The 105,069-nt window shown below is 49.5% G+C and carries 147 protein-coding genes, 1 tRNA gene and 2 rRNA genes (2 of these 150 running past the window's edge); 66 read left to right on the top strand and 84 right to left on the bottom strand.

The window, feature by feature from the left end:
- A protein-coding gene (locus tag NGAR_RS06215; RefSeq protein WP_015018826.1) for an AbrB/MazE/SpoVT family DNA-binding domain-containing protein crosses the window boundary here: on the bottom strand, nt 1-144 show its 5' portion. The gene continues 39 nt to the left of window position 1, outside the view; only the first 144 of its 183 coding nucleotides appear in the window; its start codon is at nt 142-144; its stop codon lies beyond the left edge, outside the window.
- A gap of 102 nt (nt 145-246) precedes the next feature.
- Here NGAR_RS06215 and NGAR_RS06210 point away from each other — a divergent pair, with 102 nt between their 5' ends.
- From NGAR_RS06210 to NGAR_RS06200, 3 genes are read left to right on the top strand one after another with little or no spacing between them, the layout of a single operon-like run.
- Nucleotides 247-474: a hypothetical protein gene (locus NGAR_RS06210; protein WP_148681064.1), complete on the top strand. Its 228-nt coding sequence runs from the start codon at nt 247-249 to the stop codon at nt 472-474.
- Nucleotides 475-486: 12 nt separating this feature from the next.
- On the top strand, nt 487-702 hold the full coding sequence (locus tag NGAR_RS06205) for a hypothetical protein (RefSeq protein ID WP_015018824.1): 216 nt from the start codon (nt 487-489) through the stop codon (nt 700-702).
- Nucleotides 702-1,085, top strand: coding sequence for a hypothetical protein (locus tag NGAR_RS06200; protein WP_015018823.1), 384 nt, complete (start codon nt 702-704; stop codon nt 1,083-1,085). Before NGAR_RS06205 ends, NGAR_RS06200 begins: the two co-directional genes overlap by 1 nt.
- 42 nt (nt 1,086-1,127) lie before the next feature.
- Here the strand turns inward: NGAR_RS06200 and NGAR_RS06195 are convergent, their stop codons facing one another.
- A complete protein-coding gene (locus tag NGAR_RS06195; protein ID WP_015018822.1) occupies nt 1,128-1,655 on the bottom strand; it encodes a hypothetical protein in 528 nt (175 codons plus the stop codon).
- 213 nt (nt 1,656-1,868) lie between these two features.
- Here NGAR_RS06195 and NGAR_RS06190 point away from each other — a divergent pair, with 213 nt between their 5' ends.
- The gene (locus tag NGAR_RS06190; protein WP_187147697.1) at nt 1,869-2,201 is read left to right on the top strand and encodes a winged helix-turn-helix domain-containing protein; all 333 of its coding nucleotides are present in this window, start codon (nt 1,869-1,871) and stop codon (nt 2,199-2,201) included.
- Nucleotides 2,202-2,400: 199 nt separating this feature from the next.
- Here the strand turns inward: NGAR_RS06190 and NGAR_RS06185 are convergent, their stop codons facing one another.
- Both NGAR_RS06185 and NGAR_RS06180 read right to left on the bottom strand, forming a co-directional pair.
- Complete coding sequence (locus NGAR_RS06185; RefSeq protein ID WP_228369311.1) at nt 2,401-3,384, bottom strand: transcription initiation factor IIB; 984 nt, start codon at nt 3,382-3,384, stop codon at nt 2,401-2,403.
- Between the two features lie 54 nt (nt 3,385-3,438).
- A complete protein-coding gene (locus NGAR_RS06180) occupies nt 3,439-3,882 on the bottom strand; it encodes an Lrp/AsnC family transcriptional regulator (protein WP_148681063.1) in 444 nt (147 codons plus the stop codon).
- Between the two features lie 113 nt (nt 3,883-3,995).
- Here NGAR_RS06180 and glnA point away from each other — a divergent pair, with 113 nt between their 5' ends.
- Nucleotides 3,996-5,402, top strand: coding sequence for a type I glutamate--ammonia ligase (gene glnA, locus NGAR_RS06175; protein WP_015018818.1), 1,407 nt, complete (start codon nt 3,996-3,998; stop codon nt 5,400-5,402).
- Here glnA and NGAR_RS06170 read toward each other — a convergent pair.
- Nucleotides 5,399-5,776, bottom strand: a complete 378-nt coding sequence (locus NGAR_RS06170) for a muconolactone Delta-isomerase family protein (RefSeq protein WP_015018817.1) — start codon at nt 5,774-5,776, stop codon at nt 5,399-5,401. The two genes, glnA and NGAR_RS06170, sit on opposite strands and share 4 nt — an antisense overlap.
- Before the next feature lie 59 nt (nt 5,777-5,835).
- Between NGAR_RS06170 and NGAR_RS06165 the strand changes: the two genes are divergently transcribed.
- The 3 genes from NGAR_RS06165 to NGAR_RS06155 are packed head-to-tail and all read left to right on the top strand — an operon-like array spanning nt 5,836 to nt 7,322.
- A complete protein-coding gene (locus tag NGAR_RS06165; protein WP_015018816.1) occupies nt 5,836-6,381 on the top strand; it encodes a hemerythrin domain-containing protein in 546 nt (181 codons plus the stop codon).
- 40 nt (nt 6,382-6,421) lie between these two features.
- Entirely contained in the window at nt 6,422-6,826 is a 405-nt protein-coding gene (locus NGAR_RS06160) for a hypothetical protein (RefSeq protein WP_015018815.1), read from the top strand.
- Nucleotides 6,827-6,851: 25 nt separating this feature from the next.
- Complete coding sequence (locus NGAR_RS06155; protein ID WP_015018814.1) at nt 6,852-7,322, top strand: PDZ domain-containing protein; 471 nt, start codon at nt 6,852-6,854, stop codon at nt 7,320-7,322.
- A gap of 3 nt (nt 7,323-7,325) precedes the next feature.
- Here the strand turns inward: NGAR_RS06155 and NGAR_RS06150 are convergent, their stop codons facing one another.
- Entirely contained in the window at nt 7,326-7,820 is a 495-nt protein-coding gene (locus NGAR_RS06150; RefSeq protein WP_015018813.1) for a response regulator, read from the bottom strand.
- A 111-nt stretch (nt 7,821-7,931) separates the two neighbouring features.
- On the opposite strand from NGAR_RS06150, the gene NGAR_RS06145 reads away from it, so the two are divergent.
- Nucleotides 7,932-9,167, top strand: coding sequence for an aminotransferase class III-fold pyridoxal phosphate-dependent enzyme (locus NGAR_RS06145; RefSeq protein WP_015018812.1), 1,236 nt, complete (start codon nt 7,932-7,934; stop codon nt 9,165-9,167).
- On the opposite strand, the gene NGAR_RS06140 is transcribed toward NGAR_RS06145, so the two are convergent.
- Complete coding sequence (locus NGAR_RS06140) at nt 9,164-9,790, bottom strand: DUF1326 domain-containing protein (RefSeq protein WP_015018811.1); 627 nt, start codon at nt 9,788-9,790, stop codon at nt 9,164-9,166. The genes NGAR_RS06145 and NGAR_RS06140 overlap by 4 nt on opposite strands.
- Nucleotides 9,791-9,838: 48 nt before the next feature.
- Nucleotides 9,839-11,089, bottom strand: a complete 1,251-nt coding sequence (locus tag NGAR_RS06135) for an acyl-CoA dehydrogenase family protein (protein ID WP_015018810.1) — start codon at nt 11,087-11,089, stop codon at nt 9,839-9,841.
- A 54-nt stretch (nt 11,090-11,143) separates the two neighbouring features.
- Between NGAR_RS06135 and NGAR_RS06130 the strand changes: the two genes are divergently transcribed.
- Nucleotides 11,144-11,422, top strand: a complete 279-nt coding sequence (locus NGAR_RS06130; protein ID WP_148681062.1) for a hypothetical protein — start codon at nt 11,144-11,146, stop codon at nt 11,420-11,422.
- The gene (locus NGAR_RS06125) at nt 11,385-11,615 is read left to right on the top strand and encodes a hypothetical protein (protein WP_015018809.1); all 231 of its coding nucleotides are present in this window, start codon (nt 11,385-11,387) and stop codon (nt 11,613-11,615) included. The genes NGAR_RS06130 and NGAR_RS06125 overlap by 38 nt, the downstream gene beginning before the upstream one ends.
- 25 nt (nt 11,616-11,640) lie before the next feature.
- On the opposite strand, the gene NGAR_RS06120 is transcribed toward NGAR_RS06125, so the two are convergent.
- Both NGAR_RS06120 and NGAR_RS06115 read right to left on the bottom strand, forming a co-directional pair.
- Nucleotides 11,641-12,483, bottom strand: a complete 843-nt coding sequence (locus NGAR_RS06120) for an AN1-type zinc finger domain-containing protein (RefSeq protein ID WP_015018808.1) — start codon at nt 12,481-12,483, stop codon at nt 11,641-11,643.
- A 47-nt stretch (nt 12,484-12,530) separates the two neighbouring features.
- Entirely contained in the window at nt 12,531-13,190 is a 660-nt protein-coding gene (locus NGAR_RS06115) for a prolipoprotein diacylglyceryl transferase (RefSeq protein WP_015018807.1), read from the bottom strand.
- Nucleotides 13,191-13,306: 116 nt separating this feature from the next.
- On the opposite strand from NGAR_RS06115, the gene NGAR_RS06110 reads away from it, so the two are divergent.
- Nucleotides 13,307-14,338 (top strand): methyltransferase, encoded by a 1,032-nt coding sequence (locus NGAR_RS06110; RefSeq protein ID WP_015018806.1) that lies wholly within the window; start codon nt 13,307-13,309, stop codon nt 14,336-14,338.
- Here NGAR_RS06110 and NGAR_RS17325 read toward each other — a convergent pair.
- Entirely contained in the window at nt 14,335-14,493 is a 159-nt protein-coding gene (locus NGAR_RS17325) for a hypothetical protein (RefSeq protein WP_015018805.1), read from the bottom strand. The two genes, NGAR_RS06110 and NGAR_RS17325, sit on opposite strands and share 4 nt — an antisense overlap.
- 148 nt (nt 14,494-14,641) lie before the next feature.
- On the opposite strand from NGAR_RS17325, the gene NGAR_RS06105 reads away from it, so the two are divergent.
- A complete protein-coding gene (locus NGAR_RS06105; RefSeq protein WP_148681061.1) occupies nt 14,642-15,517 on the top strand; it encodes a DUF2182 domain-containing protein in 876 nt (291 codons plus the stop codon).
- Here NGAR_RS06105 and dinB read toward each other — a convergent pair.
- Complete coding sequence (gene dinB, locus NGAR_RS06100) at nt 15,487-17,322, bottom strand: DNA polymerase IV (protein WP_015018803.1); 1,836 nt, start codon at nt 17,320-17,322, stop codon at nt 15,487-15,489. The two genes, NGAR_RS06105 and dinB, sit on opposite strands and share 31 nt — an antisense overlap.
- 45 nt (nt 17,323-17,367) lie before the next feature.
- Nucleotides 17,368-17,589, bottom strand: a complete 222-nt coding sequence (locus NGAR_RS06095) for a hypothetical protein (protein WP_015018802.1) — start codon at nt 17,587-17,589, stop codon at nt 17,368-17,370.
- 130 nt (nt 17,590-17,719) lie between these two features.
- Here NGAR_RS06095 and NGAR_RS06090 point away from each other — a divergent pair, with 130 nt between their 5' ends.
- Nucleotides 17,720-18,124 carry a hypothetical protein gene (locus NGAR_RS06090; protein ID WP_015018801.1) on the top strand — a complete coding sequence of 135 codons (405 nt, stop codon included), beginning with the start codon at nt 17,720-17,722 and terminating at the stop codon, nt 18,122-18,124.
- A gap of 7 nt (nt 18,125-18,131) precedes the next feature.
- Here NGAR_RS06090 and NGAR_RS06085 read toward each other — a convergent pair whose 3' ends face one another.
- Nucleotides 18,132-18,374: a hypothetical protein gene (locus tag NGAR_RS06085; RefSeq protein WP_015018800.1), complete on the bottom strand. Its 243-nt coding sequence runs from the start codon at nt 18,372-18,374 to the stop codon at nt 18,132-18,134.
- A gap of 307 nt (nt 18,375-18,681) precedes the next feature.
- Here NGAR_RS06085 and NGAR_RS06080 point away from each other — a divergent pair, with 307 nt between their 5' ends.
- Both NGAR_RS06080 and NGAR_RS06075 read left to right on the top strand, forming a co-directional pair.
- The gene (locus NGAR_RS06080) at nt 18,682-18,945 is read left to right on the top strand and encodes a winged helix-turn-helix domain-containing protein (protein WP_015018799.1); all 264 of its coding nucleotides are present in this window, start codon (nt 18,682-18,684) and stop codon (nt 18,943-18,945) included.
- Nucleotides 18,946-18,978: 33 nt separating this feature from the next.
- Complete coding sequence (locus NGAR_RS06075; protein WP_015018798.1) at nt 18,979-19,473, top strand: peptidylprolyl isomerase; 495 nt, start codon at nt 18,979-18,981, stop codon at nt 19,471-19,473.
- On the opposite strand, the gene NGAR_RS06070 is transcribed toward NGAR_RS06075, so the two are convergent.
- A complete protein-coding gene (locus NGAR_RS06070; protein ID WP_015018797.1) occupies nt 19,466-20,056 on the bottom strand; it encodes a TetR/AcrR family transcriptional regulator in 591 nt (196 codons plus the stop codon). The genes NGAR_RS06075 and NGAR_RS06070 overlap by 8 nt on opposite strands.
- 269 nt (nt 20,057-20,325) lie before the next feature.
- Between NGAR_RS06070 and NGAR_RS06065 the strand changes: the two genes are divergently transcribed.
- The 7 genes from NGAR_RS06065 (at nt 20,326) to NGAR_RS17305 (ending at nt 22,605) form a co-directional block, all read left to right on the top strand.
- Nucleotides 20,326-20,760 carry a DUF6659 family protein gene (locus NGAR_RS06065; protein ID WP_015018796.1) on the top strand — a complete coding sequence of 145 codons (435 nt, stop codon included), beginning with the start codon at nt 20,326-20,328 and terminating at the stop codon, nt 20,758-20,760.
- Between the two features lie 111 nt (nt 20,761-20,871).
- A complete protein-coding gene (locus NGAR_RS17320) occupies nt 20,872-21,015 on the top strand; it encodes a hypothetical protein (RefSeq protein WP_187147696.1) in 144 nt (47 codons plus the stop codon).
- A complete protein-coding gene (locus NGAR_RS18380; protein ID WP_228369310.1) occupies nt 20,969-21,352 on the top strand; it encodes a hypothetical protein in 384 nt (127 codons plus the stop codon). Before NGAR_RS17320 ends, NGAR_RS18380 begins: the two co-directional genes overlap by 47 nt.
- An 18-nt stretch (nt 21,353-21,370) precedes the next feature.
- Nucleotides 21,371-21,574, top strand: a complete 204-nt coding sequence (locus NGAR_RS06055) for a hypothetical protein (protein WP_015018794.1) — start codon at nt 21,371-21,373, stop codon at nt 21,572-21,574.
- Nucleotides 21,575-21,804: 230 nt separating this feature from the next.
- Complete coding sequence (locus tag NGAR_RS17315) at nt 21,805-21,963, top strand: hypothetical protein (protein WP_015018793.1); 159 nt, start codon at nt 21,805-21,807, stop codon at nt 21,961-21,963.
- Nucleotides 21,964-22,028: 65 nt separating this feature from the next.
- A complete protein-coding gene (locus NGAR_RS17310) occupies nt 22,029-22,229 on the top strand; it encodes a hypothetical protein (RefSeq protein WP_187147695.1) in 201 nt (66 codons plus the stop codon).
- A 4-nt stretch (nt 22,230-22,233) separates the two neighbouring features.
- Complete coding sequence (locus NGAR_RS17305; RefSeq protein ID WP_187147694.1) at nt 22,234-22,605, top strand: DM13 domain-containing protein; 372 nt, start codon at nt 22,234-22,236, stop codon at nt 22,603-22,605.
- On the opposite strand, the gene rnhA is transcribed toward NGAR_RS17305, so the two are convergent.
- Nucleotides 22,602-23,072, bottom strand: coding sequence for a ribonuclease HI (gene rnhA / locus NGAR_RS06045; protein WP_015018791.1), 471 nt, complete (start codon nt 23,070-23,072; stop codon nt 22,602-22,604). The genes NGAR_RS17305 and rnhA overlap by 4 nt on opposite strands.
- Before the next feature lie 112 nt (nt 23,073-23,184).
- Here rnhA and NGAR_RS06040 point away from each other — a divergent pair, with 112 nt between their 5' ends.
- Nucleotides 23,185-23,520, top strand: coding sequence for an FUN14 domain-containing protein (locus NGAR_RS06040; protein ID WP_015018790.1), 336 nt, complete (start codon nt 23,185-23,187; stop codon nt 23,518-23,520).
- A gap of 385 nt (nt 23,521-23,905) precedes the next feature.
- Nucleotides 23,906-24,052, top strand: a complete 147-nt coding sequence (locus NGAR_RS17300) for a hypothetical protein (protein WP_187147693.1) — start codon at nt 23,906-23,908, stop codon at nt 24,050-24,052.
- Between the two features lie 14 nt (nt 24,053-24,066).
- Here NGAR_RS17300 and NGAR_RS06035 read toward each other — a convergent pair whose 3' ends face one another.
- On the bottom strand, nt 24,067-24,831 hold the full coding sequence (locus tag NGAR_RS06035) for a hypothetical protein (RefSeq protein WP_015018789.1): 765 nt from the start codon (nt 24,829-24,831) through the stop codon (nt 24,067-24,069).
- A gap of 83 nt (nt 24,832-24,914) precedes the next feature.
- On the opposite strand from NGAR_RS06035, the gene NGAR_RS06030 reads away from it, so the two are divergent.
- Complete coding sequence (locus NGAR_RS06030; RefSeq protein WP_015018788.1) at nt 24,915-26,198, top strand: hypothetical protein; 1,284 nt, start codon at nt 24,915-24,917, stop codon at nt 26,196-26,198.
- On the opposite strand, the gene NGAR_RS06025 is transcribed toward NGAR_RS06030, so the two are convergent.
- Genes NGAR_RS06025 through NGAR_RS06010 form a run of 5 tightly spaced genes read right to left on the bottom strand, consistent with a single transcriptional unit; the run spans nt 26,199 to nt 28,296 of the window.
- Nucleotides 26,199-26,918: a thioredoxin domain-containing protein gene (locus NGAR_RS06025; RefSeq protein WP_015018787.1), complete on the bottom strand. Its 720-nt coding sequence runs from the start codon at nt 26,916-26,918 to the stop codon at nt 26,199-26,201.
- A 7-nt stretch (nt 26,919-26,925) separates the two neighbouring features.
- A complete protein-coding gene (locus NGAR_RS17295) occupies nt 26,926-27,096 on the bottom strand; it encodes a hypothetical protein (protein WP_187147692.1) in 171 nt (56 codons plus the stop codon).
- A 25-nt stretch (nt 27,097-27,121) separates the two neighbouring features.
- Nucleotides 27,122-27,340: a hypothetical protein gene (locus tag NGAR_RS06020; RefSeq protein WP_015018786.1), complete on the bottom strand. Its 219-nt coding sequence runs from the start codon at nt 27,338-27,340 to the stop codon at nt 27,122-27,124.
- A 33-nt stretch (nt 27,341-27,373) separates the two neighbouring features.
- Nucleotides 27,374-27,727, bottom strand: coding sequence for a hypothetical protein (locus NGAR_RS06015; protein ID WP_015018785.1), 354 nt, complete (start codon nt 27,725-27,727; stop codon nt 27,374-27,376).
- The gene (locus NGAR_RS06010; protein WP_015018784.1) at nt 27,724-28,296 is read right to left on the bottom strand and encodes a hypothetical protein; all 573 of its coding nucleotides are present in this window, start codon (nt 28,294-28,296) and stop codon (nt 27,724-27,726) included. Before NGAR_RS06010 ends, NGAR_RS06015 begins: the two co-directional genes overlap by 4 nt.
- A 310-nt stretch (nt 28,297-28,606) precedes the next feature.
- Between NGAR_RS06010 and NGAR_RS06005 the strand changes: the two genes are divergently transcribed.
- Nucleotides 28,607-29,452, top strand: coding sequence for a hypothetical protein (locus NGAR_RS06005; protein WP_148681060.1), 846 nt, complete (start codon nt 28,607-28,609; stop codon nt 29,450-29,452).
- On the opposite strand, the gene NGAR_RS17290 is transcribed toward NGAR_RS06005, so the two are convergent.
- From NGAR_RS17290 to NGAR_RS05995, 3 genes are read right to left on the bottom strand one after another with little or no spacing between them, the layout of a single operon-like run.
- Complete coding sequence (locus tag NGAR_RS17290) at nt 29,449-29,592, bottom strand: hypothetical protein (RefSeq protein ID WP_187147691.1); 144 nt, start codon at nt 29,590-29,592, stop codon at nt 29,449-29,451. The two genes, NGAR_RS06005 and NGAR_RS17290, sit on opposite strands and share 4 nt — an antisense overlap.
- 37 nt (nt 29,593-29,629) lie before the next feature.
- Nucleotides 29,630-30,493, bottom strand: a complete 864-nt coding sequence (locus tag NGAR_RS06000) for a cation diffusion facilitator family transporter (RefSeq protein ID WP_015018781.1) — start codon at nt 30,491-30,493, stop codon at nt 29,630-29,632.
- A 51-nt stretch (nt 30,494-30,544) separates the two neighbouring features.
- Entirely contained in the window at nt 30,545-30,925 is a 381-nt protein-coding gene (locus NGAR_RS05995) for a response regulator (protein ID WP_015018780.1), read from the bottom strand.
- 105 nt (nt 30,926-31,030) lie between these two features.
- Here NGAR_RS05995 and NGAR_RS05990 point away from each other — a divergent pair, with 105 nt between their 5' ends.
- Nucleotides 31,031-31,480 carry a hypothetical protein gene (locus NGAR_RS05990; RefSeq protein WP_015018779.1) on the top strand — a complete coding sequence of 150 codons (450 nt, stop codon included), beginning with the start codon at nt 31,031-31,033 and terminating at the stop codon, nt 31,478-31,480.
- Here the strand turns inward: NGAR_RS05990 and NGAR_RS05985 are convergent.
- Together NGAR_RS05985 and NGAR_RS17285 are read right to left on the bottom strand one after the other, a co-directional pair.
- Complete coding sequence (locus NGAR_RS05985; protein ID WP_015018778.1) at nt 31,463-32,734, bottom strand: cation:proton antiporter; 1,272 nt, start codon at nt 32,732-32,734, stop codon at nt 31,463-31,465. The genes NGAR_RS05990 and NGAR_RS05985 overlap by 18 nt on opposite strands.
- A gap of 77 nt (nt 32,735-32,811) precedes the next feature.
- Nucleotides 32,812-32,985: a hypothetical protein gene (locus NGAR_RS17285; RefSeq protein ID WP_187147690.1), complete on the bottom strand. Its 174-nt coding sequence runs from the start codon at nt 32,983-32,985 to the stop codon at nt 32,812-32,814.
- A 198-nt stretch (nt 32,986-33,183) separates the two neighbouring features.
- Here NGAR_RS17285 and NGAR_RS05980 point away from each other — a divergent pair, with 198 nt between their 5' ends.
- A complete protein-coding gene (locus NGAR_RS05980; RefSeq protein WP_148681058.1) occupies nt 33,184-33,708 on the top strand; it encodes a PadR family transcriptional regulator in 525 nt (174 codons plus the stop codon).
- Nucleotides 33,709-33,719: 11 nt separating this feature from the next.
- Here NGAR_RS05980 and NGAR_RS05975 read toward each other — a convergent pair whose 3' ends face one another.
- A complete protein-coding gene (locus NGAR_RS05975) occupies nt 33,720-33,983 on the bottom strand; it encodes a winged helix-turn-helix domain-containing protein (RefSeq protein ID WP_015018775.1) in 264 nt (87 codons plus the stop codon).
- Between the two features lie 121 nt (nt 33,984-34,104).
- Between NGAR_RS05975 and NGAR_RS05970 the strand changes: the two genes are divergently transcribed.
- Together NGAR_RS05970 and NGAR_RS05965 are read left to right on the top strand one after the other, a co-directional pair.
- Nucleotides 34,105-34,464, top strand: a complete 360-nt coding sequence (locus tag NGAR_RS05970; protein ID WP_015018774.1) for a hypothetical protein — start codon at nt 34,105-34,107, stop codon at nt 34,462-34,464.
- A 75-nt stretch (nt 34,465-34,539) separates the two neighbouring features.
- On the top strand, nt 34,540-34,800 hold the full coding sequence (locus tag NGAR_RS05965) for a winged helix-turn-helix domain-containing protein (RefSeq protein ID WP_148681057.1): 261 nt from the start codon (nt 34,540-34,542) through the stop codon (nt 34,798-34,800).
- A 9-nt stretch (nt 34,801-34,809) separates the two neighbouring features.
- Here NGAR_RS05965 and NGAR_RS05960 read toward each other — a convergent pair whose 3' ends face one another.
- Both NGAR_RS05960 and NGAR_RS05955 read right to left on the bottom strand, forming a co-directional pair.
- Nucleotides 34,810-35,082 carry a hypothetical protein gene (locus NGAR_RS05960; protein ID WP_015018772.1) on the bottom strand — a complete coding sequence of 91 codons (273 nt, stop codon included), beginning with the start codon at nt 35,080-35,082 and terminating at the stop codon, nt 34,810-34,812.
- A gap of 3 nt (nt 35,083-35,085) precedes the next feature.
- Nucleotides 35,086-35,724 carry a pyridoxamine 5'-phosphate oxidase family protein gene (locus tag NGAR_RS05955; RefSeq protein ID WP_015018771.1) on the bottom strand — a complete coding sequence of 213 codons (639 nt, stop codon included), beginning with the start codon at nt 35,722-35,724 and terminating at the stop codon, nt 35,086-35,088.
- Between the two features lie 66 nt (nt 35,725-35,790).
- Between NGAR_RS05955 and NGAR_RS05950 the strand changes: the two genes are divergently transcribed.
- Nucleotides 35,791-36,009 (top strand): hypothetical protein, encoded by a 219-nt coding sequence (locus tag NGAR_RS05950; RefSeq protein WP_148681056.1) that lies wholly within the window; start codon nt 35,791-35,793, stop codon nt 36,007-36,009.
- 116 nt (nt 36,010-36,125) lie between these two features.
- On the opposite strand, the gene NGAR_RS05945 is transcribed toward NGAR_RS05950, so the two are convergent.
- Nucleotides 36,126-36,368 carry a hypothetical protein gene (locus NGAR_RS05945; RefSeq protein ID WP_015018770.1) on the bottom strand — a complete coding sequence of 81 codons (243 nt, stop codon included), beginning with the start codon at nt 36,366-36,368 and terminating at the stop codon, nt 36,126-36,128.
- A 100-nt stretch (nt 36,369-36,468) separates the two neighbouring features.
- Here NGAR_RS05945 and NGAR_RS05940 point away from each other — a divergent pair, with 100 nt between their 5' ends.
- Complete coding sequence (locus NGAR_RS05940; protein ID WP_015018769.1) at nt 36,469-36,795, top strand: hypothetical protein; 327 nt, start codon at nt 36,469-36,471, stop codon at nt 36,793-36,795.
- Here the strand turns inward: NGAR_RS05940 and NGAR_RS05935 are convergent.
- A complete protein-coding gene (locus NGAR_RS05935) occupies nt 36,782-38,869 on the bottom strand; it encodes a thioredoxin domain-containing protein (RefSeq protein WP_015018768.1) in 2,088 nt (695 codons plus the stop codon). The two genes, NGAR_RS05940 and NGAR_RS05935, sit on opposite strands and share 14 nt — an antisense overlap.
- Nucleotides 38,870-39,350: 481 nt before the next feature.
- Here NGAR_RS05935 and NGAR_RS05930 point away from each other — a divergent pair.
- The 3 genes from NGAR_RS05930 (at nt 39,351) to NGAR_RS05915 (ending at nt 45,241) form a co-directional block, all read left to right on the top strand.
- Nucleotides 39,351-40,820, top strand: a 16S ribosomal RNA gene (locus NGAR_RS05930).
- 253 nt (nt 40,821-41,073) lie between these two features.
- A 23S ribosomal RNA gene (locus NGAR_RS05925) occupies nt 41,074-44,048 on the top strand.
- Together the 16S and 23S rRNA genes form the textbook arrangement of a ribosomal RNA operon.
- Before the next feature lie 212 nt (nt 44,049-44,260).
- On the top strand, nt 44,261-45,241 hold the full coding sequence (locus NGAR_RS05915; protein WP_015018767.1) for a DHHA1 domain-containing protein: 981 nt from the start codon (nt 44,261-44,263) through the stop codon (nt 45,239-45,241).
- A gap of 14 nt (nt 45,242-45,255) precedes the next feature.
- Here the strand turns inward: NGAR_RS05915 and NGAR_RS05910 are convergent, their stop codons facing one another.
- Nucleotides 45,256-45,516, bottom strand: coding sequence for a hypothetical protein (locus NGAR_RS05910; RefSeq protein WP_148681054.1), 261 nt, complete (start codon nt 45,514-45,516; stop codon nt 45,256-45,258).
- Nucleotides 45,476-45,931: a RidA family protein gene (locus tag NGAR_RS05905; protein WP_015018766.1), complete on the bottom strand. Its 456-nt coding sequence runs from the start codon at nt 45,929-45,931 to the stop codon at nt 45,476-45,478. The genes NGAR_RS05910 and NGAR_RS05905 overlap by 41 nt, the downstream gene beginning before the upstream one ends.
- Nucleotides 45,932-46,705: 774 nt before the next feature.
- Here NGAR_RS05905 and NGAR_RS05900 point away from each other — a divergent pair.
- The gene (locus NGAR_RS05900) at nt 46,706-46,972 is read left to right on the top strand and encodes a hypothetical protein (RefSeq protein ID WP_015018764.1); all 267 of its coding nucleotides are present in this window, start codon (nt 46,706-46,708) and stop codon (nt 46,970-46,972) included.
- Nucleotides 46,973-46,976: 4 nt separating this feature from the next.
- Here NGAR_RS05900 and NGAR_RS17280 read toward each other — a convergent pair whose 3' ends face one another.
- On the bottom strand, nt 46,977-47,132 hold the full coding sequence (locus tag NGAR_RS17280; RefSeq protein ID WP_015018763.1) for a hypothetical protein: 156 nt from the start codon (nt 47,130-47,132) through the stop codon (nt 46,977-46,979).
- A 95-nt stretch (nt 47,133-47,227) separates the two neighbouring features.
- Between NGAR_RS17280 and NGAR_RS05895 the strand changes: the two genes are divergently transcribed.
- The gene (locus NGAR_RS05895) at nt 47,228-48,556 is read left to right on the top strand and encodes an aspartate aminotransferase family protein (RefSeq protein ID WP_015018762.1); all 1,329 of its coding nucleotides are present in this window, start codon (nt 47,228-47,230) and stop codon (nt 48,554-48,556) included.
- Here NGAR_RS05895 and NGAR_RS05890 read toward each other — a convergent pair.
- The 3 genes from NGAR_RS05890 to NGAR_RS05880 all read right to left on the bottom strand — a co-directional run bounded on the left by NGAR_RS05890 (nt 48,533) and on the right by NGAR_RS05880 (nt 50,923).
- The gene (locus NGAR_RS05890; RefSeq protein WP_015018761.1) at nt 48,533-49,438 is read right to left on the bottom strand and encodes a flavin reductase family protein; all 906 of its coding nucleotides are present in this window, start codon (nt 49,436-49,438) and stop codon (nt 48,533-48,535) included. The two genes, NGAR_RS05895 and NGAR_RS05890, sit on opposite strands and share 24 nt — an antisense overlap.
- Nucleotides 49,439-49,560: 122 nt before the next feature.
- Nucleotides 49,561-49,914: a hypothetical protein gene (locus NGAR_RS05885; protein ID WP_015018760.1), complete on the bottom strand. Its 354-nt coding sequence runs from the start codon at nt 49,912-49,914 to the stop codon at nt 49,561-49,563.
- Between the two features lie 46 nt (nt 49,915-49,960).
- Complete coding sequence (locus tag NGAR_RS05880) at nt 49,961-50,923, bottom strand: S16 family serine protease (protein ID WP_148681053.1); 963 nt, start codon at nt 50,921-50,923, stop codon at nt 49,961-49,963.
- Between the two features lie 631 nt (nt 50,924-51,554).
- Here NGAR_RS05880 and NGAR_RS05875 point away from each other — a divergent pair.
- Nucleotides 51,555-51,824: a hypothetical protein gene (locus NGAR_RS05875; RefSeq protein WP_015018757.1), complete on the top strand. Its 270-nt coding sequence runs from the start codon at nt 51,555-51,557 to the stop codon at nt 51,822-51,824.
- Nucleotides 51,825-51,982: 158 nt separating this feature from the next.
- Here NGAR_RS05875 and NGAR_RS17275 read toward each other — a convergent pair whose 3' ends face one another.
- On the bottom strand, nt 51,983-52,144 hold the full coding sequence (locus NGAR_RS17275) for a hypothetical protein (protein WP_187147689.1): 162 nt from the start codon (nt 52,142-52,144) through the stop codon (nt 51,983-51,985).
- A 32-nt stretch (nt 52,145-52,176) separates the two neighbouring features.
- Between NGAR_RS17275 and NGAR_RS18375 the strand changes: the two genes are divergently transcribed.
- From NGAR_RS18375 to NGAR_RS19310, 3 genes are all read left to right on the top strand, one after another.
- Nucleotides 52,177-52,440 carry a 50S ribosomal protein L39e gene (locus NGAR_RS18375; RefSeq protein ID WP_228369309.1) on the top strand — a complete coding sequence of 88 codons (264 nt, stop codon included), beginning with the start codon at nt 52,177-52,179 and terminating at the stop codon, nt 52,438-52,440.
- 6 nt (nt 52,441-52,446) lie between these two features.
- Nucleotides 52,447-52,848, top strand: a complete 402-nt coding sequence (locus tag NGAR_RS05865) for a 50S ribosomal protein L31e (protein WP_015018754.1) — start codon at nt 52,447-52,449, stop codon at nt 52,846-52,848.
- A gap of 698 nt (nt 52,849-53,546) precedes the next feature.
- The gene (locus NGAR_RS19310; protein WP_148681759.1) at nt 53,547-53,747 is read left to right on the top strand and encodes a putative glycolipid-binding domain-containing protein; all 201 of its coding nucleotides are present in this window, start codon (nt 53,547-53,549) and stop codon (nt 53,745-53,747) included.
- Nucleotides 53,748-53,848: 101 nt separating this feature from the next.
- Here NGAR_RS19310 and NGAR_RS17270 read toward each other — a convergent pair whose 3' ends face one another.
- The 6 genes from NGAR_RS17270 to NGAR_RS05835 all read right to left on the bottom strand — a co-directional run bounded on the left by NGAR_RS17270 (nt 53,849) and on the right by NGAR_RS05835 (nt 58,038).
- Nucleotides 53,849-54,025 carry a hypothetical protein gene (locus tag NGAR_RS17270; RefSeq protein ID WP_015018752.1) on the bottom strand — a complete coding sequence of 59 codons (177 nt, stop codon included), beginning with the start codon at nt 54,023-54,025 and terminating at the stop codon, nt 53,849-53,851.
- 34 nt (nt 54,026-54,059) lie between these two features.
- Nucleotides 54,060-55,070, bottom strand: a complete 1,011-nt coding sequence (locus NGAR_RS05855; protein WP_015018751.1) for an FtsZ/tubulin family protein — start codon at nt 55,068-55,070, stop codon at nt 54,060-54,062.
- Between the two features lie 59 nt (nt 55,071-55,129).
- A complete protein-coding gene (locus tag NGAR_RS05850) occupies nt 55,130-56,482 on the bottom strand; it encodes a tRNA (N(6)-L-threonylcarbamoyladenosine(37)-C(2))-methylthiotransferase (protein ID WP_148681052.1) in 1,353 nt (450 codons plus the stop codon).
- Nucleotides 56,483-56,560: 78 nt separating this feature from the next.
- Nucleotides 56,561-56,944, bottom strand: a complete 384-nt coding sequence (locus NGAR_RS05845; protein ID WP_015018749.1) for a hypothetical protein — start codon at nt 56,942-56,944, stop codon at nt 56,561-56,563.
- Between the two features lie 23 nt (nt 56,945-56,967).
- The gene (locus NGAR_RS05840; protein WP_015018748.1) at nt 56,968-57,351 is read right to left on the bottom strand and encodes a hypothetical protein; all 384 of its coding nucleotides are present in this window, start codon (nt 57,349-57,351) and stop codon (nt 56,968-56,970) included.
- Nucleotides 57,352-57,828: 477 nt separating this feature from the next.
- A complete protein-coding gene (locus NGAR_RS05835; RefSeq protein WP_148681051.1) occupies nt 57,829-58,038 on the bottom strand; it encodes a hypothetical protein in 210 nt (69 codons plus the stop codon).
- 75 nt (nt 58,039-58,113) lie between these two features.
- On the opposite strand from NGAR_RS05835, the gene NGAR_RS05830 reads away from it, so the two are divergent.
- Nucleotides 58,114-58,662 carry a thioredoxin family protein gene (locus tag NGAR_RS05830; protein WP_015018746.1) on the top strand — a complete coding sequence of 183 codons (549 nt, stop codon included), beginning with the start codon at nt 58,114-58,116 and terminating at the stop codon, nt 58,660-58,662.
- Here NGAR_RS05830 and NGAR_RS05825 read toward each other — a convergent pair.
- Genes NGAR_RS05825 through NGAR_RS05805 form a run of 5 tightly spaced genes read right to left on the bottom strand, consistent with a single transcriptional unit; the run spans nt 58,659 to nt 63,671 of the window.
- Nucleotides 58,659-60,533: an NAD(P)/FAD-dependent oxidoreductase gene (locus NGAR_RS05825; RefSeq protein WP_228369308.1), complete on the bottom strand. Its 1,875-nt coding sequence runs from the start codon at nt 60,531-60,533 to the stop codon at nt 58,659-58,661. The genes NGAR_RS05830 and NGAR_RS05825 overlap by 4 nt on opposite strands.
- Entirely contained in the window at nt 60,530-61,708 is a 1,179-nt protein-coding gene (locus NGAR_RS05820; RefSeq protein ID WP_015018744.1) for an electron transfer flavoprotein subunit alpha/FixB family protein, read from the bottom strand. Before NGAR_RS05820 ends, NGAR_RS05825 begins: the two co-directional genes overlap by 4 nt.
- Complete coding sequence (locus NGAR_RS05815; RefSeq protein WP_015018743.1) at nt 61,705-62,583, bottom strand: electron transfer flavoprotein subunit beta/FixA family protein; 879 nt, start codon at nt 62,581-62,583, stop codon at nt 61,705-61,707. Before NGAR_RS05815 ends, NGAR_RS05820 begins: the two co-directional genes overlap by 4 nt.
- 56 nt (nt 62,584-62,639) lie before the next feature.
- Nucleotides 62,640-63,335, bottom strand: coding sequence for an HD domain-containing protein (locus NGAR_RS05810; protein ID WP_015018742.1), 696 nt, complete (start codon nt 63,333-63,335; stop codon nt 62,640-62,642).
- A gap of 45 nt (nt 63,336-63,380) precedes the next feature.
- On the bottom strand, nt 63,381-63,671 hold the full coding sequence (locus tag NGAR_RS05805; RefSeq protein WP_148681050.1) for a hypothetical protein: 291 nt from the start codon (nt 63,669-63,671) through the stop codon (nt 63,381-63,383).
- A gap of 244 nt (nt 63,672-63,915) precedes the next feature.
- Here NGAR_RS05805 and uvrB point away from each other — a divergent pair, with 244 nt between their 5' ends.
- Genes uvrB through uvrC form a run of 3 tightly spaced genes read left to right on the top strand, consistent with a single transcriptional unit; the run spans nt 63,916 to nt 70,389 of the window.
- Nucleotides 63,916-65,895 (top strand): excinuclease ABC subunit UvrB, encoded by a 1,980-nt coding sequence (uvrB, locus tag NGAR_RS05800; RefSeq protein ID WP_015018740.1) that lies wholly within the window; start codon nt 63,916-63,918, stop codon nt 65,893-65,895.
- A complete protein-coding gene (gene uvrA / locus NGAR_RS05795; protein ID WP_015018739.1) occupies nt 65,895-68,759 on the top strand; it encodes an excinuclease ABC subunit UvrA in 2,865 nt (954 codons plus the stop codon). Before uvrB ends, uvrA begins: the two co-directional genes overlap by 1 nt.
- Nucleotide 68,760: 1 nt before the next feature.
- Nucleotides 68,761-70,389 carry an excinuclease ABC subunit UvrC gene (gene uvrC, locus NGAR_RS05790; protein WP_015018738.1) on the top strand — a complete coding sequence of 543 codons (1,629 nt, stop codon included), beginning with the start codon at nt 68,761-68,763 and terminating at the stop codon, nt 70,387-70,389.
- A 6-nt stretch (nt 70,390-70,395) separates the two neighbouring features.
- Here uvrC and NGAR_RS05785 read toward each other — a convergent pair whose 3' ends face one another.
- The 4 genes from NGAR_RS05785 to NGAR_RS05770 all read right to left on the bottom strand — a co-directional run bounded on the left by NGAR_RS05785 (nt 70,396) and on the right by NGAR_RS05770 (nt 71,815).
- The gene (locus tag NGAR_RS05785) at nt 70,396-70,620 is read right to left on the bottom strand and encodes a hypothetical protein (protein WP_015018737.1); all 225 of its coding nucleotides are present in this window, start codon (nt 70,618-70,620) and stop codon (nt 70,396-70,398) included.
- On the bottom strand, nt 70,617-70,931 hold the full coding sequence (locus NGAR_RS05780; RefSeq protein WP_015018736.1) for a hypothetical protein: 315 nt from the start codon (nt 70,929-70,931) through the stop codon (nt 70,617-70,619). Before NGAR_RS05780 ends, NGAR_RS05785 begins: the two co-directional genes overlap by 4 nt.
- A 56-nt stretch (nt 70,932-70,987) precedes the next feature.
- Nucleotides 70,988-71,416, bottom strand: a complete 429-nt coding sequence (locus NGAR_RS05775; RefSeq protein ID WP_187147688.1) for an NAD(P)H-dependent oxidoreductase — start codon at nt 71,414-71,416, stop codon at nt 70,988-70,990.
- A gap of 81 nt (nt 71,417-71,497) precedes the next feature.
- Nucleotides 71,498-71,815: a Rieske (2Fe-2S) protein gene (locus NGAR_RS05770; RefSeq protein ID WP_015018734.1), complete on the bottom strand. Its 318-nt coding sequence runs from the start codon at nt 71,813-71,815 to the stop codon at nt 71,498-71,500.
- Between the two features lie 223 nt (nt 71,816-72,038).
- Here NGAR_RS05770 and NGAR_RS05765 point away from each other — a divergent pair, with 223 nt between their 5' ends.
- The 4 genes from NGAR_RS05765 to NGAR_RS05750 all read left to right on the top strand — a co-directional run bounded on the left by NGAR_RS05765 (nt 72,039) and on the right by NGAR_RS05750 (nt 74,354).
- Nucleotides 72,039-72,338, top strand: coding sequence for a hypothetical protein (locus tag NGAR_RS05765; RefSeq protein ID WP_015018733.1), 300 nt, complete (start codon nt 72,039-72,041; stop codon nt 72,336-72,338).
- 47 nt (nt 72,339-72,385) lie between these two features.
- Nucleotides 72,386-73,573, top strand: a complete 1,188-nt coding sequence (locus tag NGAR_RS05760) for an NAD(P)-dependent oxidoreductase (protein WP_015018732.1) — start codon at nt 72,386-72,388, stop codon at nt 73,571-73,573.
- Nucleotides 73,574-73,868: 295 nt separating this feature from the next.
- Nucleotides 73,869-74,087, top strand: a complete 219-nt coding sequence (locus NGAR_RS05755; protein WP_015018731.1) for a response regulator — start codon at nt 73,869-73,871, stop codon at nt 74,085-74,087.
- A 48-nt stretch (nt 74,088-74,135) separates the two neighbouring features.
- Nucleotides 74,136-74,354 carry a hypothetical protein gene (locus tag NGAR_RS05750; RefSeq protein ID WP_148681046.1) on the top strand — a complete coding sequence of 73 codons (219 nt, stop codon included), beginning with the start codon at nt 74,136-74,138 and terminating at the stop codon, nt 74,352-74,354.
- On the opposite strand, the gene NGAR_RS05745 is transcribed toward NGAR_RS05750, so the two are convergent.
- The 7 genes from NGAR_RS05745 to NGAR_RS05715 all read right to left on the bottom strand — a co-directional run bounded on the left by NGAR_RS05745 (nt 74,302) and on the right by NGAR_RS05715 (nt 79,157).
- Nucleotides 74,302-74,958: a sensor histidine kinase gene (locus NGAR_RS05745; protein ID WP_015018730.1), complete on the bottom strand. Its 657-nt coding sequence runs from the start codon at nt 74,956-74,958 to the stop codon at nt 74,302-74,304. The two genes, NGAR_RS05750 and NGAR_RS05745, sit on opposite strands and share 53 nt — an antisense overlap.
- A gap of 35 nt (nt 74,959-74,993) precedes the next feature.
- Nucleotides 74,994-75,461, bottom strand: a complete 468-nt coding sequence (locus NGAR_RS05740) for a HAMP domain-containing protein (RefSeq protein WP_148681045.1) — start codon at nt 75,459-75,461, stop codon at nt 74,994-74,996.
- Entirely contained in the window at nt 75,407-75,769 is a 363-nt protein-coding gene (locus NGAR_RS05735; RefSeq protein ID WP_015018728.1) for an MCP four helix bundle domain-containing protein, read from the bottom strand. Before NGAR_RS05735 ends, NGAR_RS05740 begins: the two co-directional genes overlap by 55 nt.
- Before the next feature lie 317 nt (nt 75,770-76,086).
- Nucleotides 76,087-77,361 carry an AlbA family DNA-binding domain-containing protein gene (locus NGAR_RS05730; protein WP_015018727.1) on the bottom strand — a complete coding sequence of 425 codons (1,275 nt, stop codon included), beginning with the start codon at nt 77,359-77,361 and terminating at the stop codon, nt 76,087-76,089.
- Nucleotides 77,362-77,418: 57 nt separating this feature from the next.
- Nucleotides 77,419-77,892, bottom strand: coding sequence for a hypothetical protein (locus tag NGAR_RS05725; RefSeq protein ID WP_015018726.1), 474 nt, complete (start codon nt 77,890-77,892; stop codon nt 77,419-77,421).
- The gene (locus tag NGAR_RS05720) at nt 77,873-78,313 is read right to left on the bottom strand and encodes a hypothetical protein (RefSeq protein WP_015018725.1); all 441 of its coding nucleotides are present in this window, start codon (nt 78,311-78,313) and stop codon (nt 77,873-77,875) included. The genes NGAR_RS05725 and NGAR_RS05720 overlap by 20 nt, the downstream gene beginning before the upstream one ends.
- Nucleotides 78,314-78,545: 232 nt before the next feature.
- Nucleotides 78,546-79,157: a toll/interleukin-1 receptor domain-containing protein gene (locus NGAR_RS05715; RefSeq protein ID WP_015018724.1), complete on the bottom strand. Its 612-nt coding sequence runs from the start codon at nt 79,155-79,157 to the stop codon at nt 78,546-78,548.
- A 147-nt stretch (nt 79,158-79,304) separates the two neighbouring features.
- Between NGAR_RS05715 and NGAR_RS05710 the strand changes: the two genes are divergently transcribed.
- The 3 genes from NGAR_RS05710 (at nt 79,305) to NGAR_RS19305 (ending at nt 81,490) form a co-directional block, all read left to right on the top strand.
- Complete coding sequence (locus NGAR_RS05710; protein WP_015018723.1) at nt 79,305-80,462, top strand: hypothetical protein; 1,158 nt, start codon at nt 79,305-79,307, stop codon at nt 80,460-80,462.
- A gap of 148 nt (nt 80,463-80,610) precedes the next feature.
- Nucleotides 80,611-81,147, top strand: a complete 537-nt coding sequence (locus NGAR_RS05705) for a DNA cytosine methyltransferase (RefSeq protein WP_015018722.1) — start codon at nt 80,611-80,613, stop codon at nt 81,145-81,147.
- Nucleotides 81,148-81,208: 61 nt separating this feature from the next.
- Nucleotides 81,209-81,490 carry a DNA cytosine methyltransferase gene (locus NGAR_RS19305; protein ID WP_148681756.1) on the top strand — a complete coding sequence of 94 codons (282 nt, stop codon included), beginning with the start codon at nt 81,209-81,211 and terminating at the stop codon, nt 81,488-81,490.
- 7 nt (nt 81,491-81,497) lie between these two features.
- Here the strand turns inward: NGAR_RS19305 and NGAR_RS05695 are convergent, their stop codons facing one another.
- Entirely contained in the window at nt 81,498-82,361 is an 864-nt protein-coding gene (locus NGAR_RS05695; protein ID WP_015018721.1) for a hypothetical protein, read from the bottom strand.
- 127 nt (nt 82,362-82,488) lie between these two features.
- Between NGAR_RS05695 and NGAR_RS05690 the strand changes: the two genes are divergently transcribed.
- The gene (locus tag NGAR_RS05690; RefSeq protein ID WP_148681044.1) at nt 82,489-82,770 is read left to right on the top strand and encodes a hypothetical protein; all 282 of its coding nucleotides are present in this window, start codon (nt 82,489-82,491) and stop codon (nt 82,768-82,770) included.
- 156 nt (nt 82,771-82,926) lie between these two features.
- On the opposite strand, the gene NGAR_RS05685 is transcribed toward NGAR_RS05690, so the two are convergent.
- Together NGAR_RS05685 and NGAR_RS05680 are read right to left on the bottom strand one after the other, a co-directional pair.
- Nucleotides 82,927-83,655, bottom strand: a complete 729-nt coding sequence (locus NGAR_RS05685) for a hypothetical protein (protein WP_015018719.1) — start codon at nt 83,653-83,655, stop codon at nt 82,927-82,929.
- A gap of 28 nt (nt 83,656-83,683) precedes the next feature.
- On the bottom strand, nt 83,684-84,862 hold the full coding sequence (locus tag NGAR_RS05680; RefSeq protein WP_148681043.1) for a DDE-type integrase/transposase/recombinase: 1,179 nt from the start codon (nt 84,860-84,862) through the stop codon (nt 83,684-83,686).
- An 87-nt stretch (nt 84,863-84,949) separates the two neighbouring features.
- Here NGAR_RS05680 and NGAR_RS05675 point away from each other — a divergent pair, with 87 nt between their 5' ends.
- A complete protein-coding gene (locus NGAR_RS05675; RefSeq protein ID WP_015018717.1) occupies nt 84,950-85,129 on the top strand; it encodes an AbrB/MazE/SpoVT family DNA-binding domain-containing protein in 180 nt (59 codons plus the stop codon).
- Nucleotides 85,130-85,142: 13 nt separating this feature from the next.
- On the opposite strand, the gene NGAR_RS05670 is transcribed toward NGAR_RS05675, so the two are convergent.
- The 3 genes from NGAR_RS05670 to NGAR_RS05660 all read right to left on the bottom strand — a co-directional run bounded on the left by NGAR_RS05670 (nt 85,143) and on the right by NGAR_RS05660 (nt 87,776).
- Entirely contained in the window at nt 85,143-86,156 is a 1,014-nt protein-coding gene (locus tag NGAR_RS05670; RefSeq protein WP_015018716.1) for a hypothetical protein, read from the bottom strand.
- A 98-nt stretch (nt 86,157-86,254) separates the two neighbouring features.
- A tRNA-Trp gene (locus tag NGAR_RS05665) sits at nt 86,255-86,391 on the bottom strand.
- Between the two features lie 71 nt (nt 86,392-86,462).
- Nucleotides 86,463-87,776, bottom strand: a complete 1,314-nt coding sequence (locus tag NGAR_RS05660) for a hypothetical protein (protein ID WP_148681042.1) — start codon at nt 87,774-87,776, stop codon at nt 86,463-86,465.
- 151 nt (nt 87,777-87,927) lie between these two features.
- Between NGAR_RS05660 and NGAR_RS05655 the strand changes: the two genes are divergently transcribed.
- Nucleotides 87,928-88,620, top strand: coding sequence for a DUF7347 domain-containing protein (locus tag NGAR_RS05655; RefSeq protein WP_015018714.1), 693 nt, complete (start codon nt 87,928-87,930; stop codon nt 88,618-88,620).
- Here the strand turns inward: NGAR_RS05655 and NGAR_RS05650 are convergent.
- The 7 genes from NGAR_RS05650 to NGAR_RS05620 form a co-directional block, all read right to left on the bottom strand.
- The gene (locus NGAR_RS05650) at nt 88,597-89,697 is read right to left on the bottom strand and encodes a transcription initiation factor IIB (protein WP_015018713.1); all 1,101 of its coding nucleotides are present in this window, start codon (nt 89,695-89,697) and stop codon (nt 88,597-88,599) included. The two genes, NGAR_RS05655 and NGAR_RS05650, sit on opposite strands and share 24 nt — an antisense overlap.
- Before the next feature lie 149 nt (nt 89,698-89,846).
- Nucleotides 89,847-91,112, bottom strand: coding sequence for a 5-amino-6-(D-ribitylamino)uracil--L-tyrosine 4-hydroxyphenyl transferase CofH (gene cofH, locus NGAR_RS05645; protein WP_015018712.1), 1,266 nt, complete (start codon nt 91,110-91,112; stop codon nt 89,847-89,849).
- On the bottom strand, nt 91,099-92,277 hold the full coding sequence (cofG, locus tag NGAR_RS05640; RefSeq protein ID WP_015018711.1) for a 7,8-didemethyl-8-hydroxy-5-deazariboflavin synthase CofG: 1,179 nt from the start codon (nt 92,275-92,277) through the stop codon (nt 91,099-91,101). The genes cofH and cofG overlap by 14 nt, the downstream gene beginning before the upstream one ends.
- Nucleotides 92,278-92,329: 52 nt before the next feature.
- Nucleotides 92,330-93,532: a S1C family serine protease gene (locus NGAR_RS05635; protein WP_015018710.1), complete on the bottom strand. Its 1,203-nt coding sequence runs from the start codon at nt 93,530-93,532 to the stop codon at nt 92,330-92,332.
- Nucleotides 93,533-93,610: 78 nt separating this feature from the next.
- Nucleotides 93,611-93,913: a winged helix-turn-helix domain-containing protein gene (locus NGAR_RS05630; RefSeq protein ID WP_015018709.1), complete on the bottom strand. Its 303-nt coding sequence runs from the start codon at nt 93,911-93,913 to the stop codon at nt 93,611-93,613.
- A gap of 95 nt (nt 93,914-94,008) precedes the next feature.
- Entirely contained in the window at nt 94,009-95,232 is a 1,224-nt protein-coding gene (locus tag NGAR_RS05625) for a glycosyltransferase (RefSeq protein ID WP_015018708.1), read from the bottom strand.
- A gap of 31 nt (nt 95,233-95,263) precedes the next feature.
- On the bottom strand, nt 95,264-95,680 hold the full coding sequence (locus NGAR_RS05620; RefSeq protein ID WP_148681040.1) for a type II toxin-antitoxin system RatA family toxin: 417 nt from the start codon (nt 95,678-95,680) through the stop codon (nt 95,264-95,266).
- Nucleotides 95,681-95,768: 88 nt separating this feature from the next.
- On the opposite strand from NGAR_RS05620, the gene NGAR_RS18370 reads away from it, so the two are divergent.
- Entirely contained in the window at nt 95,769-97,373 is a 1,605-nt protein-coding gene (locus NGAR_RS18370; protein ID WP_015018706.1) for a hypothetical protein, read from the top strand.
- Here the strand turns inward: NGAR_RS18370 and NGAR_RS05610 are convergent.
- The 3 genes from NGAR_RS05610 to NGAR_RS05600 are packed head-to-tail and all read right to left on the bottom strand — an operon-like array spanning nt 97,370 to nt 98,835.
- Nucleotides 97,370-97,810, bottom strand: coding sequence for a hypothetical protein (locus NGAR_RS05610; RefSeq protein ID WP_015018705.1), 441 nt, complete (start codon nt 97,808-97,810; stop codon nt 97,370-97,372). The two genes, NGAR_RS18370 and NGAR_RS05610, sit on opposite strands and share 4 nt — an antisense overlap.
- A gap of 50 nt (nt 97,811-97,860) precedes the next feature.
- A complete protein-coding gene (locus tag NGAR_RS05605; RefSeq protein WP_015018704.1) occupies nt 97,861-98,589 on the bottom strand; it encodes a CbtA family protein in 729 nt (242 codons plus the stop codon).
- A gap of 15 nt (nt 98,590-98,604) precedes the next feature.
- On the bottom strand, nt 98,605-98,835 hold the full coding sequence (locus tag NGAR_RS05600; RefSeq protein ID WP_015018703.1) for a CbtB domain-containing protein: 231 nt from the start codon (nt 98,833-98,835) through the stop codon (nt 98,605-98,607).
- 96 nt (nt 98,836-98,931) lie between these two features.
- Between NGAR_RS05600 and NGAR_RS05595 the strand changes: the two genes are divergently transcribed.
- Nucleotides 98,932-99,582, top strand: a complete 651-nt coding sequence (locus NGAR_RS05595; RefSeq protein WP_228369307.1) for a DUF4443 domain-containing protein — start codon at nt 98,932-98,934, stop codon at nt 99,580-99,582.
- Here the strand turns inward: NGAR_RS05595 and NGAR_RS18365 are convergent.
- Both NGAR_RS18365 and NGAR_RS17265 read right to left on the bottom strand, forming a co-directional pair.
- The gene (locus tag NGAR_RS18365) at nt 99,576-99,686 is read right to left on the bottom strand and encodes a CDGSH iron-sulfur domain-containing protein (protein ID WP_266190396.1); all 111 of its coding nucleotides are present in this window, start codon (nt 99,684-99,686) and stop codon (nt 99,576-99,578) included. The two genes, NGAR_RS05595 and NGAR_RS18365, sit on opposite strands and share 7 nt — an antisense overlap.
- A 155-nt stretch (nt 99,687-99,841) precedes the next feature.
- Complete coding sequence (locus tag NGAR_RS17265; RefSeq protein WP_015018701.1) at nt 99,842-99,997, bottom strand: hypothetical protein; 156 nt, start codon at nt 99,995-99,997, stop codon at nt 99,842-99,844.
- 84 nt (nt 99,998-100,081) lie between these two features.
- Between NGAR_RS17265 and NGAR_RS05585 the strand changes: the two genes are divergently transcribed.
- Nucleotides 100,082-100,537 (top strand): universal stress protein, encoded by a 456-nt coding sequence (locus tag NGAR_RS05585; RefSeq protein ID WP_015018700.1) that lies wholly within the window; start codon nt 100,082-100,084, stop codon nt 100,535-100,537.
- A 100-nt stretch (nt 100,538-100,637) separates the two neighbouring features.
- Here NGAR_RS05585 and NGAR_RS05580 read toward each other — a convergent pair whose 3' ends face one another.
- The gene (locus tag NGAR_RS05580; RefSeq protein WP_148681038.1) at nt 100,638-100,847 is read right to left on the bottom strand and encodes a hypothetical protein; all 210 of its coding nucleotides are present in this window, start codon (nt 100,845-100,847) and stop codon (nt 100,638-100,640) included.
- 72 nt (nt 100,848-100,919) lie between these two features.
- On the opposite strand from NGAR_RS05580, the gene NGAR_RS05575 reads away from it, so the two are divergent.
- From NGAR_RS05575 to NGAR_RS05560, 6 genes are all read left to right on the top strand, one after another.
- The gene (locus NGAR_RS05575; protein ID WP_015018698.1) at nt 100,920-101,393 is read left to right on the top strand and encodes a hypothetical protein; all 474 of its coding nucleotides are present in this window, start codon (nt 100,920-100,922) and stop codon (nt 101,391-101,393) included.
- 4 nt (nt 101,394-101,397) lie between these two features.
- Nucleotides 101,398-101,994, top strand: coding sequence for a hypothetical protein (locus NGAR_RS05570; RefSeq protein WP_015018697.1), 597 nt, complete (start codon nt 101,398-101,400; stop codon nt 101,992-101,994).
- A gap of 238 nt (nt 101,995-102,232) precedes the next feature.
- Complete coding sequence (locus tag NGAR_RS05565) at nt 102,233-102,571, top strand: DUF2795 domain-containing protein (RefSeq protein ID WP_015018696.1); 339 nt, start codon at nt 102,233-102,235, stop codon at nt 102,569-102,571.
- A 42-nt stretch (nt 102,572-102,613) separates the two neighbouring features.
- A complete protein-coding gene (locus NGAR_RS18745) occupies nt 102,614-102,739 on the top strand; it encodes a hypothetical protein (protein WP_266190395.1) in 126 nt (41 codons plus the stop codon).
- Between the two features lie 48 nt (nt 102,740-102,787).
- Nucleotides 102,788-102,913 carry a hypothetical protein gene (locus NGAR_RS18740; RefSeq protein ID WP_266190394.1) on the top strand — a complete coding sequence of 42 codons (126 nt, stop codon included), beginning with the start codon at nt 102,788-102,790 and terminating at the stop codon, nt 102,911-102,913.
- 10 nt (nt 102,914-102,923) lie between these two features.
- Nucleotides 102,924-103,415 carry a hypothetical protein gene (locus NGAR_RS05560; protein ID WP_015018695.1) on the top strand — a complete coding sequence of 164 codons (492 nt, stop codon included), beginning with the start codon at nt 102,924-102,926 and terminating at the stop codon, nt 103,413-103,415.
- A gap of 8 nt (nt 103,416-103,423) precedes the next feature.
- On the opposite strand, the gene NGAR_RS05555 is transcribed toward NGAR_RS05560, so the two are convergent.
- Nucleotides 103,424-103,825 (bottom strand): DUF6766 family protein, encoded by a 402-nt coding sequence (locus NGAR_RS05555; RefSeq protein ID WP_228369305.1) that lies wholly within the window; start codon nt 103,823-103,825, stop codon nt 103,424-103,426.
- A 136-nt stretch (nt 103,826-103,961) separates the two neighbouring features.
- Between NGAR_RS05555 and NGAR_RS05550 the strand changes: the two genes are divergently transcribed.
- Nucleotides 103,962-104,195, top strand: coding sequence for a hypothetical protein (locus NGAR_RS05550; RefSeq protein ID WP_015018693.1), 234 nt, complete (start codon nt 103,962-103,964; stop codon nt 104,193-104,195).
- Between the two features lie 23 nt (nt 104,196-104,218).
- Here NGAR_RS05550 and NGAR_RS05545 read toward each other — a convergent pair whose 3' ends face one another.
- The 3 genes from NGAR_RS05545 to NGAR_RS17260 form a co-directional block, all read right to left on the bottom strand.
- The gene (locus NGAR_RS05545) at nt 104,219-104,638 is read right to left on the bottom strand and encodes a hypothetical protein (protein ID WP_015018692.1); all 420 of its coding nucleotides are present in this window, start codon (nt 104,636-104,638) and stop codon (nt 104,219-104,221) included.
- 3 nt (nt 104,639-104,641) lie between these two features.
- Nucleotides 104,642-104,923 (bottom strand): hypothetical protein, encoded by a 282-nt coding sequence (locus NGAR_RS05540; protein ID WP_015018691.1) that lies wholly within the window; start codon nt 104,921-104,923, stop codon nt 104,642-104,644.
- A gap of 85 nt (nt 104,924-105,008) precedes the next feature.
- Nucleotides 105,009-105,069 carry the end of a hypothetical protein gene (locus NGAR_RS17260; RefSeq protein WP_187147686.1) on the bottom strand. 86 nt of this gene lie beyond the right edge of the window, so only the last 61 of its 147 coding nucleotides appear in the window; its start codon lies beyond the right edge, outside the window — the gene reads right to left on this strand; its stop codon occupies nt 105,009-105,011.

Raw genomic sequence — 105,069 nt, 5'->3', positions numbered from 1 at the left:
GTCGACTACCTTCCATTCCCACTCCAGCTTGTCGCCTTCCTTCAATTTCCACTGCTTGACAACAGACATGGGGACCGTGGTCCTAAGCGATGCGAATTTGGGCGAGTTCTTGGCCAGTGTTGTGACTTCTCCCACGCTAGGCATGATGCTATGTCTAGTTATTCTGCCTTCCTATTAAACTATACCATGTATCATACCCTACACTATACCACAACACTTATTACTAGCCTAGTGCTTGGTATAGACATGCAATTAAGCATGAATGAAGAAGCAAACCCGAACAGCAGTACAAAGTGGAATGTCCGAAAGGTTCGATCTATCCATGGCCAGAGCGTCTTTTTTTGCAGGGAGTGCCAGGCGGACGTCCAAGTGGCCGAGCATGTCACAGGTACCACAGTGGAAGACGATTTCACTATCTACTGGGATTTTGTCAACGGCACATGTGGCCACTGTGTCAAGGACTGGAGCCATTAATAGGTGATCGAAATGAGCGAAGAAGTCGAGCTGCCAAGCCAGTTCACCCACAGCGTCAAGCTGTCCGACACGGCCAAGGGCCTGAGAATCGACGTGCACGTATACGCGAACGACAAGATCACTGCCCTGAAGGAAGCTTTTGCTCTATATCAGGGAGCAAAGGAAGAGGCCGAGAACAGGAAGATCCCATTGGCACCGGTCGAGCTGAAGGGAGGCAGGAGTGAATAATGAGCGAACCAATCAAGGTTTTCGGCGACAGGGCCGAGCAGATCAAGGAAGGCGACACGTTCCGCGCAGTGGTCAAGTTCATAGAAGGCAGGAAGATGGTCATGCTGATGAAGCAGGAACGACCGGAGAGTGATTCCAGTTCTGAGCAGCCGAAGATTAATGCAGAGCCCAGTGAGAGCACGGCCATGAACAACAAAATGCGATTACTGACAAAGATCAGTGGCCGCCCAGCCGAAGCAATAATGAAGGAACTGCTTGGCAGCGAAGCATATTTTGAGTTCAAGGATGAAAGCAGGGACGACGGCCAGCCCGTAGTGGCCATATATGTAGAGGGGAACGGCAGCCCCATGGACAAGCTCGAAAACGTTGAGGTGGCAGAATAAGAGATGGCTACAAACAGAGACGAGAGGAAATACCTCACAACACTACAGGGCCAGCAGGCAGAAGCTATCCGTGAGGCCCTGAAACGCGGCAGTGGCCTCTCCTTTAGTGACGCAGACGGCGACGCGCTGTATGTCTACGAAGAAGAGTGAAAGCGGCCGCTTTGGCGGCTCGTATGTAGTCTGCGTCGAGTAACCTTCTTTTCCGCTGGCTGCTGCCGTCGCTTCCACTGGGATACCTGCTGGTGGGATATACGGTCGCTCTTCCTCTTGCTCTTCGCTTCCTTCTAGTGGTGGAGGCGGCGGGAGTTCTGCTAAAGTCATTTTAGCACGGGTTTCAGCGCCTTTCTTTCCCGCTTCCCTCTTTTTGGAATCCTTGCTTTCTTCTGGCAGGTTCGCCCAGATTGTCTGTTCAGTCCACAACCCGGCGCAATCTCTCATTATCTTCTCCTTTGCCGCCTTGGGTGTATACCACTCGTCAAGAAGAGCGCGGTAGAGCTTGGGCACGTACTCTGATGCCAGCACCTTCACCTTCTCCTTCAGTTCTGACAGTATGCGGTCGTATTCGCTCATTTCTGATGGCCACCCCCCTCCGGCTGTTTTGGACGATACATGAAGAGTGACCAGCAATCTTAAATCCGGCGGTGGCCGTAATGCACTGGTTCTTTGCACTCTAGAGTCTCCAACTAGAATTATAGCTAGTGTAAACCTTTCTAGGGCGGGCAATATATCGACCTTAAATTAGATGCGATCTACTCTGGCATATTCAGAGGAAGGATGTGGCTGTTGTCTGGTGTTACTGACGATGAGGGAAACTACACAGGGGTATTCAGGCGCGGAGCAAGGGGTACTATTGACATCATTGCTGACATACTTTTACTTTGTACTACTTGGAACAAGAGGACCAGGATAATGTACAAGGCTAACCTGAGCCACCAGATGCTCAAAGTCTATGTCTGGCACCTGGTCGAGCTTGGGCTGCTTGAGGAGTCAGAGGACATGAAGTTCAGGACTACAGAGAAGGGGAAGGTATTTCTTTCGCACTACCAGCACTTGTCAAGGCTGCTGATCGGTCTGAACGATCATCATCGTCCCTTTGTCCCACAACAGGATGAGTAAAAGGGCAATCCGTAAAATTTTTTGCAAATGCGCACTAGGTCTTTTTTGCGCGCCTGAGCCACTGTATGATCCCATACGTTATGCTTGACGAAAACGCCACGATCAGACTTGCAATGCCTAGGTCGATCATTGCTGTTGGAGGCATCATTGTGTCTGCTAGCGATGCATAGTTATTATCGCTTTTGGAACTATTTTCTGATTAGTGCAGCAATACAGTCGTGGCATATCTCGTAGCAGAGTGCATGATGACAGGCGACTGGAAGACAAACATGAGTATTGCTATTGCCAGTGTAGAGGACTTTGCGAAATCCTGAAGGTACTTTTTTAACTCGCTGTAGCGGTTCCTGATTGTCACTTCTGTGACGCCGGCGGCAATTGAGAGCTCTTTTTGTGTCTTGACCTCGCCTGCATGCATGCAGGCGATGTAGAGGACAGTTGCAGCGATGCCCATTGGCCCCTTGCCTGCAGATATCTGCATGGCGACGATTTCGCGCATTATCTTTACGGCAATCCTCTTTGTTTTTTCGCTGACGCCAACCTTGTTTGCAATCCTAGTGATGCACCTTGCGTGATCCACTGTCGGGATTTTTGGGTCAAACATGCGCACCAACATCCTGTAATCGCGCGAGATTTTTTTGCGTGCAACATTGCTAGCAGTGGCAATTTCGCTCAGCGTCCTTGGGTTCTCCAGCTCACGGCAAGCAAGATAGACTGAAGCGGCAAGGACCGATGACACAGTTCTTCCTTTTATCAGACCCAGTCTGCTTGCCTTACGGTAAAAATACGCCGACTTTTCCACTATTGCATCTGGGAGCCCGAGGCTCTCCTTCAGGTGCTCAAGCTCGGGCAGTGCCTGTTTAAGGCTTCTGTCGTTGGCTGCCTGTATCCTGAAATCCCACACTCTTATCCTGTTGAAATTCAGCCCGTTTGCCTTGCTGTTGCCTATGGATGTGAGCAATCCTTTGTTGTAGCGGGCAAGCGAAGTGGGAGCGCCCGTCCGGCTCTTGCGGTAAAACTCATCGACGCTAAAAGCGCGCCAATCCTGTACGGCCGGGCTTTCGACCCTGTCAATCACTATTCCGCAGCGGCTGCAAATGACTTCGCCACATTCATGATCTGTTACCACGACCTCGTTCTTGCATGCAGAGCATACAACCGACGCTTGCATTGAGGTGCTGTTCAATAGCGAGCTTGGCACCTATAAACTCTTGTTCGGATTCTACTAGCAAATTTGTAATCAAGTGTCGACGAAGCGAAAGTCTTCCTTGACGGTCACCAGCACCACATGTGTGTTGGTGCGCTCAACATACGGCAGCGACAGGTCCTTTTTCACGAAATTGGAAAGCTCTGCGCGGTTCTTGAACTTAGCTATTATGGTCATGTCTGTCAGCCCGGTAATGTCGTATACTGCACACACGTTTGGGAACTTGGCTATCTGCCTTTCAAGGTCTACTATCTTGCCCTTTGTTGCCGTGATGTCTATGATAGCCGTCAGATCGTATCCAAGCTTTTCATGATCAAGCAAAGCAGAATATGACTTGATTATGCCCTCTTTTTCCATCTTGGAAACCCTTGCAAGGACGGTAGGAGGCGAGACCCCGATATCCTCGGCCACCTTGCGGTACGACATTCTGGCATCATGCAATAACCTCTTTAGTATCTTTACATCTGTTTGATCCATGCGTATCATTAATGTAATAAATTAACAAATATAAAGTATTATCTTTTGGCACTTGTCAAATATCAGCAATTTAGATGCTATACCTTATATTTTACAAGCTGTAACAATACTCTATGACACTAAAGGATTCGCTGGAGCACAGCGCAGACAGGATGGGGTTTGAAGATGCCGAGTTTATTCTGATAAGGTACACCGACGTTCCCGGCAGGTTCTTGGCAAAATACATTGCCAGCGACAGTGGAGAATACCTGCGAAGTGGCGTCGCGGTAGACGGCTCGTCAGTCAGGGGCTTTGCCAAGATAGACGAGTCTGACCTTTTGCTGGTTCCTGACAAATCAACCTTAAGGCCGGCGCCAATATCAAACTATAAGGTTGCCACAGTAATTGCTGATGTGCATGAAGGCTTTGGAAGGGGCAGGCTGATCAGAGACCCGCGCCATGTCTCGCAGCTCATAGAAGAGCACCTTGCCCGCGAAGGGCTGTCTTGCCAGATAGGCCCCGAGGTAGAATGCTTTGTCTTTGACGATATTGTCTTTGGTGGCAAGAGCGGACCAGAGATCCTGTCGGCAGAACGTGCTGGCAAGTATCACATCAGGAGAAAGGGCGGCTACGACGCCCCGCCGTTCCAAGACTCGCTCGTAGAATTGAGGTTCGAGGTAGCCGAGATCCTGAAAAAAAATTACCTCATCAAGGTCACAAATCTGAACCACGAAGTTGCAAGCAGCGGCCAGATCGAGATCAACTTTATGCACAGCACGCTTACAAAGGCAGCCGACAACGTGCAGGTATACAAGGACACTGTCAGGAACGTTGCCAAAAAGCACGGCAAAATTGCAAATTTTATGCCCAAACCTGTCTTTGACGAAAGCGATCCGAGTAGCAGCGAAAGCGACAACGGCTCAGGAATGCATGTCAGCACCAGCCTGTGGGACGGCGCAAGCAACATCTTTTATGATGCAAGCGACGGCTATGCAGAGCTCAGCCAGACAGGGAGGTACTTTATCGGAGGAATTCTGGACCACGCGCGTTCGCTTGCGGCACTAGTCGCCCCAACAGTAAACTCGTACCACAGGATGGTCCCCGGCTTTGAGGCGCCAATCTACGCGGCGTGGTCAAGGGGCAACAGGTCGGCAGTCGCGCGTGTGCCGGTGAACGACAGGAACAACGTCAAGTCAAAGCGCATAGAGTTCAGGGCACCGGACCCGTCTGCCAACCCGTACCTTGCTTTCTCGGCAATAGTGGCCGCAGGGCTTGACGGCATGAGAAAAAAGATCGAGCCAGGAGATCCGGTCAACGAGGACATTTATAAGATGCCCGACCACGTCAGGAGCAGCCTAGGGATAAGGTCGCTACCGGGCAGCCTGCAGGAGTCGCTTGAAGCGCTGAAAAGCGATCATGATTACCTAAAGCCATGCTTTCAGGGCGATCTGCTTGAAACATATGTTGCGCTCAAGCAGGAAGAGATTGCATATGCAGGCAGATCAAAGGAGCGGCAGTTCATGCTTTACTATGACGTCTAGCTGGATGGTGGCTTCTTCTCTCCCGGCGTCCTCGGCATAGAGCTCACTATCGACTCTAGCTCCGTTATGAGATCCTCCACCTGCTTGATCTCGGTCAGCGGTCTGACTGTTCTGTTGACAAGTGGCATCGACGGCAGCAGGAACAGGGTCTGCTGGAGCTCTTCGTTGGATGCCACGTCCAGAACCATTATGCCTCCCGGCGAGTCTGCAAACGCGTAGGCAAACTTGAGCTTGCCCTGCTCTTTCAGCTCGCGGTAGATGCTAAAAGTCTGTTGCAGCATCTTCATCTGGGCCACTGCAAGATCCGGCGACACGAATTCCAGCTTGACGGCATCTATTACAAGATACAGCATGCAGGACAGATGCGCGCCCATCGGGATAAGCTTATCGCCGGCAGGAATAAATTATCTTGTTCCAGATCTTTTTTACTGGAATGTCGACTGAATCACTGCGCAAAGATCACCACCTGATTGAAAAGATGCTCAAGGCGCTTGACACGACTGCAGCGCTGCTGAAGAGCGGCAAAACCATTCCTGCGCCGATCCTTGACCAGATGATCGATTTTACAAAGAACTTTACGCTAGTGTGCCACCACGGCAAGGAGGAAGACTCGCTCTTCCCGGCGCTTGAGAAGAGCGGGATGCCAAGGGAAGGCGGCCCCATAGCAAGGATGCTATTTGAGCACGAAGTGACAAAGCAGCTGGCGTCAAAGCTCGAAGAGTCTGCCAAGATCTACCTGCAGTCAGGCAGGGCTGATTCGCTGGTTGCCGACATCAAGGGCTACATCGACCACGTGGCCCTGCACCTTGCAAAAGAAAACCACCGGCTGTTCATGATGGCAGACATGATCCTGCAGGGCAAGGCCGACCAGATCAACAGGGACCTTGCCCGGTCTGAGGAAGAAAAGCTGAAAGAGCTTGGAAAAACAAGGAGTCATTATGAAAAGCTAGTAAGTGACATCGAGTTAGGTCTTGCCTAGCAGCAAGATTTCTATAAGGTTGCGCCGAGCTAGACGGCTGTTGGGCAGAGAAGCCGAGATAGACAAGATGCTCAAGGAGCTCCACGCCTCGTATCTGAAGGACAACGAGCATGACGAAGGCGACCTCATTTACTACAGGATCAACTACCGGCTTGCAGATACCTTTGGCATGACAAGAGAAGAAGCCGAAAGGCTGCACTCTGGTTACCATGTGGGCAACCCCCGGCATATCTCGCAAGGCTTCTGCGAGAAATGCGGCAGTATGGTGACCATAATCCCCGTGATTTACGGTATACAGGAAAGCGACATGGAAAGAATGAAGGCCGCGGAAATGCAGGGCCGGCTCATTATAGGCGACATGGCCACCGTAAGGCAGGGATCAAAAGTAGCGATGTTTGGCTGCAAGGAGTGCAGAACCCTTTTGTCAAAGTACGGCACGCTCTAGTCGAAAAGGTTATTGCCCCATTTCAATGATAAGCATCATAGTGCACAACCCTGTCAACACTTTCATTTCATTTGGGCTATTGATCGCAATAGTCGGAGGATCGTTCTACTATGTCTATGCCTTGGCTCCCAGAGGCCCATGGATGGGCATCATGGATGGGGCTTTTATTACACCAGGAGCAGCCCAAGCAATAGGGTTGGACGAAGATCATGGTTTTTTGATATTCGTAATTGCACCATCAAGTCCAGCCGCCAAAGTAGGACTGCAACAAGCTGACGACGAGGTAGTCATAGGTGGACAGAGAATACCAGTTGGCGGAGACATTATTGTCAGCATGGATGGAAGACAGATCAACGGAATCGATGACATTTGTAGTGTCTTGGAGCAAAAGCAGGTCGGAGATAATGTCAGGATTGGTATAAACAGAGACGGCAGATTGCAGGAAGTCAATTTGATACTTGAAGAAGCGCCGCCAGGAGAAACTTCTGACTGCTAAGATTTAGGATATCTTTGACATGTGCAGCCTGTTGAGCCCTTCAAGCAGGTCCCTGACCTGATCGTGCGTTGGGTTCAGGTTCTTGATTTCTTTAATCTTTACGTTCAATTGTGCAAGCTGCTCGTAGATTCCCTTATCCTCCAGCAGATCCACAAGCGTGTCCAGCTCGAATGGCTTTTGCAGCAGTTCCACGATCTGCTTCAGCTGCTTGACAGAATCAACAAGAGTTTCGTTGACATAGGCTGATGCAAATATTATCCTCTGGCGCGGGTTTGCGGCCAGTATGCGCTTTGCGACTTCCATCCCATCCATCTTAGGCATCCGGTGGTCAAGCACCACGGCGTCAAAGGGCATAGCCTGCTTTTGCAGCTCTTTCATGTAGACATTGAGACACTCTTCGCCGTTGGCAGTCGTTACAACGTGGTGATCCTTGTCTTCTAGGGCCAGTTTATACTGAAGTAGTATATCCTGCTCATCCTCGGCTATGAGAATCTTCACAGGTTCTCTGATCAAAGCATCTTGTATTTAGTATTTGTTGTGTAATTTTTTATAATGTGTCCGTGAGGCAGACTGCGGCATAGTTAATACCGCCTCACGCTAACTATCTGTGTGGGAAGCAAGATTGTCACCGAGCCGCCTGGCCCGGCCGCTAGGCGCATAATAGACGTCATGAAGAGAAACTGCTACGACTCGACTTTTACGTACCCGCTCGTGATCGCAGACGGCAATGGTTCGTTCCTGCACGATGTCGATGGGAACTCGTTTCTTGATTTTACTTCAAACATTGGCTCATGCCCGCTCGGGTACTCGCACCCGGAGATAATGCAGGTCTTGGCTGAGCAGGCAAAGAACGGCGCGCACAAGATAGCAGGACAGGATTTTTACTGCAAAGAACATGCCGAGCTGTCAGAGCGCATGATATCAATACTCCCACAGGGGTTCAGGACATTTTTCATAAACAGTGGGGCAGAAGCAGTCGAAAACGCGATCAAGATAGCATACAGGAAAATGTCAACAACCACTCCTTCATCGCTGCCTGGAGTGTCATGCGTCAACGCCTTCCACGGCAGGACACTTGGCGCGCTTTCTTTTACGTTCAGCAAGCCGGTGCAGAAGAAAGGCTACCCCGAACTGCCAGTCCTGCGGATAAAATTCTGCACGAGCGATTCTGACGCAGAAATAGACGCTGCAGAAAGGCTGCTGGCAGAGAACAAGGTCGCGTTCATACTGAGCGAAGTGGTGCAGGGAGAAGGCGGCTACAACGTCGCAAGCAAAAAGTTCATCCAGAACCTCCGCAGGTGCGCCGACAAATATGGCGTGCCGCTCATTTTAGACGAAGTCCAGTCAGGAATGGGGCGGACTGGCAAGTGGTGGGCGTTTGAGCACTATGGCGTCAAGCCGGATATAATGAGCGCGGCCAAGGCGTTGCAAGTAGGTATAGCGGCATATGACAGCAGGCTTGACCCCGGCGAGCAGGGCGCGCTTTCAAGCACGTGGGGCGGTGGCAGCAGGATCGACATGGCAGTTGGAGCCAAGATAATCGAAGTCATCAGGAAAGACAGGCTGCTTGACAATGCGGCTGCTATGGGAGTCAAGCTCAAGAAGGGACTGCAAGAGCTTGCAGGAAAAGGTGGCATGATTGATGTAAGAGGTCTTGGGCTGATGATAGGTCTCGAGTTTGACAGCAAGCAGAACAGGGATGAGAGGCTGGCGAGGGCCTTCAAGAAGGGACTGCTGTTGCTGCCAGCCGGCCAGAAGGCGATGCGGGTGATACCGCCGCTCACAGTGACCGAGGAGGAAGTTCAGGAGGGGCTTGGGCTGATGAGACAAGTGCTGTCGGGCTAGGGACCCTTGTATTCTACCACCGAGAAAAATGCGTTTTTGCCCGATTCGTCAAAGTTTAGGTTCGGGGTGAGGATGCGCATCATTTTACTTTTGGCAGCCTCTGCAACCTTCCAGATGAAGCCGTTTGGCAGCTGGATCCTTGTGTCCTGTTCTTCTCCTGTCACCGGATTTTTGAAACTTTCAATCCGGACATCGATTATTCCGGGTACTGAAAAGCTGCTTTTCTTACCATCTATCTTGGCGGAGATGTCCACGAATTGCGGCTCTAACATGTACTTGAACGTATTTGCAAATATTGCAAATGAACCTTCGCCCTTGGCCTTGCCTGAAAAGATGTTTACTATTGCCTTTCTCTGATCCTCAGTGGCCTTTTTGCCAATGAATAATTGCATAGTGCCGTTTCCTTCATGGATGGCTTTTGGCCAAGACGCGGCATAGATCACGTCAATGCCGTCAAGCTTGGTATTGCCATAGCTGCCATTTTTGATATGGTAGAGCACAAGTGCTCTGCAAAACCCGTATGTTGGAAAGCCGTTAAAGTTGCAAGGGCATCCGTAATCGCAGTTGCATGTTTCGACATAATCTGCCTTGATGTTCCATTTTGGAATCTGGACAGTTGACATGATGCATGTCGATATGGCAAGGAATGCTTTAAGATTTGCGAAATATTTTCAATACGCCCGATACTCATCGCCAAGCATCTGTGACGCTATCTTTAGCTTGAGCACTTCGTTTGCCCCTTCGTAGATCAGAGTCGCCCGCGAGTCCAAAAAGTGCCTAGCCACCCTTGCGGTCTTGCGGTAGCCAAACGAGCCAAACACTTGGACGGACCTATTTGCGGTCTCAAAGGCGGAGTTGCTTGCATGTAACTTGGCAATCGCCGCCAATGCGTCAGCCTCCCTTCTGAGCTGTGAGTACTCTTTGTTGCCCCTGCCAAGCTTTGACGACCTGTCGTCCGACTTGATACCTTCAACATAATCGTGCAGCTTTTGCCTTGCTATGGCCGCCCTGTAGACCAGCCAGCGCGAGCTTGCGATGCTGGTTGCGATCATTGCGATGTGGTCCTGTATCAGCTGCTTTTTTGCAAGCGGCAAGCCGTGCTGCTCCCTTGCCTTTGAATGCGCTACGCACTCTTGCAGGCAGTCCTCCATGACGCCCACCGCACCGGCCGCCACACTGAGCCGGCCGTCAATGAGCGCGCTATAGGCGATGTTGAGTCCCTGCCCCTTCTTGCCAAGCAGGTTCTTTTTTGGGACAATGCAGTTGTCAAAATGAATTTCTGCATTCTTGACTGTGAGCAGGCCCATCTTGTTTTTCATTTCTTCTGTCCTGAGTCCCAGCGAGTCGCGCTCGACAATGAATGCAGAAATTTTGCCGCTGTCAGGGTCTTTTGCATATGTGGTCATGACCTTTGCAAAAGTGCCGTTCCCGATCCAGTGCTTCTTGCCCTTCAGCACATAGTGGTCGCCCTTGCTTTCAAATTTTGTGGTCATTGAAGAAGGGTCGCTCCCGGCTGCCGGCTCTGTCAGCGCAAACGCCATTATGCTTTTGCCGCTCGCCGTGTCGGGCAAGTACTCTTTCTTTTGCTCTTCGCTTCCCCACCCCTGAATGACCAGCTGGCCTATCGAGGTGTGCGCAGAAAAGAATGTCCGCAGCGAAGCCCCTTCCTGCCCGATCCGCTCTATGGCAAGCGCATAGGTGAGCATGTCGTACCCAAGGCCTCCGTACTTTCTTGATACTGGGCAGCCAAGCATTCCTATCCTGCCAAATGTTGGCACGACTTGATCGTTGAGCCTTTCCTCAAGGTAGCATTTTTCCTCATGGGGCCGTATTGATCTGCATGCGCTGTCGACCTTTTGCAAAAACCTGTTCTGATCGGGGGAAAGTTCAAAGTTCATCTGAGACAGGTTCGAGTAAGACATGCTGAATGATCTGCTGCGAGTAGGTATAAAAGCCAGCCTGTCAGCATGAACCGCATGAGATTTGAGGATTTTGCAGTTGGCCAGACCTTTGCCGCATCGATAACAATAACCAAGACAGATTTTGACAATTACATTTCTTTTGCCCGGACAAAGAACGTCCTGCTTGAAAACTCGCAGTTGGCAGAAAAGGAAGGCATTAAGGGCACCATGCTGCCGGGCGGATCAATAATAGCGCGCCGAAGGAGAAATGACGCGCCTGCAAGCTTTTTCAGACTGCGTCATGCTGCTCTATGGCATGGACGGCGGCCCCACTTGGAGCAACCGCAACACTAGGTCTCTAGGCGAGGTCTATGCAGGGGAAGAGCTTGAAGTGAAATACATTGTTTCAGAAAAGAAGGAAGACAAGGGCTACGGCATACTTGCAATCGACTTTGAAATAAGCATGGTCAGGGACAAAAAGCTGGTAATAGTTTCGCACAAGAACCTCTACAGGATAAAGAGGTTGAGTCCGGGCAGTCATAGCTGAAACCCGCGCTTGACCATATAGGAAGCTAGAAGAATCTCCTTAGGAATCCTATGGTTCCTCCGCCTCCCAAGAGGTCTCCCCCTATGTAAAGCCCTATTGCTGCTGCAAAAGTTAGCACCCAGACCAGCTTGTTCCATGCAAAAATCTTTTGGCCATCCAACCCCATGAAAGGTATTAGGTTAAAGAAGGCAATGAACCCATTAAAGCGCACGCCTGCCAACAGGATGGAATTTTCAGAGCCGGTGGCTGTCAGCAACAAGTAAGAAACAAGGAATCCTGTCCCCATTGCTAAGTTGGTCAGAGGCCCTATCCACGAAACCCTGCCGCTGCGGCTCTGGCTTAAGTTGCCGCTGACCCAGACCACGCCGGGCGCTATGAACTTGAATGGAAGAATTGGGAGTGCCGAGATTGCCGTGATCACTGCTCCAAAGAGCAATACCCTGAACTCCGCCCATGCCCTGTAGAACTGGGCAAGAAACTTGTGGCCAAGCTCATGTATGATAAATGCGCTGATAAAGATAGTGATAAGTTCCCACCTGACAAAACCGGATCTGAATGGAAAGCCGTAGATGGACATGCCCACAGCAGTCACAAGTGCAGTCGCTATCGCGAGGTGGAGAACCTCAGTCTTTGAGAATCTCAGGTAGATCATGTCATATAGCGCAGACCTGATTCGTTCATGTGGCATGCCAGCCCTTTCATGTATGTGCTCCAGAAATTCGCGGTCCCTTGCCGGCTGCTCAAGGTAGTCCTTCATGAATACGCAGTCGTGGTTTGGAGGAAGCCGGTGGACAGAACAGAACGTACCCTTGCAGTAGCGGCATTTGAACGGGATTGCCTCATCAGTGCCACAAAGGTCGCAGCGCATTTAATGCACATTGTTATACGTTGTAATCATTATTAAATCAAGATGCCCTAGTTGTTGCCCTTGCGGTCTTTTCCTTTGTTTTTATCGTCGTCATCAACATCTATGACCCTATCTAGCAGATCAAGCACGCGTTTTGGAAGTATATCCTGCAGTTCCCGCTTGTCTGTTTCGTCGCTGCTGTCCTGATCTTCATTTTCCTGTTCGTTAGGCTCGGTAGGCGGGGCTTGAGAATTATCTTCAGCGCTCTGATCACTTGAAGGAAGATCGTCACTGGATTCCTCCTCAGAATCAGGGTCGTTTCCGGTCAAGTTACCAGAGATGTCATTGGTATTGTTGACATCATACGCGGGTTGCTCTTGTTCAGCACGCGGGATTTCCTTTTCGACCTCGGCTGTCGTATTATTGACACCAGATGGCTCTTCTTTTACCTCCGCAGTACTATTGATATATTCAATCTTTTCAGTGAACGCCAGTTCGTCAACGATCTCTTCTACAATTACTGGCATTTCCTCCGGCTGTAGTGCCACTTCGTCTACTATGCTGGCTGCCTCGTCAGGAGCCGGGCTCTCAGAGGACGCATAAGCAAGCAATATCACCGAGCCGGCAATGGTCCCTACAACGGCAAGGGCAATAATCAGGCCGCGCAGGCTCTTGTCCCCGTTATCACTTTCCTTCGGGCCGCCGCTGCTGTTCTTGCTGCCAGCCATTAACAGAATAAAATTGCTTTCAAAGTTTTTATTGCATACCGCCAGTGGAATCTGGAAGATTCATACGGTCAACTGTACTAGGAAACCTTTAATTCTGACCGACTTGCACAACGCGTATGAACGATCAGGTTTCTCCAGAACCTATTTTCCAGATGGCAACAGCCTATTGGGTTTCAAAGACCCTGATGGCGGCGGTTGAATTCGAGCTCTTTACCAAAATTTCCAATAGATCCGTCACACTAGAAGAGTTGCAAAAGGTGCTTGGGATGACAGCCCGGCCGGCGGATGTGTTCGCCACCGCGCTTGTATCACTTGGGCTGCTAAACACATCAAAGGACGGCAGGGGCGGCAGGTTATTTTCTAACTCGCCACTTTCAGCCACCTTTCTTGACAGAAACAAGCCAAGCTACATGGGTGACATTATCTCAATGTTTGACAAACGCCTGTACAACATGTGGGACAAGCTGCCGCAATGTCTTCTCACTAACAAGCCGGCTGGCGGGAGCGGTGAGGAAATGTTTGGTCAGGCCAGATCGAACCAAGCCACTGAGCAGATGCAAAAGTTCACTCATGCAATGTATGGGGTAAGCGTGGGGCCGGCAATGGCGCTTGCCAAGGTGTTTGATTTTTCAAAATATGATAGCTTGATCGACATTGGCGGCGGATCAGGGGTATATGCAATACAGGCCGCGCAAGCAAACCCCTGCCTTTCAGCCACCATCGCAGACTTGGCTCCGGTGTGCCAAGTTGCCGACGAATACATCCGGCGCTTCAACCTGCAGGGCAGGGTCAAGACCAAGGTTCTTGATTTTTTCAAAGAAGATATCCCGACTGGATACGACGTGGCGCTCTTGTCCCACATTATACACGACTGGAGCGAGGAGAAAGATGTCAGCTTGTTGAAAAAGATCTATGGTAGCCTGAACAGTGGCGGCGCAGTCATAATAAGCGAATGGCTTCTTGATGATGAAAAGACAGGCCCCGCGTTTGCGGCGCTGATGGGCATGAACATGATAATAGAGACTGAAGGTGGCAGGAACTATTCGTTTGCAGAAATATCTAAAATGCTTGCTTCTGCAGGATTCAGCAAGATTGAAAAGCGACCATTGCTGGGCCCTGCAAGCGTCGTAATAGGGTATAAACGCTAGCCTTCAAAGGGCATCTCGCGCAGCTGTGTGTGGCCCGATTCTTTTTTGTGGTCACTTGCATCCAACTTGAACAGAAAGACCGTCTTGCATTCCGTGCAAAAATAGATCCTGTCAAGTTTTTCTACTGTTACCCCCGCTATCCCCGCTGGCAACATTATTATTCATATTTCTCTGTGCCATTAAAGCTATAAGCGCTGTGGGTTAACAATATAGACACACAATAGGAAGAATCTTTACCTTACCAAAGCCGTTTCATTTCCAAGGGCAATCAAGCACTTTTTAAAACCCCGATATGTAGATATCATGGGAGGCATGGACAGGCTGCAAAAGATCCTTCTCATCGCCTTGGTTTCAACGTCGGCCGGAGCTTGGGTTGTGTCTCAGGCGTTTCAAGCAGACATGATGAATGCCATGGCCGCGCCTCAAAGCGCCCTATCTGTCTCGCTTTTTGTGGCAGTCTGGACGGCGGGGATGGCGGCAATGATGTTCCCGGCCATATCGCCGGTCGTCCTGCTGTACAACAGGCTTGCCAAGAACAGCGATAGCAATGCAACCTTGCTAGTCGAAGGCGGCAAGGGACCCTACTCGGTCAAGATGGTGCTGTTCATTGGCTGTTACCTTGCAGTGTGGGCCCTAACAGGTCTTGTGCTGCTGCTTGGTTGGTCGCTGCTCTTGAACAGTGCGATTGCGGCCACAGGGCTGTCAAGCATCATTTACGGCTCGATACTGGTGGCTGCCGGCGCATACCAGTTCAGCCCGCTCAAGGCAAAGTGCCTTGGGTATTGCGAGTCACCAATGAGCTTTTTCATGAGGAGGTGGAGGAACGGGACCCTCGGCGCGGTGACTATGGGGACATACCACGGCTTGTACTGCCTTGGATGCTGCTGGTCGTACTTTTTGTTGATGGTGGCGCTTGGGTGGATGGACATACTGTGGATGGCGCTCTTTGCCGGGATAATCTTTGGAGAAAAGATGTGGTCGCGCGGGATATGGATTGCAAGGGCGGCAGGAATCGGACTTGCAATTGCAGGCGGGATAGCTGCGCTTGGCATGATAGACATTTCCGGCTACGGCGCCATGACCTCTGATCAGGGAATGCAAGAACCCAGTTCCATGCAAGATCGAATGGAGGACAGCGGCATGCAGGATCAGATGTCTGACGGCGGCATGGACATGTAATCAAGCATTGTCTTTTGCATCTTGATCTGGCCTGCCTCTTCATTTATCGAAACTAGGTTTGTCACTTTTAGCCCGACCTTTCTGACTGCAGGAGCAGAGTCGTCAAGAGAAAACCTGCCGAGCAGCTGCTCGATTACAGAGGATATGCTTTCTCGCTTTGCCTGCAGGTCCGTAAACGACATTTCACGTGTCTCTATGGTAAAGTCGCTCCTTACCAGCTTGACCCCCACTGTTCGGAACATGTAGCCGCGCCTGACAAGCCTGTCATAGATCTCGTCCACTAGCTCGCTTAGGTAAACAAGTATTCTGTCCCTGTCGCGCGTGAACTCGTCCAAAGTGTGCTCGGTGCTCAGCGAAACGTGCTCTTCCCTTGGCTGGACCGCCTCGTCATCTGAGCCGTTTGCAACCCTCCACATCCACAGTCCGTTCCTTCCGAACCTCTCCATCAGCTTTTGCACGTCGCAGGCCGCCAGCTGGCCTATGGTCTCAACACCGACCTTTTTCAGCGCCTGCTGCTTCTTGGGCCCGATCCCCGATATCCTTCCAACTTCAAGCGGCGCAAGAAATTTTTCCATCTGCTGCGGGTGCACTACCGTCAGCCCGTCAGGCTTTTTGAAATCTGACGCTATTTTTGCAATGGATTTTGACGGCGCCACCCCTATGGAGACCCGCAGGCCGCACTGCTCCATTACAGCCGCCTTGATCCTTGCGGCATATTCGTAAGGGTCGGCAGCTGCGCTCTTGGTGCAGTCAAGGAACGCTTCGTCTATGCTGGCCTGCTCCAAGGCGTCTGCAAACTGCTCAAGGACTCCCATCACCTTCTCCGAGACCTGCTGGTAGTACGGGATGTCAACCAGCCGGAGCACCAAGTCAGGGCAGAGTGCGAGCGCCCTTGTAAGCGGCATTGCAGATCTTACGCCGAATTTCCTCGCTTCATACGAGCAAGAAGAAACAACTCCCTTTGTTATCCTGTCTCTCTTCTGGTCTGTCATTATCACCGCATGGGGCTTGCCTGCAAGCGCCGGCTCGCGCAGCTCTTCGCATGAAGGGTAGAAGGCGTTCAGGTCAACACACATCACGACCCTGCCTGTCCAGGGCTCCTTGCTTGGAAGCAACGGTGCAGGGAGCGGGCCGGCGTATTTTCTTTCTGGCAGGCCCAGCATCTTGAGCACTTTGTTGGCCCTGTCAGGACTGTCGACTGTGATGGCTGTAAATTCGAGCTGCTCCTGCCCGGCCTGCTCTTTTACTTTGTCGATCAACGCTTGGTCGTTGCTGTTGCCTCTAGACAAGTGCAGGCAGACAAAATCAGAGGTGACCACAGGGTCGAAGTGCCTATCCGACCACATGATGGCAGCGCCATGCCTTCTCAATATGTTGTATGTGATGTCCTGAAACCATGAGGCGTTGCCAAACTCTACTACTGCAGAATACCCGTGGTACACGCACGTGCCAAGGAGCTTGTCAAGCCATTCCCTGCCCTCCAAAAGTTTCAGCGTGGCAGGCACCTGCAGCACCACCGCAAGTATCTTTTCTTCTATCGCTGCAAGCCCCTCTAGGAACTGCCCAAGCAGGTTGCAGTCCGTTGTCTGCCTTGGCACCCTGACTATAAAACGGAAACCGTCGGGTGTTTCTTGCGCCCACCTCTTTAGCGCGCGGCTCTGTGTGGCTTGTACACTGACTGAAACAAGGTCAAAGACGCGAGAGTAATAAGCAAGGTAGTCCTGCGGCCCGAGTGTGTTGGGGTAAAAGCAGGAAACCCAGCTACCATACCTCCAGCCAGAACACCCGACAAAATATTTTGTCAAATATCGCCAAGCTTAGGACTAGTGAATATAATAATCACTGCAGCACTAGCCAGAGAGGGGGAGACTCTCGATATCGGTCAGCCTGTTCATGTCTATGTTGGCAGGGACCTTTTTCCTCTCTAGGCTCTCCACCTTTGGGTGGCATGAGTAGCAGTAGCCACACAGGAAGCAAATATGGGGCGACCTCTTGTCGCACCACCGGCAGTAGCTGTACTTTAGCTTGAGGGGCGAGAGGAATTCGTGCACATAGGTAATTGCCGAATCCAACTAAAAGACCTTATGAAGCCGCGACCTATGACAATATACTATATGTCATAAATCGCCAAAATTTTTACAATTCTTCTATCCTGAAAATGATGCTTTTATAGACATATGCCGAATAGGCTGATGCAGGGACATGGGAGAGAGCAAGGACGATTTTTTGGAGAGCTTTTGCAAAGGAGTATTGGAGAAGGATCACTTTATCCGGTTCGCCGGCATTTCCAACCATTTTGGGCACCTGATAGCGACAGCATACAGGAAAGACCTAGTCCCGCTCATGACCCATGAAGAGACAGCCCGCTATGCTGTCCAGGCAGCGATCCGCGCGGCCACAAGGGAGACATTTGAAACAAAGATCGGCGAGCTGCAGTTCTCGATAAGTAGGTACGGCAGGTTGGTGAGAGCAACCATCCCGATCAAGTCCTCAGGCAAGAACAAGTTCCTTCTGCTGCTTTCATTTGACGTCGACGCCGAGGCCGACTCAATAATCAATAAAAAGATCCTGCCCTACATAGCTGAAAACAAGGATTATTTCATGTGATGGAATATCAGGGCATTAGGTCCAGCGCCATCTTTAGCTCTGCTATTTCCTTCTCCACAGCGATTCTGTCAGCTTCGTCATGGCACGCGCGCAAGAGCATTTCGCACGCCCCTATCTCGGCCAGCAGTATGTCCCGCTTGTCAAGGCACAGGCTGTGGAAGCCATCCATGAACTTGTACGCCACGCGTTTGTTCTTGTCTCCGCATGTGCGGGCCTCAATGAGCGTGTCTTCACCTTCTGTAATGTTCATGTCGTGCACCTCGTAGCAATCTGGAGCGGCCTGACGGTCAGCTTGTAGCCACACGATGGGCATCTGTCGGGACCATAACTCAGACGAGTAGCGCACCAAAAGCACGAATCACATATGACAAACTGCAGTTGGAATTTCTTGTAATCTTCAACAAGTAGATTCGGGGAAGGCATTTCCATTTAGGCTATAGAGGGCCATCTAATTAAAAAATAACGGTGTTGAATACTAGAATACTATTATGATGCATTCTAGCAGTACGGATTAGAACTATTTTTATCATACATTCTTCTACTACCACATAGATCGCATGAAGAAGCGCAGCAGCCCCGACATCATTGCGACGATCCTCGAAGCTGCAAACGGCGGCATAGGAAAGACGAGGCTGCTAACAAAGGCTAATCTCACCAGCACCCAGCTGAAAAAGTATGTAAATCTTTTACTAGAAAAACAGCTTCTTGCCCAGTGCCAGGACAGGAGCAGCAACCATGCGACGTACAAGACCACAGGGCTTGGACTGCAGTACCTTGCGCTGTACAATTCGATCAGATCAGTCACATACATCAACGCCTGATTCAAATACCACCCTCTTGTTCTACTACTCTGCATGACAGCAACACCAACCGGCAAGATACAGACAAAGTTTGGCGACATTTCGATAGAGTTCTTTCCAGACGCAGCCCCAAAGACAGTTGAGAATTTCATAAAGCTGGCCAAGAGTGGGTTTTACGACGGCCTGCTGTTTCACAGGATAGTCCCTGGGTTTGTGATACAGGGAGGCGACCCCAACACTAAAAGCGCGGCCAACCGGAGCAGATGGGGAACTGGCGGACCGGGCTGGACGGTAAAGGCAGAGTTCAACAAGAACAAGCATTCAAGAGGGGCGTTATCGATGGCAAGAGCACAGGATCCAAACAGCGCAGGTTCGCAGTTCTTTATCGTGCTCAAGGATGCCAACTTTTTGGATGGCCAGTACACTGTGTTTGGGCGCGTGACTGCAGGCATGGACGTGGTGGACAAGATAGCCGCCTTGAAATGTGACGCTGTCGACGCGCCGGTGGATGCTAACCAGGCAAGGATGATAAAAGTTACAGTCAGCTAGATCCGGCGATCATGGTCTTTATCATGGTCACCCATGCCTTTTTGTTCACGGCATCGCTTATGCCAAGCATCCTGTTCACCGCAAGACCATCATAGAGCGCAACGAGTGCTATGGCAAGGCTTGCGGCATCAACATCTTTTCTGAGAAACCCCTCGTCGATCTTGCTCTTGACTGCCTGCATGACGTGTTCATGTACCTTGACATGTAGCTCGTACATCGCCTTTTTCAGCTTTGGGTTGCGGGCTGATTCGGCCACCATCTCCAGCATCACCCTGTCGTTTCCCTGCTCGCGCCTGCGTATATTGTCATAGATCTGCTCAGCGTCTGAAGCGATGTTGTCCTTCCTTACAAAGAGCCCTGCATCCTCCCTATCGCTCTGCTGCATGTTGTGCTCGCAGATCGCCAAAAAGAGGTCTTCTTTGCTTTTGAAATAGAGGTATATCGTGCCCTTGCTCAGGCCGAGCCTCTTTGCGATATCTTCCATCTTTGTCCTGTCAAATCCAGTCTGGGCAAAACTGTCTATCGCGGCCCGGATTATCTTTTCCTTGACTTCGGCCTTGTACATGCTTGTAACCTTGGGCATATCATGACAACACCTTTCCGGATACCAATGCCATTTACAACCATCATGTGTCTAATAAGGATAACTGACCAGTCAGTCAGTTTAAAATATGCTACTCGCCCACAAGCACATCACCATGGTACTCGCGGTGATGCCTGTCCGCCTCCTCTTTGGTCAGGAACTCTTGTGCACAGTCCCTGCAGCGGAATGTGCCGGACTCGTATTCAGACATGTCCATATTTGTGAGAGGTGGCTAATATAGCTAACAGCAGCCAGTTTTATAATCAAGTTTGCCGTACAAGCTGCGAACATACGTGGGAATCGATTATGAATTCCTGAACTCGTTCTGCAAGAATGTCCTTGCAAAGGACAAGTCCATACGCTGGGCAGGGCTGGTCAACAAGAATGGCATCATACTGACCCAGGAGGTCAGGGAAGGCGTCAAGCTCCTTTTAACAGAAGAGGAGAACGAAGAATATGCAGCAACGGCCATTGCCCGGCAAAAGACAAGGGGCAAATTTGAATCCAAGATAGGCAAGATGGTCTATGCCTTTGGCAGGTATGACAGGCTCTTGCGGGCAACAATACCAATAAACGAGAACTATTACCTTCTTGTCACGTTCGACGTTGAAGAAAAGAATTTTGACTCTATTATAACTGGCAAGATAGTGCCATCAATAGCTGAGAACAAGAGCCGGTTTATCACGATGGATGACTCGATCTGATTACACACATAACCACATAATGCGCTCTTTGCAGCTCAAGTCTGACTGAAGACATCCCTCCGCACAGAGAATCTAGTAGAGAGCGCAGGCATTGGCGCGACATCTACGTTCATGCCATTGTTTGCAAATAGCCTGACCGACTCGTACATTTTGGTGGGCGCAATAGTGGCAGGTTACGGCCTTGCGCAGGCGCTTTCGTACACATACTTTGGCAAGGTCTACTACAGGAGGATGTTGCAAGCAGCAAGACGTTGATCATCAGGCTCGGCTACTTGATCTGCGCGGCAGTGTTCTTTCTTCACATGGTCGGTTTGACGGCCTTTCGCTATTTGCCATCAGGGTTGCGGCAGGCGTGGCAACAGGCATGTATGCAGGCGCGCTCATTGCCAAGTCATACGAATCAACTCAAGCTGGCAAATTCACACTGGCAGAGATAATCTCCTTTGGATCGCTTGGATGGTTTGCAGGAACCATGGGCACAGGCATCCTGAAAGAAGCGTTTGGAGGCGAGATCAATGTAGTGTTTGCCTTCATCGGTCTAATGCTCCTTGGAGGATTCTTCATATCACTGCTGATGGGACGTAACCCATAGAGAGATCCGGAAGTATGCGTGATAATTGAAAAGCCGTCAAGCGTTACAACCACGATGCAGCTCCTGCGGCAGAATAAAATAGCCTATAGCTCATTCTTCTTGCGCCAGCTTATGGCAAGCGCGGTATGGAGCATGTTCCCGATATTCCTTGGCTCAGGAGACATCGGGATTGGTGCGATCTATGCTACAAATGCAATTACGCAGTTTGTGTTCATGAATTAGTTTGGCAGGACCATTCACGCCAACTACTATAGGTCGATAGAGCTCGAAGCAATCCTATCTGCGGCAGTATTTCTGGCATACTTTTCTCTTGCAAAGCTACTTTCACGTATTTCCGATACAGCTCGTGCTTGGAGTTTCATGGAGCCTCCTTTACATGAGGTCACTGCTCTCTACTTGATAAGAACAAGGAAAAGGCTACCTCAAGCGCACTGCTATAATCCACAATAAACGTGGCCGCAATCATCGGTCCTCTGGCAAGCGGGATAATAGCAGAGAGGATAGGACTGCGCAATATCCTGTTCTTTGCGTTCCTCGCGACCTGTGGCTCATTTGCAATGTCAAAAGGGTTTGCGAGGCAGACAATTGTCGCCCAGAAAATGCAGGACTGAATTGGACAAGATCTGGATGCGATCTGGAAAAAACCGTTTTAATAATCACCCCTGATACGCGTCATATGAAGAAGGGTGTAATTGTCGCAATAATTGCGGCGGCCATAGTGGTGCCGGCAGGCGTTTACGCAATATCTCCGCTTTTCATAAACACTACGATAGACGAGCCAGTGCCTACCACAGACGACAAAATGAGGGAAGACAAGGCAATGGAAGATGTAGCCATGGCCGATAAAACAGGCGATATGATGATGGAAAAGAAATGATAGTATGATGGCAGGCATGGGCCAAGATGCGATGATAGAAAAGGAACTGGCGGACAACTTTGTCGGCGTCAATGACGGAATTCATAACGCCGAAGGAGTGGCCAAGGTGATCTACCTTGAAGATGGAAGCAATGTGCTGAGGCTTGAAGACTTGAGAGTAACAAACGGCCCTGACCTGTACATCTATCTTTCCACCGATAAGCAGGCATCCGACTTTGTTGACCTTGGTAGGCTGAAGGCAAATATTGGCAACCAGAACTACGACATACCCAAAGGGACCGACCTGTCAAAGTACGACATAGTGCTTGTGTGGTGTAAGCAATTTTCAGTGCTCTTTGGGAGCGCAGAGCTGATGACACCGGCCACATCGGCCTAGCCCTTTTCTTCTTTTAGTACCCTGTTCAGATATTCTGGGTTTTCTCGCAGTGTCTTGTTGTATGCAATGTTGGTCAGCCTGTCAGCTTCCCTGTTCTGTTCCCGGGGCACCCACTTGATCTTCATGTCTGGAAACTTGGCCTTGAGCAGTAGGACTTTTCTGTAAAGCGGGACTATTCTCTTTGCTTTTACCTTGTAGTTGCCTTCAAGCTGGTTGACGACCAGCTGGGAATCACTATGGATCTCGACTTTGTCAAAAGCAAGATTGTTGGCAACGAGCCACTCTAGCGCCTTGGCTAGCGCGGTGTACTCTGCAATATTGTTAGTTGAATCCTTTGAGAACGGCTCTCCGGCCACCCCATAATCGCGGTGGAGAGTCTTGCCGTTGCTCTTTACAACAAAAGCATAACATGCGATGCCACCGGGGTTTATCGGCTGGCAGAGACCATCAAAGTATACCTCGATCAATACATACAGTCATTGATTGCCCGCGAATATGTCTATATCGTTATGCAGTCAGTAGATGATTCTTCAATATCATTCAAATAATAGCTTGTCATATAAGAAACACAAATAGCGCATGAGCGTTGACCTAGCCTTCACAGGTACTTCAGTTGGATTTGGCGGCATAGCTGGCTTCCTGATCGGCTATGCGATAAAAAAGGCGATCAAGATAATGATGATAATAGTCGGACTGTTCTTTGCCGCCCTTGCGTACTTGAACTATCAGGGCATTGTCACCATAAACTGGGACAAGCTGAGCGCGTCGGCATCAGGCGTGACTTCCGGGCTGGGGAATGCGACCGGCCAGATAGCAGGCGTTTCTGACCAGATCGCTCCCACTCTGATAAACTTTGGAATACCTCTCACAGGGAGTTTTGCAGCCGCCTTTGTGCTCGGTTTCATGAAAGGATAAAAACTGTGAACTAAAAGAACAGACAGAGAACCACAGAAATATGTTAATTGATTATCTCTCTTGATTGTGGAGAGAAGCAGTTTAATTATTATCGTGACATTGGCAGTTGCAATCATAACGGCTTCCCTCTATGGCGGGTACACTCAACAGCAGGGATTTATTGGCACGTTGGATTGGAGATACCCGGTAGAAGACGACAACCAGATCGCTGATTCTCATTTCAATCCTTGATTTACCGACTATTTTTCGTTAATCATTTTTTAGCACTCGCAAAATCAAAGCCAAAATTACTCAAGACTATTATCAGTCAAGCTAACATTAGTAAAGCAATTTGTAAATTTAGCAACTGTCGACACTTTATCTTAGAACGCAAGCAAACAGGTCAGTGACTCTAGCAGCAGACACATACGCAAGCAAGAGCAAGACAGAGCTGATAGAAGAGATAACGCGCCTCAACAAGGAGTTGAGAGCCAAGAATGAAGAAATTATGATGCTGAAAAAGCGGCTCTTGCTCTACAAGTCGATAAAATAGAACATTCACCCAGTTTACATGAAAAAGCCTGTGTAGCGCGCCTTGCCTATCACGCGCCCACTATCCTTATCCCTAAAGATGTGTGTAGAGTTCTTTGGCACCATCCCGTTCGGCCTGACAAGGTGAGGTGTGCCATAAATGTCTGCAAGGACGTATTCGTAGCGCCACAGCAGATACCTGTCCTGATCAGTCATTAGGTTTTGTACAGGAATCGAGGGCTCTGTCAGGTTGTTTGCCAAAAGAGTATTGTCATACCAAACAGGGTATTTGGACCACTCTGAGTCAAGCGGCTCGGGCCTATTTCTGGCAAACAGAATGGACGGACGGTATGCGATTATTATGCTGAATGCGACCATCGCGACTCCAAGGAAAAAGTGCATGTTTGCAGCCACGCTTACGGCCAAGGGTGTGTACAGCGTCCACGTAAACCTTGCTCCCCCGACAGTAGCCTCGCCCGGCTGGGGTTCGGCATAGTATGGAAGTATTACTGAATTGTGCATCAGGACGATCCCCAGAATGCAAATGACCAAGGGCACAATCCCCTTCCACACCACCGAGAGGGCTATGAAAGCGGCAAGCACTGTTGCAGCTATCTGGACTGCAATTGCAATTTCATGCACAAAGATCTGGAACATGGAAGTAAAGAGGTGCAGGAAGAAGAGCGTGACGATGCAAACGACATCAATGACAAGCAGCCTCTGCTCATTTCTCTGGAACCAGAGATACGCCTTGCCGTGTGACTTCCTGCTGCGCTGTGGAGCAGAAGAACCTGCTTCCATACACACCAATATAGCGTGCAACTGCGCATTAAGCATTGCTGGAACGCAACGTTTTTTGGTGCAGTATGCCACAATCTAGTGCAGTGCCATTTGGTCTTTTTAAAAAGAAGGAAAGTGAAACCTCGGCAAAGTTGCCGGCGGTATCAATGCCTGCAGCTGGCATGCTTTCAATCCAGCAGGCACAGGATCTACTGCACAACATCGAATCTGCAAGAGTGCAGGAACTTGCTGCTCGCCTTGCACCGATAAAGGAATCCGCGGAAGAATCGCTGAGGGTCATTGAGGGCATTGCAAACGACATGGAGCACGAAAAGATCAAGTTTGAAGGCGTCGAGCACAGATTCAAGTCCGTTGCTGAAAATGCAAGGAAGACGATAGTGTCATCGCTCAGGCGCGAAGCGTCAACCGAGCTTTTGCTTCCCCAATCCGCAAACGACGCCAAGAAATTCAAGGAGAAATTCGAAACTATGATGAACCGCTTTGGCGAGGTCAGCGGATCGCACAGCAGAGTGATCACCACTTTCATGAAAAAACAGGCCAGCAAGATGAGGGAGGAGTTTGAAGCCCTGACAAAGTTGCTAAATGAAACCAAGACCATAATGTCAGATTTTGAGCAAAAGCGCGCGCCGATAGTAAAATGCAACGCCATTTTGAATACTGCTTCGCAAAAGGCGTCCTCCATCAGGGCGGCCGAGGCATCCTTGCAAAGCATCAAAAATGAAATTGAAAGAATCGAAAACGAGCTTCAAGGGCTGAAAGGCGAGCTTGCTGCACTCAAGGGTTCGCCAGAATTTGAGCAGGCTGTCGCAGTAGCTCAAATGGTAGACGAGGTAGAAAGGCAGAAAGAACAGGTTCATTCCCAGCTGGCGGATCTTTTTTCCCACGTGTCGCGGGCGTTCACAAAGTACTCATATGGCCTCACAAAAGAAACAGAGGCGCGCTTGCAAATGATGTCAGACGAGCCATGGAGGATGCTTTATGAAAGCGACATTTCGACATATTCTTCTCTTCTGGCCGAAATTCGCAAGTCGATAGAATCTAGCAAGATCCAGCTAAAGGACTCTGATAAGGTACTGCACTATCTGAATGCGATATCAGGATCGTTGCCAGAGCTTCAGGGCAAGGCGCAGGCGCTAAAGACAGAGGCAGATTTGCTGCGCCAGAAAGACGGCGGTCTCACTGGCAGGGCGAAGGAGCTTGAAGGAAGGATTCTGCAGCACGAGGAAGAGCTGGCGAGAAGCAGGCAGAGCCTAGAGCAGCAAAAACGCCAGATAACCGAGAAGAGCGCTGAAGTTGGCGCGCTGCTAAATGAGGCTGACGAGATCTTGGCAGACCTTACAGGACAGAAATATTCACTTGAATACTAGCTAGTTTCCATATGCTTCGTTGATGACCCTTTCAAATGTAGAGTACGGATGTGCGCCGCGTATTAGCTGTGGCGTTTTCCCGTCTATCAGGACGATAAAACTCGGTGTTGCGTCAAGCCCAATTGACCTTGCAAGGTTGTAGTTGTCCCTGACTACTCTTGCATATTTGCCAGAGTCCAGACAGTCAGAAAATGCCGACAGGTCTTGAACGCCGGCATCCTTGGCAAACCGCTCAAGGCTGTCCCTTGTAACCCAGCCGGTATTTTCTCCATTCCAGTTGCTGTATACTTCGTCGTGGTACTCCCAGTACTTGCCCTGATCAGCCGCGCAGTACGACCCTTCAGCGGCAAGCGAAGAAGCCCTGTCCGAGAGATCGTTTATTGGAAAGTCCTTGAAGAGGAACCTCACCTTGCCGGTGTCAACATAGTCTGCCACCAGCACATCCTTGGTCCCTTCATGCCAGCGATAGCACCAAGTGCATTGGTAATCGCCAAATTCCACTATTGTCACCTTGGCGTCGTCGCTCCCAAGCGCGGGCGCACTTGCAATCGAAGGCGACGCAAGTTGTGTAATTATTTGATCCGCGCTCTTTGCGGCGGCAGGCTTATCATTTGTTATTGTGGCAGGAACTGCGCTGCTTGACATCATAAATGCTGTGGCAACGCCGGCAACGATTACGCCAACAGCAATTGCGGCAAGTATCATTGTTTTGCTTGCCATGCGTGCGTTATCTCCAGAATATCGAGACGACTCCGAGGCCCGCTATGCAGAGCCCGGCGTAAGATACGAAATTGACGCCAAGAAAAGCGCCGAGCACTGTAACGCCTATTCCACTGGCAATAGTTATTGCCTCGCCGACCCTTCTTTGGTTCCTCAAGCGCCGCCTTTGGGTAACCATCAGCAGAAGGGAGCCGGCATTGGTTTTATAAAATTACCTGATTTCTGCGAAGGTATCCTTCAGACAGCGATCTTGTCAGCATCACCACCAAGAGCCCATAGAACATGTTAAAAGCCAACGATCCGACTATTATCTTGTCCATTATTGCCAAAAGCTCGCCTGTTGCAATAGTAAAGACTTGTCCTGTTGGAACCCGCTGCTGTATCACGGCCTGATTGTCGACGGAATTGAGAAGCGGAATCATTATCCCAAAAGTGACCGGGAGGAACAGTGCTCCTCACAGGACAAACCCGGCGGCAAGACCATATACTGGAGCATATCTGCCGCTTGACACAAAGGATCTTTTGGATACGCAGAAAGGAACCGATATGACAACACCCATTACGCTTCCGGCAGCAAGATGCAGCAGAAACCCAAGAGCAACTGTGGTGACTGTGTGTTCCTGCATTTGCAGCAGAGCAGAAACAAGCACGAGATAGAACGTACCTACTGGAAGGTCTGCTATCTTTTCTACGAGCAGGATTAGCGCGCTGATTGCAAGCGATGATATTGCGCCGGCAGCAAGCCCCGAGCCGGCCACCGCAAGCCGCGGCTTGAACCTTTGTAATATGCTTGTGCGGGCATGCTTCACTTTTGCATTCCTCCTACTGCATGACTGGTGCGAAAAGCCATGATTCTCATGAGCGAGCTTGAAATGTATCCAAATATGGCCCCCCAGACCATGTGGAATACTATTGCGCTGCTCACTATTCCTGCGATAAATTGGCTATTTCCAGACAATATTCCCTGCGTGTCTTCCGGCAGCAGTGAAACGATATGCTGGATTGAAGGTTGCACCAGCAGCACAGTTACTGGTAGGAATAACACCAGCCACACAGCGATTCCAGCTACAATGCCTGCCATAACGGCCTTGTATGGATTTATCATGATTCTTATCCACTTGACCGAAGCCAGCCCGATGACAGCGCCTAGCGCGGTACCTGTTACCAAGTGCAGCCCAAAACCCAGATAGGCAGCGGCGACAAAATCTTCGTAACCAAAGCTCATGCCCATTACGGAATAGAACGTGCTCATAGGCAGGCCCAGCTCTACTTCTGAAGCAGCTATTGTAGTTGATATCGACCAAGTCGCAATTATGCCTGCGATTGCGCCGTACTTGACTCCACTATATTTTACAAAACGCCAGGATTGCAGTAACATACCTAGTATACGTAAATGTAATATTTTTGCTTTTTGTCTGTTGCTAGTATATAATAATGATTCTCATGTTATAATAATAAATAAAATATTAAAAAACTTTTGAATGATTCAAATTTATATATTCGGACACAGTATATAATATCGTGTCGATCCATTACGTCCTAGCCAGATGCCCGATCTGCTCAGGATCAGGCGCTGTCCAGTATAGTACTAACCGTTTGCATCATAGTATGCCGCTCCGCTCTGAAGAAAGATGCGCCTGCTGCGACGGCAAGGGCTGGGTAACTAGAGAGCAGACGCGCAGCGTGTTTTGCACCAAGGATGGTGGGAGACCGCGATGAACCTGAGGAGAAAAGGCGCGATAGTGGCAATTGCAAGCATGATTGCGATACTCTACGTTTTATCCCCCGTGCCGTACCTGCTCAGTGCCGACAGACCTTCATCCATTCTGCCGGTTTTCCAGATAGTTATTCCTGCACTTGCTTTTCCCCTGATAGCGCTGCTTGTATTTGCCGTACCAAAGAGGGTTATTGATCGTGAGCCGGTCTCTGAGCACGCGATGCATGACATGGCCGAATACCGGTTCAAAAGAAAGTCACTTGTTTCTGGAGCGGCAGGTGGCCTGATCGCTGCATCCGTACTGGTAGGCTTGATATTTGCAGGAGACACGGCAGTTGGGCTTCCATCCGGGACATTCTATTCGATAATCGGGGTGGCGATGGGAGGGCTTGAGATGCCTGCTTCAGTTTACTTTGGAATCGCCCTGCACCTGCTGACAGGGACTCTGGTGGGTGCCACGTTTGGCTATGTCACGGCAGTGACAGGCCCGTTCAACATAACCAGCATTGCAAAGGGCGCAGGAGTAGGCGTTCTGGCCGGCTTTGTCACGTTTTCGCTCCTGTTCATCCCATTGACAAGGTTTGAAGTAGAGCCGTCGCTTCTGAGGATCCTTGCAAGCATTTACCCGCCCGGCACATCAGACATTGCACTTCAGAACAAGGCTCTCGATATAATGTCGTCCGTGCTCGCAGGTGCAATCCTTCTGCACATGGTATACGGCGCGATAATGGGCACCATCACTGCACTGATCCTATTGGTGCGGCACAAAAAGCAGGAAAAGGTTTCAGGTTCGTCATCAGCATCGATAGCAGGCTAGTCTTCCACGTCTGAAGCCTCTTTGGGCTTCATCTTTCTTTTGCTTGGCTCTTCCTCGCTCTTATAGTCTTTAAGAGTAGGCTTGTCTTCCTCGCTACTGGTCGGAGCAGTTTGCTTTTGCGACGGTTTGTCACTCGTCATATGTATGATCTTCACTAGCGTGCATTGCTTTTTACGGTTACACGGGCTTGGGGATTACCACAGGGTCTTCTGCCTTGAAATCTTCGATAAGCGAGTTCCGTATCCTCGTCAAGGTTTCGTGTGCCTTGTCAAGGGTCATGTTCCTGTCAAGCTCAACATGCACCTGCGCTGAAAACTCGTGTCCAAGCGGCCTGAGCAGGATCTTTTCTACCTTGACATTGAACTTTTTCTCAATATGCGTTGCTATCTCCTGCTGGAGCTCGGGGTTCTTTACACCGTCTATAAGCACAAGCGTAGACTCTTTGAACGCGGTAAAAGCCATGAAAAAGATGTACACTGCTATCAATATGCTGCCCACAGAGTCCATGTAGGGAATCCCGAAATATGCTGCAATGATGCTTCCAAGGCCAACGAACGACGCAGTGCCGTCCTTGATTGAATTCTTGGCGTCAAGGTTGAGCGAAACAAGGCTATATTTCTTGGCGACTTTACTGACCTTGAACGCGCGGTGGAGCGATATGCCGCCGGCGGCCGCCAGTGCTATCATTGTGATCTCCGCATTTTGCACAGGCACGGGGTGCAGTATGTTTTCGTACGCATGGTAGACTATGAACGAGGCAAGTATCAGGATCACCACCGCCGCAATGAATGCGGCAAGGCTCTCTATCTTGGCGTAGCCAAAGTGGAAGAGCCTGCTCTTTGGTTTCTGCAGCATTCTGATGCCAAACCATACGATGAATGAGACCAGCGCGTCTGCCATCGAGTCAAGGCCGTCCGCAAAGAGCGTGAGGCTGCCCGTGAACCCGGACACAAGCACCTCTCCTACGCCGATGCCCACCAGTGTCCATATCGAGACCCAAGCCGCTCTCTTGGCCTCCTCAAAAGCCCTAGATTTGTCCAAAAAGTAGTTAGTTATAGAAGCCTCTTCTGACTAATTATACCTTTGTCAGTGCTACGCGGCATCCAGATGCTTTTTGACCGCTACGCACACGTCAGTGGTGTGAAACGGCTTTTGCAAAAAGCCATCCTTCTCTATCGATGGCAGTGATTCCTTGAGAGCCTTGTCTACTTCAAATGCCGTCATGATCATGACCTTGACGTCCGGCCTCGTCTGCCTAGCGCGCCTTGCAAGCTCTTCCCCACTCATGCCGGGCATCTTTATGTCCGTGAGTATGAGCGAGTACGCCGATGCGTTTTGAGAAAAGTGGTCAAGCGCCACTACAGGGTCGAGGAAGGCGTCTACTTCGTAGCCCCACTTGGCAAGCGACATCTTGACTATATTTAGGATGTCGGGCTCGTCGTCAACTGCCATTATGCGCACCCGCTGCTGCATCTTTCAATACCAAAAACACTTGCCAATTTATTTAAGGCTTGGGTAGCTCTGCTCCAAGAGAAATTATAAGATGGTGTGTTCTGTGCCAGTAGCAGAGATGCGCAGTTGCCGGGCACTACAAAAGTCCTATCTGACGAACAAGATATCATAAAAGCGATAGAGCGGTTCCAAGCTAACACAAAAAAGTTCTGGGGGGCGTGTGTTGATTCTTCGCTTCCGTCATTTTCTGTCGGAAAGGTCAAGCAGTGGTACATCAAAGCAAAAAAGCGCGGCGTCAGGATACAATACATCACCGAGATCACCAAGGACAACCTGCCATACGGCAAAGAGATAATGCAGTTTGCCGAGCTGCGGCATCTGTGCGGAGTCAGGGGAAATTTCGCGGTGAGCGACACAGAGTATGTGGCGGGCGTAATGCGCGGAAGCACGCTGTCGAACCTAGTGCAGAGCGACGTGAAGGAACTGGTACGGCAGCAGCGCCACGTCTTTTACACACTGTGGAAGCAGGCGGTGCCGGCAAAAGAAAGGATAGCGCCGCTAGCTCCACGCGGCTGAATGTTGTTGGTCATTGGGCGGCTCTTTGACCTCCACCGCTTCGCTTCCCCTTGACTTGGCCTTGCTGACAAGCGGCCGCGATGTAACGGGCGCAAGTATGCTGGTGACAAGCCCTATCGCGACTGCGATTGAAAAGAGCGTCAGGTCAATAACTCCGGCAGCAAACCCAATCGAAGCTATAACCAGCTCGACCATCCCCCTACCGTTCATGAGGAACCCTATAGCCAGGCTTATCTCGTGGTTAAAGCCCACCAGCTTGGCACCGGCGTATCCCGCCGCTATCTTTGTCGCTACTGCCACTCCCAAGAGCGCAAAGAACAGCGGCACCGCGTTGATGAGCGACTGCACGTTGAACTCTATGCCAATGAGCGCGAAAAAGATCGGCGCGAAAAACCCAAAGGTGATCGCAGAGATTATCCCATAGACCCGGTTAAAGTTCTGCCTGCCTATCATCTCCTTGTAGACCACAAGTCCCGAGAAGAACGTGCCGATCACGAAATGGAGCCCGATATCCTGCGCGATCAGCGATATCGCTATTGTAGTTATCAACAATATTCCAAATGCTGCTTCTTTTGTCTGCAGGTATTTCTTGAAGAACGGCTCGACCCTGCTTGGCAGCCAGCTTGAGGTCTTTCTAAACAATATATCAAAGAGAAATATGCCCCCAAGGAATGCCGCTATCTTGGCACCGGACCACCCAACGTTTTCAAAGTCGACCTGCGCGCCTGTGCCTTCCGCAGTATGTATCTGGAGGATGATCGAGAGGACAATCAGCGAGAGGATGTCATTGATGACGGCAGCCGTCATGACGGTGTTGCCAAGCCTGCTGTTCAGGATCCCAAACTGCATCAGCACTATTGCGCTCACAGGGACGGCTGTGATCGACAAGAGCAGCCCCATAAAGAGCGACTGCACAATCGTGAGGCCGAACAGCGATGCAACGCCAGTGCCGGCAAGCAGCGGTATGAAGAATGCGACAAGCGATATCACGATTGCAGACCTGCCGGCCCTCCTGATCTCCTTTGGATCCATTTCTAAGCCTGCGAGGAACATCAGGAAAAAGACAGCAAGGTCCGAAAGGACCTGCAGGTCGGTGCTCGGAAGCACCAGTCCAAGAAGCGATGGGCCGATAACGACGCCTGCCAAGAGTTCGCCCACAAGTGGCGGCTGCTTGATCCTCTGGAATAGCTCGCCCAAGATCCTGGCGGCGACGAGGATTATGACAATGCTGACGAATAGCTGCTCTGTCGCCACTTTACTACATGAAACGGGTTTTTATAAAACCTTACCGCAACTGCATGCGTTTTGGCGCTTGCGATCGCATTACAAAATTAAATATATCCCATGCCGAACTGCAGTAGAGTCTTTTTGTCAAATCTCCCCATCTCCGCCTTGTAGGCAATAATCGAAGCCATGAGCCCTATGAACGCAGCCTGCAGCACCTCGATAGATATTCCTATCGTGTTTATCGGGCCTGTCGTCCCCATTATGGAGTTATAAGACATCTTATTACCCATATTGCTATCAGGACTATTGTCCTGTCCCGCTAAACCCGGCGTAATACCATGATATGCGCATCTTTTGACCACCAACATAGCTCAGAACAGCTGCGCAGTACCTGCCATAGAGAAGTGATCGCCTCTCGCTATAGAATAGCAATCCATAAACTTAATATTTCGCTAGCGATATTACTAGCGATATATATGATATCAGAATGGCTATCAAGAGTGGGAAGTGCTATACCAAGGGGCTTTTCCAGACAATACATACTCGCTTTACTCAAAGAACAGCCGATGACAGGTAAGGAGATAATCGACAAGGCTACGGTCCAGAGCGACGGCAAGTGGAAGCCATCGCCGGGGCTCATTTATCCACTGCTTGGCAGGTTGCTTGACGAAGGTCTTGTGACAGAAGACAAGGACGGCAGGTATGCGATAACAAAGAAAGGACTGGAAATCACGTCAGACTTGGAATCGTTCGGCAGTATAATCCAAAAGCAGATCGACGTGATGCTGCGCGTCGGCAACGTGGGCAAGTTCATGGCGATGGATCTCATCGACAGGGTGACGATGATCGGCTCGGCGCTCAGCTCAAACCTTGACGCAATGACACAAGAAGAGCGCAACAAGTACAGAGAGTTTCTGCAAAGCGAGCTGAAAAAGCTTGACGAGCAGCAGTCCAAGGATGCGGCAGCGGCAGCAACAAAAGAAAAAGTGAACATCGAGTAAAGTAAAAAAGGCTAAGAGAGAAATCTCCTCATACCCTCAAAGTCCCGCAAAAAGTTCGAGCCCAGCGTAGTTATTTTGAACTCGCTGTCGCTCCTGACGGTTTTTACAAACCCCTGCGCCAGCATGAACGATAGCATCTGGCTGACAGCGCCCAGCGAAAGGTGCACTGCCGGTGCCAGTGATTCGCTGGTCGCGTTTTCTTGTTGTACCAGCGCAAGAAGATCGTAAAGAACAACGAACCGGTCATATGTTTCTTCTAGTACTAGATCTGTCATTGCGAGACGATTAGTCGTTGCATATTTAACTTTACTTCAATAATTTGCTAGTTGATTCTTCTGTAATTCTGATACGTTTGTCGTGACGCAAGTTATTAAGCCAAAACGCACAATCGTTAACATGTCTGAAGGAATCGCCAATAGGATCCATCACCTTGTGGAGGCGATGAACAGACTTGAGCTCCAGATAGCTAACGAGACAGAGGTTCTCAAGGACCACTACGTCAAGGCGGCCGCAGCCATGCCAGAGGGCAAGAACTACTTTCTAAACGGCGTGCAGACAGGCTCAGTGGTCAAGTCGTATCTTTTGACGCGCAGGGGCGTCGAAGTGCCCGGCGAAGGAATCATACAGATACCAGAGTTCATTGACAACGTTCTTAGATTTGCAAACTACCCGAAAAGAAAGATCGAAGTGCTGAACGACCTTGCGACGCATCTTCAGAATGTTTATGCCCTTGTCGGGTCGCAGGAAGCGCATTAAACTAGTTTTTCGCCGGAAATATCTACTAGTTCTTTATTCGCGAAGTTTTTATGCTACCCGTCCAATTAAAGATGCGTGAAATATAGGAGCAGGACTGATATCGCTGCGGCCATGCTTGAAATTGCACTTGATGGCGCGATCAAGACCAAGATAATGTACAAGGCATATCTGTCGTTTCCACAGCTAAAAGAGTATCTTGCTGTCCTCGAAGAAAAGGGGTTGCTCGAATACGTCTCTACCGATAACGAGTACCGCACGACTGACAAGGGCAAGCACTTTTTAAAGATGTACAAAGATGTCGGCCAGATGATATTTCCGAACTCCAAGAAAAAGTAAAATAATCAGTCAGATCCACGGCCAGTGCGGCATCCCGCGGATGCTGCACTGTTTTCTTATTATCGCCTTTGCCTTCCTGTCCGCATCCGTCTCGGTTGCGCCGCTTTTCAGGTACTGCAGCATCAGCTCTTCATACAGCTTTTTTGCACGCTCTTCTGTGAACTCTTTGTACTTCTTTTCCGAAGTAACAGGTTCGCCTGCATCCTTCATTTCCAAGTATTCCCGTTTACAGGCCTCGCACGAGTCGTCAAAAAATTCTGTATGGACAGGGCACTTCTCCATGTTTTACATCACCGGATCTTGCTCGATCTCCAAGTTGCCGTCTGAAGCGACCTTGATGCCCATTATAGCCAGAACCGGCTTTGCATTTTCCAAACCTTCACGCATAATTATGTTCTTTGCCATCTTTAGCCGGTATGGCCTGGCCCAGTGCTGCCCTATTTTGTACTTGCCTCGCATGTCCGATGGTATGACCTTGATTATTGCGACTTCTTCCACTACAGGCATCTCTGCGTCAAGCGCCTCATACCTGCCCTCCTTTTGGTACTTTTCCATGAGCGCGTTGAGCGCCTTTGCCTTTTCCTCCCGGTCCTCCACGATCTCTGCCCTGCCCTTTATCACCACGCTGATGTAGAGGGTGTCTGCCTGCGACGCGTCTGTTGGGTGGAAATAGTACGAGGGCAAAAAGCAGACGTGCTGGTCCACTTCAAAGCCGACGCTTGGGTTGCGCCGGATGTTGTCCAGCTTTTCTCCAAACGGGTGAGAATGCATGTAGATGGCGTCGTTAAAGTAGACAAAGTTCATGGGGATAACCTGAGGGTAGCCGTCCTTGTCGATCGATGCTATTCTGCCGGCAGGCTGGCTGTTGAGAAAATCGATTATCTTTTGTTTTGACTGTATCTCGTATTTTTTTACCAGTTGCACTGCACTGTTGCTAAGCTGGTATGCCGTTAAAAGTTATACGGCAGTTTGTGCAAAAGAAATATTGCCATGAACAGGCGGACGATTCGCTACGCGATAGCCGGCTGCATAGCGGCGCTGGCGGCTGCAGCCATTTATGCGATTGTCCGGCTGTTAGTGCTCGGGCAGCGCGTCGATGCTTCGATACTGGTCGTCAATGTCATTGCGTTTGCAGGCATTGCCGGCCTTTTGATATACCTCACAAAGAAGGATAGGGACCTTGAGGAAGAGGAACTCTTCAGAGATTAAATGCAGAGACTATTATTGTATGAGCAGAGATGAATCCGCCGACCTCACAAGGCAGCTACATCAAGGCGACGCACGCGTCCATCGACAATATCGAATCGCCAGACGGTCGCCATGTCTCACTGATCCGAATGGAAAGGCCCGACTAACTCGAGTCCATTGTGGTTTTCCTGCTCCACATCAAGACGGCCGTGCGCTTGAAAGATCTCACTGTCAGCCCACTCTACAAATGACTGTGGGTGGCCATCATCAGTTAATACTGCCGATGGCGCAAACGCAGCGAAGAACGCATTGTGGTTGCCGTCACGCATGGCAGTAACCACGGTGCGTACGATTGAGTTTGCAAGCTCCTCAGCTCTCATTTGTTATATTCTATTATTGTCATCGGAGCGAGGACACATATCAATTGTGTAAAAAATAGCAAGTTTTAGTAGTCGCCTGCGATAAGTGATATAGATAGATATGCATGACGAGTCTACAAGGTACAGAATAAACCAGTTGACAGACACCGGAACCACTGTCAATCTTGCACTGAGCGAAGATGTCGAGCTTGAAACGGTGTCGCAACAGCAGATGATGCTAGAAGCAGTTGACCGGGCGGTCGCCGACAAGGAGGTCAAGGAGCAGATAAAACCGATACTTGAAGCTATCCTGAGATCGCAACCGCAGACAGTGATAAAGAGCTATTCGCAGACAGTGATCCAGATAACGATGCCGAAAAAGCGCTATGAAAAGATTGGAAGTCCCCGCGTGGGCGACAGGCTACTAATAGACATCAGGAAGGCGTGAGCTGCCGCTCCAGCTCTTGCTGCGACTTGATCGGGAGCGAGCAGGTAAAATTCCGGCACACAAAGGCAGTCTCGCCGTCACCCACGCGCCCCTTAAAGTAGGCATATTTCTGGAGCGATGCAAGTTCATTTGTGCTTACGATTGCGTTTATGCCATCTGGCACGAACTGCTGGTTGAGCCATTCTGCCATTTTTGAGCTGTGGTCATTTCTTGTTATCACGGTCACCTCCACCGGCTTTTTCACATAAAGGTAGATTGTATTGAGCATCTGTCCAAACCCAAACGGATTCTCGGCAGCCGGTTTCGCGCTTGCCTTCATTATCTTGACGGCGCAGTCAAGGTAGCTGTTGTTCTGCGTGTAGTGGTAGAGCCGGAGAAGGTTAGACGCGGCGACAGAGTTGCCGCTTGGAATCGCAAGGTCGTAAAAGCTCTTGGTTCTCACTATTAGCTTCTCATGGTCGTCAGAAGTGAAGAACAGGTTTTCCTCCTTTTCGTCCCAAAAGTGCGCCAGCATGAAATCGGTGTATTTTACCGCCTTGTCCAGATACTCCTGCCTAGAATCAATTGCAAAGAGGTCAAGCAGGCCGCCGGTATAGAATGCATAGTCGTCAAGGTACGCGTTCAGCTTTGACTTACCGTCCTTGAAAGTGTGCAGCAGTCTGCCGTCACCTGTTACGATCTTGGTTTCTATAAACTTGACCGCGTCCTTTGCCGCCTGCAGGTACTTTTGGTCGCCGGTGATCCCGTAGCCTTTGGCAAAGCCTGATATCATCAGGCCGTTCCACGACGTCAATATCTTTTCGTCCCTCGCCGGCCTGACCCTCTTTTCCCTTGCTGCAAAAAGCTTGGCAGAGGCGTCTGCGATTATCTGTGCGGTCTGTTCTGGCGTCTTGCCGTACCTGAGGCCAACGCTTGACACCGGCACCCTCACGTTGAGTATGTTCTTGCCTTCAAAGTTGCCGCCTTCAGTCACGCCGTAGTGTTCGCAGAAAATGTCAGTGGCAGCTTGGTCGCCGAGTATCGAGGCGATCTCTTTTTTGGACCAGACGTAGAACTTGCCCTCCTCGCCTTCCGAGTCGGCGTCCTGCGCAGAATAGAACCCGCCTTCAGGATGCGTCATCTCCCGTATGACAAAGTCCAGAGTCTTTCTCGTTATCTGCAAGTATTTTTCGGCCTTTGTAATTTGGTAGAGCTCAGAGTACAGCTGGGCAAGAAGCGCGTTGTCATAGAGCATCTTTTCAAAGTGCGGGACGAGCCACTTTTGATCGGTAGCATAGCGCGCGAAGCCACCGCCAAGTTGATCATGTATGCCGCCCGCTGCCATCTTGTCTGCGGTGAATGCGACAAAATCTTTGAAGCAGCTCATGCCGGAAATGTCGTAATAGCGCAGCAGGAACATTAGGTTGGACGCGTTTGGGAACTTAGGGGCCTGTCCAAAGCCGCCGTATATCGGGTCTCCCATCTGGAGCAGACCCACTGCGGCCTCGTCAAGGATAGAGCGCTCTAGGCTCGCCTTGCCTGCCGCGCCCAAGGCAACATCCCTTGCGGTCTGCGCCAAGGCATCCATGAACTCGCCGCTTGCCGCCTCTATTTCTTGTTTTTTGCTCTTGTAAGCTGTGGCAAGCTGGAGAAGTATCGTCTTGAACCCCGGCATATTGTAGTGGCCGCCCTCCTTTGGAAAATAGGTCCCAACGTAGAATGGTTTTTGATCAGGAGTCAGAAACACAGACAGCGGCCAGCCGCCGGTTCCAGTAGCAAGCTGGCAGACCCGCTGGTAAATATCATCGAGATCAGGCCGTTCCTCTCTGTCGACCTTGATATTAATGAAATGCTCGTTCATTATTTTTGCAATTTCGTCGTCTTCAAACGACTCGTGCGCCATAACATGGCACCAGTGGCATGCGCTATAGCCGACGCTCAGGAAAATTGGCTTGTCTTCCTTTTTCGCCCGTTCCAGCGCCTCTTCTCCCCACGAGTACCAGTCTACAGGGTTGTAGGCGTGCTGCAATAAGTATGGGCTCGTTTCCTTTGCGAGCTTGTTCGGCTTGCCGCGGCTTGCGTGTTCTTCCTGCATCAGTTGGACTTGCGGCTGAATGCTATATAGACTTTGTATCTGCGAGAAAATTCAGCACAATTTGTTATATCTAATATTTTCTCTCCATTATCACTATTATGTCAAGTCCAAGAAGAGAAGTCAAGAAGGAAAGCGAAAAGCATAACAAGGAAGAAGATGAAGAAAATCCAACCAACGTAGAACCTAGGATAACTGAGTCGTATGATAACGACTAACGGCTTTTTCTCATGCAATGTGCCATGAGCAAAGGTTTATATCAGTATATTGTAAAGGAAGAAAGCGAACGTAACCTTTAAGGCGGCGTCAGTGATGATGTTTGGTCTTAGCGCCATTTTGTGATTCACTGACCTCCAGTTGCGCTCATAAAATGGAGATCCGATGCTCGCATTGGATCTGACATAGGTCACACGAACACCCTAATACGACCCGCACAATAACAAGGTTGTCCGGCCGTACTCTTTAATTAAAGAAAAAAGGATTGACTCCGGTTGATCCTGCCGGACCCGACTGCTATCAGAGTGGGACTAAGCCATGCGAGTCAACGCCGCAAGGCGTGGCATACGGCTCAGTAACACGTAGTCAACATGCCCAGGGGACGTGGATAACCTCGGGAAACTGAGGATAAACCGCGATAGGCCAAGGTTTCTGGAATGGACCATGGCTGAAATCTATATGGCCCCTGGATTGGACTGCGGCCGATCAGGCTGTTGGTGAGGTAATGGCCCACCAAACCTGTAACCGGTACGGGCTTTGAGAGAAGGAGCCCGGAGATGGGCACTGAGACAAGGGCCCAGGCCCTATGGGGCGCAGCAGGCGCGAAACCTCTGCAATAGGCGAAAGCCTGACAGGGTTACTCTGAGTGATGCCCGCTAAGGGCATCTTTTGGCACCTCTAAAAATGGTGCAGAATAAGGGGTGGGCAAGTCTGGTGTCAGCCGCCGCGGTAATACCAGCACCCCGAGTGGTCGGGACGATTATTGGGCCTAAAGCATCCGTAGCTTGTTCTGCAAGTCCTCCGTTAAATCCACCTGCTCAACAGATGGGCTGCGGAGGATACTACAGGGCTAGGAGGCGGGAGAGGCAAGCGGTACTCAGTGGGTAGGGGTAAAATCCTCTGATCCACCGAAGACCACCAGTGGCGAAGGCGGCTTGCCAGAACGCGCTCGACGGTGAGGGATGAAAGCTGGGGGAGCAAACCGGATTAGATACCCGGGTAGTCCCAGCTGTAAACGATGCAGACTCGGTGATGGGTTGGCTTCGCGCCAACCCAGTGCCGCAGGGAAGCCGTTAAGTCTGCCGCCTGGGGAGTACGGTCGCAAGACTGAAACTTAAAGGAATTGGCGGGGGAGCACCACAAGGGGTGAAGCCTGCGGTTCAATTGGAGTCAACGCCGGGAATCTTACCGGGGGCGACAGCAGAGTGAAGGTCAAGCTGAAGACTTTACCAGACAAGCTGAGAGGAGGTGCATGGCCGTCGCCAGCTCGTGCCGTGAGGTGTCCTGTTAAGTCAGGTAACGAGCAAGATCCCTGCCTCTAGTTGCTACCTCTGTTCTCAGGAACGGAGGGGCTAATTAGAGGGACCGCCGCCGCTGAGGCGGAGGAAGGAGGGGGCTACGGCAGGTCAGTATGCCCCGAAACCCTCGGGCCACACGCGGGCTGCAATGGTAAGGACAGCGGGCTCCGATCCCGAAAGGGGGAGGCAATCCCTCAAACCTTACCTCAGTTATGATTGAGGGCTGAAACTCGCCCTCATGAATATGGAATCCCTAGTAACCGCGTGTCACCATCGCGCGGTGAATACGTCCCTGCTCCTTGCACACACCGCCCGTCGCTTCACCGAAGCTGGTTCTTGGCGAGGTGGCGCCTAATTGGCGCTATCGAACCTGGGGTCAGCAACGGGGGAGAAGTCGTAACAAGGTAGTCGTAGGGGAACCTGCGGCTGGATCACCTCCTTAGTTTAACGGTCCGGGCAACTTTTGTGTAAAGGGTTCGTCAAGTGTGTTCGTGTGGCCGAAATTATGCAGCTCCATATGAAAATATGGTGTGAAGGACGCAGCGGGCTAGTGCCTGCAATGACCGTCATGCAAAGGATCACAGGAAACACGCCACAATGTCAACAACTGACAGAGTGGAAAAATGTGGCTTTACGGAAATGTTCGCGTAGAATTTCCGGGGCTGCAATAGTAAAAGAAAGATATGGTGTACCTGGTATAGTGCAAAGACGCCGGTTGGGGGATGACTCGGCTTGGTAAGTGATGAAGGACGTGGCAAGCTGCGATAAGCTTGGGGTAGGTGCATGCGACCGTTGATCCCAAGATCTCCGAATGAGGTCTCTCTTTACACTCCCTTGCTTTTCGCTTGGGAGGGCGAACTGTCCGAAGTGAAGCATCTGAGTAGGACGAGGAAGAGAAATCAACACGAGATTCCGCTAGTAGCGGCGAGCGAAAACGGAAGAGCCCAAACTGAACCTGCCATGGTAACATGGTAGGGATGTGGTGTGCTATGGCGTACAGGATGCCGTTCTCTGAGCTGAAGTGCTCTGGAACGTGCTGGCTTAGAGGGTGATACCCCCGTAAGCGTAAGGGAATGGGATTCTGCCATAGCAAGAGTATCTGGCCTTGGCAGTGGCCAGTGACTATGGGTGAAAATAGCATCCAAGGCTAAATATTCACCAAGACCGATAGCACACTAGTACCGTGAGGGAAAGTTGAAAAGTACCCCGGAAGGGGGATGAAAAGTGTCTGAAACCAACCGGTTACAGACGTGTACGGCTCAAAAGGAGTTCGGCAGAGGTCCCGCAAGGGACTGAAGCCTTCCAGAGTTGTACGTTCCGTCTAGAAACACGGGCCAGGGAGATTGCTGTCATGGCGAGCCTAACCTGACGAGGGGAAGGCGAAGGGAAACCGAATTCGCGCAGCTTCGGCGAGGCGAAGGATCCGAAAGGGTCTTTAGTCATGGCAGTAAGGCTAGAAACCGGACGATCTAGTCCTGGATAAGACGAAGGCGGGCGAAAGCCCGCTGGAGGTCTGCAAGGGTCCTGACGTGCAAATCGGTCCCCAGATCTGGGATTAGGGGTCAAAAACCAATCTAGTCCGGTGATCGCTAGTTCCCACCGAAGTGGATCGCAGTCCTGCCTCAGTGGAGACGGCTTGTATTGTAGAGCACCGATCGGACGGTAAGGGCTCGAAAGGGCTCGCCGCCCATTCGAACTCCGAATGTACAGGCGTTGTAGAAGCTGGGAGGCGGGTTTATGTGGGGTAAGCCTCATAACCGAGAGGGGGACAACCCAGACTAAAGTTAAGGTCCCCAAGTGTCTGCTAAGTGTCAAACAAAAAGGCGTTTTCGAGCTAAGACAGCAGGGAGGTAGGCTCAGAAGCAGCCATCCTTCAAAGAGTGCGTAACAGCTCACCTGCCGAGCTCGGAAGCCCTGAAAATGGACGGGGCTAAAGCAGACCACCGATACTTTAGACCGCCGGCAATGCCGGTGCGTGGTAGGTGGGCGTAGTGTTTGGGTAGAAGCTGGGCTGTGAAGTCCAGTGGACCGAACTAACTATTGCAGATCCTGGTGGCAGTAACAGCATAGCCGGGTGAGAATCTCGGCGACCGCAAGGGCAAGGGTTTCCCGGCAATGCGTCATCAGCCGGGAGTTAGCCGGTCCTAAGAGCAGCCTCAACAGAGCTGTCCGAATGGGAAACTTGTTAATATTCAAGTGCCTTGAAGGGATCGTTTTTACCTGCCTTGTTGCTTCAGGATAGGGCAAGCAGAACCGTCGTTCTGTCCAAGTTTTCGAGCATGGGGGAGTGCTGTAATGGCGAGATCCCATGCGAGGGGCGAGTGGCCTGCCGCAAGGCGGGTTTGCTCAAGTCCAGGAGACACTGAAAGCAAGGTCAGGGAGATCTCTTCAAGACCGTACCGAGATCCGACACTGGTGCCCTGGTTTAGTAGACTAAGGTCTGTCGGGCATACCGTAAGGCGAGGGAACTCGGCAAAATAGCTCCGTATCTACGGTATAAGGAGTGCCTGCAGCTTTTGCGAGGAGCAGGAGCTGCAGGTCGCAGTGACCAGGGGGTCCCGACTGTTTAATAAAAACACAGGTGGTCGCTAGTCCGAAAGGATGAGTATGGCCTCTGTATCCTGGCCAGTGGCGGTACCTAAAACCTGGGTTCAACTGGGCTAAGGGCCGCTAAACGCCGGGAGTAACTCTGACTCTCTTAAGGTAGCCAAATGCCTTGTCGGGTAAGTTCCGACGTGCATGAATGGAACAACGAGGGCCCCGCTGTCCCCGCCTGCAGCCCGGTGAAGCCACATAACGTGGACGAACAGTCCACGAACCTCTGTCGGGGAGAGAAGACCCTGTGGAGCTTTACTGCAGCCTGTTGCTGCGGTATGGTTGCGGATGCAGAGCGTAGCTGGGAGCCTTCGAAGCCTGCCCTCCGGGGCAGGTGGAGGCGCCGTTGTAACACCAGCCATTCGTTACCGTATCGCTAACCCGTTCTCACGGGGACAACGGCAGGTGGGCAGTTCGGCTGGGGCGGCACCCCCTTGAAAAAGTATCGAGGGGGCCCAAAGATTGGCTCAGGCGGGACAGAACTCCGCCGGTGAGGGCAAAGCCAAAAGCCAGTCTGACTGTATTCCCAATGATACGGAATACAGAGGAGAAATCCGGGCTTAGCGATCCATCGTGTCCCCACTATTGGGGGCCGGTGGTGACAGAAAAGTTACCCTAGGGATAACAGGCTCGTCGCGGGCGAGAGCTCCCATCGACCCCGCGGTTTGGTACCTCGATGTCGGCTCTTCCCATCCTGGTTCTGCAGCAGGAGCCAAGGGTGGGGCTGCTCGCCCATTAAAGGGGAACGTGAGCTGGGTTTAGACCGTCGTGAGACAGGTCGGTCTCTGCCTGACAGGGGCGCGGTTGTCTGAGGGGAAGTTGCCCCTAGTACGAGAGGAACAGGGCAGCGCAGCCTCTGGTTTATCAGCTGTCCGACAGGGCACGCTGAGCAGCTAAGCTGCTTTGGATAAGTCCTGAAAGCATCTAAGGACGAAGCCTTTCCTGAGAAAAGACAGCCTTCCGCAAGGAGAAGGGCGGCCATAGAAGATGGCGTTGATGGGATGGAGGTGTAATCACCAAGCTTCGGCGAGGTGTTCAGCCTGCCATTCCCAACAGCCCAACGCACTAGAACTTGGATTTGTTTGCGCCACCAAAATGGTGGTTTGCCACAGGTATGGTGGCAGCAAGCGCACCATTTCTGGAATTGCGGCTCCGGAAATACGTAAAGAACAACAACCGTAAAGAACTGTGATCCTTTGCACGGCGGCCAGCGTCATTTCATTTTTCGATATCTTTTACCCAACCATTAAATCTGGGCTACTAAACTTCACAATCTATAATCTAGATGTCTTCTGTTTGCATATCTCACAAGGAAGATGCAGATGGGCTCTGCTCTGCCACTCTGATAAAGGTAGCGTTTGACGTTTCAAAAGTAATCCTTGTGGATTATGCTAGCCTTATCTCCAAGCTGGAAAAGGTCGCGGCTTCTGACGGCAAGATCGAGCAGCTGTTCATATGCGACCTTGGACTGTCGAAAAAGAATGAGCAGAAATTTGTCGAGCTGCTTGGCAATATAGCGTCCAGTGGGGCCGAAGTGACCTACATCGATCATCATGACATCAGCAAGGAGATAATGCAGGCGCTCAAGAAGGCTGGCGTGACCCTCATTCATACTATTGAAGAGTGCACAAGTATGCAGGTCTATGCGAAATACAGGAAAAAACTGCCCGAGCACGCAGCGTTTTTCGCGGCGATGGGCGCGCTGACCGACTATATGGAAAACAAGCCTGTTGCGTCTACGATTGTGCCCAGATTTGACAGGCAATTCCTTATGCTTGAATCGACCGTATTATCGTACATGATTTCCGCAAGCCAGCACGACGACGACTTTCTGGTGAAAATAGTCGACACGCTTGCCAAGATGAAATATCCCCACGACATCAAGGGCGGCTTTGAGACTGCCGAGAAATATGCCAAAAAGGTGGCAAACGCTGTCGAATCGATACAAGAATCTGTGGTCAAGCTCGACAATATCGCTCACGCGCCTAGCACGGTCGAGCTATCGTCAAGCATGGTGGTCAACTTTGTGCTTGGCTCGTCCGGCAAGCCCGCCGCGATGGTCTATAAGTTCAAGGACGACATCAAGTCATACGTCGTTTCAATACGCGGATCGGCCGGCTGCAAGGTGCACCTCGGCCGGCTCACAAACGAAATAGCGTCAGAGCTTGGAGGTAGCGGGGGCGGGCACGATAGGGCGTGCGGCGCAGTGATCCCAAAGGACAAGCTTGAGGAATTCATCAAGACCCTTGATAGCAGGATAGCCTAGCGCTTTAGGTGATTCTACACCATTTCCATGATAAGTTCAGTGGCGTCCTTGGGTAACACTGGCTTGAGTGCGGCCATCAGCTGGTTCAGGGTATGCTGCGATCCATACTTGAGACTGATGCCCTGTGACTGCAGGCGCGCAAGAAGCGAGTTCTTGGCATCCTTGCCGAGCGTATCAAACGCCCTAATGGGAATGGTATTTAAGCAAACCTGTCTTCGCGAAGAATGTTCTACCCTAAACCTCGACGATAAACTCGACCTCAACTGCGCTGTCAAGAGGCAGACTGCTCACCCCGACTGCTGCCCTTGCATGCCTACCATTTTCGCCAAATACCTGAACCAGCAGGTCTGACGCGCCGTTGATCACCTTGGGCTGGTCTGCAAACAATGGGTCGCAGCTGACAAACCCCGTAACCTTGACCGCCCGCTTTACTCTGTCAAGGCTGCCAAGAGCCGACTTTAGCTGTGCCAGCGCGTTTATCGTACAGAGGCGCGCCGCCTGCTGGCCTGCCTCTATCGAGATGTCCCTGCCTACCTTGCCCTTGAACTTTACCTGCCCGCCTTCTGTCGGGATCTGTCCTGCTACAAACGCAAGGTTGTTGTGCGTTACGACCACTGGCACGTACGACCCTGCAGGGGCCGGAGGCGACGGGAGCGTTATTCCAAGGGATGCAAGCTTGTCTTCTATCATTGAGCAAGACTTGGCGTGGCTACGTTATTTTACTTTGCTTTGTTGTAGCTACTCTACCGCCAAAAAGTTCTATAGGTTCCCACATCTTTTTTAAATGCAAAAATAGAACCTTTTTCATCCATAAAACAGCACTTATGCAGCTATCCTCAACTTAGGTGAACTTGCTAGAACGCGATGGCTGGATTCTTGTCAATGTTGAAGGCAGGAAGCTAGGAATCATCTCATATCAGTCACCGAAGGAGGTCAGATGTTCCTCAGGGTCGCAGGTTACCACACTGGCGAAACCAAGTTCATAGGAGAAAGGCGCAATGTGCTCTCAATAAAGGTGGAGACAATTCCCGAGAGTATTCAGAACACGTTTTTGATGCTGGTTCGGATGCTCTGCCAGCAGAGCTTCGCGGCTTGCCGATTTCGTTTTTGTAATTGTGAAGCAAGACTTAAGATTCAACCAAAATCTATTACTGTTTGAAGACATATTTTATATTGGAGACGCAGATGCAACTGCTTTACCTGTTCTTGGTTGTCATCGGCCTGATTGCTTTGGCAGGCATATGATCCTCATTATTCAAGAAGTTATAAAACCATCTCCACTTGACACTATGAGGACCAGCTTCGACGGCTTTTGTTTCGGTTGTGGTCCTGATACGCCAGAACCCAGAGTAATCTACCCGCAAGCCTAATTTTGCATCAAACAACGGTCGTTGCACATCTTGTAGGCGCCTTTGGACGATGCGAATCTTTTTAAAAAGCATTGTTCTACCAGATTATTAGGAAATGGCGCACCACGAAGCTGAGAGCGGAGGATACGGCAGCAGCCCTCACATGAAGACAGTCGCATGGTCGATCCTTGTCATGGGCATATCTCTGGCCATCATAATCATCCTCTACATCTGGATCGGTTGGATACCAGGGTCGGGCTTCTCGGATGACATTATGAGAGAGCAGCAGGATGCACTGCGGGTAGAGTATGGCCTTCCACCGGTTGAAGAAATCACCCCAGAAGAAGCAGAGATTCCACCATCACTCAGAGACCTAAACTAACTGATCAGAGCAGATCCTCGTCTATCTTTTCTATTTTATCGACATACTGTGTGCATTCGCACCCAGGTATCAGGCAGCGGCCGACGCGCAAGAGCGAACTATTTCCACCCTTGTTGAATTCATGCGCCTGATGTGGATGGAAACACTTTAGGCAGTTCATCGCGCAATGACGACATTTACGTGGCTGATAATTAAACGTGCGGCTGAAAAACAAAGGATTATAGAGGAATCAGCCTTCAGGCAGTATGTACATTCATGCGTGACTACGTAGAGGACTATATGCGCAAGACAACCAAGTCCAAGTGTCTTTATTCCCGGTCTGCCCGCGTGTTTCCCGGCGGCATCAGCCATAACATCCGGTATTTCGAGCCTTACCCGTTCTTCGTAAATTCGGCCAAGGGCAAGCAGCTGCACGACGTTGACGGGAACCGCTACACAGACTATTGGATGGGCCACTGGGCGCTTATTCTGGGGCACTCGCCCAAACCAGTCGCAGACGCGCTGGCCGCGCAGGTGCGCAACGGCACTCTGTATGGCACGGTCAACGAAGTGAGCGTCGAGCTGGCAGAGACCATACAAAAATTGATGCCAAGGGCTGAGATGATGCGCTTTAGCAGCACAGGCTCTGAGGCCACAATGTATGCAGTCAGGCTTGCCCGCGCAAAGACAGGGAGGCGGGTCATCGCAAAGGCGATAGGTGGCTGGCATGGCTTTAACACCACGCTCATGCAGACCGTCAACTATCCTTTTGAAGTAGAAGAAGGCCCCGGCCTTGTACAGGACGAGGGACAGTATGTCGAATCGATACCGTTCAACAACCTTGATGCGTCCCTCAAGGTGTTAGAAACGATCAAGGACGACCTTGCATGCATCATTATCGAGCCGGTGCTCGGCGGGGCGGGCTGCATACCTCCTGTTGACGGTTACCTTCAGGGCCTGCAAGAGTTTGCGAAGAAGAACGGCAGCCTGTTCATACTGGACGAAATAGTGACTGGCTTTAGGCTATCGCTCCATGGCGCGGCAAGCGTCTACAAGCTCGAGCCCGATCTCTTCACGCTTGGCAAGATATGCGGAGGTGGCATGCCAATTGGAGTGGTGTGTGGCGACAAAGAGATCATGTCACTTGCAGACCCGGTGTCAAGGAAGGACAAAGAGGCGCGCTGTGCGATAGGCGGCGGTACTTTCTCTGCCAACCCTGTCACAATGACTGCGGGCCTTGCGACACTGAACTTTTTGAAAAAGAACAAGAGCGTCTACAGCAAGATCGACAGGCTGGGCGACGTAGCGAGGAAGGGATTGAGCAAGATATTTGCCGAAGCTGGGATCCCGAGCAAGGTTACAGGCTTGAACTCGATCTTTATGACCCACTTTGGCAAAGAGATGGTTCAGGATGCAAACGATGTGGCGACATCGAACAAGGAGCTGCTCACAAGATACCACCTTGCGCTGATGGCAGGCCACGGCATATTCTTTTTGCCGGGCAAGATGGGAGCTTTCTCAAATGCCCACGATGAAAGCGATGTCAAGCGGCTGCTTGCGGCCACCGAAAAGATAGTCCAGTCAGGGCTTTTCAAGCAGGGTTAGCACAGTACTATTCTTTGGCAGTCTGGTGAACCACTCTGCATCGGAACCTTCGAGCGACCTGAGCTTGCAGTCAAACGTGATAAAGTTGGCGCGAAGCTCTGTCTTGCCGGCCTTGAGCGTCATGCGTTTTATGCCGCTAATTTTGCTAACGCTGGCAGATACACCAATTGAACCAAGATGCTTCTCCAACGCTTCTTTGTAGTTGGCGCCCTTGTTAACCACGACCATCGGCAAGATCCACCAATCGCCGAATTTCTGCAACAGTATCTGGCCGCCGTTCTGTCTTCTTATCACCGCGGCCGCTGCTTTCAGGACAAATTGCCCGGCAGACATTTTTTGAAATTGCGACATCTGATCAGGCGTAATCCGCACAACTTTTCTGCCTGAGGGGATCTTTGATCTTGAAAGCTTTCGGTAGTTGCCCCTAGTATATATCAGTGGGAACTTTTTTTCGTCAAATATCGCGCTGACCGCCTCTCCTACCACCATGATGTGGTCGCCCATCTTTTCTATTGTAGTTACTCTGCACTCTGCGTTCAGCGCGCACCCCTTTATCATCGGAACATCGATATGCTTTGCGCTGTATGTTGAAAACGTACCCGGTATTGCAAGCTTGTTTATCTCGGTGCCAGAGTATCCACCGGCTATGTTGACCAGCTCTGATTGATCGTCTGATGCAATGTTGACACCAAATACTCGGGTTTCCTCGATGTTCCAGTACGTTGGTGAATCGTGCACGAAAACAGCGATAAGCATCGGATCGTAGGAAACATGCATCGTCCACTCTGCTGCCATGACGTTCGGGCCATGCTTGCCCTTTGTGGTGATTAATCCTACGGTAGTCGCAAAGTACCGATGCACGTTGCCCATGATTTCAGGCATATTACTGATGATCCTCTGGCATATTGCATCAACTAAAACCTTTCAGATTGCTTGCACATACATGAAGACAAGCATGGAGCAAGAAAAAGCAAGCACTCTGAAGTTAGCTATTAGGCAATCCATCATTCAACCAGAATCCTTCTATTTACCTCATATGACTTTCCAACGTCTGCATAGACGCTTACTGTCATTACATAAGTTCCTGCTTCTCCAGCATGGATAGGTGCTTGTGGATCGTTTTCAATCGGGAAGATCAGCTTTTGCTCGACATATTCTGGCGAAGCTGCAGGTGGCACAGGCGACATGAAGGCTATGCTATAGATTTTCTTCTTTGAACTATTCTCTTTTGTTATTTCTATATGAGGAAGACCACCACTTTTCAGAACACCTCTGATGGTTATTGAAAACGCTATCGGCTCATTAATTCTGTATTTTTCTTTGAGCCCTTCAATAGAAATATTTGGTTGATTTGTCATTTGCAATACACATGTTCTGTTCAAGCAGATATTCTTTTTGTGGCATTCACGATGTGAAATACCGCATAACATCTTCTATGTCTGAAACGCCAATCACATTTATCGAACTGTGATTGAACTCTTGATCCTCTGGAACCAATATTGTCTCTGCCCCAAAATCAGTGGCTGCATCGGCCTTTTTGTCCACGCTTCCAATGTGGCCGACGGTCCCGTCCGATTCAATAGTCCCCGTGATCAACACCGAAGGATTGATCTCGCGGTCCATCAGTCCTGCTGCAATCATTCCGGTAAGAAGGGCACCAGCAGATCCGCCATCAATAGTTATCAGCTCGTCATCCTCATTTATGACCCGGATAACGATATCTTTGTCAGAGACTGAAATGTCGCTGTACTCTGACGCTACAAGGACCGCCGTCCTTACCGAGTCCTGAAAGCCGGTTTCATACTTGACGTTTTTTACATCTATGGATACTATTCCTTCTCCAGATGGGATGATTTCGACTTCTATTGGCAGGACTATGCCTTTCCCAAACTGGTCTACTGCAAGGCTGTAGTGGCCTACCTTGACACGCTTGAATGATTCAAGCTGGGACTGCGTTTCTTGCATCTGCCCGGTGAGCAATGCTATTTCATTTTCATTAGCCTGTATTTGTTGTTCAAGCTCATGAATATCATCTTGAAGGCTTGCAGCCTGTGCTTTCAAAAGTTGAATCTCGTTCCTTTGGGCATCAACCGTCTGAGATAGGTCTTGAGCCTCTGCAGTCTTTGCAGCGATTTCGTTTTCAAGGCTCTCAATCTGTAAGTTCAACAACCCAAGCTGGACGGTCTTTTCATCGATCTGCTGCCTCTGCTCTTCAAGTACTCTTGATTTATCAGCGAGCTCTGCTGTCAAGAGGTTTATCTGCTGCGCAGAATAGGCGTAAGCGACCAGGCTGACGGCAATCGACGCTGCAAGGCCTATAGCCAACACTAGTTTTGTATTATTAGCAAGGGCAGCTCTAGCCTGCAACTGACGTCTCTATTAGTAATGATCTTCTATAATAATAATTCACTGCTTTTCACTGGGCAAGCGAGAATTTGCTGACACAGTTTTTGCAGTAGTAGTTGACCCGAATAACCAAATTTGTGTCCTCACTGACCCTGCAATAAGCAAAATTGTCGCAGACGGTGCAATGGACAAAACGGTCCAGACTATAATCATCAGTCGCTCTTGGAACGCTAATGGGCCTGTCAAACTCTTCAATTCTCAGGCGGTGTTTGTTGATGCTCTTTGTCATGCACTCGTGTATGGTACGGCAATTTATTTAAGAAATTACGAGCCTGTGCCGCAAGGCGCATTGTACCTTTGTCAAAAGACTGCTAGCCACGATCATCAGCACTAGGAACGAACAGGGAAAGGTCGACAGGAGGGTGTGACTGCAACAGTAATCCCAGCCTGCCTTAATCAAACTGGCAATCGAGAACTATTTCGTACTTAATGCCACCCCACAATAACTCAAATAAGTGGTCAGGATCTGCCCCATTTGCTTGAGATTGTATTAGGCGCGCCTGTGTGTAGGAATTTTGTTCGTACAAGCATATTTCACCTGTTTTGGTTGCAACCAACCTGTATAGGAGAGGCCTGGACGGAAACGACTGCCATGACTACAAAGAAGGCGTATGATGAGGATAGAATTATCTCTGGCACCGAGCTGGCCAAGTGCTTTGACAATCTGAAAGAGCACCTTGGCGGGGCCATGACGGAGACCATTGCATACGAGCTTGAGGTGATGTTTGGCATAGTGGCCGTCGGCAGGCTGTCGTACAAGCTCTCCCAGATAGACGATGCCCTTACAAAGCTACTTGGCGGTTCTGCCAGTGAGATAATGATGGAATCCATTGCCAAGCATTTTGGCATGCAGAAAAAGTGATCCTATCACTTGCACTGCAATTATACGCATAGGCGGTTGTGTTGCCAACTTTCTATCCTTGACAAGAATGAATGCCCGTCACTATCAGAAACTTGGGCAAACGAAGCCAGAAGGAAGAAAAACAGCAGCAAGCACACTATGTAGACGGGTTATTATCATTATGTGGCCGTTGTGCCAGAGCCCAACTTTTTCAAAATTGATATTAATCCGGGATATTGACTTAGGCCAAGATATTCCAGCAGGTTTTGGAACCGCTTGTCATTATCATAATCAGTGGTAGCGGCGGCGTCCTTTTCCTCTTTTTTCCGAGAATCCTTCATGGACGTTATATTGCTTGCAGCTTTAAACCATTTTGTCTGTAAGGTTTTACACAACGACCATCCGCTGCCAGCACACAGACGCATCAACAATCACGCCAACACTTAAAAAGCGGAAAAAATCAATCCTAGGCTCGTATATGGCTGCCCGGAAAAACACTTCACGCAAAAAGCGGTTGTTAAAGCGCACTAGGCAGAATAGGCCAGTGCCGACATGGGTAGTCATTAGGACGAACAGGAAGGTCAGAACTAACCCCAAGCGCAGGCTTTGGCGCAGGTCTGACGTCAATGTAGGTTGATAAAAAATGGCGACAGTCGAAGAAAACCTTACACGTGTTTACACTATCAATCTGGGCAGGGCTTGGCTCACTCCTGAGCACAAGCGTACAGACAGGGTCATCAACATGATACGCGAGTTTGCGACAAAGCACATGAAGAGCGATGAAGTCAAGCTAGAGCAGGACCTGAACAGGCAGATATGGTCAAGAGGCAAGACCAACCCGCCAAGGAAGGTCCGCGTCAAGATGGTCAAGGACGAGGACGGCGTGGTCACGGTCTCGCTCTACGAAGACGTGCCGGCGGCAACCGAAGCGCCCGCCGCTGCTGAAGAAGAAGAAAAGAAGCCAGAAGCGGCTTCAGTCGAAACAGCCACAGCAGTAGCTGCCGAAGAACCAAAGGCAGAAGAAAGCAAGTCACAGACTAGTTAGGCTTTTTTGCATAGCCTCGGCACGGGCAGACTCCAAACATGCATTTCTTGCTTCCGTTAATATGGTAGTCCTTTTGATGACCGCACAAACACTTGCCGGATCTACGCAATAGCCTGCTTATCTTTGTCGTTGATGCTCTTAAACGATCTGCGCGAATCATCATGTCATTAAAATAATTTGCAGGCGTTATATAAGCGACTGCATGAAATTACATGATCCTTTATGATATTTTTGCCTCCAGCTAGACTTTTAACCCGTCCGACCCTCGGATGACTCTGATGATCGAAGTCTGCCCTGTCTGCTACAAATTTCTCCAGACTGTTTACGACAAGAGAAAGATGAAAGACATCAAGCTGGTTGAAGATCAGCCGTGTAAGAGTATGTATCACAAGAAATTAGTAGATCGGTAAAATTAGCTTGATGCGAGCAGTTCGTGATAAAAAAGTATATGAGAACGATCTTGTGAGAAAGCAAAGATAGCCGCAGGAATACTTTAATCTAACAGCTAATGGCAACAAGTTTGTTCTTGAAGGCAACATAGTCCCGTTACTCGAAGGATTACCTACGCAGGTTGCCTACAAGATAGAATGCGACAGGCAGTGGAAAACAAGAGTTGCCACATTCGCCAGAAAAGGTCAGGTAGTACAACACATCCGACTCTCAGAATAAGCAGCAAACAGGTCTGAAAAACAAAAAGAATCACGATTCCCTTTGCCGCAGGAATACATGATGTTGACCTAGAGGTTACGCCTGCCACCAATACACTTCCGATCAGACGGCTTTGTTTGGAAGATGGCAAATCGCAACAGGTGGACGCTGTCTGGGTTCATTTCCCAAGTTTGACGCTAGAATGGCTGCAACAAAGGTACACTGGAATCGATCGCAGGCATTACAGGTAGATGAATCTTTATCGACTGGATATCAGGCTCAGCTTGAAGTTGACGAATCTGGGTTAATCGTTTCCTATGGCAACCTGTGGCATCGCGTAAGTGACAAATAGTTAAGGAAACTTGCAGATTTCGCATTTTGCGTATGTCTCGCCATCTAGGTGATTAAAGTGTGTGCCGCACGACTTGCATGTATGGTGTATGTCGTCGTAGCCGTCAGGCGCGACAAAGCTGTGGCTTGTCAGCTGCTGGCTCTTGCACACTATGCACCTGCAGCCACATGATATCATGGCACCAGCTCTTGTAGTTTCTTACAATAATAACCTATTCGATCGCCGGTATCATCGCCAGCTTGATGTCAGGCGCAGAGTCCGGTTCGTCCCAGTCCAAGACGTCTGGAATGATGTCGCCCAGTGGGTCGTAGCGGTCAAACCTTGTCTTTTGAGGAGTGGACGCAACAAGGTGGACGCGCACGCCGTCGGCTGCGGCCATCGATGACATTGCGACTTCGGTTGTGCCTTCCTCCTGAAATATGCCCTGCACATAGCCCACAATCTTGTTCAGATCACCGATAGGAACCCTGTCGCCGCCCATCACATAGACCATCGCCCTCTTTACCGAGCCTGCGTCTGGAACGGCGTCATACAGCATTGCCACAGAGTCGCGGAGGGAGGACTCTGAGCTGTGGCTTGGCCTGCTCGTGCACAGTATGTTCAGCGCCGGCCTCACGGTTCCACTCGATATCGAGGATATGACCTCGACTATGGCACTGTTTGTGATTGAGAAGCATTCCTCTTGAGAAAGCTCTGGGTTGTTGTCAAGGAATGCGTCGTTGTCCATCACAATGGTCGAGTCAGATGTTTCGCGCACCCTTCTCAACGCAGTGCCAGAATTGAAAATGCGGTCCTTCTCAAACTTGAAGGGCATGATTGCGATCGAGATTACAGTGCTTAATTCTTTTGCCATTCTGCACACCAGCGGAGCCATTGCAGTGCCGGCACGTCCTGCCAAATTTGAGACAATGATTACGGTCGAATAGCCGTTCATCGCAGCTACCATCTCCTTGCGGTGTGCTTCAACAAAGGAGCGCAGTTTTAGGCTTGAGGGATTGACCCATTCGCCAGAATCAACATAAACGGCAGTGCACTTCTCATTGTGGATCAAATCTTTCTTGTCGTTGCTTATCAACAGGCACTTGCAGCCAAGAGCGGCGCTTGCCGCAGTCGCAATTTTACTTCCGGCGCCACCTATGCCTACCAGCAGCACTGGATTCTTGATCAAAAGATCGCTCATCGTTGATCCCCCGAGCTCCCCGCACACAAATACAGGGCTCATGTTAAAAAGCTTTGGTGATTAACCATAAGCTACGCGTGGCCTAACAAAGTTGAGCTCGTTTAAATTACTATCCTTGCCTTTAACGAAAAGTTGGAAAAATCATAAACTTGTACGCGCTTTCTATCGCCAAGCGAAACCTTGCCAAGGTTTGATGACAGGACGACGACCGGCTTGTATGCATAATTCCTGCCCTGCACTACCTTGCCCATTTCGTCGATAATTATTTCGCCCTGCCACCCCTGCCACAGCGAATTGCGCTTTTTCGCAACCTTTTTTGCCAGAACGTGAAGGCGCTCCGACCTTTCCTTAGCTACCTGAGAGCTGACCCTCATGCCCTTCCATTTTGCGGCCTCTGTGCCCGGCCGCGCACTATAGCGCGAGATGTTGACAATGTCCGGTTCGGCCCTCTCGACGAGATCGAGGGTTTCTTTGAAATCGTCCTCGGTTTCTGAAGGAAAGCCTACGATGACGTCTGTCGAGATTGTCATTTCCGGGATCTTGCTCCGAAAAGCCTGCACTGCATCCAGAAATGTCTTGGTGGTATGGCCGCGCTTCATCTTTCTCAATACCCTATCGCTCCCGCTTTCAACAGGGATGTGGAGGAACCTGAAGAGCTTCTCGTTCTCGTAAAATACATCGACCATCCTGTTCAGCATCTCTGGCACGTACATTGGATTCATCATGCCCAGCCGGATCTTGAAATCTCCTTCTATAGAGCAGCATGCCCTGAGAAGCTCGACCAGATCTGTGCCCATGTCCTTGCCGTAGCAGCCGTTGTCGGTTGACGCTAGCCAGACCTCTTTGCAGCCGGCATTGATGTCGGCCTTGATCTGCCTCATGATGTCGCCGATGCGGTAGCTCCTGAGCCATCCCTTGGCGATCTTTGTCTGGCAGAACGTGCATTCGCTCATGCAGCCGCTTGCTATCTCAACGATGCTGACCATGGGGTTGAGCCTCACCCTTGGAATGTTGACCTTGTCAGCTACAGAGTCCTCAAGCGCGACAAGTCTGCCACCTGCAAGGGCAGAGCCCACGACATCGACCGCCTTTTCGATCGAGTGCGGCCCAAGCAGGCTTGCCAAAGAATTCAATGATTCGACCTTTGCCCTATCTGCTTTTGGCAGGCAGCCTGCAACAACCAGCGGCTTGCCCGACTTGCTCATTGCTTTTATCCTGCTGACCATTCGGTGCTCGGTTGTGTCCTTGACAGAGCATGTGACAATCAGGTTGAGCGCGCCTTCGCTTTGCTTGCTTGCGATTTCATACCCAGCACCCTTCAACAGCCCACTTATCATTTCAGAATCGGCCATGCTTGCCGAGCAGCCATAGGCTTCCACCCATACCTTTGGCTTTGACCTCCTAAGCACAGGTATCGACTCTATTAATGCAGGCTTGAGCGATCGTCTCAGCATCGATGAAAGATAGGTACATCCCTTCGACTTAAAAGCGTGCCGCCAGAGAGGCTTTTGAAGAAAAAGCCTACAATAGCACTATTTGTTGTTGTTTGCCTGCCGGCGGTTCTGGGCCCATATCTCCGACAGGACCGCGACATATGTGGTGATCAGCTTGCCGCTTTCCATGCTCTCGCGGTTTTTCTCGAGATCGTTTCCAAGCGCCATAATGAGCGGCTTGGGCATCTTTAGGTGCTCGTTCATGTAGATCAGGAGTGAATAGTACATCAGCTTCATGGTGTCGCTGCTGCCGGCATCTTCATTGAGCTTCATATTCGCCATCACGTTTGAAACTACGATTGAGAAGTGTGGTGACAGCAAAGCCTTGTCTTGCTCGTCGCCCAGCTTAATGACTTCCATGTATAGCAGGTCTTCTATTGCCGAAGCGGTCTGCTCTAGCCGCTGGTGATGATCCTCTGACATCGGTACCAGCTTGGCGGGAAAGCCTATTTTAGATTGCTTATCACCGAGCGATAGGACGCCACAAAGTCTGGGTCCACTATGCCCTGTACCACGTACGGCCTGCCATCGGAGAGCCTGATATCCATTGCAACTGCGCTATAGGGGATGTCAAATTGATCTACCTTGTCCTGCTCGCCGCTCTCAAAGAATTTCGTACATATGCCTCCATCGCAGGCAAAGCCGTAAATTCTTTCAACCCGGCGATGGCCAGAGCCGGCAGCCCTTCCGCCAGCCGAGCCCTTTGACTCTTCAACCATAAGGATGAAAATTTCATTTTTTACCTGCTTGTCAAGGTAGACATCGTTTTGTGCGACTACCAACTTGCGCTGTGGCAGCTGCAAAATGGCATCAATCGAGTCTGGCATCATTATATAGCATTCCAGCTGTAGATGATAATGACATTATTTGTAATTATTGATGATCAGGGCATGAAATAACGCGTCTGCTTGGCGTCTGGGTAGAGAACATCTTTTTCTTGACGACCGGGATGCGCCTGATGCTTTCGACAGAAGGCAGACGCTCATATATCGCTTTATACTGATGCATGCATAAAGTTATGCAAGACGATCTGTCTGGCCGAATTCTCCTCGTAATAGTCGACATTTATGATGTGTGTGTTTGGGCCCAGCAGGTATTACGAGCTGCGATACGAGGACCGGATATGACATCTGATAACTTGACCCCTGCGATGGAAAGAATAGCCGATTTTTGCGAGCTGGTCGGGTACAGTGAGTTTGGAAGGAACATTCCAAAGACCAACAACATGAATATAAAATGAAGGCAGAATACAGACGCAGAAAAAAGGAAGAATTGACGGTCGAGCTTATGCAGGCCCTTGACATCGCCTAGCGCAAGTCTTCGACGTTCCACTGCTTTCTTGCCTTGTTACGCCACAGCTTTTTTATTGACCATGGCAGCCCAAAGACAATCGGTATAAAGAAAAAGAAAAAGTAGATGCCATAGAATGCTAGAACCACCGTAGCGACTATGGATGCAGCAGAAACTGCTATCACGATTAGGGGCAAGAGCCGACTGCTGTCGTTCCTGCGTTGCATGGCTGCTGTATTATCGTTGAATTATTTTATAACCATTCGTAATAGATATAATATCTATGCATTACATGATAGGGCATGGTCAAGACTGAATCGTCACCTCAAGTTCTCAGAACCGGCAGCAGGGCTCCTGATTTCACCTTAAAAGGTGTAGACGGTAAAATGCATTCATTGCACGACTACAAGAGCAGGGCCACGCTTGTAGTGTTTATCTGCAACCACTGCCCTTACGTCAAGGCCAGAATTGGCGATATTGTTGCGCTGCAGAGCAAGTTCAAGCCGTCAGAACTGCAGGTCATTGGCATCAACAGCAACGATCCAAACTACAAGGACGAAGGCTTTGACAACATGGTGACGTTTGCAAAGGATCATAGGCTGAACTTTCCATACCTGATAGACGACAGCCAAGACATTGCGCGGGCGTACGGAGCAGTGTGCACGCCTGACCCGTTCCTGTTCTTTGACGGCAAGCTAGCGTTCCACGGCAGAATAAACGATGCGCTTGACCCTGAAGCAAAGCCGACAGTCCCTGTCATGGAGAACAACGTGCGCAAGCTGCTAAAGGGAGAAAGGCTCGAGAAGGACTTTGATCCTTCGATCGGATGTTCGATAAAGTGGAAGAGTTAGCCGTATTGGTAGATTACTCCCTTTTCCCCTCTTGGGTGGCGCCACTCTGTTTCCTTGGCGCACGTGCCGCATTCGATGCACGCCTCATGCTGGAGCGTCACGTCGCCTCCCTCCATGCTGTAGCAGCTAGTGGGGCAGAGCGTCACCATCTTTTTCATGAACTGCGATTTTGAGTCTAGCACCTTGATGTGCGAAATCCTGTCGTCGTCGTATTTCAGCCTTGCAACGCGCTGAGCCACAGTCGGCAGGGTCGGCTCGTACGTCGCCTGAATGGGACGGCCCATCTTTTCTGCAAGCTCTACCGGCACCTGCACGTATGTGTCTTCAGACTCAACTAACGGCAGCAGTTTGTCGTAGCCCAGTATGTTGGCAAAGCCAACAGCCAGCCCCCTCAGCGTGCCGCTTGACATCAGCCGAAACACCATGCCATAACGCTGGCCAATGATGTCCTTTGGCACGTCCCTTGCCGCATCGAGGAATATTTTCACATAATCCTTGTCGATCTCTTTCATGTCGCGAGTATAGGGGCTCTCCTCTATCAACTGGGAGTAGTATTCGCCCATATATTGTGGGCCAAAGTTGTTCCTATCGATCGCCCTTGCTACCGCGTTTGCCGCTCTTACTGCATCATCAATCCCTACGTTGAGACCCTCTATTCTCGGGCCGATAAAGACGCCCCTTCCGGCTGCGTCGCCAACAAACAGCACGTTCTTGAAGTACGGCTTTTTCATGGCGCAGCGCTTGCCGTCTGGCACCAGCTTGGCGCTGTATTCCAGCTCGACATAGTCGGTTACGAACTTGGTGTGGTACTTGTTTGCAAGCTCGTTTTGCACGGAGTCGAGCCTTGCCTTGATCTCTTCTTCTGTTTTGTATTTGCCTGCTTCAACAAGTTTTTTCCTCGCAGCTGGCGAATACCATACGTCGCGAAGCTCATTCCATGTTTTTATCAGCTTGCTTACCGCAAACCGCACCCTTAGCTGCTCTTCCTTTGGAAGGTTCTTGTCGATCTCCTCCTTGATGGCCACTTCGTCCTTTACGAATTCGGCGACCATCGGGTTCTTCAGCAGTGCGTTGACAAGCGTGTAGGGCTCTGCAGGTCTATCCATCAGCGAGTCATAATGGTACACGGCGCCAACTGACAGCGTATCGCGGTTTGTGTAGAGAAAGCCGCCTCCAATGTGGTTGAGCGTGACATCGCCGGCGAACAAATGAGCTGCACCTTCGTCCGGCCCGATGCCGAACCGCTGCTCGATTATTTCTTCTGGCAGCTTGACTACGACCTTGACCCCTTGGTACAACTGCTCGGGCGTAAATTTTGGTCTGGATCCGGTTATTTCAGCTACTTCCGAGTTGACGCCATCAGCAGCGATCACTGCCTTCGCCTCAAAGGGCTCCAGCTCGTCAGTCTCAACTACCGTCTTGTCGCCCTGCCAGCTCAGCGACCGGACGTGCACGCCCGATACGATGCCTCCACCCTGCCGCTCGGCACTTTCGCCTGCGTGGCGGGCAAACCATGCGTTGAGCCGGTTGAGCAGCACAGAGTAGCCGAAATTAGCCTGATACTCGTGGGCGGCAGTCAGGTTCATCGTAAAGACCTTGTTCCTTGAAGTAGAATGCAGCATGTACTGCGTTATCTTGCGCTCGACTGGCGCATCCTTTAGGAACTCTGGACCGTAGACATCCTCGACGTTGTATACCCGGCCAGTCTTTGGCTTCTTTGAGTACAGTATACCGCCGGAAATGTTCTTGGTCCCAACCTGCTTGCCGGCTTCAAGCAGGATCGCCTGTTTGCCTAAGTTTGACAGCTGTTTTAGCGCGGCAAGGCCAGCAGATCCGCCGCCGATTATTGCAACATCATAGCTTTCCATCATTTCTTCACCTCTATTGCAGGCTTTTGTTTTCTTAGTTCCTCTAGCAAAAGCGGTATAACATCTTCCATCCTTCCCTTGATGAAAATGTCGCATTCGTCCTTTATAGGCGAGTCCTCGTCAGGGTTTATTGCCACTACAAAGCCGGCTTCCTTCATGCCGGCAATATGCTGCATTGCCCCGCTGATGCCTGCCGCGACATAGAGCAGAGGAGCCACTTTGCGGCCGCTTGTGCCGATTACTCTGTCTGGGATCATGTAGGTCGAGCTTGTCCCCTCACTGACTGCAAACGGCTTTTTCGATATCGGCAGCGAGATGCCCACCTCAGCTTCAAGCTCTCTGGCAAGCTCAGCCACCAGCTTTATGTTCTCTTCTGGCGAGTCCTTGATCCCCCTGCCAAAGCTCACGATTGCCTTTTTGCTGTCAAAGTCGACTGTGCTCTTTACTATTTTTCTGTTAATTATTTTTACTCTGAGGTCACACTCGTCAAACTTTGGAACATAGTCGACTATTGGGCCGCGTCTTGTGCTATCGCGTTCTATTGGCGCAAACACTCCAGGGATTATGCTACAAGCCTGTGGGTGGTAGTCGCGCTCTATCGCAGGGTTGCGATTGTCAAGGCACAGGATGGTAGTCCAGAGGAATCCGGAAAAGTCCGGCCTGTACATTTCAAGTGTCCTTTCATATTTCATAGGCTGGCCCTTTGTCTTGTGCTCGTGCTTTATCTCCAAGTCCTCGATGACAAGCTTGTTGATATCCGATGCAAGGCCCGATTCAAGCTCCGCTAGCACTGTTGACGACAGGTGCCTGCCAATGCTGTCTGCTGCAAAGAACATATAGCGCGGCCTTACAAATTCCGAAGCGTCAGAGAATTTGGCCGCAAGCTCTTTGCTAGTGGCTATCCGGCTTATCACCTTGGTGTCAATCAGGTTTCGGGCATAGCGCAGTTCTGGGCTGTCTGCATAAATCACCGCATCGGCACCGTAGAATATCAGTTCCTCGCACAGTCTGCGCACGTCATGCCCAAGCACAACTGCGACGACCTTTTCGTCTGCAGAATACTTCTTGTTATAGCCGTCCATAAGCCGCCTTGCCTCGCCCAGCATCTCGAGGCTGACAGGTACGGGTTTGCCGTCTTCGTGCTCTATTATGACATAGAGGTGCTGGTACTTCTTCATTTGATTACCATGCCTCCCACCACTTCGTACATTCTGGTCGCCACCTTGGCAAGCTGCTCGCGGTTTGTGCCGTCGACGACTTCGGCTCTCCTGCTTGCCTTTGCCTTTGGAATCCTTTCCACCTTGTAAACGATTGTTGGCGAGCCGGGCAGCCCAACCAGTTTTGGATCCACCCCAAGCTGCTGCGCATTGAACACCTTCAGATATTGCTTGTAGTTTTGAGCGCGCTCTTTTGCCTCCTTTTGGTACTTTTCAAAAGCAAGCCTCTGTGATACGGTGTTAAACGACGCCTTGTATGATGGATCTATTGCAATGAACACAGGAAGCGGCGCCTCCACCTCTTCGACGACATCGTAAAAGCCTTGCAGCGAAATCATGCGTCTTGCCCTCACGATCCTGTTCTGCATGTCGACATCGTAGTCGATTACGTTGCCAAGGAAGGTAAAGCCTAGCTTCCAAGCAGTCTGGGGTCCTGTCTGACCTGTCTCGCCGTCAGACGCCCTGTGGCCAGAAAACACGATGTCCATCTTGCCTTCCAATTTTGAGATGCCGGTCTTGAGCACCTCTGCGGTGGCAAGCGTGTCAGCGCCAGCGAACATCCTATCGCTGTACAAATAAAGCTCGTCAGCATCGCACAGCAACTGCGCCTGCTGGAGCGCGCTGTCGGCTATAGGCGGGCCCATTGTGGCCACTGCTACGCTGGCGCCGTACCTGACCTTGGCATAGAACGCGGCGCTTGACGCCACGGCGCTATGCGGCCCGAGTATGCTCTTTGTCTCGGCCCGATTAAGCGTGCCATCAGCGTTGTAGCTGACATTTCCCTCAGAAAAATCCGGCTCTAATTTTACAATAACCGCAACGTTGAGGTTTGCCAATGGCTTGTCTCCCCTTTACCTCCATTTATTACCTTTAAATGGTTTATGAAGAAAAGTTATGCAGCAACCAGCTTTTTTGCAGGAGCTACTTTCAGTGCCTCGTATGCTTCTCTCATCCTTTTGTAGAATTCGGGCATCTTGGGCGGCAGCATTGGATACGCAAGGTAAAAGTCCTCGGCTTCACGAGTATAGCGCCTCACCTTGTCGTGCCCGGGAACGCGCCGGATAAACAGCATGTTGTTGAGCCTGTCTGCAAGCTTGATCGCCTTGATGTCGTATTCTGCGTCGCGCAGTATGTCACAGTATTCGTAAAAACGAGCCATCTGGCGCTCGATGTCATTTGAGCCAGGGTAGTTTTCAAGTGGCTTGATCTTTAGCTCGGTTGCAATGTCGCGGATCCTGTTGCCAAACCTGTATGCAAGGTACGCTTCAAAGCCGTACGACTTGGATTCATGTAGGTTCAGTATCCTGTCATCATCTTCCATAACATCATGCAGTATTGCGGCCACGATTTCGACGCTTGTAATATTGCGGTTGACAGAGCGGTAATGCCTGACCACGTCCATTGTAACAGGCCAGGTATGGGTTTCAAGGAATGGCGAAGTGCCGTCTTCGCGCATCAGATCAGAGTGGACTTCTTCTGCGACTTCGATTGCGCCCTCGATGTAATTGTCTACTCGCACCTTGGCTTCATTCTGGAGAAAAGCCAGAAATTCGTGCTTGCTTACCCGGGGGATATCGAGCTCGTCCATGCCATTATAGAGAGAAGTGGTTGAACAAAAGATTTGCTGTTGCGACTAGGCAGAAGCGACTTCGCGATATTTTTGCTGCCTCGTTTCTTGGTATTTTACTCGCCTGCGATAGTGTCGTCTGCGTGTCTGGCGTACCTGTGCAAAAAAGACAAGCCCGGCAGCGCCAAACGCCAAACTGATAATGCTTCCCACGATGTTGCCTACTAGAGAATTGTATATTGCAATCATAAAGCTGATCCCGACAAATGCTGCAATTATAAACACGAGGTTCTTGCCTATGATCAGTGCAATCTCGATCCAGCGTATCGTCCGTTCCATTTTATCCAGGTCGCGCACATCCACAATTAGCATATGTGCAACAGAATTTTTAACAGTAGCATCTATCCACGATGTCTGCCATGTCTAGATCTCATGTCAGATTATAGAGGCATGCGTTTAGGTGCAGGCATTGTGGGATGAAGTTTACCACAAAGGAGCAGGCAAGCAGACAGCCATTACGATGTCCATATGAAGAAGGAAAGTAGGCACGATTGGGGCATTAACCATATATGCGCGTTTTGAAAATTAGCTGTCCTAACAGTTGCTAACAAGTTCTAGAAGCTTTGCTCTGGCAAAGGATGCCTTCCCGCCAAGCGGTGACCAGCCTGAAGCAATAGAGCAGCTGGTCAGGGGCGTGCAAAAGGGCGGGCGCCAGACGCTCCTTGGCGTGACTGGGAGCGGCAAGACATACACAATTGCAAACGTCATTGCAAGGACAAACAAGAACACGCTGGTGATCTCGCACAACAAGACCCTTGCAGCTCAGCTGTATGCTGAGTTCAAAGAGTTCTTTCCAGAAAACAACGTCGGCTACTTTGTAAGCTTCTATGATTATTACCAGCCTGAAAGCTATATCCCCCAGACAGATACGTATATCGAAAAGGACACCGAAGTGAATGAAAAGATAGAAAAGATGAGGCTTGAAGCCACCGCGATGCTCATGTCCGGCGAGCCCACAATAATCGTGTCAACCGTTTCTTGCATCTATTCTCTTGGTTCGCCCAAAGAGTGGGAGAAGAGCGCCATCACGCTGACAAAGGGTATGGAAATCGACCGCAAGATACTCATACACAATCTGATCGAGGCGCGCTATGAGCGAAATGACATGTCGCTTATGCCGGGCAACTTTCGGGCAAAGGGAGACACAATTGACATCATCCCTGGCTATTCTGACGACATTATCCGCGTATCCGTATTTGGCGACGAGATCGAGCGGATAAGCATACATGACCATGTAAGCATGAAAAAGCTGCGTGATGTAAACGCAGTCAAGATATTTCCGGCAAAGCACTATATCACTGACGACGACTCGCGCAACAGCGCACTTGAATCGATAAAGCGCGAGCTTGAAAACTGGCTACCAAACCTGCCTTCCGAGCTGGAGCGGCAGAGGCTTGCGCAGCGCACAAAATACGATCTGGAAATGATAGAAGAGCTTGGTTATTGCTCTGGCATTGAAAACTATTCCCGCCACCTTGACGGCAGAGCGCCGGGCCAGCCGCCTTTTTGCCTCCTTGACTTTTTCGGTGACGATTTCCTGCTTGTCATTGATGAGTCGCACGTCACGCTGCCGCAATTGCATGGCATGTATAATGGCGACCACACCCGCAAAAAGATGCTTATTGACTATGGGTTCCGTCTGCCAAGCTCCTATGACAATCGGCCGCTCAAGTTCGAGGAGTTTGAGAAATATCTCAGAAACGTGATTTTCGTATCGGCTACGCCTGGGCCATATGAGTTAAAGTCAAGCTGGCAGGTCGCCGAGCAGCTAGTCAGGCCCACAGGCCTTGTCGACCCTAAAGTAGAGATCCGGCCCACAAAGAACCAGATGGAAGACCTGATAAAGGAGATAAAGAACAGAGCCAAGAAAAACCAGCGCACGCTTGTAACGACGCTGACAAAAAGGATGGCAGAGGACTTGGCAGAGTTTCTGGCCAAGAATGAAGTGCGGGTGCGCTACCTGCATTCTGAGATTGAAGGTCTTGAGCGTACCCAGCTTATCAGACAGCTGCGACTGGGCGAGTTTGACGCGCTTGTCGGCATCAACCTTCTTAGGGAAGGTCTCGACATTCCGGAGGTTTCGCTTGTTGCAATTCTGGACGCAGACAAGGAGGGTTTCTTACGCAACACCACGAGCCTCATCCAGACATTTGGCAGGGCTGCCCGCAACCTAGACGGCGCGGTGATAATGTATTCCGATCATTCTACAGAATCGATGAAGCAGGCAATAGAGGAAACAGAGCGCAGGCGCAAAAAGCAGCTAGAATACAATAAAAAGCACAAGATAAAACCAAGGACGATCGTCAAGCCGATACCTGAAAGCACAAAAGAGATTGGCGATATGAGTGTAGAGACAAAGTCCATGACAAGGCAGGATTTGGTCAAGCTTGCTGTTGAAACCGAAGCCACGATGAAGAGGTTTGCCGAAGAGCTAGACTTTGAAAAGGCGATAATGTTCCGGGAGAAGTTGAGCAAGATAAGAAAGGCGCTTGGAGAGCCGGCTTTGGCGGAGGTGTCCTGATGCACGACAAGATAATCATCAGAGGGGCACGACAGCACAACCTGAAGAACATCAATGTCGAGATACCAAAGAATAAGCTCGTCGTGATCACAGGGCTGTCGGGCTCGGGCAAATCAACCCTTGCGTTTGACACTATTTACGCGGAAGGCCAGCGACGCTACGTTGAATCGCTGTCTGCTTATGCAAGGCAATTCCTGGAGCTGATGGACAAGCCCGACGTCGACTCGATAGACGGTCTGTCTCCAGCAATATCGATACAGCAAAAGACTACCAGCAAGAACCCCCGGTCGACCGTCGGTACTGTCACCGAAATTTACGACTACCTGCGCCTGTTGTTTGCAAGGATAGGCATCCCACACTGCCCCAAATGCGGCAGAAAGATTGCAAGCCAGTCGGCCGACTCGATCACGGAATCTGTGATGAAAATTGGCGACGGCAAGAGCGTTATGATTCTGGGCCCAGTCGTTCAGGCAAAAAAGGGGACATATGAGAAGCTGTTCGACCAGCTAAAGCAGGACGGCTTTTCCAGAATCAGACTTGATGGCGAAATAACAAACCTTGACGAGGATGACGAAGAAAAGCCGCAATATCCAAGGCTTGACAAACAGAAAAAACATACCATCGAGGTCATTGTCGATAGGCTCAAGCCGTCAGTAGAGGAAAAGAGTCGGCTTTTCGACTCGATCCAGTCTGCGCTAAAGGTAGGCAACGGGGTGGTTGTCGTTTCGATAGACAGCAAGGATGCGATGTATTCGCAGCGAAACGCCTGCCCCCACTGTGGCATATCGCTTGGCGACCTTGAACCCCGCACCTTCTCATTCAACTCGCCCTTTGGAGCCTGCAAAGATTGCAATGGCCTTGGGATCAAGATCGAGTTTGACCCTGACCTGATAATCCCGGATAAAACAAAGAGCATACTCGATGGCGCGATAAAGCCATGGACAGGCCACTTTGCAACGTTCAGATCCGCCATGCTGCGCGATGTCGGCAGAAAATTCGGCTTTGACCTTGCAACCCCGATATCCAAGATGAAACCTGATCAATTGAAGGTGATACTGTACGGCACCGACCAGAGCATCCACTACAAGTACGAGTCGCGCTACTCGGAGAGCCGCTGGGAATACAGAGGGACTTTTGAGGGCGTGATTCCAAACTTGGAGCGCATCTACCGCGAGACAGAATCAGAGTCAAAGCGCGAAGACCTGATGCAATTCATGCGGGAGCGCCCATGTGAACGGTGTAACGGCAGGCGCCTGCGTGACGAGGCTCTGGCTGTAAAGATACAGGGCAAGTCGATAATGGAGGTGTGCGACCTATCTATTGACGAGTGTTACAAGTTCTTCCAGAATCTGGCACTGTCAGAGACAGAGCGCTACATCGCAAGGACAATACTCAAAGAGATCATTTCAAGGCTTGAGTTCCTGCGAAACGTCGGGCTTAACTACCTTACGCTCAATAGAATGACCGCCACGCTTTCTGGCGGCGAGTCGCAGAGGATCAGGCTTGCCACCCAGATCGGTTCGAACCTGACAGGAGTGCTCTATGTTCTTGACGAGCCCACGATTGGCCTGCATCAGCGGGACAACGCGCGATTGATAGACACTTTGAAAAAGTTGCGCGACCTTGATAACACACTTGTAGTCGTCGAGCACGACGAAGAGGTGATACGCAGTTCTGACTGGATAATAGATATCGGCCCGGGTGCCGGAATCCACGGAGGCGCGATCGTTGCAAGTGGCCAGCTGCAGGACATCATGAAGAACCCTGATTCGATCACTGGTGCTTTTCTTAGAGGCGACAGGCTGGTTGCACACCAGCACGAGCGGCGCAAATCAAGCAAGTGGCTGACTGTGCATGGCGCCAGGGAAAATAACCTAAAATCAATTGATGTCCGCTTTCCGCTTGGCTGCATGACAGTCGTTACAGGCGTTTCTGGCTCGGGCAAGTCTACGCTTGTAAATGACATACTATTCCGGGCGCTCGCAGAGCACTTTTACGATGCAAAGTACAGGCCGGGCAAGCACGACAAGATATCTGGTCTAGAGCATGTTGACAAGGTGATAGGGATAGACCAGTCGCCTATAGGCAGGACGCCGAGGTCAAACGCCGCCACCTATGTCAACGCCTTTACTCCCGTACGGGAGCTCTTTGCCAAGACCTCGCAGGCAAGAGAGATGGGATATAAGGCCGGCAGGTTCTCGTTCAACGTCTCTGAGGGGAGGTGCGAAGCCTGCGAGGGCGGAGGGGTCAAAAAGATAGAAATGCAGTTCCTGCCGGACGTCTACGTGACATGTGACGAATGCAAGGGTAGGCGCTACAACTCGGAAACGCTTTTGATCAAGTACAAGGGCAAGACTATCTCAGACGTGCTTGACATGACAGTCGAGGAAGCGTCAGAGTTCTTCTCCAACATCCCTGCGATTACGAAAAAGCTGCAGACGCTAAACGACGTGGGACTTGGGTATCTGAGGCTCGGCCAGCCTGCGACTACGCTGTCTGGCGGCGAAGCACAGAGGATCAAGCTTGCGGCAGAACTGTCGCGCCGGGACACCGGCAAGACCGTCTACATCCTAGATGAGCCGACCACAGGTCTCCACTTTGCGGACGTGAGCAAGCTTCTGAACGTGCTCAAGAGGCTAGTGGATCTTGGTAATACGATAATCATCATCGAGCACAACCTTGATGTCATTGCCTCGGCTGACTGGATAGTCGACTTAGGGCCCGAAGGCGGTGAGGCTGGCGGGCGCATTGTTGCCGAAGGGACGCCTGAGCAGATAAGCGAAAACCAAGACAGCTATACCGGCAAGTACCTAAAGCCAAAGCTGGCAGTGGACCAGAAGATTTTGCAGAGGACAAAGCAGTGAAATGGTGGCCGCAACAACAATCCTGAAAGAAAAGCGCATGCCCGACGAGCCGGGCGTGTACCTGATGAAGGACAGCGATGGCAAGATAATCTACATCGGCAAGGCAAAGAACCTGAGAAAGCGTGTCACTTCGTACTTCACAAAGCACGACCCGGACGTCGGATGGAAGACCAGCAGGCTTGTGAACAAGATAGCAGACATTGAATTTATCGTCACAGACAACGAGATAGAGGCGTTCTTGCTAGAGTCGAACCTGATCAAGCGCTACCGCCCCGTATTCAACATCGAGCTCAAGGACCAGCAGCGCTATACCTACCTAAAGATAACCGACGAACCATTCCCGCGCCTGCTGGTCGCGCGGCGCAATAGAAACGGCGAGTTCCTCGGTCCAAAGGGCAAGGTCTACGGCCCGTTTGTGCGCGGGAGCTCCAAGTTCCTGACCGTCGGGCTTTTGCGGAAATTATTCAAGATAAGGATATGCAACAGGCTGCCCAAGACGCCCTGCCTCCAGTACTTTATCAAGAATTGCGAAGCGCCATGCATAGCCAATGTGACGCGCGGGCACTACATGATGAATGTCATGGCATTGCAAGATATCTTGGAGGGCAAGAGCAGCATCGACAAGTTTGCAAACAATATGGAGGATGAAATGAAGCGCGCGTCAGACCTAGGGGACTATGAAAGAGCCAAGGAGATCCGCGATACGCTGTACAGGTTGAACAACCTCCGCGTCAAGCAAAAGATGGAAAAGGCTGTGAATAGGAACCCCGACGAAGAATACATCAGCATAATGAGGGATAACAAGAAGGGGATAGCCCATGTGATGGCGCTCCGACGGACCCGCGGCGTCATCAGCGATAGGAAAAAGTTCGAGTTCGATCTCGTCGGGGATAACTCGCTTTCATCATTCCTTGTCCAGTACTATTCCTCTGTGCCGGTGATTCCAAGGTTCTTATACGTCAACGAAGACCTAGATGACAGGCAGGTGCTAGAGAGGTCGCTTGAAAAGATTGCAGGGCACAGGGTGAGCATCTTTAACATCAGGCATGTCTTGGCAAAGGAAAAGCGCCAGCTCATGGATCTAATCTCCCGGAACCTATCGATGTACATCGAGAGAGGCTATGACCCGGCTGTGGTGGAGCTGAAAAACGCCATCAGGCTTCTTTCCATGCCAGAGGTCATTGACTGCTTTGACGTTTCAAATCTTGGGACTTCGATTGCGGTCGGGTCATGCGTCAGGTTTGCCAACAACAAGCCGGCCAAGTCATCATACAAGAAATTCAGGATCAGGACGGTTGCAGGCCAGAACGACTTTGCCATGATAGGCGAGCTTGTGCGGAGGAGATACCACTCTGCTGGTGATGATGAAAAGCTGCCAGACCTGATAGTCATAGACGGCGGCCACGGCCAGCTCGGCGCAGCTGTCGCTTCGCTTCGAAGCCTTGGGATACATGATGTCCCATGTATAGGTCTTGCAAAGGAGAATGAAGAGATCTATATGCCCGGCTTGCAGGAGCCTATCGTGCTGCCAAAGAGCAACGCAGGTCTCAAGATGCTCCAACACGCAAGAGACGAGGCCCACAGGTTCGGTCTTGCATACAACGTAAATCTACGCAAGTTGCGGCACTAGATTCTACTACTCTACCTTTACGCTTTCGCGCCGGCTGCCTTTCTTTATCTCCTGCTCGGTCAGCTCAATATACTTTGCAAGCGCAGTGTCTGCAGACTGGACGGCTATCTGTGCGACTCTTGCAAGCGAAAGCGTGGTCATCAGGGTCATTTCAAGCGCGGCTGTCCCGATGACAAAGGGGGCTGTCAGAATGCCTGCAGGGTTGAAGGAGGTGGTGTTCTTTTCGCTCATGAGGTAATATTGTCCTGCATGGTCTTAAACTTTGATTCGGGGAAAATAAAGTCTCTAGAATCGAAGCAAACCAACAAACCGGCATATCTAGAAAAATCGAGAATTTTTATAGAAGAATCAAAGGCTTTAGATTTAGACGTGACTGCCGCTGCAACTGCAACAGTAGCCGTAATTTCGAAGCCAAAGAAGGCGTTAGAGGAAAGTCTAGCGTGGAGCAATTTTATTAACTCCCTTAAATGCGAGCCGACAAAAGGGAACTTGCCAAACACGAATCCAAGTTGTGACCAGAACGACGGAAGCTCGCCTGCCACGTGCTGGATGTTGTCCTGCCCGCAGGTTATGATAAAGGCTCCCACTTTATCGCGTATCAGATAGTTGTGTTATGTGTTACTATTTGGTTCTGTACGCAATTCATGCGCTGCGCCATCTGGTAGTAGAGGGAGCTTGTGCTTTCCCACCTGATCAGAGTTGCAACAATGACCACGTCTGTCCACACTATGGCCCTGTCATAGATTTCGATCATCTGATCTTTTTCGTCCATCTCGGATATCGAGCACAGGAATATGCACGCCTTTGCATTTTTAGAGTAATAGCCTTCGCAGTGGCGAAAGTTCAGCTGACGTAAGTCGAGCATGATAGTGTCGGTGTTGTGCTTGTTCTTTGCATAGTCCAGCGCAAATTCGAGAGCCGCTTCAGAGGTGCTTGTCCATGGCGCGACATCATCGTTCATGTTGGCCGCAGATATGCCGAGCACTCGCACCCTTGCGTCCGCCGGAAGAACCCGCGAGCCGGCCATATTGGCAATATGCTGCCTGAAGTTCTTGGTAACGCTTATGCGGTTTGGATGTCTTTTTCCCAACATTTTCAGGAACGGGACTCACACATGTCCGTCCTCCAGAAACCCGCAGGGGTATGAGCTGATACTGTCGCCGCCTTTGTGGGGTGACTTGCCGTTTTTAATGAAGTACTTCCAACCATGCCAAGGGCATGTCACGATGTCGCCTTCAAGTGCGCCCTTGCTCAGCGGCCCGCCCTTGTGGACGCAGATGTTTGATATCGCATAAAATTGCCCCAAATTGAAAAGCGCGATTTCAATCTTGCCGCGCTCGCCTGTTATTGAAAACGCCTTTGAGTGTCCTGAAGATACTTCATCGACGCTGGAGACGTACTGAAAATTATTATTATTCTCGGGCATTTCCAATCACTCCTCCTGCTGGCGGGGAGGCTATTATGAGCCAGTTCCGTGTTTGGCCTTTCCTCTCCGCCACAATAGCGACCTTCGGTGAACGGAACAGAAACCCGGGCCGCCGTTTTGCAGGAGATTATGTTAACATAGACTTGCTCAGTAAAAGCAATTTTAGAACTTTGTTCTAATCCCGCAAAATTGAAAAGTATGTGACTGCATTATATCCGATATAATGGCAGAGGCCCACGAGAATGGCTATTCCATTCATTTTGCCCATTATGCCGGCAAGCTCGAACAGCATCTGAGGAAAAACGGCATTTCCTGCCATGACGCCGATCTAATTATTGAAGAGAGCTCGGTGCTCTACTTTGAAAAGCTGTATTCGTCTGGAAGCAAGATTTCCAAATTACTAAAAAGGTACGACCCAGCGCAGATCTTTGCAGAGTCAGCCACAAAGGCCATCGAGAGACACCTACCTGAAGCAAAGGATACATTTGGGTCTTACAGCGAGATCGCAAATTGCATCAAGTGACCTGCGCAAAATAGTAATAAATGATTCACTTCTAGGGAATACGTTTGATGATAATTGGGATTCCAAGGGAGGTAAAGGACTATGAGAACAGGGTGGCCCTTACCCCTCGATCTGTCTCGTCGCTCGTAGGTTCTGGCAGCAAGGTCCTTGTCGAGACCCAAGCAGGAGCCAAGAGCGGCTTTTCTGATGATGAATATAGCTCTGCCGGCGCGACAGTCGTCGGCTCCCAGGCAGAGCTATACGGCAAGGCAGACCTAATTGTCAAGGTCAAGGAGATACAGGTGAGCAAGAGTGAGCACGAGCGGATCAGGCCAGAGCACACGATCTTTGGATTCAACCACTTTGAATCAAGCAGGGAGCTGACCGACGCGGCAGTAAGGTCGCGGGCCACCTTCATATCGTTTGAGAAGGTGGTTGATGAAAGAGGACAGACGCCGCTCCTGATGCCGATGAGCAGGATTGCCGGCACAGTGTCAGGCATCTGGGCAGGTTTTTTCCACAACTATGCCTTCAAGCACGATAAGTCAATAAGGCTAAAGACAGGCGCAGACCAGGTCAAGTCCAAGTTTGTTGAAGGGTTTGAGCACATCGTCAATGTCAGCATCGACAATGAGCTCAAGCGCATGCTGTCGCTGCATGATAAGATGGCGGTGATATTTGGCGGAGGAAACGTGGGCGAGATGGCAGCCAGGGTGTGCTCGGCGCTTGGAGCCAAGGTAACAATAGTCGAAAAACGCGAGGCGCGTAGGAAATACCTGCAGGAGCTCAAGCTGCCAAAGTGCTCAGTTGCTGCGGTCGCTGACAGGGACATTCTGCGTGGAGCGTACGTCATCATTGGCTCGACGTATGATAAGGAAAAGGCTGACAGGGTCATTGATGAAAAGCTACTAAAGGAAGTATCTGAAATGAGGAAAAAGATAATCATTGACGTCGCAGTCGACCAAGGTGGCAACTTTCCATATATCAATCCGTCTGGCGAGTATTCGCCTTCGAGTACCGGCACGATATTGAACCCGGCGCAAACTGATTATTTTGGCAACATCTTTATCCGCGTCCCGAACATCCCATCGATCGTCCCAAGATACGCGTCAACGACCTTGTCTGCGATAATAGCAGAATACATCAAGGACATTGTAAACAATGTTCCGCGGCCCGAGCTTGTAAGGGCTATCAGCATCAAGGGCGGCAAGGTCCTCGATGAAGCCATAATCAAGGCGCATAATCTGAAGCAGTAGCATTAATAGTGTCTTGTTGTAGAAAAAGATTCCAATGTCGATATAAGCGTTACATATCAGTTCTGTTTTGGTTAGTTATTATATGCTGTGCCTGATTTGCAGGATGAAAATCGAGACCGCCTACAACGACCTCTGCTTTGACTGTTACAAGAGACAAAAGATGGAAAAAGAAAGGACAAGTGGCAAAGTAAAGTACAGCATGGTATAATATAGCCGCCACTCCGAGCAGCGCCTTCTAAGGAATTTTCTAGAAAATACTTAACTGCATCTTTGCAGCATGCATGCATGGCGCGTATTGAAAATCCTCGTGGCAGAAGACGAGCAATCAATAGCCCGCATGTACAAACTAGCGCTTGAAGGTATGAAGCACGAAATCACGGTTGTCAACGATGGTGACGCCTGCGTCGGAATGTATAAGGCGAACAGACAGCAGGCAAAAAACGACAGGCCATTTGATGTTGTTTTGCTAGACCACAGGATGCCCATACGCGATGGAATAGAAGTGGCAAAATAGATTCTTGCCGCAGACCCAGGACTGAGGATAATATTTGCTACCACGTACTTGAAGGATATTCTTTTTGATTCCATCAAGAAGCTAAAGAAGGTCAATGAAATAATCCAAAAGCCATTCGACCTTGACGAGCTTGTCAGCGTGATAGAAAGCAAAAAGGCATACGGCATGCTAGAAAAGCTGAACGAAGAGATCGGCCAGATGAAAGACTCGGACCTTACGAAAGAAAAGATAACGGATTTTGCAAAGAGATTGAAGTATGTTCGCTAGCTTGCATTGACAGGCAGCGATATTGTGAACTGGCGCCGTCTTTGTTGTGCGCAGAGATGCTTCCCTTGTGAGCCGCGACGATTGCCTTGCTTATGAATAACCCAAGACCGGTGCCCTGCTTGTTTTCGTTGCCGACATTCTTGGTCACGAACTTGCCAAAGAGGTTTGGTAGGACTTCCCCAGGTATGCCTCCGCCGGTATCGCTGACCTTGATCACTACGTCACCTTTGCCGCGGTCGCTGTAGCCAGTCTCCACAGTTATTGCGCCTTCTTTTGTAAACTTGGCGGCGTTGCCAAGTATGTTGGTCAGCATCTGCATGAGCCGCTCCCTGTCACCCCTGATGACCAGATCCTTTTCAGTATTTATGGCAGTCTTGAGCGACACCCTGTCGCCGACATTGACTCGTGCCGAATTTATCACATTCAGGACGAGGTCGTTAAGCTTGATCTCCTCCATCATATAGCTTATCCTGCCTCCATCTATTCTGCTCACATCCAAGATGTCATTTGTAAGCCGCTGGAGCCTCCTGGCTTCCTTTACTATCACTTTTAGTGCTTCGTCTGCCGGCACCTGCCCTTTCAGAGCAAGGTCGGCAAATCCCAAGATTGGCTAGATCGGCGTGCGAAGCTTGTGAGATGTCACGCTGATAAACTCGTTTGCATCTCTTCCTTGTGCATCAGATCTTCTTTCATTTTTCTAAATTGCGCAGACAGCTCACCTATCTCATCTGCACTTTTTGTTGCAGGGATTTCAACGTCAAAGTTGCCACTGCCTATTTCGCGGGCGGCATTTCGAAGTTTTGAGATTGGCTTTGAGATCGAGTATGTGTTATAGATGCCTGTGCCTGTCGCTATCTCTGCAACAACCGAGGCAAGGGCGGCAGTCACATTGAGAGTAAGCTGTATGTCGTCCTTGACTACCATAAGCGAGCTCTCTGCATATTGAGAGATCAGCAGCTCTTCATTGTTCAGCTCTTCTGTGAATGCGTCCAAGGGATCATCAAGCTGCCCGAATTTTTGCTCAAGAACTTGCTCAGAAACCCCGCTGTCTTTTAGCAGGAATATTTCTTTGCCCATCGAGATGAGCTCTTCCACTTCCTGTGCCATCTCGCTTGCCTTTTCTTCACGCCCCCATTTCCATATACTTCGAGCGCGGCCAGTATCTCTTCTTTTGCTTCCTGCAACTCTTCAGAATGCTCTTTATCGGACTTGACTATGTATTCACTTGGCTCAAGCTCTATGCGGAGGATGGCAGCTTCGATATCACCAAGAGCCCATAATGCAGGCATGTCGTCGCTTTCTACCTTGGAAAAGGCCGATGAATTGGTTACTTGATTATAGCCCAGATACCCAGCTATGATTATTAGTACGGCTATTGTAAGAAACACGGAAAACAGTTTAATCACTAATTTCACTTAGTTCTGCCAAGCATTTGCTACCTCGAGAGAAAATCGGCTGGGCATAAGGTTTGTAGTATCATTTTTGTGACAGGCTGAGCAAGCAGTTTGAAAAGCCTATTTTGAGGAAAGATTCTGATGGTAATGACCTTAATAGGTGCAAAAGTGGGGCCGAAGGGACCTATTGGAAATTTGAGGTGGGGCTTTTTTGAATTTTTAGCGATTTCAGTTAAGCGAACCATGGTTGTGTTCTGATGAAAAACGGGATTTCGGTTCTGCTGGACGTATGAAACAACGAAAGGATTTAGAATTCACTAGCGATATAGCGACTTTAGTCAACTTTCATATTCAGGATCGGGATTTTCCATGTAAGCAAGAATATTCCTTACGTTATTTTGTATGTTATCGATGCGTCTGTCCTTCAATTTGGCAACAACTACATCCCAATGCCATTCATTCAGAATAGTATCTTCAATCGTATGAACAAATTTGCTGTGTTCTTCAAAGAGATCGTCACTTACATCTGGCAGATTGAAGTCTGCGTCAAACATCATATTGAATTTGACAAATGCATATTTTTCATCGTTATCCTCTCCTTCGGGCAAGGCAACAGGATAGGGCAGTCCTTCATTCCAATTACTAATTGACATACCAATGCTTACTGTAAACTTAGGATTCTTGAGGGTGAGAAATGTATCCTCTGATCTATTTTCTATTTCTATTGTTGTACCTTTCGGGAGTTTTAATTGAAACGGGGATTCTCGAAATACTTGGGCTACGTCAAGTGAAAGTTTTGATAGGGTAGGCCCAGAAGGAAGGGGAATTTCTTTGTAAGTAATATTACTTGACGGTAGGTCCGCAGCTCTTGAAGGGGTGAATGAAGACATAACGTCTGAGCCACGATTGATTCTAGAAGCCCAGGAAAATGTAAACCGCCATGACAAATCCAGAAGAAAGGCATAAGGAAATATTTCCAGTATTAACCCTGCCATCATCTTTTTCTCGTCTGATAATAACTGTTGCAAATCTGATGAATTAAGTCTCTTCAAAAATGCATACATGTAATTAGAATAATCCGCGACCCCTTCCATGATATTTTGGGTAGGAGAGGAACGATCGTACCAAAAACATAGGCTAGCAGCAGTATCTATCTCTAATTCAAATTGCTCACGAAAGAGAAACCGGAGAACACTATCATCGACCAGACGCTTACCACCGCCGCTTCTGACATAATAGGTTCTTCGGTAAATCTCTGCGCCTCTTCTTTCCACAACCGCATGCGGCATGTCTTTTTTGCGATGAACATATACTATCAAAACATCCCCATCCGATGCAGAATGGAAGTCAAAGGATAAACTGACTGGAGGACTGCAATTATTGTTTGCAATGTTCAAGATCCGCAGTTGGGATTCGTCTGCATTGATTTTCTTGCCTTCCTTTGATTTATCATCCTTTATTCCAACAAGGATATGTCTACCTTGTCTATTCGCAAATGCCACCAAATCGGCTGCAATATCCTTGGGATCTGCTTCTAAGTAGGGTGTTTCTTTGTAATCTACTCGCACTCGTTCTAGGTCTCCTATAAGCTTCTGAACTTCTGACCAGTCCATAGAGACTACGAATAGAAAATAACCTCAGTATTTAACTTGTAATCCGTAGCGTTGAAGTCAATCTTTCAAAGGGTCCTTGACATGCACATAAGAAGGCATACTAGAATCGGAATCGGCTAGCCCTTCTAAAAATTGAAGTCCATTTCTGCCTTTCAAAGCTCCGTCTATTGCAGGCTTAATTTTTTGGAAGTGGGCTTCCTTTATACCGAGTATATCGCAAACTATCTTTTTTGCCCAAGGATGGACGAAGGGAGCGGACAATGTCATCAACATCAAACCATGGAGGAAGTAGTCCTTGTCAAATTCAAGAGCATGATTAACACTAATGAGCATTTTCTTTACAGGGTCTCGAAATTTCTTATTCTTCGTTGCTAGAAGTTTTAGGGCTCTCACCAAGGATACTCCCATAAACCACTTGAGAACAGCAGGGTCATCGGACCATCCGATTACCTTGTATGGACCGTAGCAGAACACAGGTTCTTGATATCGCTCTTTCAGAAATTTAGCGCATTCATCGTCTGTGAAAAGCAACGCGGCTGGCTTCTTTTCTTCCAGCTTCGCAGCTTTTACAAGGCCAGTACCCGAAATGATAAACCCCCCTGAAGTTAGGTGGCGCAGTCTCATAGAATATAGATTTCCTTTCGACGTAAGTTCCTAGGCAGATACTACCGCGTACCAAGATTCCGTCAAAGGACCAGTTTCGAAATGCTGAACGGATAGTCGCAATGAGATCAGCCGCGTCCTTTTGGTCTGCCGCCAACACGGCGCAGTCGCTAAACATGCTGAATCGAACTTTGTCGAATATTTTTGCGGCATATATCAAGGGATTTGGGAAATCTGTAAAGCACCTGTCAACCTCATCTTCGTCCTTCTTCCTTGAAAATCCCAGTATGTCCAAGTACGCGACTATTCCCTCCTGAAATACGGGCGTCTCTTTTGTGGCTAATTTCAATTCCCCGTCTGCCTTTAACTGCTCAATTTTTCAGTGGTAAGATTTTCAGTGGTAAGATCTTTCAATGAAAGCTCGCGGGTACCCTCGGTGAATAGCTCTTTCGGCTGAATTGGAAGCTTAATTCCAGGGATTCATATACTATCGTTGTATCTTCTTACAATAAATTTTTCGCTATCATTCATCGTTTATTTTGTAGGCTGTAATGTTATAATCAACTACGTTGAACAGTCCATTACTGACTCACCGTAGACCATCCACACTCTTTGCATCCTAGGACGTAAAACTCCTCGTCACTGGAAACAAATGACGAACCTTCCAAGTTATCCGAGCCGCACTCAGGGCAGACCTTGTATTCAAAAGGTCCCTCAGCATCAGGATCACGGACGACTTCCTTGTATTTCTTAACTATCGCGCGGATAAAGTCTGCGCTCGGCTTCTTACCACTGATTGATTCGACCAGATCGTAACGGTCGCGTTCCGTTCCCCCTCTATATCTAAGGTACTTGATATCGGCCAAGAGGGCAGGTAATGGCGTGTCGTCAAGGCGTATCGGAATAATCCTTGGTACCTTCGTCTGTATGGCCCTAGCGATTGTCGATTCCAGTTCCTTTCTGACCCAATTCGATTTGTTCGAGTTTTTCGACCACAAAATCAAGAAGTGAGTGCATCCCTTCAGTCCTTCTTGCACTTCTCCCACTATCGAGTCGCCAGCAGATACTTTCCATTCGTCAAACCACGTCGGAATATTTTCAGCGGCAAGAAAAATGGCAATGTTGGAAGCTATTTGTTTATCTGCGGAATTGTAACTGATGAATATGGCCACAGGATTTTCCGTGTCGGACATCCAAGCCTGCTAGCGCTGACCAGAAAATAAGATTATCGTGTAAACAGTATGCCTAGCAACGCTGTATTCTTCACCGTCAAAATCGTTAGCCGAAAGTTCTATTAGATATTAATATAGAATTCTACGATAATAAGCTTTAGACAGTCATTGGCCAGTAGCCGAGAGAAAAAGCGCAAATCTATCGTTTTCTATGCGATTATCGGAGTACTATTTTTCGGTGTTCTGCCTGTCTTGACTGCCTTTTACATTAATCTTCCGAAAGCTCTTACTGGTCAGCTTGTAAACTATAGTTTTGAGAATGAATTCATAAGTGGAGATATCACAATAAACAATCACTTTAGAAGCAGACCTGCCGCTCCAAATGATGAATTGGAATACAAAGTTCTTTACAAGAATAAGGCTGACTTTCCTCTGTCAATAGATTCTCAGCTCGAGGTGATTGTTGGTGGGGACGTTTTCAAACAATTTAGCTTTGCAAATCCTCTAATAGTAGAACCTTTTTCTTCGAAGGAACATTATAGAATATTCTTTTCAGATCGGGAAGGCCTGAACCAAATAAGATTGATTTCAATTATTTCAAATGCAACTTCAGGAGATTTTGTTACAAGAGAGGAATCTACATGGAATATCCCTGTAATTTCACTTAGTGATCAGTTGCAGACAGAGCTAAATGGCTATACCCTTATTGGTTTGATCATGTCTATAGGTGTTGGGTTAGTTACCGTCGTTGCTCTTGTCACCAATATGTCATTCTCCAAAGATCAAGTCATCGAGCTTAGGCGCCAGAACAAGAACCTCGAAGAACAGGTATCTCTAACCAAAACACAAATGAATGCACAACTTAGGCCTTGGCTTGGGAGGGAAGATTTGGTGGAAGAAGGGATATTCCTTCCTAACAGAGAACAAATTACTGCAGAGCGCGTTAATGAAATGATAAGATTAGGGCAGCCATTGGATGGCATCATCAATACGGGAATTCTTTTTATCAAGAATTATGGTCAGCTCCCTGCAGAGAACGTCAGATTCCAAAGCGTAATACAATTGCGCGCTGATGAACCAACAGCAGAAGTCTTTAACAATGCACAATTTGGACCACCCGCAGTAGTTATGCCAGGAGAAACCGTACCGTTACGATTTGATATACCTGTTATCGCCCGTCTCAGAACGTTGCAGCAGGAACCTCCTAACAGACTTTTCATAATGTATCACATCGAATACAGCTACCCCAATGGCAGTGGCCTGTATGAAGTGATTATTGAATTTGTACCTAATAGATTTGTGGTAAGGCATTATCGGGTTCAATAGTATCAGGCTAAAGTATATAATGCAGTATCGAAATCGGCTTAAATCCACATCGACATCGATATTGATGTGGACCGCATAACCATCAAGCGCCACACTTGCATCTGCCCATTGTGCAAGGCCAAGCACGTCCAGAAGAAAAGGTGAATGAGTGAACGATGGTCCGACTTTCATTGATTTATTCTGCGGAGCGGGCGGATTTTCCCTAGGTTTTGTAAAGGCAGGATTCAAACACGTGTTAGGAGTGGACAATTGGAATACTGTTTGTGAGACATACCAAGCAAATATTGGCAATGCAGTCTGCCAAGACCTGAGAATTTTTGATGGCAAACCATTTGTGGGAAAGATAGATGTTGTCATCGGAAGCCCACCATGCCAGACGTTCAGTTCTGCAAACACAAAGACTAGAGAATGCAATACTGAACTGTGCGACGAGTTCATGAGAATAGTCAACGAAGTCAAACCCAAAGTTTGGATAATGGAAAATGTTCCAGAATGCATTGATTATGTTCAGGCTCCTTTCAAAGAGGTATTCTATGCAGGAGATTTCGGAGTCCTGCAAGGCCGTGAGCGAGCATTCTTTTCAAATATCAAGCTTAAGCCCGATAAAATCGGGCAGAAGTATCTTGACACGGAGCAATCTGCCAAGCAGCTTTGTTTAAAAAGTCAACAATCCATGCTTGGATAGCTGTTTGATTGCATGACTTTGTTTTTATTAGTTATTACTTTTTACACAAAGCCCTGCCAAGCTGAAAGCATTCAGACCGGAGGCGATTCATCGACCCTATCAAACTGTAACATGCAGATACAATTCATTTGCTAAAACTTCTGCTCATATTCAAGACCATGACGGCCTGCGGGTTCTAAATCATATAGAAGCTCTGACGATACAATCATTTCCATTCTATTACAAACTCACTCCTACTGCACAGAGAGAAATTGAAACACTGATTGGAAACGCAGTTCCTCCCCTGCTAGCTTTTAAGCTGGCACAATATGTCAAAGGCGTACTCGCCATCCCGCATCTTTGATCAATAACTAATGCTGATCGCTTCCCGTCTTCAATATAGAAATTATACTTGAAATGAAACGGTCTTTCCCAGTCTGCAATCCGTCTAGAATAGATACCATATATCCAAAGAACAAGATTAGCTGGTCATTCAACTCTCTGTACAGCTTCAGGTTACCAAATCCAGACTCCCTTAAAGGGTATCTAGATCCTGAAATATTTGGCAACAGCCATTCTGCCAAGCCCAGAAGTTTAGCGACAAAAAGATAGTAGTCTTTGTACAGCTGGGAGTTTATTCCCTTCATCAATACATTCGGGTCAACGCCCACAAGACCCTCAAGCCCAGCCGTATTCTTCGCAACAGTTTGATCTATAATTTGATTGTAGTCGTATTTCATCATGGATTCATGAAGCTTCTCATAAGTTGAATTTCTGAGAAATGATTCAAACTCTTTGTCTTTGTTTACTACCATATCGATCTTCCTTCTTATGGATTCTATGTGGCGTTCATTCCGCCTAAGTGCATCTTGTGGGACATTATCTATGAATCGTTTCAATATGGTTCTATCAGAATCAGACAACTTAGGTAGTACACTTAGGCCTCTGTTATACATATCCCAGAATTCCCTTGCCAATTCTCCTAGCATGTTCAGGACAAGGTCAGGTGAGTCGTAATGTCCTGCGCGGAATATCTTGTCATATACGCCGCTGACGCTTCTGTTCTGTATCTTGATTTTGAAATGCGCATAGACATGCTTTATCAGCTTCTCATAGCTCTGCTCGCAGAACCAAGCAACATGTTCCAAGTTTTCTCCCTGTTTCAGTATTGACTTCGCTTGCTCTAAATCCCTGACCGATTGGATTTTTAGCTCCTCTGCAAGGTCCGTCGACAACCGATCTAGTGTGATTAGGCTTGATTTATCCTTTCAGGACAACGAAGGATAAACGCGATTCTAAATATTGCGACAGAAAACGTCTCTGCCGATGACAAGAAAATCAAAAAGGACGCAACCGCTATCCTTGAAGGACCGCGACATCAAGCGGCGGCACGACCGGCACATCCGAAAGCTCATCAGGGGCAATGAAACGTTACGCGGACTGTACATGGACCCTGATGTTGCAAAATATTCCGCGGAGATAGAATCGCTGCTGGAACAGTTTTATTTTTCTGGCATGGCCTGGGGGTGGACACTACGCGATGGAACTTGTAAAAAGGTCGATGCCCGAATCCTGATGCAGTCGTCCCATTTTTTCGCGTTTTCCCGAATGCCGCGGACCGTGCAGATCCGGATTTATGCGTGAATATATACCCATGTAGGACTTGCAAGAACGGATATGATTTATGCGTGTCATGAGCATGATATCGATGTTAATTGCAACATAAAATCACAAATGTTGTAAATTTTGATTTTGTTTAATCTTCGGGTGTTAGAAACGGTTGTTGAAAAAAAGTTGGGATTAGTTCTGAAGTATAGCAAAGAGATAGTTTACGAATAAGCCTAAACTAATAGTGCCAAGCACTGTGCTTATCACTGTCAATAATCTTTTTCTATATTTTTTCTGTGGAGTGTACTCTGTCTCAACTTCTGGGAATAACCACTCGAATAGTCCGTTCCATCCCAATATTGACCACGCTCCAACAAAGCCACCAATAAAAGTCCATGCTGCGAGAGTGTTATCTTCTCCATCCTCTGATATAATGGGTATAAAGGATGACCCGACGAGCAAGATTGTGACGCCTAATAAAACACCCAGCCCGATGTAGATCGGAATAGCACTTTTCCAACGAGAGTGAAAAAGGTCGTTATTTGTTTTGTAGCTTCTAAATACACCTTCTAATCTTCTGGTTATTCCGTCTACCCATATTCGATTGTCGGCCTCTACTGTAAAATCTGAATGACCATAAGACTTGACCACTAGATCAATTCTGATTTTTCTCTTACTATGATAATACCAAATCTCAATTCTTCCAAGTTCCCGAGTTATGGCGTGCTTGATAAAATCCTCAGAATTATGCGTCACAAAATCTCTGGTTTTTTCTTTAACCGTGTAAGTAACGCGTGGTTCTTCACCATCAATTTGCTGTCTTTGTTCATCAATAATGGTACAAATGTCAGTCAAAGTACGTTCTGATAATTCTATTGAAGGGATTTCCATGTGAGTCCTTTCAACATTGCCAGCAGACAAGCGATATGCAATTGACAGATGCAATATATTAGCTAGCTTGTTGCCTCTTAGAATCCATCGCTTTTGCAAGCAATTCGTTCCACCCCTTAACTTCCATACCCGCTGCGCCTGCCGGTGTCTTTCCCTCTAGTGCCATATGCGGCTTTACAAAGTTGTATTGTATTCTTGCACCCTCTGCTAACGGTGTCTGTTTTGATTTCCAGCCGCGCTGCACTTTTGTCCTTTCCCTCAGCGTTCCATTGAGTCTTTCAATTCGGTTGTTGTTAGCATGAGGCTTTGCAACGCCGCAGTTAGCCTTATGCTCTGGTCGAATAGACTTTTTCCTGAACAGTGTGGATATTGCAGATTCGTACGCCTTGTGCCCATCAGTGTAAATCTGCTTTGGTTTTGCTTCTGCTCTGTAGGCATGAGCGTTCCTTATGGCTTCTCTGAACGCTGCAATCGCGCTTTCTTCTCCCCTATCCTCTGTCAGCTTGGATGCTATCAGGAACCTAGTGTCTCTGTCCATTATGTTCCAGACAATGCCTACCGACTTGTTATTCCTGACTTGTACACCATCTTTCATTCTTATAAATAGCTCGTCAGCGTGCCATGTATCAGAAAGCCCCTTTGGTACCAGTGAGTTAACATACTCGGATATGAGAGGGATGTACTTTTGAATCCATGTGTAGATGGTTGCGTAGCCAATATCGACATTGAAGTGATCACTTACGCTGCGAGCAATCTTCCTTAATGACAGGCCAGAGAAATAGAGGTCTAGCGTCAGAGATATCAATTCAGGATTGAACTTTGCTTTCTTGAGCATTGATGCCTGTCTGAATTTATGCTTGCAGTCTTTGCAATAGTAGGTTTGTTTCTTGTTGGCAATGCCGAACTTGATAACCCTGATAGAGCCGCACTTGTCGCATGGGATAGCATCCTCTGCAAATACTTTGGGCTTTGGCTCATTCTTGATGTACGTGTTAGCAGCTATGAATAGCCTTACGGCAAAAATGTGCTTGCAGGCTTCGACCTTGCGGTATTCAAAATCAGGACAGGTACATACCCATGTTGTCTGAATTAAGCGCACTTCATAGGTCGTTTTGCTTGTTTGAGAAGGAACAGTAAAGCTTCCGTCCTCGTTCTCAACTATGTTCTTTCCACTTTCAAGTATCTGCAATCCTCTAGTCATGCGAGCTTCTGACCCGTTATTTGTGCTTGTTTGCATTTTAGGCACCTAACACTAATTAGGTGCCTAATTATATAAACCTTTAGGTGCCTACATTTATTAACAAGTATCCCTAAGTCATGTATTATGAAGCTCCAGAGGCGGTTCAACCGCAAGGTGGGCCATAGAGAATATTCTAAGTGGATAGTTAATTTACCCCCGCAAGATGTCGAGCGCGTAGGATGGGAAGAAGGCACTGATTTAGAAGTGATAGTAAAAGATGGCAAACTTATCCTAAAACCCAAAAGTCAAGAACAGACAGAGTAAGCCGATCAATCAATTATTTTTCTTCATCGTCTTTCTTTTCGGCCTGTTCATCATCAGATTTGGCTTCTTCTTTGGGCGTTAATGCTTCATCAATCAAGTGCGATATTTCCTCGATTTTCTGTTCTTCAAATTTTTGAATATCTTCAAATGCCTTATCAAGCGTTGACAAAAGTGCTTGTCTATTTGGATTGTACAGGAGATACAAAGCGGTATCTGGATCACCCATCTTATTTGGATCGTCCCAATGCGGATATAACACGAACAAGTCGGTTGTCTTTTTTCCTACACCCTCAGCCATCTCAGATACCTTTTTGGCAAAATAAACCAATGATATAGTTCTAGATACAGGGTCTTGCTTCGTATGACGTGATTTTGCTATCTGCAAAAATGCAAGGAATCCACCACTACCAGCGTAGGCAAAACCGGGAGAGTCCCAAAGATAGTACTTTCCATCTTGTTCAATCGTATAAAGATGCGCCTCAGTTGGCGAGTCGAATCCCAATATCACACATTCAAATACTAACGGATAACGATACCTGCTTACTTCGTTCATTGCTCTGTCTGCAAACTCTGCCGGATCAATGTTGACTTTTTTTGCAGTTAAATTATATTTTGCAAGAACATCTTCTTCAATACTAGTATTCTTGACATTGATCAGCTCGGCTTTTACCATCTCTGTGATTTCCTTTATTTTCAAATGTTTAGTTTCGTTTTCTAGTTTCTCTCTGACATTTTCCAAAATCATATCTGATACTTGTGAGTTATTTGTCGATGAAAGCGCAAAGCAGTATGGTGTTAATCTTGTAATCTTCGTTTGACCAGATTCGTACTGTATGAGTGCAGTAACTAATCTATCTGCACAAAATACTATACGCGGAAAGGCACCGTCCCAATCCTCACAAATTGCAGCAATGCAAATAGTCATGGTTGGCTGTAGCTTGTGTAGGTGCCTAATAAACTCATCCTTGTTGTAGTATGGTACGTTTTCAGGAAATCTTGGTATCATCGGAAATCTGACTTGTTCCATTATAGACTTAACAGCGCGAAGATGCTAACAACCGAAAATCAACAACCGTTCGCGACACCCTCAGGTTAAACAAAATCTAAATTTTTGATGAAGATGAGTGGGGCCGAAGGGATCTGTTCTGACGCGGTGGCTAACCGCTATCAATTGAACCCTTGACCCACGGGTTTCTTTTCTAACCTAGCCCTCGTATGTTAGATCTGGAGCCCGTTGCGATGCCTGGCTTCGCTACGACCCCACCAAGTTGTTGGCATCGTGCTATGAATAGAATAGAAATGTCTGTATAAGTCTTGCTAGGTTATTTTATCATCACGATACTCGCTCAAGCGAAGAAGCCGGATTCATAGGGTTCCGTGCGACCTTTCTGCCAACCAGCTGGTCGCCGTCAAGGTACCAGTGCTGTAGATCTGGGAACAGCGGCAGGTGCAATTCCTGCTTGGTGTCCTTGTCAATGTAGCCTGCTACTACGGTATTGTTGTACGTCCTCACCATCTTGTGCGCGGCGGTAGGGACAATGACGTTAAAGTCGGCAAGTGTGCTGTTTGCCATAAGCTCAGGTATGGCACCAAGCGCATCGCTTGCGTTTGCATTGTCGAGTAACACCTTCTGTTCGCTATCCAGCCACTTTTCGTCAAAGCGGAGCGTTAACAGCATAACGGCCGCCTGCTGCATCGCCGCGCCAAAGTTCTCCTGCGAAGACTCGACGCCTACTATAAAGCCGTTCCAGATGCCGACGTCGCCGGCAGTGTGGTTGCGCGTAAGTATCATTGCCCTACCCTCAATTCTTTTGCCCTCAACGTCGAAACTGTACTGCACACTATGGGCAGGCATCATTTCAGTAGAGTTGTTATTTTCATACGATAGCGCATAAACCATCTGCTCGGATTCTACGCGGTACAAGTGCAGGTTCTTCCTAAGTACAGGCAGGACCTCGCTTGCGAAATACTGATCCGGAGTTTTCATGTCTGAAATAATCAGAGGGGCATTTCCAAGCGACATTTCCCTTACCTTCTCCGCAGATATTGAGCCAGAACAAAGCTGCTGCTCAGAGTCGCAGAGCGAATCGTTTGGAAGCAGATGCAGCGGCATGAAAGGCTGGAAAACGTAGACGAGTGTGTTTTCGCTGTCCCTTGCAAAAAAGACAAAGCCTGTCATTGACTTGTATGGTCTGATTATCTGCAGGTCTGCGCTCCAGGCCTCCGGGATAAACGCCGTTGCGGCATTTTCTTTCTGGTCCACCCATCTTGCAAACTGGCTGTCCTTTGGGGCTTGCGCTTCTATCTTACCCGTATATTTTGTGCCGTTGAGAGTCAATTCGTAGCCATAGTTCGCTTCAGTCGAGTTTGTCTGGACCAAGAATATTGACGACCTGTTCACGTTCTCTAGCAGCCTAAAGGTAACCTTGTTCTCCTCGACGACTGTTGCATTCCACCAATCAGAGGAAGTCACCTTTTTCATCGGCACCGACGATGTAAGGGTCAGCTCTGCGTCAGTGGCAGAGGTCGTCCAGTTGGCCGGCAGATATATCACCGTCCGCTTGCCTATCTGGGCGCTAGCAAATGCTGGCTCTGGTTCTGGTTCTTGCGCGTAGACGGGGCTGTACAGCAGCAAGAGGAAGAGCACACAAGCTAGCCAGCTGTAACGGATCAAAACAGTCAGCGATATAGCTTGCACAGCAATTGCATTTAACAATTAACTTTGATCAATCTTCTGGATGACTGTTCTACGACCACATTTCGAAATTGATAAAAAATTTTGCAGACTATCAGAGTCAGTGACAGGAGAGACTCAACTGCGTGCCAGAAGGACGAGGATAAAGATTCTCAGGGCAATAGCCGATCGGAACGGCGTAGCCGGCTTTTCTGACATCAAGGTTTCTACCGGCCTTTCTACCGGCTCGATCTACTACCACCTTGAGCGCATGGGAAACTATGTCACAAAAGACTCGAAGCACTACATGATAACCGAGGAAGGCTTGCAGTTTTTGCGCGAAGCAGATCCAAAGTATTCTGGCTTGGCCCCGCCCAAAAAAGAAGAGCAGGTACAGCAGCCAGAAGATTCAAGTAGATCTGAAGAAATGGTTAGACAGACGCGTCATGGAATGCGCCAGTATTATGTCGTTGCGGGCATCATAATGGCATCAATATTTGCATTTGCAGCGGCTGCTGGCGTGCTTGGTGGCTGGCAGGTTCTAGCAGTCTTTGCTGGTGTAAACACAGGCGTCGCTGCATCCGTGATAATTGCTGTTGCGCTTTTGGTGTCATTTGTGATGCTTGGCAGGCGCGCATACCCGATCATTGGATATAGGGGTACGGTAGTCTCTGCGCTGGCCCTAGGGATCGTGTTTGCAAGCGTGCTGGCGATGTTTTCTAGCCCCCAGTTCACAGGAGCTGCGCCGGCCCAGTCTTTTGACAATTCAATGGATGCACTGCGATCGTCATACTCAATGCACTGGCAGATCAGGTAGATGCGGAACCTGCCTGCTTGCCAGAAAGAGCCCCTTGACGTTTTTGGCCGGCGGCTGATGAGCTGTTGCAGAGCTTGCAACTGGAAGCTGCTGAGCTGCTGCGGTCTTGGGTTCTTCTGCCAGTAGTTCTTGACTTTTCTCTATTGACTTTGGAAGAAGCTGCGAGTTGGCCGCCTTTACAAGCTGTATCATCTCAAGACACCTTTTCCGGACAGTCACGGTACTCACGTCTGCCGCTATCGCTATCCTGAGCTGCGTCGTGTACTCACTTGTCTCTATCGTTGCAAGGTAAAGCGAGGCGGCAGCAAGGGAGACAGGGTTCTTGCCCGAAAGCATTGCGTTGTCGCCAACAAGTGCTAGTATTTCAAGCGCCTTTCTCACTGTCTTTTCAGACAGGCGCGCCTTGTCTGCAATTCTCGATATGCTGTTTGAAGGCATAGGCAATGGTACATGGATCTTCATCTCGCGCAGCAGGAACTTGTAATAGTAGGAGATGTTCTTCCTGTCGGCGTTGCCGATCACTTCCTGTATTTCATGTATCGAGCGAGGAGTACCGGTATCCTTGCAGGCAATATATATCGTCGCTGCGACGATGCCTGTTATTGATCGCCCTTTGATAAGCTCCTTTTCAAGGGCCTTGCGGTAAATGTAAGCGGCGCGCTCTGCAACCGGTGTGCCGATGCCGAGGATCTCGGTTATCCTACGGATCTCCCTCATAGCCTTGTTGAGGTTCTTTGTCTTTGAGTTGTTTGACACGGTAATTTTATTGAGCCTCCGGAGCCTGTCGATCTCAGTGTATCCTTGGATCTGCTTGCCGTTTGCGTCGATATTCTTGTTATCGATAAAGCTTGAAAGCCCCATATCATACATCATGAGCGACGCCGGCTCACCTGTCCGGTACCGCTTATCCATCTCTTCCAGTGTGAATGCACGCCGCTCTGCAGCCAGCTCCAAGTTCTCGCGCGCTACTACGCCGCAACTGCTGCACACTTCTTCCCCAGTGTCCGGATCGGAGATGAGCTGGCCGCTGCAAACTACGCAGAGGTCGAGGCTGTCTGGCTCTTGCCTAGCTAACATAGGGACAGACAACAATAGGTGACTTTAAAGGCCTGTGCAAAAGGATTTTAGAAATATCAAAAATATCAAAATATAGTTACATGTAAATGATTTGTTGTTTTAGAATTTTGTACAGTGCAGCTCTTAGTTCAGGCTTAAATACATCCTTTTTACTTTTTGGCATCCTTATTGTTGTTGTACCTGAATTTGTCAAGCTTGATCAATTGGTGATACGATCCAAATTGCGATGCGTCTGCGCTATCAAGCGCCGATTCCTGATCATCTTCCTTTTCGTCTGAAAATACCTTCAGTACCCTGTACGTGGTAGAGCGTTGGACCGGTGTCCTGCCGGCAGACCTTATCAGCTGCCTTATCTCTTTTGGCTTCATCAGCTGGCCGTGTTGCGCGCCTGCCGCAGTAGAGATACTCTCGTTTATCAGCGTGCCCCCAAAATCGTTCGCGCCGGCCGCAAGCAGCAGCTGCGACATCCTTGCGCCTTCCTTGACCCAAGACACCTGTATGTTTGGTATGTGGTTGTTCAGCATTATCCTTGCCACAGCGTGCATCTTGATCACTTCGTTGCCGTCTGCACCTGCTCGGATGTTCGGCACTGTGCCGTGGCTATACATCGGCGCTTCAGTATGGACAAAGCTGAGCGGCACAAATTCGGTAAAGCCATGGGTCTCTTTCTGGATCTCACGCAAGAGCGCAATGTGCTCTGCCTTGTGGCGCGATGTTTCCACGTGGCCATACATTATGGTCGAAGTCGTCGGTATCCCAAGCGTATGGGCCTGTTTGATGACCGCCACCCAGTCCTGCACAGATATCCTGCCCGGCGAAATGATATCGCGCAGGCTCTGGTCTAGGATTTCAGCTGCCGTCCCTGGTAGGCTTCCAACGCCGGCTTCCTTCAATGCTTTCAGGTACTCTGGCACCGGCGTCTCAGACCTTATCGCGCCGTACATCACTTCTTCCGGTGAAAAAGCGTGGATGTGCATGTCCGGCAGTTCTTTCTTGACCGCCCTGCAAATGTCGGCATAGAGGTTGCCGTCCATCTTTGGCGGAAGGCCGGCCTGAATGCACACTTCAGTTGCGCCAAGGCCCGCTGCTTCCTTTGCCCTCCTCACTATCTCCTCTGTGGGCAAAAAGTAACCCTCCTCTTCCCTAAAGTCCCTGCTGAAAGCGCAAAAGCCGCATTGCTTGATACAGACGTTTGTAAAGTTGATGTTCCTGTTGATCACGTAGGTGACATCGTCGCCCACAGTCCTCCTGCGGAGCTCGTCTGCTACCATCACTGCAAGGTTCATTTCAAGGCCTGTCGAGTCAAAGAGCGCGACTGCCTCGTCGACTGAAATGTCCTTGCCGCTCAGCGCCCGCTCAAGCGCAGCTGCGACCACAGGGTCGGCCCTTTTCAAAAGAGAGTCAAGCATTGACATAATAATCCTCCCTTACAAGTCCCGAGCTGTCGGCTATCAAGCTTATCTGCTGCAAAAGCCGCCCCGATGTAATAAATCCACCTTTAAGGAACTCGGGGTACACTGGAAGTCGCGCCCTCAGTCTGTGCCCCTTGCCCTCAGTCACTTTCTGCACTGACTCGATCGACGGCCACGGGAACTCGGGGTTAACGTGGTCAATTGTGACCGGCGATATGCCGCCCCAGTCATTGATGCCGGCGTCGATATAGCGGCCAAAGATATCAGGGTTGAGATTTGGTGGCACCTGCACATTCATGCCAGGCATGACTATGCGCGCTATTGCAACTGCGCGAATAAAGTATTCTGACGGTGCCGGCGGGAATTGTGCCATGCCAGTCTCTGGCTTCGGGGCAAAGTTCTGCATTATCACTTCCTGTATGTGGCCGTATTTTTCGTGCAGCTGCCGTATCACAAACAGCGAGTCGACCAGCTCTTCCTGTGTTTCTCCAATTCCCACAAGAAGGCCGGTCGTCATTGGTATTCTGAGCTCACCTGCGCTTTCAAGCGTCTTTATCCTCACCTTGGGGTTCTTGCTTGGCGCGTTCTCGTGCGGCATGCCCTTTCCCATCAGCCTCTCGCTTGATGTCTCGAGCATGACCCCGAGGCTCACGTTAGTGTCCTTTAGCATCGACATTTCTTTTTTTGTCATGCTGCCGGCGTTTGTGTGTGGAAGCAGGCCGGTCTTTTCAAGCACAAGCTCGCTCATTTCCCGAATATATTCAATGGTCGATGAATGCCCAAGGGAGCGGAGCCACGCACTCGCCTGCCTGTACTTTTGTTCTGGCCGCTCGCCTGTGACAAAGAGCGCTTCTGTGCACCTGAACTTTTTGCCGGCCTCTGCCACCGCAAGAACCTGTTGTGGGCCCATCATGGAGAGCAGAGGATCACTCGGCGCTTTCTTGTACGTGCAATAGGTGCACGTGTCCCTGCAAAGGTTAACCAGATTGATGAACACTTTTCTTGAATACGTGACTGCGCCTGGTTTTGTCCTATCCCGTATCCTGCCAGCCATCGCGACCAGCATGTCCGTGTCGCACTCGGTCATCAGCTGGTGCGCTTGCGGCTTTGTTACCCCGGATTCTACGGCCCGGTTGAGCATCTCGGCTATAGCAGGATTTGTGAGCAAGTATGATAATGTATGGAAGGCGACCCATTACTAATAAACGATTTTACTAGGACTAGGGTGATTCTTGCTGGCTAGGTCTTGCAGCCAGTACCGCAGTGACGTTCATCTCTCGGCCATCGCGAAGGATGGTCAGCTTTAGCTCGTCACCGACTTCCTTGTCCCTCTGCAAGTAGACCAAGATATCGTCTATCTTCCTTACAGTCCTGTCGTCAATGCTGATAATTACATCACCTCCCAGCATGACTGGCACGCCGTCTATTACCACTTCCTGATTGCCTCCCCTTATGCCGGCTTGTTCCGCAGGGCTGCCGGCGACAACTTCCATCACCAGAAAGCCGCGTGGCTCTTCAAGGTTCAGGCGGTCGGCTATGCCCGGCGTCATGTCCCTGCCAGACACTCCAAGCCACGGGTGCTTGAACGATCCGGTGGTGATAAGCGATGGCACGACCTTGGTCATTGTATCAGATGGGATTGCAAAGCCTACGCCGGCGAACTGGCCGGTGGTCGAAAATATGGCAGAGTTGATGCCTATCACTTCACCCCTCATGTTGAGCAACGGGCCGCCCGAGTTGCCTGGGTTGATAGGAGCATCTGTCTGGATAACGTCAGGTATAGAGAAACCGCCAGCTTCCTGCGTCGGTATCAGCCGGCCGACTCCACTGACGATGCCGGCACTCATGGACCCTGAAAGCCCAAAGGGGTTGCCAATTGCAGCCACCTGCTCGCCGACCCTTATGTTGGACGAGTTGCCAAGTGGCAGCGGTACCAGTTTTTCCCTCGGCACGTCTTCCACATAGAGGACTGCAAGGTCGGTGAATGGGTCTGAGCCTATCAGTGTGGCCCTGTATACCGTGCCGTCAAGGAATGTCACGTCCAGCCTGCCTCCACCGTTTACGACATGGTAGTTGGTAATGATGTGCCCGTTGGTGTCATAGACAAATCCCGAGCCCAGTCGCGAGTCAAGAGGGTTGGTCTCGTCGCTGTCCGTTATCTGCACGACAGACTTTTCCACCTTGGCAAACAGGTCTGGCAGGCTCAGCTCTGAGCTTGAAGCCTGCACTGTGCTTACCTGTCCGATCTGAAATGCGCTATCATCTAGGTCGGCCCTTCCTTTTCCATTCTCGCTTACCTGTACAAAATCTTTGATAATCGGCACGCCACCATCTCCAAAATCAAGATCTATAAACTGCGAATAAACAAAAAATATTGCGACAGCAGCAACAACGATTGATGCAGCCAGAATCGCCTTGTTCAATCCTATAGAAATATCACTCCAACATCTAATAACGTTTTGCCTGAATGAAAAATCACGAGCGTTGCACGCTTCTTCTTGCTACATCCTGACGTAGGGCGTGCTCAGCTCAACCCGCGGCTCTTCGAGGAACTCTACTATGCGTGTATAGTACAGCAAGAATTCTCTTCCCTTATCGGTCGTCCTGTACACCACTCCGTTTTGCGAAGTGTCCTGCGCGATCAGGTTTTTCTCAATCAGCTCGCTCAGATAAAGATGAACCTGCTCGTAGCTGAGGTTTGCCTTGTACATGATGTGTGTCTTTTTTATTCCCGACGTAGCGAGCTCCAGCACGTCGCCCATGATCTGGATTTTTCCCCTGTTGTTTTTGCGTTCTGACATCATATTTCTCTGCACCTATAACAGGCACCATGATAGATTAGGTGCGTGGCGTTTCAGGCGCTTGGAACGGCCGTTCCACCGATTTGTACTACAGAATCTTAGTGTATCGGATGCTGATTTTCGCTTACAGTATATTGCCTGTCGCGCCAGCTCACTGTGCCTCCATTTCCGGCGTCGACTATTGCTGACAGAAAGCCAAATGATACCAGAGCGCCGCCCAGCGGCGAGGCAAGGGCGTACAGTGGGCTTTCAAACACTCCAAGCTTGCACTGGACAGCTGTTGCTACAAATATCAATGCAATTGCTGCTAGCTGGATGCCAAGCAGGAGCTGGAAAGAAATGTTATTGATATTGTTGGCAGAGGCGGCAGCTGCAGCAGGCAAGTATGGCAAAAGCGCGAATGGCGCAAACAGGATAAAGAAAACAGCTATGACCATTAAGTAAGCGCCTGACCTGTTCTGGTAGTAGATCGGCATCATGAGACGGCGCAGGCCATCCCACAGCGTCTGCAGGTCGCGCGCCCACACAGCCTTTATCTGACTCTCGCCTCTGACCATTTTCATCCTGAACTTGTGCTCCTTGACCTTGCCGCCGAGGGCGCCGTCTTCTACTAGCTCTTGCCTAACTCCCTTGTGCGTGCCGACAGCCTCGTAGGTGCTCCGCGTAATCACAAAAAAGCTGCCGAAGAAATAGCCTGTCTTGGTGTTCGGGTCGTTTACGCGCAGGGGTGAAAAGCGCGTATGCAGAAAGGTCTCAAGGGCAGGGAGTGTTATCTTTGTCCAGAAATCGTTGCAGATAAGCAGTGGTATGGCCGTCAGAGCATCAAGGTTCTGCGATACCAGCTGCCCGATTGCAAGCGACATTGTAGAGGGCGAGTGCTCGGTGTCAGCATCGGTGAACAGCAGTACTTCGCCTTTTGCCCGCAGGTATCCCTCGTAGCAGGCCCAATTCTTGCCGGCCCACCCATCCGGCTTGGGTGGCGCGTTGACATGTACCACCCTAGAGTCCTTGGCAGCATACTCTTGCATTATTTCGCCTGTCCTGTCGGTGGACGAATCGTTGATCGCGATTATCTCAAAATTAGGATAATCCTGCGCAAGCAGGCTGTCAAGGCAGCGTGCAATATAGCGCTCCTCGTTTCTGGCAGGCAGGATAACGCTGACCTTGGGCGAGTGGGTTGTGCCCGAGCGGTCGAATGACTCCAAGGTCGGAGCCTTCTTGAACGACTTGGTCATGTATGCAAGAAAGTATACCCACATGCCAAAGATGCCGGCCATAATCGCGGTAATCACAAGGTTGGCGACTGTGAAGGCAAGCTCCATTGCGTTATATACCTACCAAGAGATAGGCTATTTATTCGACTGCTTTTGCAATCCTTTCCAAGGCTTCCTCAGTCCCTTCCGCGATGTGCTTTTTCACCATGCCGGTGAACATTCCAAGGAAACCTGCAAGCTTGATGTCCCAGACAACGTCGATCCTTGTGCCGTTTCCGCTTGTTGGAGAAAGCGTAACCACCTTGGTGCCCTTGAGCGGGCCTTCTGTTATCGTTATCCCTACCGACTTTTTCGGGTCAAGCACCACGGTCTGGCGGCATTTAGAGTCCTTGAAAGCAATCGTGACTTCGCGTTCTATAGTGTTCCCGCTCTTGCTAATGTTTTTCACGGTCTTGGTGCCGTGCCAGTACTGGGGTTCATTGTCGACATCTGCGACAATATTCCACACCTTGTCCAGCGGCGCAGACACCTCCCGGCTTGCGTTGATGGTTACCATCGCCTTGCTTTTACCTGTATGCGGTATATTTGCCAATCTCGCAATCTGTTAGTTTATATTAGGACAGCCTAATTAGGCTGTCCTAACTATGAGAATACACAGCCTAGCATCAATAATCATGGCTGCAATTTTAGTAACGTCCATCGCGGCGGCTGCAGTAGCAGTAGTACCTGCATTCGCCCAAGAACAGCAAGCCGAGTCAAAGGGCGATTCATGGAACACAATCAACACCTTGCTTGGAGAAGTTGAAAAGCTGACAGGCAAGAATGCAACAGCCACACAAACCGCATTGGAAAAGTTGGAGCAGGCAAAGGCCAAGTATGAACAGGTCTTTGCACACGAAGCCGAAGAGCATGCTCCAGAAACAGCACAGCTTATAGAAACTGCCTATGCAAATATGCAAGCGGCTGTCGAATCCAGCACCGTTCTTGAGGTCACCCTAAACAAGCAATATGCAGACAAGCTCATCTACAAGATCGCTTTCATAAAGATAGAAGAAGAGCTTCTTGAAGAGAAAGTGGAAGAGGCTGCAGAATGGTTCACAGTCATGACCAAGAAGTTCAAGTACGATCAGACACCGTCTGAAGCGTCAGAGGCCATGGCCGAGCTGGAAGCAGATCCTTCCAAGATTGCCAAACTTTCGCCGGTAATTCTTGACGACCTGCGCGCCACGTTCCTTCTCAAGGTAAAGGAGGAGATAACCGAAGCAATAGAGGCTCAGAGCAAGCAGCCACCCGACAATGCGAATGCCCAAAAGTTTGCAATAGAGGGAATTGCCTACTATTACACAATACAACCAGATGTCAGGAAGAAGCTTGGTGCAGAGCAGGAAGCTACGCTCTTCCACGAGCTTGAAGAGTTCTCTGAATACGCACAAGACGGCAACTTGATCAAGATGCAGGAAGAAGCTGAAGAGATCAATACGCTGCTCCTTGCCTATGAAGGAAAAGAGACGACGGGAATCGGCGCTGCCATATCCAGAATGATTGATCTGCTACAGCTGGTAACGATAGAATACTCTGCAGCAGTCAGCAACGGCCAGATTATCGATCAGGAAGAGTATGACGAAACAGTCCTGTTCCTCTCACAGGCCACTGAAACCTTCAACCAGAACAAGGCAGAGCTGATGGAGATAGCCGAGCACGAGACTCAAGAAGTCGAAGCCGATCTCGCAAACCTGAAGACTATGGTAGAAGGCTTGGAAGACCCAACAGAGGTTGCAGACACTGTTGCGCATGCGCAGCATGAGCTTGAAGAAATCTTGGGTGCCACAGGAGGGACAGTAGAGGAAAAGGGAGGATGGGAATACATCGATACTGTCAAGTTATTGCTTGACGAGGTAGTGGTAGAATACAAGGCAGGAAATTATGAGCAGGCAAGGACTCTAGCAAGAAATGAAGCATATCTGAACAATTATGAGTTCATTGAACCAGACATTGCAGAGGACAACCCGGAGCTGATGGTAAAGATCGAGCTTGCCATACGCGAAGAGCTTGTAAAGATGATAGATGACAGAAGGCCGGCAGCTGAAATCGAGGCACATGTAGAGGAGATCAAGACAGACCTCGAAGTGGCAAGGGCAGTAGTCACACCCGAGTTCCCGCTTGCAGTTATAGTTCTTGCATCGGTTGCTGTAACTATCCTAGCCGGAACGCTCTACACTAGAAGGACGCGAGTCCTCCCTTCCTTCTAACTCCTTCTACCTTTTCTTTCTTTTTTAGCAGCCTTTAGTTTTACCTGTCTGCGCGCTTTTGTAGTACGTCTTTTCACCGCCCCTGTTCTGCCTTTTCTTCTAGAAATTCTTGGTTTTGGCAGTTCCTTTGCCACAACCTGTGCCGTGTCCTGTGCGACCTCGGCAGTCTCCCTTACTATGTCAGTAGTATCAGCAACAGTCTTGTTCACGTCTCTTGCTGCATCTCTGATTTCTACTGTGGTGTCACGCGCAGCAATGGCTGCTTCGCGTGCCGCGTTGGCTATCTCCTCAACGGCACCGCTCTCCCTAAACACTTTCACGATATCTCTTGCGGCAGAGGCTGCTTCGCGGACGCTCCTTGCCGTTTCTTTGACAGCTTCGGCAGCTTTCTCGGCAGTGAGCATTTCATTGGCCTTTACAGGCCGACTTCTTGGCATGTACTGTATTGGCTATTATTATATAAAAAAGAAATTCATAGTCCTTTTTCTTAACGCATGCTTATTCTAGCAGTCTCGTGCGGCCTGAGCTTGTCCCAGAATGCGCCAAGCGTTATGCCAAGCAATCCCCAGAACATGCTTATGGTGAATGCACTAGCGATCCTAAAACTGATGACAAGATCCATTGGCGCGCTTATTGGGTCTGGGTTTGGCGGCATTGCAAAATACGTTCCGGCCATTATGACAGCATAGATTGCAGGGATGAGCGCCTTCTTTGCCTTCATAGTAGCGCCCAATCTTCGGTAGAGAAACGCAAGCCCTAGTGCACTAAATCCAGATATTGCAAGGAACGCAAGGTAAAGGCCCTGTCTGTAGAGGATTGTGTCTGGGTCTCCTACCGCAGGCGGGTTTGCAGGGTACTTTAGAGCAGGTATCAGGAACAGGGTAAACCACATGATGCCGGCGATAACAAGCGCCTTCTTTTTGTTGCTAGAGCCGGGAACCGAGCCACGTCCGTAGGCAAACACTATTCCAAAGAGCGAGCCCAAAGACAGCCCGAGGATCGTCCCGGCGGCAACTTCACCTCCCCTTTGCCAGAACCGGTAAGCCGCAAACTCAATCGGGTTGATTATTTCGCCATTCTGAGCAGCGTTCTGCATTTCAAGCTCGATTGCGCGCTCGATGTACGGCTCGACAACAACCTGATTGACGGCTCCGAGGATCGTCCCGGCGATCGCTCCTGAAATGAGGGTGATGGCGATAAAAGTAATAGTTTTCATAAAAGATCGAAAAAGTTAGTGGCACGGAATTCCTGCTGCATGCCTCATATCGTGGTAGAATTCATGGGCCCAGTTTGTTCCCGGTTGGCCTCCGCTCCCGTCTGCCGGCACGGTAAAGCCAAAAACTTCGCCTTGGTCAAATCCTACCATAAAGACTCCAAATGCAAGCACTCCAAGCAGAATGCCAACTGCCATCTTGGGTACGCCTGCAGATGTTTTTGTGATCTGATTGCTTCTTTGGGACATTCCATCTCGGATACTGGTGGGTGTTATATAAAGAATCGGATGGTTTATCCAACCTGCGCAGAATAAATAAATGCGCCGGCCAACTCGTACTGCGCAATGCACATGTACATAAGGGCGCTTGAAAAAGTTGCCAGCAGGTACGCTCCAAGCAGGGCGCTTTCTTTTGACGTGGTGCACGTGCTGGCAGCGCTCCAGCTGATCAAAACAAATGGCAGGACAAGCAGGGACACGCTCTCCAACAACCTAGCGCTTGGCGAAGGAACTGTCAAGACGCTTGTAAAGCACCTAAAGATGCATGCGCTTGTGCAGACTTCAAACGGCGGTACGAAAATGACTGCCAAAGGAGAGAGCATATGTGAAGGCCTGCTCTCGGCTATGCCGTCAGAGCTGAGCCTGCCCAAGTGTTCTGTTGCCCTTGGCAGGTTTAACTATGCGGTGCTTGTCAGAGAATTTGGATTTGCAGTCAGGTCTGGCATAGAGCAGCGCGACGCGGCAATAAAGATGGGCGCGACAGGTGCCACTACCCTCATTTTCAAAGAGGGCAAGTTCGTGATGCCTGCAAGCACACATGACTCGCTCAAAAAAGAGCCGCAGGTGCGCAGGATGCTGGTCGAAAAATTAAGGCCCAAGGAGGGCGACGTGGTCATAATAGGCAGCGCAGACAGCAGCGAAAAAACGGCCGAGCTGGCGGCCAAGAACGCGGCGCTATTGACGATATTCAGTCACGAGAAACACCATCATCACTGAACTTCTGTCCGCGTGCCGTCCTTGTTGAAGATGTAGACCTTGCCGGTCTGCTCGTCCAGAGTCTTGTTGTGCGAGCCGTCACAGAACGGCTCGTTGCTGCTCAATCCGCACATGCATTCCACTTTGTCTCGCTTCCAACCTTGACCTGTATTGGACCTCTATCTTCCTTTCTAACTAATCTTACCATGCGGACAGCTATACTAAGGCAGTTAAATAAACTAGGTAGTAATTCCGCACTGACTTGGTTTTTTAGCGCTGACTAGGTTGTGACTGCGTCTGGGTGAAGGTCCCTTCTGTGCACCTCCATTTCGTCAATGTTGTTGAATTTCTTGCCGCACACGTCGCATTTTTTTCTGCTGCGCCGGCCGTAAAAGTAGTCGGCAATCCTTATCAGGTAAATGCTAAAGCCCCACATCAATAACCAATACGCGTCATTTCTTTAATAGTTAACCATACTTTTTTCAAACCTTATATCGTGTGTAGTATATAACAGTAATTGTTGAAGTTTACAAAAATACTTGTGTGCGTGGATGGCTCCGAGTCTTCGGCAAAAGCTGCTGATTATGCCATAGAGATTGCAAAAAACCACGGCGCCCAGATGATCGCACTCAATGTCGTCGTGTCGCAGCTAGGCTATGCATACTCTTCCGGCGCGTTCGGGCTTGTCACTCCAAGCACAATAAACGACCTCTTGGCAAAAGCAAAGCAGGAGGCCAGAAAGTGGTTTGACGAAATCGAAAGAAAGGCTGCAGAGCAAGGCGTCAAAGTAAAGACAGAGATTGTTGCAAGCCCCACCTCTGTGGTGCCAGCGATAGTGGACTATGCAGAAAAGAACAAGGTAGACCTTATTGTGACAGGGACAAAGGGTCGATCAGGCTTTACCAAGCTGCTGCTAGGCAGCGTCGCATCAGGCGTGGTGACCTACGCCACCTGTCCCGTGATGGTAGTGAAATGATCAATCCTGTCGTGTTCAAGTGCTATCTCTGTGAGGCGATGTTCAGATCAGACGATGAGCTTTCTGTCTACGTTGCGTCAAAGCGCTAAGCTACTACCTCCTACTTTATCACGCGCCTTCCCTTTATCCGATCATGTGTGCTAGGCTCGGCGTTGTCTGGCACAGGTACCGAGGGATTGCTCACCTTCCGTGTCGGCTTGGGCATCTCGTCAAGCTCAAGTTCCTTGGCCTGCTCGACATCAAGCGGCTCTTCGATCTCTTTCTTGTGGCTCATGGAAATCCTAGCCTTGTATGCACTAAAAACGTTCACGAAATGGCAATGCCAGCCAACCAGCATGTCATATCATGTAACGATAAAAAAGCATAGTGTGTCATATGCGGCATGGGTCAGCAAGATTATTCTGCTTATTCAGAGCAGCGCGCGCAAGAAAGGCTGCAAATGATCGACACCCTGAAAGCGCCGATCATCCAGATGGGACGAGATCTTGGGTACGAAGTGATAGAAAACCACGACCTTGGTGCCGGGCCGGTACACGTGGCTTGGGTCTTCAAGCCGGGCTCCGAGTCTCTGCCAGATATGCGCCTAGGCTTCATATGCCTTACAGAGTTCTCTCATTCTTCAATAAACGAGGGGATTGCAAGGGCGATGCTGAATCTGATTGATAAGCTCGTCTTTGTGGTGCCTACCGAGACTATGACTAGCCAAGTCAAGGAAGCAATAGAGTCAATGCCTGACAAGAGCATACTGCAGCTGCGCAAGTACGTCACCGTCCTCACGCCTTCGACTCTGGTGTCAAAGACAGGTGTGCAGGGGGCGCGCGAGCGCGACAGTGTGCAGACAGGGGAGGCAGTGTAAAGAAATGGCGCAAAACTTGGAAAGGCTTATTGACGCCGGCGAAGGGAAGGGCTTTGAAGTAGAGCATGACGTTGACTATGGAGCAGGCCCGATTGACGTTGTCTGGAACATCAACGTCCACCCCGCGTTGCCGAACATAAAATGCGGCTTTGTCCGGCTGGAAGCCGAAGAGGGCGGGAGTCAGGACACAGAAGACAACCAGCTGTCGCTCCGCAAGATAGAGGAGGCTGCGGTGCGCGGCTTGAGAAGCGGCCTTGACAAGGTCTACTTGGTCGCAGAAAACGAGGAGATGGCAAGGTCCGTCAGCGGCAAGATAGAATGGCTTGCTTCCCACGGGAGCCTGCTGAGGCTTGATGCGGTCTCGCTTGGCCTTGCGCCAAACCAAATCGAGTCGGCTGTAATAACGCCAAGCCAAAAGAGGGTGCCGGAAGGCGAAAAGATAAGGAAGAGGGCGATGCGCGAGCGCGAAGCCAAGATTGAAAAATACAGCAGGCCTAAGGGAGAGAGGAGAAAGAGAGAGAGTCCGCTCAAGAAGGCCCTCAGGGAAGAAAGGATTGACAGGAACAACAGGCCGAGAGATCAAAAGCCAAAGAGAGCCTGAATGCCGGAAGTATTTTCGCCAGCTATAAAATACCATGAAATCCATTGTGAGGACAATCGCGTGCGAAAAGGGCAGTAAGCAGGGTAAGACCTGTGAAGTGCTGCTAGTAGTGCGCGGGAACCCCTCGTAGGGTAGGCGGGAGGAACCGTGCCTGCTCTCGCGGGCGCGGGGATCCCCCAAACCTACAGGGAATAAATGAATTTTACTGTTTTTATTTTATGTTGAGCAGAATTTGTGCATGTCAGAAGAGACACCCATATCCGGCCCAAGCTCAAGCAGTAGGTTTGTCTGCAAGGTCTGCGGCAATACTTTTGATCGCCGCGACGTGCTTAATGAGCACATTGCAGAGGCACATCACCAGAAAAGGACGGTCACGGTAAATGACATCGTTAACGGCGTGTTTGAAGGCAAGATCAATCTACCCAAGACTAAAGCCGAGATAGTACAATACGTCGAAGAAAACAAGGACAAGCCCGCTGTCACGCCTGAAGTGATACAAGTCGTCAAAAACATGCCCGATAAGCAGTACTTTGATGAAGCGGACTTAGCGTATGGCATAGAACAGGGCATCCGCTAGGTGTGTCGTTTATATCAAATGGCGCGCCTATACCCATTATTCATGGCTATGAGAGACCTGAAGGAAGAGTCGCCGTACAAGTGCAGCCTGTGCGATCATGTGTTTCCAAACAGACAGGAATTTGAGCATCACCAGAACAGCGTTCATAGAGACCAACAATCAATCTGAAGATTATTCTACACGCTTTATCATTAATGATGTGCCCACGGTATTTGCATGAGCGACTACTTGAAAAAACGCGAAAAGCTGGAGAGCAAAGGACAGCAAGACGATGAAGACTTGAGCAAGGGGGCAGAGTCTGAAAGGGAGCGCAGCACGAAAAGGCCGGGCACAGGGGCGTGACTGTATATATATGTCAACAACAGATCGCAACTATACTAACGTAGAACAATCAGGTGTTAATGCTAGAACAGAGCGTGTCGGTGACACTACTGGCGAGCCGCCTACCAACGAAGCAGTTGACAGGGACAAAGCGTCAAAGCTTGCAAATCTTTTGGAGGGCCTAGCGTTTCCTGCCACAAAGGAAAAGATATTGAGTCACCTTAACCAGAGGTCGCCGGCCATGGGCAACAGGATCAACGATGTGCTTGAAGCAGCAAGGAACAACCTTGATGACGGCACGGAATATGACAGTGCTTATGATGTTGAAGTGGCAGCTGGTCTTGTTGTAGAAAGAAGAACCGGCAGCGAAAAGTCCTATGTACGTGACAGGGCGTTAAACAAGGCCAACCGCAGGCGCATTGGCGAGAGCAACAGGCCGGATCCCTATTCTGGACGCGAAAGTATTACGCCAGCTAATTCTAGGGACGTGTCTCCAAACACGCCCAGAGGGGAAGACGTGTGATATGATCATCATTTCTTTGGATATTTTCTGTCCCACTCTTCCAGCAGCCTTTTTGCATTCTCTGGTTCGAGCTTTTTGATGATAAAGTCGATCTTTTCCTCCGTCCTATCCTGTTCCTCCTTAGACTGTGGCGATCCTGCGTACAACAGAAACGAAAGGCCAGCGACCTGCCATATCAGCTGCAGGAATTCGGACTGCCAGTTCTCCATTGTATCCCGAAATGTCTTGTTAAAGTAGTCGCCTGCTTGCACTGGCTGATTGTGTGCATTTTGCTCATCAATATAGGCAAACCAGGCAAAAGTCCAGTGGGCAGAGATGCTGATCACAAAGAATCCGAGTGTGACCCAGAGATATCCGCGCTTTTTTATTCTGCCCATATAGAATCTGTTTGACAGCGCTGTCGATACCATATATGTCATCAGTAGGCAGACATCGTAATTAATGTCAGCTAGAAATTATCAGGGGTTCTTTTTACTAGCTAATACTCAAAGCTGGCGATCTTTTTTGTAAATTCTTAAATCAAATACTTGACCCAAAAGATCATATATGATATCAATAGACGACTGGCAGGCTCTGGTCAACAAGCCGGTTTTTACAAGCGACGGCAAAGATGTAGGAGTTGTTACGCAAATTCAGCCCGAAAAGCTGGTTGTGTCATATGGCCCGATAACTCCTGACAAATACTTGATACCAAAATCATCAGTAAAAGGCATCGAAAAGGGCGTGGTATATCTTAGCGAAAACGGCAGCTTCGTAGAGCGGAATTACAAGTATGAATAATAATGATGTAGCTGCCGCGGAAATCAGTCGGTCTTTAGGTCGCTCTTTAACCCAGCGAATTCCTTCACGCTGGTCATTTGTACGTCATCACTTCTTGTAATCAGCTTTGACAATGTCGGCTTGGCATCCTTTCCCAGCCGCACGGCTTCCTTGCCCCTCCTGAGAAAAGATATGGTCACATCATTGTCCGATAGCTTGCGGCCAAATTCTGTTGCGGTTTTCAGCTTGTCAAATAATCCTATTTCATCCTGCGGCGTCTTGAAGATATCGGGCTGTAAAAGATCAACTGCCAGTGTGCCATTGTCTATGGTTACTCTTACTACCGGCCTATTTTCAAAATCAATTGCAAGCATACCGCTTGATGCAGATTTCAGCGCTTTACTCAACCAGTCGTTTGGCTGGTCTTGGGGATCTATATGCAGGTGTCGTCTGCCGCCCAGCATGGCTCATGCAGCCGTTGAAACGGACGCCCTTTGGCCGGCTTCTTCCATCCGGTGCGCCTCAGCAGTTATTACTATCTTACCGTTGACCGTCCACTTTGCGCTGCCTATATCCTGTCCTCCTGGACCCTGTGCCCGCGGCATGTCTATAACAAGGTTGTCAAATGTATAAGTCACGGAAGCACCCTTGCCTGTCAATCTGTCAAAAAGTTGGCCGATTATTTCTGACCATTGTGAGGCTGATTGCTGGATATCTTGTTGGCTACTAGTAGCGTTTTTTTGACTCATTTGGCTTCAATGGGACAGCTTTACATTTAACTGGATACACAGTTAATTCCTGTCCATTTCTACAAAGAAAAATAAAAATAGAGAATTAATCCATCCTTTCCTTGACTTCTTCCTTTTTGTATTCCGCCTTTACATCGCTTCCGGCA

It is taken from the genome of Candidatus Nitrososphaera gargensis Ga9.2 (genome assembly GCF_000303155.1).
In the GTDB taxonomy this organism is placed as follows: Archaea; Thermoproteota; Nitrososphaeria; order Nitrososphaerales; family Nitrososphaeraceae; genus Nitrososphaera; species Nitrososphaera gargensis.
The sequence above is the reverse complement of the archived record's forward strand: the minus strand, read 5'-3'. Positions and strand labels throughout refer to the sequence as shown.

Coding starts and splice junctions, on each gene's coding strand:
- NGAR_RS06210 (WP_148681064.1), top strand. CDS start 247: ATGCAATTAAGCATGAATGAAGAAGCAAACCCGAACAGCAGTACAAAG.
- NGAR_RS06205 (WP_015018824.1), top strand. CDS start 487: ATGAGCGAAGAAGTCGAGCTGCCAAGCCAGTTCACCCACAGCGTCAAG.
- NGAR_RS06200 (WP_015018823.1), top strand. CDS start 702: ATGAGCGAACCAATCAAGGTTTTCGGCGACAGGGCCGAGCAGATCAAG.
- NGAR_RS06195 (WP_015018822.1), bottom strand. CDS start 1,655: ATGAGCGAATACGACCGCATACTGTCAGAACTGAAGGAGAAGGTGAAG.
- NGAR_RS06180 (WP_148681063.1), bottom strand. CDS start 3,882: ATGGATCAAACAGATGTAAAGATACTAAAGAGGTTATTGCATGATGCC.
- glnA (WP_015018818.1), top strand. CDS start 3,996: ATGACACTAAAGGATTCGCTGGAGCACAGCGCAGACAGGATGGGGTTT.
- NGAR_RS06170 (WP_015018817.1), bottom strand. CDS start 5,776: ATGGGCGCGCATCTGTCCTGCATGCTGTATCTTGTAATAGATGCCGTC.
- NGAR_RS06165 (WP_015018816.1), top strand. CDS start 5,836: ATGTCGACTGAATCACTGCGCAAAGATCACCACCTGATTGAAAAGATG.
- NGAR_RS06155 (WP_015018814.1), top strand. CDS start 6,852: ATGATAAGCATCATAGTGCACAACCCTGTCAACACTTTCATTTCATTT.
- NGAR_RS06140 (WP_015018811.1), bottom strand. CDS start 9,790: ATGTCAACTGTCCAGATTCCAAAATGGAACATCAAGGCAGATTATGTC.
- NGAR_RS06135 (WP_015018810.1), bottom strand. CDS start 11,089: ATGTCTTACTCGAACCTGTCTCAGATGAACTTTGAACTTTCCCCCGAT.
- NGAR_RS06130 (WP_148681062.1), top strand. CDS start 11,144: ATGAGATTTGAGGATTTTGCAGTTGGCCAGACCTTTGCCGCATCGATA.
- NGAR_RS06125 (WP_015018809.1), top strand. CDS start 11,385: ATGGACGGCGGCCCCACTTGGAGCAACCGCAACACTAGGTCTCTAGGC.
- NGAR_RS06120 (WP_015018808.1), bottom strand. CDS start 12,483: ATGCGCTGCGACCTTTGTGGCACTGATGAGGCAATCCCGTTCAAATGC.
- NGAR_RS06115 (WP_015018807.1), bottom strand. CDS start 13,190: ATGGCTGGCAGCAAGAACAGCAGCGGCGGCCCGAAGGAAAGTGATAAC.
- NGAR_RS06110 (WP_015018806.1), top strand. CDS start 13,307: ATGAACGATCAGGTTTCTCCAGAACCTATTTTCCAGATGGCAACAGCC.
- NGAR_RS17325 (WP_015018805.1), bottom strand. CDS start 14,493: ATGTTGCCAGCGGGGATAGCGGGGGTAACAGTAGAAAAACTTGACAGG.
- NGAR_RS06105 (WP_148681061.1), top strand. CDS start 14,642: ATGGGAGGCATGGACAGGCTGCAAAAGATCCTTCTCATCGCCTTGGTT.
- NGAR_RS06090 (WP_015018801.1), top strand. CDS start 17,720: ATGGGAGAGAGCAAGGACGATTTTTTGGAGAGCTTTTGCAAAGGAGTA.
- NGAR_RS06085 (WP_015018800.1), bottom strand. CDS start 18,374: ATGAACATTACAGAAGGTGAAGACACGCTCATTGAGGCCCGCACATGC.
- NGAR_RS06080 (WP_015018799.1), top strand. CDS start 18,682: ATGAAGAAGCGCAGCAGCCCCGACATCATTGCGACGATCCTCGAAGCT.
- NGAR_RS06075 (WP_015018798.1), top strand. CDS start 18,979: ATGACAGCAACACCAACCGGCAAGATACAGACAAAGTTTGGCGACATT.
- NGAR_RS06070 (WP_015018797.1), bottom strand. CDS start 20,056: ATGCCCAAGGTTACAAGCATGTACAAGGCCGAAGTCAAGGAAAAGATA.
- NGAR_RS17320 (WP_187147696.1), top strand. CDS start 20,872: ATGCCATTGTTTGCAAATAGCCTGACCGACTCGTACATTTTGGTGGGC.
- NGAR_RS17310 (WP_187147695.1), top strand. CDS start 22,029: ATGAAGAAGGGTGTAATTGTCGCAATAATTGCGGCGGCCATAGTGGTG.
- NGAR_RS17305 (WP_187147694.1), top strand. CDS start 22,234: ATGATGGCAGGCATGGGCCAAGATGCGATGATAGAAAAGGAACTGGCG.
- NGAR_RS06040 (WP_015018790.1), top strand. CDS start 23,185: ATGAGCGTTGACCTAGCCTTCACAGGTACTTCAGTTGGATTTGGCGGC.
- NGAR_RS06035 (WP_015018789.1), bottom strand. CDS start 24,831: ATGGAAGCAGGTTCTTCTGCTCCACAGCGCAGCAGGAAGTCACACGGC.
- NGAR_RS06025 (WP_015018787.1), bottom strand. CDS start 26,918: ATGGCAAGCAAAACAATGATACTTGCCGCAATTGCTGTTGGCGTAATC.
- NGAR_RS17295 (WP_187147692.1), bottom strand. CDS start 27,096: ATGGTTACCCAAAGGCGGCGCTTGAGGAACCAAAGAAGGGTCGGCGAG.
- NGAR_RS06020 (WP_015018786.1), bottom strand. CDS start 27,340: ATGATTCCGCTTCTCAATTCCGTCGACAATCAGGCCGTGATACAGCAG.
- NGAR_RS06010 (WP_015018784.1), bottom strand. CDS start 28,296: ATGTTACTGCAATCCTGGCGTTTTGTAAAATATAGTGGAGTCAAGTAC.
- NGAR_RS17290 (WP_187147691.1), bottom strand. CDS start 29,592: ATGACGAGTGACAAACCGTCGCAAAAGCAAACTGCTCCGACCAGTAGC.
- NGAR_RS05995 (WP_015018780.1), bottom strand. CDS start 30,925: ATGCAGCAGCGGGTGCGCATAATGGCAGTTGACGACGAGCCCGACATC.
- NGAR_RS17285 (WP_187147690.1), bottom strand. CDS start 32,985: ATGTCTTATAACTCCATAATGGGGACGACAGGCCCGATAAACACGATA.
- NGAR_RS05980 (WP_148681058.1), top strand. CDS start 33,184: ATGATATCAGAATGGCTATCAAGAGTGGGAAGTGCTATACCAAGGGGC.
- NGAR_RS05975 (WP_015018775.1), bottom strand. CDS start 33,983: ATGACAGATCTAGTACTAGAAGAAACATATGACCGGTTCGTTGTTCTT.
- NGAR_RS05970 (WP_015018774.1), top strand. CDS start 34,105: ATGTCTGAAGGAATCGCCAATAGGATCCATCACCTTGTGGAGGCGATG.
- NGAR_RS05960 (WP_015018772.1), bottom strand. CDS start 35,082: ATGGAGAAGTGCCCTGTCCATACAGAATTTTTTGACGACTCGTGCGAG.
- NGAR_RS05950 (WP_148681056.1), top strand. CDS start 35,791: ATGAACAGGCGGACGATTCGCTACGCGATAGCCGGCTGCATAGCGGCG.
- NGAR_RS05945 (WP_015018770.1), bottom strand. CDS start 36,368: ATGAGAGCTGAGGAGCTTGCAAACTCAATCGTACGCACCGTGGTTACT.
- NGAR_RS05940 (WP_015018769.1), top strand. CDS start 36,469: ATGCATGACGAGTCTACAAGGTACAGAATAAACCAGTTGACAGACACC.
- NGAR_RS05935 (WP_015018768.1), bottom strand. CDS start 38,869: ATGCAGGAAGAACACGCAAGCCGCGGCAAGCCGAACAAGCTCGCAAAG.
- NGAR_RS05915 (WP_015018767.1), top strand. CDS start 44,261: ATGTCTTCTGTTTGCATATCTCACAAGGAAGATGCAGATGGGCTCTGC.
- NGAR_RS05905 (WP_015018766.1), bottom strand. CDS start 45,931: ATGATAGAAGACAAGCTTGCATCCCTTGGAATAACGCTCCCGTCGCCT.
- NGAR_RS05900 (WP_015018764.1), top strand. CDS start 46,706: ATGGCGCACCACGAAGCTGAGAGCGGAGGATACGGCAGCAGCCCTCAC.
- NGAR_RS17280 (WP_015018763.1), bottom strand. CDS start 47,132: ATGAACTGCCTAAAGTGTTTCCATCCACATCAGGCGCATGAATTCAAC.
- NGAR_RS05895 (WP_015018762.1), top strand. CDS start 47,228: ATGCGTGACTACGTAGAGGACTATATGCGCAAGACAACCAAGTCCAAG.
- NGAR_RS05890 (WP_015018761.1), bottom strand. CDS start 49,438: ATGCCTGAAATCATGGGCAACGTGCATCGGTACTTTGCGACTACCGTA.
- NGAR_RS05885 (WP_015018760.1), bottom strand. CDS start 49,914: ATGACAAATCAACCAAATATTTCTATTGAAGGGCTCAAAGAAAAATAC.
- NGAR_RS05875 (WP_015018757.1), top strand. CDS start 51,555: ATGACTACAAAGAAGGCGTATGATGAGGATAGAATTATCTCTGGCACC.
- NGAR_RS17275 (WP_187147689.1), bottom strand. CDS start 52,144: ATGAAGGATTCTCGGAAAAAAGAGGAAAAGGACGCCGCCGCTACCACT.
- NGAR_RS05865 (WP_015018754.1), top strand. CDS start 52,447: ATGGCGACAGTCGAAGAAAACCTTACACGTGTTTACACTATCAATCTG.
- NGAR_RS17270 (WP_015018752.1), bottom strand. CDS start 54,025: ATGATATCATGTGGCTGCAGGTGCATAGTGTGCAAGAGCCAGCAGCTG.
- NGAR_RS05855 (WP_015018751.1), bottom strand. CDS start 55,070: ATGAGCCCTGTATTTGTGTGCGGGGAGCTCGGGGGATCAACGATGAGC.
- NGAR_RS05850 (WP_148681052.1), bottom strand. CDS start 56,482: ATGCTGAGACGATCGCTCAAGCCTGCATTAATAGAGTCGATACCTGTG.
- NGAR_RS05845 (WP_015018749.1), bottom strand. CDS start 56,944: ATGTCAGAGGATCATCACCAGCGGCTAGAGCAGACCGCTTCGGCAATA.
- NGAR_RS05840 (WP_015018748.1), bottom strand. CDS start 57,351: ATGATGCCAGACTCGATTGATGCCATTTTGCAGCTGCCACAGCGCAAG.
- NGAR_RS05835 (WP_148681051.1), bottom strand. CDS start 58,038: ATGCAACGCAGGAACGACAGCAGTCGGCTCTTGCCCCTAATCGTGATA.
- NGAR_RS05830 (WP_015018746.1), top strand. CDS start 58,114: ATGGTCAAGACTGAATCGTCACCTCAAGTTCTCAGAACCGGCAGCAGG.
- NGAR_RS05825 (WP_228369308.1), bottom strand. CDS start 60,533: ATGATGGAAAGCTATGATGTTGCAATAATCGGCGGCGGATCTGCTGGC.
- NGAR_RS05820 (WP_015018744.1), bottom strand. CDS start 61,708: ATGAAGAAGTACCAGCACCTCTATGTCATAATAGAGCACGAAGACGGC.
- NGAR_RS05810 (WP_015018742.1), bottom strand. CDS start 63,335: ATGGACGAGCTCGATATCCCCCGGGTAAGCAAGCACGAATTTCTGGCT.
- uvrA (WP_015018739.1), top strand. CDS start 65,895: ATGCACGACAAGATAATCATCAGAGGGGCACGACAGCACAACCTGAAG.
- uvrC (WP_015018738.1), top strand. CDS start 68,761: ATGGTGGCCGCAACAACAATCCTGAAAGAAAAGCGCATGCCCGACGAG.
- NGAR_RS05785 (WP_015018737.1), bottom strand. CDS start 70,620: ATGAGCGAAAAGAACACCACCTCCTTCAACCCTGCAGGCATTCTGACA.
- NGAR_RS05775 (WP_187147688.1), bottom strand. CDS start 71,416: ATGGCCGGCTCGCGGGTTCTTCCGGCGGACGCAAGGGTGCGAGTGCTC.
- NGAR_RS05770 (WP_015018734.1), bottom strand. CDS start 71,815: ATGCCCGAGAATAATAATAATTTTCAGTACGTCTCCAGCGTCGATGAA.
- NGAR_RS05765 (WP_015018733.1), top strand. CDS start 72,039: ATGGCAGAGGCCCACGAGAATGGCTATTCCATTCATTTTGCCCATTAT.
- NGAR_RS05760 (WP_015018732.1), top strand. CDS start 72,386: ATGATAATTGGGATTCCAAGGGAGGTAAAGGACTATGAGAACAGGGTG.
- NGAR_RS05740 (WP_148681045.1), bottom strand. CDS start 75,461: ATGGCACAGGAAGTGGAAGAGCTCATCTCGATGGGCAAAGAAATATTC.
- NGAR_RS05730 (WP_015018727.1), bottom strand. CDS start 77,361: ATGGACTGGTCAGAAGTTCAGAAGCTTATAGGAGACCTAGAACGAGTG.
- NGAR_RS05715 (WP_015018724.1), bottom strand. CDS start 79,157: ATGTCCGACACGGAAAATCCTGTGGCCATATTCATCAGTTACAATTCC.
- NGAR_RS05680 (WP_148681043.1), bottom strand. CDS start 84,862: ATGCAAACAAGCACAAATAACGGGTCAGAAGCTCGCATGACTAGAGGA.
- NGAR_RS05675 (WP_015018717.1), top strand. CDS start 84,950: ATGAAGCTCCAGAGGCGGTTCAACCGCAAGGTGGGCCATAGAGAATAT.
- NGAR_RS05670 (WP_015018716.1), bottom strand. CDS start 86,156: ATGGAACAAGTCAGATTTCCGATGATACCAAGATTTCCTGAAAACGTA.
- NGAR_RS05650 (WP_015018713.1), bottom strand. CDS start 89,697: ATGTTAGCTAGGCAAGAGCCAGACAGCCTCGACCTCTGCGTAGTTTGC.
- cofH (WP_015018712.1), bottom strand. CDS start 91,112: ATGTCAATGCTTGACTCTCTTTTGAAAAGGGCCGACCCTGTGGTCGCA.
- NGAR_RS05630 (WP_015018709.1), bottom strand. CDS start 93,913: ATGATGTCAGAACGCAAAAACAACAGGGGAAAAATCCAGATCATGGGC.
- NGAR_RS05625 (WP_015018708.1), bottom strand. CDS start 95,232: ATGGAGCTTGCCTTCACAGTCGCCAACCTTGTGATTACCGCGATTATG.
- NGAR_RS05620 (WP_148681040.1), bottom strand. CDS start 95,680: ATGGTAACCATCAACGCAAGCCGGGAGGTGTCTGCGCCGCTGGACAAG.
- NGAR_RS18370 (WP_015018706.1), top strand. CDS start 95,769: ATGAGAATACACAGCCTAGCATCAATAATCATGGCTGCAATTTTAGTA.
- NGAR_RS05610 (WP_015018705.1), bottom strand. CDS start 97,810: ATGCCAAGAAGTCGGCCTGTAAAGGCCAATGAAATGCTCACTGCCGAG.
- NGAR_RS05605 (WP_015018704.1), bottom strand. CDS start 98,589: ATGAAAACTATTACTTTTATCGCCATCACCCTCATTTCAGGAGCGATC.
- NGAR_RS05600 (WP_015018703.1), bottom strand. CDS start 98,835: ATGTCCCAAAGAAGCAATCAGATCACAAAAACATCTGCAGGCGTACCC.
- NGAR_RS05595 (WP_228369307.1), top strand. CDS start 98,932: ATGCACATGTACATAAGGGCGCTTGAAAAAGTTGCCAGCAGGTACGCT.
- NGAR_RS17265 (WP_015018701.1), bottom strand. CDS start 99,997: ATGTGGGGCTTTAGCATTTACCTGATAAGGATTGCCGACTACTTTTAC.
- NGAR_RS05575 (WP_015018698.1), top strand. CDS start 100,920: ATGGGTCAGCAAGATTATTCTGCTTATTCAGAGCAGCGCGCGCAAGAA.
- NGAR_RS05570 (WP_015018697.1), top strand. CDS start 101,398: ATGGCGCAAAACTTGGAAAGGCTTATTGACGCCGGCGAAGGGAAGGGC.
- NGAR_RS05565 (WP_015018696.1), top strand. CDS start 102,233: ATGTCAGAAGAGACACCCATATCCGGCCCAAGCTCAAGCAGTAGGTTT.
- NGAR_RS18745 (WP_266190395.1), top strand. CDS start 102,614: ATGGCTATGAGAGACCTGAAGGAAGAGTCGCCGTACAAGTGCAGCCTG.
- NGAR_RS18740 (WP_266190394.1), top strand. CDS start 102,788: ATGAGCGACTACTTGAAAAAACGCGAAAAGCTGGAGAGCAAAGGACAG.
- NGAR_RS05560 (WP_015018695.1), top strand. CDS start 102,924: ATGTCAACAACAGATCGCAACTATACTAACGTAGAACAATCAGGTGTT.
- NGAR_RS05555 (WP_228369305.1), bottom strand. CDS start 103,825: ATGGTATCGACAGCGCTGTCAAACAGATTCTATATGGGCAGAATAAAA.
- NGAR_RS05550 (WP_015018693.1), top strand. CDS start 103,962: ATGATATCAATAGACGACTGGCAGGCTCTGGTCAACAAGCCGGTTTTT.
- NGAR_RS05545 (WP_015018692.1), bottom strand. CDS start 104,638: ATGCTGGGCGGCAGACGACACCTGCATATAGATCCCCAAGACCAGCCA.
- NGAR_RS05540 (WP_015018691.1), bottom strand. CDS start 104,923: ATGAGTCAAAAAAACGCTACTAGTAGCCAACAAGATATCCAGCAATCA.